This is a genomic window from Candidatus Williamhamiltonella endosymbiont of Tuberolachnus salignus (assembly GCF_964019775.1).
GTDB classification, from domain to species: domain Bacteria; phylum Pseudomonadota; class Gammaproteobacteria; order Enterobacterales; family Enterobacteriaceae; genus Hamiltonella; species Hamiltonella defendens.
The window spans coordinates 403,701-519,043 of sequence record NZ_OZ026471.1; the positions used below are offsets into that span (position 1 = coordinate 403,701).

97 protein-coding genes, 11 tRNA genes and 3 pseudogenes (1 of these 111 only partly in view) are annotated in these 115,343 nt (G+C 39.5%); 59 read left to right on the forward strand and 52 right to left on the reverse strand.

All coding sequences use genetic code 11. From position 1 onward, the window contains the following. Positions 1-69: 69 nt before the first annotated feature. The 6 genes from rpmB to AACL23_RS01955 all read left to right on the forward strand — a co-directional run bounded on the left by rpmB (position 70) and on the right by AACL23_RS01955 (position 2,926). Positions 70-306 (forward strand): 50S ribosomal protein L28, encoded by a 237-nt coding sequence (gene rpmB / locus AACL23_RS01930; RefSeq protein WP_015874265.1) that lies wholly within the window; start codon positions 70-72, stop codon positions 304-306. An 11-nt stretch (positions 307-317) separates the two neighbouring features. Then, positions 318-485, forward strand: a complete 168-nt coding sequence (gene rpmG, locus AACL23_RS01935) for a 50S ribosomal protein L33 (protein WP_015874266.1) — start codon at positions 318-320, stop codon at positions 483-485. A 252-nt stretch (positions 486-737) separates the two neighbouring features. Beyond that, complete coding sequence (gene lgt, locus AACL23_RS01940) at positions 738-1,589, forward strand: prolipoprotein diacylglyceryl transferase (protein ID WP_015874267.1); 852 nt, start codon at positions 738-740, stop codon at positions 1,587-1,589. Between the two features lie 29 nt (positions 1,590-1,618). Continuing rightward, a complete protein-coding gene (thyA, locus tag AACL23_RS01945) occupies positions 1,619-2,413 on the forward strand; it encodes a thymidylate synthase (RefSeq protein WP_100096197.1) in 795 nt (264 codons plus the stop codon). A gap of 17 nt (positions 2,414-2,430) precedes the next feature. Further along, positions 2,431-2,760: a TusE/DsrC/DsvC family sulfur relay protein gene (locus AACL23_RS01950; protein WP_044612573.1), complete on the forward strand. Its 330-nt coding sequence runs from the start codon at positions 2,431-2,433 to the stop codon at positions 2,758-2,760. A gap of 91 nt (positions 2,761-2,851) precedes the next feature. Further along, positions 2,852-2,926: transfer RNA gene (locus AACL23_RS01955), tRNA-Arg, on the forward strand. On the opposite strand, the gene sbcB is transcribed toward AACL23_RS01955, so the two are convergent. The 4 genes and pseudogenes from sbcB to AACL23_RS01975 form a co-directional block, all read right to left on the reverse strand. Then, a complete protein-coding gene (gene sbcB, locus AACL23_RS01960; RefSeq protein ID WP_339051535.1) occupies positions 2,886-4,358 on the reverse strand; it encodes an exodeoxyribonuclease I in 1,473 nt (490 codons plus the stop codon). The genes AACL23_RS01955 and sbcB overlap by 41 nt on opposite strands. Positions 4,359-4,441: 83 nt before the next feature. Beyond that, positions 4,442-5,604, reverse strand: a pseudogene (hemW, locus tag AACL23_RS01965) (radical SAM family heme chaperone HemW). Continuing rightward, the gene (rdgB, locus tag AACL23_RS01970; protein WP_015874272.1) at positions 5,597-6,199 is read right to left on the reverse strand and encodes an RdgB/HAM1 family non-canonical purine NTP pyrophosphatase; all 603 of its coding nucleotides are present in this window, start codon (positions 6,197-6,199) and stop codon (positions 5,597-5,599) included. The pseudogene hemW and the gene rdgB overlap by 8 nt, the downstream one beginning before the upstream one ends. Positions 6,200-6,224: 25 nt before the next feature. Continuing rightward, the gene (locus AACL23_RS01975) at positions 6,225-6,779 is read right to left on the reverse strand and encodes a YggT family protein (RefSeq protein ID WP_015874274.1); all 555 of its coding nucleotides are present in this window, start codon (positions 6,777-6,779) and stop codon (positions 6,225-6,227) included. Between the two features lie 254 nt (positions 6,780-7,033). Here AACL23_RS01975 and guaB point away from each other — a divergent pair, with 254 nt between their 5' ends. Further along, the gene (guaB, locus tag AACL23_RS01980) at positions 7,034-8,476 is read left to right on the forward strand and encodes an IMP dehydrogenase (RefSeq protein WP_015874275.1); all 1,443 of its coding nucleotides are present in this window, start codon (positions 7,034-7,036) and stop codon (positions 8,474-8,476) included. Between the two features lie 143 nt (positions 8,477-8,619). Then, positions 8,620-10,197: a glutamine-hydrolyzing GMP synthase gene (guaA, locus tag AACL23_RS01985; RefSeq protein ID WP_339049825.1), complete on the forward strand. Its 1,578-nt coding sequence runs from the start codon at positions 8,620-8,622 to the stop codon at positions 10,195-10,197. Positions 10,198-10,334: 137 nt separating this feature from the next. Here guaA and AACL23_RS01990 read toward each other — a convergent pair whose 3' ends face one another. From AACL23_RS01990 to kdsD, 15 genes are all read right to left on the reverse strand, one after another. Next, complete coding sequence (locus AACL23_RS01990; RefSeq protein WP_339049828.1) at positions 10,335-10,793, reverse strand: phosphatidylglycerophosphatase A family protein; 459 nt, start codon at positions 10,791-10,793, stop codon at positions 10,335-10,337. Between the two features lie 26 nt (positions 10,794-10,819). After that, positions 10,820-11,827 (reverse strand): thiamine-phosphate kinase, encoded by a 1,008-nt coding sequence (thiL, locus tag AACL23_RS01995; RefSeq protein WP_339049830.1) that lies wholly within the window; start codon positions 11,825-11,827, stop codon positions 10,820-10,822. Between the two features lie 47 nt (positions 11,828-11,874). Beyond that, the gene (gene nusB / locus AACL23_RS02000) at positions 11,875-12,330 is read right to left on the reverse strand and encodes a transcription antitermination factor NusB (protein WP_095034339.1); all 456 of its coding nucleotides are present in this window, start codon (positions 12,328-12,330) and stop codon (positions 11,875-11,877) included. Positions 12,331-12,341: 11 nt separating this feature from the next. Further along, positions 12,342-12,830, reverse strand: coding sequence for a 6,7-dimethyl-8-ribityllumazine synthase (gene ribE / locus AACL23_RS02005; RefSeq protein ID WP_100097082.1), 489 nt, complete (start codon positions 12,828-12,830; stop codon positions 12,342-12,344). A 287-nt stretch (positions 12,831-13,117) separates the two neighbouring features. Beyond that, positions 13,118-18,463 (reverse strand): C80 family cysteine peptidase, encoded by a 5,346-nt coding sequence (locus AACL23_RS02010; protein WP_339049845.1) that lies wholly within the window; start codon positions 18,461-18,463, stop codon positions 13,118-13,120. Positions 18,464-18,706: 243 nt separating this feature from the next. Then, positions 18,707-19,708, reverse strand: a complete 1,002-nt coding sequence (gene ruvB, locus AACL23_RS02015; protein ID WP_339049848.1) for a Holliday junction branch migration DNA helicase RuvB — start codon at positions 19,706-19,708, stop codon at positions 18,707-18,709. A 33-nt stretch (positions 19,709-19,741) separates the two neighbouring features. After that, a complete protein-coding gene (ruvA, locus tag AACL23_RS02020; protein WP_015874287.1) occupies positions 19,742-20,356 on the reverse strand; it encodes a Holliday junction branch migration protein RuvA in 615 nt (204 codons plus the stop codon). A gap of 35 nt (positions 20,357-20,391) precedes the next feature. Then, the gene (pyrB, locus tag AACL23_RS02025) at positions 20,392-21,312 is read right to left on the reverse strand and encodes an aspartate carbamoyltransferase (RefSeq protein WP_100096194.1); all 921 of its coding nucleotides are present in this window, start codon (positions 21,310-21,312) and stop codon (positions 20,392-20,394) included. Between the two features lie 66 nt (positions 21,313-21,378). Beyond that, positions 21,379-22,233 carry an RNase adapter RapZ gene (rapZ, locus tag AACL23_RS02030; protein WP_015874289.1) on the reverse strand — a complete coding sequence of 285 codons (855 nt, stop codon included), beginning with the start codon at positions 22,231-22,233 and terminating at the stop codon, positions 21,379-21,381. A 97-nt stretch (positions 22,234-22,330) separates the two neighbouring features. Beyond that, positions 22,331-22,801, reverse strand: a complete 471-nt coding sequence (ptsN, locus tag AACL23_RS02035; protein ID WP_100096193.1) for a PTS IIA-like nitrogen regulatory protein PtsN — start codon at positions 22,799-22,801, stop codon at positions 22,331-22,333. An 80-nt stretch (positions 22,802-22,881) separates the two neighbouring features. Beyond that, positions 22,882-23,607, reverse strand: a complete 726-nt coding sequence (gene lptB / locus AACL23_RS02040; protein ID WP_015874291.1) for an LPS export ABC transporter ATP-binding protein — start codon at positions 23,605-23,607, stop codon at positions 22,882-22,884. Then, a complete protein-coding gene (gene lptA, locus AACL23_RS02045; protein WP_015874292.1) occupies positions 23,607-24,152 on the reverse strand; it encodes a lipopolysaccharide ABC transporter substrate-binding protein LptA in 546 nt (181 codons plus the stop codon). The genes lptB and lptA overlap by 1 nt, the downstream gene beginning before the upstream one ends. Beyond that, entirely contained in the window at positions 24,127-24,744 is a 618-nt protein-coding gene (lptC, locus tag AACL23_RS02050) for an LPS export ABC transporter periplasmic protein LptC (protein WP_015874293.1), read from the reverse strand. Before lptC ends, lptA begins: the two co-directional genes overlap by 26 nt. Before the next feature lie 13 nt (positions 24,745-24,757). After that, positions 24,758-25,315, reverse strand: a complete 558-nt coding sequence (gene kdsC, locus AACL23_RS02055) for a 3-deoxy-manno-octulosonate-8-phosphatase KdsC (protein WP_015874294.1) — start codon at positions 25,313-25,315, stop codon at positions 24,758-24,760. 15 nt (positions 25,316-25,330) lie between these two features. Continuing rightward, the gene (kdsD, locus tag AACL23_RS02060; protein ID WP_015874295.1) at positions 25,331-26,308 is read right to left on the reverse strand and encodes an arabinose-5-phosphate isomerase KdsD; all 978 of its coding nucleotides are present in this window, start codon (positions 26,306-26,308) and stop codon (positions 25,331-25,333) included. A 256-nt stretch (positions 26,309-26,564) separates the two neighbouring features. Here kdsD and mlaF point away from each other — a divergent pair, with 256 nt between their 5' ends. From mlaF to AACL23_RS02100, 8 genes are all read left to right on the forward strand, one after another. After that, positions 26,565-27,323 (forward strand): phospholipid ABC transporter ATP-binding protein MlaF, encoded by a 759-nt coding sequence (gene mlaF, locus AACL23_RS02065; RefSeq protein ID WP_339049857.1) that lies wholly within the window; start codon positions 26,565-26,567, stop codon positions 27,321-27,323. A 27-nt stretch (positions 27,324-27,350) separates the two neighbouring features. Further along, complete coding sequence (mlaE, locus tag AACL23_RS02070) at positions 27,351-28,139, forward strand: lipid asymmetry maintenance ABC transporter permease subunit MlaE (protein ID WP_100096191.1); 789 nt, start codon at positions 27,351-27,353, stop codon at positions 28,137-28,139. Then, positions 28,139-28,648 (forward strand): outer membrane lipid asymmetry maintenance protein MlaD, encoded by a 510-nt coding sequence (mlaD, locus tag AACL23_RS02075; RefSeq protein WP_100096190.1) that lies wholly within the window; start codon positions 28,139-28,141, stop codon positions 28,646-28,648. The genes mlaE and mlaD overlap by 1 nt, the downstream gene beginning before the upstream one ends. A gap of 15 nt (positions 28,649-28,663) precedes the next feature. Beyond that, entirely contained in the window at positions 28,664-29,287 is a 624-nt protein-coding gene (mlaC, locus tag AACL23_RS02080) for a phospholipid-binding protein MlaC (protein WP_095034349.1), read from the forward strand. A gap of 12 nt (positions 29,288-29,299) precedes the next feature. Then, positions 29,300-29,548 (forward strand): BolA family protein, encoded by a 249-nt coding sequence (locus tag AACL23_RS02085; protein ID WP_015874300.1) that lies wholly within the window; start codon positions 29,300-29,302, stop codon positions 29,546-29,548. A gap of 34 nt (positions 29,549-29,582) precedes the next feature. Then, positions 29,583-30,851 carry a UDP-N-acetylglucosamine 1-carboxyvinyltransferase gene (gene murA, locus AACL23_RS02090; protein ID WP_100096189.1) on the forward strand — a complete coding sequence of 423 codons (1,269 nt, stop codon included), beginning with the start codon at positions 29,583-29,585 and terminating at the stop codon, positions 30,849-30,851. Between the two features lie 72 nt (positions 30,852-30,923). Continuing rightward, on the forward strand, positions 30,924-31,577 hold the full coding sequence (gene can / locus AACL23_RS02095) for a carbonate dehydratase (RefSeq protein WP_100096188.1): 654 nt from the start codon (positions 30,924-30,926) through the stop codon (positions 31,575-31,577). Positions 31,578-32,051: 474 nt separating this feature from the next. Next, entirely contained in the window at positions 32,052-44,357 is a 12,306-nt protein-coding gene (locus AACL23_RS02100) for an Ig-like domain-containing protein (protein ID WP_339049864.1), read from the forward strand. A 13-nt stretch (positions 44,358-44,370) separates the two neighbouring features. On the opposite strand, the gene rfaC is transcribed toward AACL23_RS02100, so the two are convergent. Next, positions 44,371-45,339, reverse strand: coding sequence for a lipopolysaccharide heptosyltransferase RfaC (gene rfaC / locus AACL23_RS02105; protein WP_100096186.1), 969 nt, complete (start codon positions 45,337-45,339; stop codon positions 44,371-44,373). Between the two features lie 9 nt (positions 45,340-45,348). Then, positions 45,349-46,422: an ADP-heptose--LPS heptosyltransferase RfaF gene (rfaF, locus tag AACL23_RS02110; RefSeq protein WP_339051539.1), complete on the reverse strand. Its 1,074-nt coding sequence runs from the start codon at positions 46,420-46,422 to the stop codon at positions 45,349-45,351. A gap of 252 nt (positions 46,423-46,674) precedes the next feature. Between rfaF and AACL23_RS02115 the strand changes: the two genes are divergently transcribed. Then, positions 46,675-47,328, forward strand: a complete 654-nt coding sequence (locus AACL23_RS02115) for a hypothetical protein (protein ID WP_339049867.1) — start codon at positions 46,675-46,677, stop codon at positions 47,326-47,328. A gap of 130 nt (positions 47,329-47,458) precedes the next feature. Here AACL23_RS02115 and AACL23_RS02120 read toward each other — a convergent pair whose 3' ends face one another. From AACL23_RS02120 to recN, 8 genes are all read right to left on the reverse strand, one after another. After that, a complete protein-coding gene (locus tag AACL23_RS02120) occupies positions 47,459-48,925 on the reverse strand; it encodes a glycosyltransferase family 39 protein (RefSeq protein WP_339049869.1) in 1,467 nt (488 codons plus the stop codon). Positions 48,926-49,076: 151 nt separating this feature from the next. Beyond that, positions 49,077-50,036, reverse strand: a complete 960-nt coding sequence (gene ispH, locus AACL23_RS02125; RefSeq protein WP_015873374.1) for a 4-hydroxy-3-methylbut-2-enyl diphosphate reductase — start codon at positions 50,034-50,036, stop codon at positions 49,077-49,079. Next, positions 50,017-50,487, reverse strand: coding sequence for an FKBP-type peptidyl-prolyl cis-trans isomerase (gene fkpB, locus AACL23_RS02130; protein WP_044612481.1), 471 nt, complete (start codon positions 50,485-50,487; stop codon positions 50,017-50,019). The genes ispH and fkpB overlap by 20 nt, the downstream gene beginning before the upstream one ends. A gap of 148 nt (positions 50,488-50,635) precedes the next feature. Beyond that, positions 50,636-51,145 (reverse strand): signal peptidase II, encoded by a 510-nt coding sequence (gene lspA, locus AACL23_RS02135; RefSeq protein ID WP_044612480.1) that lies wholly within the window; start codon positions 51,143-51,145, stop codon positions 50,636-50,638. A gap of 9 nt (positions 51,146-51,154) precedes the next feature. Then, positions 51,155-54,007, reverse strand: coding sequence for an isoleucine--tRNA ligase (gene ileS, locus AACL23_RS02140; protein ID WP_339049871.1), 2,853 nt, complete (start codon positions 54,005-54,007; stop codon positions 51,155-51,157). Between the two features lie 27 nt (positions 54,008-54,034). Beyond that, entirely contained in the window at positions 54,035-54,979 is a 945-nt protein-coding gene (gene ribF / locus AACL23_RS02145) for a bifunctional riboflavin kinase/FAD synthetase (protein ID WP_174891372.1), read from the reverse strand. Between the two features lie 84 nt (positions 54,980-55,063). Beyond that, positions 55,064-55,393, reverse strand: coding sequence for an outer membrane protein assembly factor BamE (gene bamE, locus AACL23_RS02150; RefSeq protein ID WP_015873369.1), 330 nt, complete (start codon positions 55,391-55,393; stop codon positions 55,064-55,066). Between the two features lie 55 nt (positions 55,394-55,448). Next, a complete protein-coding gene (gene recN / locus AACL23_RS02155; RefSeq protein ID WP_171967738.1) occupies positions 55,449-57,110 on the reverse strand; it encodes a DNA repair protein RecN in 1,662 nt (553 codons plus the stop codon). A 232-nt stretch (positions 57,111-57,342) separates the two neighbouring features. Here recN and crp point away from each other — a divergent pair, with 232 nt between their 5' ends. Then, positions 57,343-58,014 (forward strand): cAMP-activated global transcriptional regulator CRP, encoded by a 672-nt coding sequence (gene crp, locus AACL23_RS02160; RefSeq protein ID WP_100096182.1) that lies wholly within the window; start codon positions 57,343-57,345, stop codon positions 58,012-58,014. A 164-nt stretch (positions 58,015-58,178) separates the two neighbouring features. On the opposite strand, the gene cspE is transcribed toward crp, so the two are convergent. Next, positions 58,179-58,388, reverse strand: a complete 210-nt coding sequence (gene cspE, locus AACL23_RS02165; RefSeq protein WP_015873366.1) for a transcription antiterminator/RNA stability regulator CspE — start codon at positions 58,386-58,388, stop codon at positions 58,179-58,181. Positions 58,389-58,755: 367 nt separating this feature from the next. On the opposite strand from cspE, the pseudogene AACL23_RS02170 reads away from it, so the two are divergent. Next, positions 58,756-59,329, forward strand: a pseudogene (locus AACL23_RS02170) (Fic family protein); the annotation flags it as partial. Beyond that, a complete protein-coding gene (locus tag AACL23_RS02175) occupies positions 59,322-59,507 on the forward strand; it encodes a hypothetical protein (protein WP_234817465.1) in 186 nt (61 codons plus the stop codon). The pseudogene AACL23_RS02170 and the gene AACL23_RS02175, both read left to right, overlap by 8 nt. Here AACL23_RS02175 and lpxL read toward each other — a convergent pair. The 3 genes from lpxL to AACL23_RS02190 form a co-directional block, all read right to left on the reverse strand. Next, the gene (gene lpxL, locus AACL23_RS02180; RefSeq protein WP_100096181.1) at positions 59,499-60,422 is read right to left on the reverse strand and encodes an LpxL/LpxP family Kdo(2)-lipid IV(A) lauroyl/palmitoleoyl acyltransferase; all 924 of its coding nucleotides are present in this window, start codon (positions 60,420-60,422) and stop codon (positions 59,499-59,501) included. The two genes, AACL23_RS02175 and lpxL, sit on opposite strands and share 9 nt — an antisense overlap. Further along, on the reverse strand, positions 60,419-61,006 hold the full coding sequence (locus AACL23_RS02185; protein WP_100096180.1) for an aminodeoxychorismate synthase component II: 588 nt from the start codon (positions 61,004-61,006) through the stop codon (positions 60,419-60,421). Before AACL23_RS02185 ends, lpxL begins: the two co-directional genes overlap by 4 nt. Before the next feature lie 104 nt (positions 61,007-61,110). Continuing rightward, on the reverse strand, positions 61,111-62,142 hold the full coding sequence (locus AACL23_RS02190) for a hypothetical protein (RefSeq protein WP_158530915.1): 1,032 nt from the start codon (positions 62,140-62,142) through the stop codon (positions 61,111-61,113). A gap of 377 nt (positions 62,143-62,519) precedes the next feature. Between AACL23_RS02190 and AACL23_RS02195 the strand changes: the two genes are divergently transcribed. The 14 genes from AACL23_RS02195 (at position 62,520) to pykF (ending at position 77,051) form a co-directional block, all read left to right on the forward strand. Continuing rightward, positions 62,520-62,795: a YhdT family protein gene (locus tag AACL23_RS02195; RefSeq protein WP_015873360.1), complete on the forward strand. Its 276-nt coding sequence runs from the start codon at positions 62,520-62,522 to the stop codon at positions 62,793-62,795. An 11-nt stretch (positions 62,796-62,806) separates the two neighbouring features. Continuing rightward, positions 62,807-64,264, forward strand: a complete 1,458-nt coding sequence (panF, locus tag AACL23_RS02200; protein WP_207144642.1) for a sodium/pantothenate symporter — start codon at positions 62,807-62,809, stop codon at positions 64,262-64,264. Beyond that, positions 64,240-65,157 (forward strand): 50S ribosomal protein L11 methyltransferase, encoded by a 918-nt coding sequence (prmA, locus tag AACL23_RS02205; RefSeq protein WP_100096178.1) that lies wholly within the window; start codon positions 64,240-64,242, stop codon positions 65,155-65,157. Before panF ends, prmA begins: the two co-directional genes overlap by 25 nt. A gap of 166 nt (positions 65,158-65,323) precedes the next feature. Beyond that, a tRNA-Met gene (locus AACL23_RS02210) sits at positions 65,324-65,400 on the forward strand. 2 nt (positions 65,401-65,402) lie between these two features. After that, positions 65,403-65,487: transfer RNA gene (locus AACL23_RS02215), tRNA-Leu, on the forward strand. Positions 65,488-65,515: 28 nt separating this feature from the next. After that, positions 65,516-65,590: transfer RNA gene (locus AACL23_RS02220), tRNA-Gln, on the forward strand. A 73-nt stretch (positions 65,591-65,663) separates the two neighbouring features. Next, a tRNA-Gln gene (locus tag AACL23_RS02225) sits at positions 65,664-65,738 on the forward strand. Positions 65,739-66,440: 702 nt separating this feature from the next. Beyond that, a complete protein-coding gene (tig, locus tag AACL23_RS02230; protein WP_095034364.1) occupies positions 66,441-67,763 on the forward strand; it encodes a trigger factor in 1,323 nt (440 codons plus the stop codon). Positions 67,764-67,910: 147 nt separating this feature from the next. After that, positions 67,911-68,558, forward strand: a complete 648-nt coding sequence (gene clpP, locus AACL23_RS02235; RefSeq protein WP_015873354.1) for an ATP-dependent Clp endopeptidase proteolytic subunit ClpP — start codon at positions 67,911-67,913, stop codon at positions 68,556-68,558. Positions 68,559-68,642: 84 nt separating this feature from the next. After that, on the forward strand, positions 68,643-69,911 hold the full coding sequence (clpX, locus tag AACL23_RS02240; RefSeq protein ID WP_095034826.1) for an ATP-dependent protease ATP-binding subunit ClpX: 1,269 nt from the start codon (positions 68,643-68,645) through the stop codon (positions 69,909-69,911). A gap of 293 nt (positions 69,912-70,204) precedes the next feature. Next, positions 70,205-72,634 (forward strand): endopeptidase La, encoded by a 2,430-nt coding sequence (gene lon / locus AACL23_RS02245; protein WP_100096177.1) that lies wholly within the window; start codon positions 70,205-70,207, stop codon positions 72,632-72,634. An 87-nt stretch (positions 72,635-72,721) separates the two neighbouring features. Continuing rightward, a complete protein-coding gene (gene ppiD, locus AACL23_RS02250) occupies positions 72,722-74,596 on the forward strand; it encodes a peptidylprolyl isomerase (RefSeq protein WP_339049890.1) in 1,875 nt (624 codons plus the stop codon). Positions 74,597-74,743: 147 nt separating this feature from the next. Then, the gene (locus AACL23_RS02255; protein WP_015873350.1) at positions 74,744-75,130 is read left to right on the forward strand and encodes a helix-hairpin-helix domain-containing protein; all 387 of its coding nucleotides are present in this window, start codon (positions 74,744-74,746) and stop codon (positions 75,128-75,130) included. A gap of 508 nt (positions 75,131-75,638) precedes the next feature. Next, complete coding sequence (gene pykF, locus AACL23_RS02260) at positions 75,639-77,051, forward strand: pyruvate kinase PykF (protein WP_015873348.1); 1,413 nt, start codon at positions 75,639-75,641, stop codon at positions 77,049-77,051. A gap of 106 nt (positions 77,052-77,157) precedes the next feature. Here the strand turns inward: pykF and AACL23_RS02265 are convergent, their stop codons facing one another. The 5 genes from AACL23_RS02265 to lolA form a co-directional block, all read right to left on the reverse strand. After that, positions 77,158-77,895, reverse strand: a complete 738-nt coding sequence (locus tag AACL23_RS02265) for a 1-acylglycerol-3-phosphate O-acyltransferase (RefSeq protein ID WP_015873347.1) — start codon at positions 77,893-77,895, stop codon at positions 77,158-77,160. 60 nt (positions 77,896-77,955) lie between these two features. Next, positions 77,956-80,193: a DNA topoisomerase IV subunit A gene (gene parC, locus AACL23_RS02270; RefSeq protein WP_339049896.1), complete on the reverse strand. Its 2,238-nt coding sequence runs from the start codon at positions 80,191-80,193 to the stop codon at positions 77,956-77,958. Positions 80,194-80,376: 183 nt separating this feature from the next. After that, complete coding sequence (locus tag AACL23_RS02275) at positions 80,377-81,402, reverse strand: LD-carboxypeptidase (RefSeq protein ID WP_095034367.1); 1,026 nt, start codon at positions 81,400-81,402, stop codon at positions 80,377-80,379. 83 nt (positions 81,403-81,485) lie between these two features. Next, positions 81,486-83,384 carry a DNA topoisomerase IV subunit B gene (gene parE, locus AACL23_RS02280; protein WP_100096174.1) on the reverse strand — a complete coding sequence of 633 codons (1,899 nt, stop codon included), beginning with the start codon at positions 83,382-83,384 and terminating at the stop codon, positions 81,486-81,488. Between the two features lie 168 nt (positions 83,385-83,552). After that, positions 83,553-84,164 carry an outer membrane lipoprotein chaperone LolA gene (gene lolA, locus AACL23_RS02285; RefSeq protein WP_015873343.1) on the reverse strand — a complete coding sequence of 204 codons (612 nt, stop codon included), beginning with the start codon at positions 84,162-84,164 and terminating at the stop codon, positions 83,553-83,555. Between the two features lie 583 nt (positions 84,165-84,747). Here lolA and AACL23_RS02290 point away from each other — a divergent pair. Continuing rightward, a pseudogene (locus AACL23_RS02290) lies at positions 84,748-85,671 on the forward strand (Rpn family recombination-promoting nuclease/putative transposase). 43 nt (positions 85,672-85,714) lie between these two features. Here the strand turns inward: AACL23_RS02290 and AACL23_RS02295 are convergent. Further along, entirely contained in the window at positions 85,715-86,335 is a 621-nt protein-coding gene (locus tag AACL23_RS02295) for a helix-turn-helix domain-containing protein (RefSeq protein WP_015873146.1), read from the reverse strand. A gap of 201 nt (positions 86,336-86,536) precedes the next feature. Here AACL23_RS02295 and AACL23_RS02300 point away from each other — a divergent pair, with 201 nt between their 5' ends. From AACL23_RS02300 to AACL23_RS10190, 4 genes are all read left to right on the forward strand, one after another. Further along, positions 86,537-86,701: a Cox family DNA-binding protein gene (locus AACL23_RS02300; RefSeq protein ID WP_086934975.1), complete on the forward strand. Its 165-nt coding sequence runs from the start codon at positions 86,537-86,539 to the stop codon at positions 86,699-86,701. Positions 86,702-87,027: 326 nt separating this feature from the next. Continuing rightward, complete coding sequence (locus AACL23_RS02305) at positions 87,028-87,234, forward strand: hypothetical protein (RefSeq protein WP_339049906.1); 207 nt, start codon at positions 87,028-87,030, stop codon at positions 87,232-87,234. A gap of 41 nt (positions 87,235-87,275) precedes the next feature. Continuing rightward, on the forward strand, positions 87,276-87,563 hold the full coding sequence (locus tag AACL23_RS02310) for a hypothetical protein (RefSeq protein ID WP_339049907.1): 288 nt from the start codon (positions 87,276-87,278) through the stop codon (positions 87,561-87,563). A 140-nt stretch (positions 87,564-87,703) separates the two neighbouring features. Continuing rightward, positions 87,704-87,967 carry a YqaJ viral recombinase family protein gene (locus tag AACL23_RS10190; RefSeq protein ID WP_193432642.1) on the forward strand — a complete coding sequence of 88 codons (264 nt, stop codon included), beginning with the start codon at positions 87,704-87,706 and terminating at the stop codon, positions 87,965-87,967. 626 nt (positions 87,968-88,593) lie between these two features. Here the strand turns inward: AACL23_RS10190 and AACL23_RS02315 are convergent. Continuing rightward, positions 88,594-88,914 (reverse strand): DUF1640 domain-containing protein, encoded by a 321-nt coding sequence (locus AACL23_RS02315; RefSeq protein ID WP_100096170.1) that lies wholly within the window; start codon positions 88,912-88,914, stop codon positions 88,594-88,596. 191 nt (positions 88,915-89,105) lie between these two features. On the opposite strand from AACL23_RS02315, the gene AACL23_RS02320 reads away from it, so the two are divergent. Next, positions 89,106-89,738, forward strand: a complete 633-nt coding sequence (locus AACL23_RS02320; protein ID WP_100096169.1) for a site-specific integrase — start codon at positions 89,106-89,108, stop codon at positions 89,736-89,738. A 31-nt stretch (positions 89,739-89,769) separates the two neighbouring features. Here the strand turns inward: AACL23_RS02320 and AACL23_RS02325 are convergent. From AACL23_RS02325 to AACL23_RS02335, 3 genes are all read right to left on the reverse strand, one after another. Further along, positions 89,770-89,845, reverse strand: a tRNA-Lys gene (locus AACL23_RS02325). Positions 89,846-89,860: 15 nt separating this feature from the next. Then, a tRNA-Val gene (locus tag AACL23_RS02330) sits at positions 89,861-89,936 on the reverse strand. A 399-nt stretch (positions 89,937-90,335) separates the two neighbouring features. Further along, on the reverse strand, positions 90,336-91,145 hold the full coding sequence (locus AACL23_RS02335) for a hypothetical protein (protein ID WP_339049913.1): 810 nt from the start codon (positions 91,143-91,145) through the stop codon (positions 90,336-90,338). 704 nt (positions 91,146-91,849) lie between these two features. On the opposite strand from AACL23_RS02335, the gene AACL23_RS02340 reads away from it, so the two are divergent. The 10 genes from AACL23_RS02340 to pmbA all read left to right on the forward strand — a co-directional run bounded on the left by AACL23_RS02340 (position 91,850) and on the right by pmbA (position 100,798). Further along, complete coding sequence (locus AACL23_RS02340; protein ID WP_095034370.1) at positions 91,850-92,362, forward strand: hypothetical protein; 513 nt, start codon at positions 91,850-91,852, stop codon at positions 92,360-92,362. Positions 92,363-92,521: 159 nt separating this feature from the next. Continuing rightward, complete coding sequence (locus tag AACL23_RS02345) at positions 92,522-94,840, forward strand: TcfC E-set like domain-containing protein (protein WP_339049916.1); 2,319 nt, start codon at positions 92,522-92,524, stop codon at positions 94,838-94,840. Next, a complete protein-coding gene (locus tag AACL23_RS02350; protein ID WP_339049918.1) occupies positions 94,837-95,517 on the forward strand; it encodes a pilus assembly protein in 681 nt (226 codons plus the stop codon). Before AACL23_RS02345 ends, AACL23_RS02350 begins: the two co-directional genes overlap by 4 nt. Before the next feature lie 26 nt (positions 95,518-95,543). Next, positions 95,544-96,194 (forward strand): hypothetical protein, encoded by a 651-nt coding sequence (locus AACL23_RS02355; RefSeq protein ID WP_339049921.1) that lies wholly within the window; start codon positions 95,544-95,546, stop codon positions 96,192-96,194. Continuing rightward, complete coding sequence (locus AACL23_RS02360; RefSeq protein ID WP_100096164.1) at positions 96,151-96,693, forward strand: hypothetical protein; 543 nt, start codon at positions 96,151-96,153, stop codon at positions 96,691-96,693. Before AACL23_RS02355 ends, AACL23_RS02360 begins: the two co-directional genes overlap by 44 nt. Positions 96,694-96,814: 121 nt before the next feature. Beyond that, positions 96,815-97,780 carry a hypothetical protein gene (locus tag AACL23_RS02365; RefSeq protein WP_339049923.1) on the forward strand — a complete coding sequence of 322 codons (966 nt, stop codon included), beginning with the start codon at positions 96,815-96,817 and terminating at the stop codon, positions 97,778-97,780. A gap of 336 nt (positions 97,781-98,116) precedes the next feature. Further along, positions 98,117-98,449 carry a cell division protein ZapB gene (gene zapB / locus AACL23_RS02370; protein ID WP_234809439.1) on the forward strand — a complete coding sequence of 111 codons (333 nt, stop codon included), beginning with the start codon at positions 98,117-98,119 and terminating at the stop codon, positions 98,447-98,449. A 236-nt stretch (positions 98,450-98,685) separates the two neighbouring features. Then, positions 98,686-98,952 (forward strand): FAD assembly factor SdhE, encoded by a 267-nt coding sequence (sdhE, locus tag AACL23_RS02375; RefSeq protein WP_095034376.1) that lies wholly within the window; start codon positions 98,686-98,688, stop codon positions 98,950-98,952. Further along, positions 98,933-99,364, forward strand: a complete 432-nt coding sequence (locus AACL23_RS02380; protein ID WP_015873130.1) for a protein YgfX — start codon at positions 98,933-98,935, stop codon at positions 99,362-99,364. The genes sdhE and AACL23_RS02380 overlap by 20 nt, the downstream gene beginning before the upstream one ends. A 96-nt stretch (positions 99,365-99,460) precedes the next feature. Then, complete coding sequence (gene pmbA / locus AACL23_RS02385) at positions 99,461-100,798, forward strand: metalloprotease PmbA (protein WP_339049928.1); 1,338 nt, start codon at positions 99,461-99,463, stop codon at positions 100,796-100,798. A gap of 194 nt (positions 100,799-100,992) precedes the next feature. Here the strand turns inward: pmbA and purB are convergent, their stop codons facing one another. From purB to bamD, 4 genes are all read right to left on the reverse strand, one after another. Then, positions 100,993-102,369, reverse strand: a complete 1,377-nt coding sequence (gene purB, locus AACL23_RS02390) for an adenylosuccinate lyase (protein WP_339049930.1) — start codon at positions 102,367-102,369, stop codon at positions 100,993-100,995. A 111-nt stretch (positions 102,370-102,480) separates the two neighbouring features. Next, positions 102,481-103,575: a tRNA 2-thiouridine(34) synthase MnmA gene (mnmA, locus tag AACL23_RS02395; protein WP_339049932.1), complete on the reverse strand. Its 1,095-nt coding sequence runs from the start codon at positions 103,573-103,575 to the stop codon at positions 102,481-102,483. 55 nt (positions 103,576-103,630) lie between these two features. After that, a complete protein-coding gene (gene hpf / locus AACL23_RS02400; protein ID WP_100096161.1) occupies positions 103,631-103,984 on the reverse strand; it encodes a ribosome hibernation-promoting factor, HPF/YfiA family in 354 nt (117 codons plus the stop codon). Between the two features lie 39 nt (positions 103,985-104,023). Further along, positions 104,024-104,752, reverse strand: coding sequence for an outer membrane protein assembly factor BamD (gene bamD, locus AACL23_RS02405; RefSeq protein WP_339049935.1), 729 nt, complete (start codon positions 104,750-104,752; stop codon positions 104,024-104,026). Between the two features lie 131 nt (positions 104,753-104,883). Here bamD and rluD point away from each other — a divergent pair, with 131 nt between their 5' ends. Together rluD and pgeF are read left to right on the forward strand one after the other, a co-directional pair. Further along, complete coding sequence (gene rluD / locus AACL23_RS02410; RefSeq protein WP_015873125.1) at positions 104,884-105,861, forward strand: 23S rRNA pseudouridine(1911/1915/1917) synthase RluD; 978 nt, start codon at positions 104,884-104,886, stop codon at positions 105,859-105,861. 5 nt (positions 105,862-105,866) lie between these two features. Beyond that, complete coding sequence (pgeF, locus tag AACL23_RS02415; protein WP_339051545.1) at positions 105,867-106,601, forward strand: peptidoglycan editing factor PgeF; 735 nt, start codon at positions 105,867-105,869, stop codon at positions 106,599-106,601. Between the two features lie 12 nt (positions 106,602-106,613). Here the strand turns inward: pgeF and AACL23_RS02420 are convergent. The 5 genes from AACL23_RS02420 to bioH all read right to left on the reverse strand — a co-directional run bounded on the left by AACL23_RS02420 (position 106,614) and on the right by bioH (position 107,962). Further along, positions 106,614-106,690, reverse strand: a tRNA-Pro gene (locus AACL23_RS02420). Positions 106,691-106,710: 20 nt separating this feature from the next. After that, positions 106,711-106,796, reverse strand: a tRNA-Leu gene (locus AACL23_RS02425). A gap of 32 nt (positions 106,797-106,828) precedes the next feature. Further along, a tRNA-His gene (locus tag AACL23_RS02430) sits at positions 106,829-106,904 on the reverse strand. A gap of 8 nt (positions 106,905-106,912) precedes the next feature. Next, a tRNA-Arg gene (locus tag AACL23_RS02435) sits at positions 106,913-106,989 on the reverse strand. Between the two features lie 193 nt (positions 106,990-107,182). Then, on the reverse strand, positions 107,183-107,962 hold the full coding sequence (gene bioH / locus AACL23_RS02440; RefSeq protein ID WP_100097077.1) for a pimeloyl-ACP methyl ester esterase BioH: 780 nt from the start codon (positions 107,960-107,962) through the stop codon (positions 107,183-107,185). A gap of 42 nt (positions 107,963-108,004) precedes the next feature. On the opposite strand from bioH, the gene gntX reads away from it, so the two are divergent. The 7 genes from gntX to AACL23_RS02475 all read left to right on the forward strand — a co-directional run. Next, the gene (gene gntX, locus AACL23_RS02445; protein ID WP_015873123.1) at positions 108,005-108,700 is read left to right on the forward strand and encodes a DNA utilization protein GntX; all 696 of its coding nucleotides are present in this window, start codon (positions 108,005-108,007) and stop codon (positions 108,698-108,700) included. Between the two features lie 53 nt (positions 108,701-108,753). Continuing rightward, the gene (gene nfuA, locus AACL23_RS02450) at positions 108,754-109,329 is read left to right on the forward strand and encodes a Fe-S biogenesis protein NfuA (protein WP_100103694.1); all 576 of its coding nucleotides are present in this window, start codon (positions 108,754-108,756) and stop codon (positions 109,327-109,329) included. Positions 109,330-109,554: 225 nt separating this feature from the next. Then, positions 109,555-109,956: an 8-oxo-dGTP diphosphatase MutT gene (mutT, locus tag AACL23_RS02455; protein WP_015873120.1), complete on the forward strand. Its 402-nt coding sequence runs from the start codon at positions 109,555-109,557 to the stop codon at positions 109,954-109,956. A 43-nt stretch (positions 109,957-109,999) separates the two neighbouring features. Beyond that, positions 110,000-111,160, forward strand: a complete 1,161-nt coding sequence (locus tag AACL23_RS02460; protein WP_339049940.1) for an IscS subfamily cysteine desulfurase — start codon at positions 110,000-110,002, stop codon at positions 111,158-111,160. A gap of 42 nt (positions 111,161-111,202) precedes the next feature. After that, positions 111,203-112,339, forward strand: coding sequence for a macrolide transporter subunit MacA (gene macA, locus AACL23_RS02465; protein WP_015873118.1), 1,137 nt, complete (start codon positions 111,203-111,205; stop codon positions 112,337-112,339). Next, a complete protein-coding gene (gene macB / locus AACL23_RS02470) occupies positions 112,339-114,291 on the forward strand; it encodes a macrolide ABC transporter ATP-binding protein/permease MacB (protein ID WP_100096157.1) in 1,953 nt (650 codons plus the stop codon). The genes macA and macB overlap by 1 nt, the downstream gene beginning before the upstream one ends. 188 nt (positions 114,292-114,479) lie before the next feature. Further along, positions 114,480-115,343: the 5' portion of a nucleotide sugar dehydrogenase gene (locus AACL23_RS02475; RefSeq protein WP_095034386.1), read on the forward strand. It continues 303 nt past the right edge of the window; only the first 864 of its 1,167 coding nucleotides appear in the window; its start codon is at positions 114,480-114,482; its stop codon lies beyond the right edge, outside the window.

The window sequence follows — 115,343 nt, forward strand, 5'->3', positions numbered from 1 at the left end:
ATCATTTTAACGAAAGCACAAGTCAGTTTATTAAGGAACTGAAGCTGGTTTGATTTTTTGGAGATAAATATGTCCCGAGTTTGTCAGGTGACGAAAAAACGCCCAGTGACCGGTAATAGGCGTTCTCATGCTATGAATGCAACCAAACGCCGTTTTTTACCGAACTTGCATCGTCACCGTTTTTGGATTGAAAGTGAAAAACGTTTTATCACCCTGCGGTTATCTGCCAAAGGTATTCGTATTATTGATAAAAAAGGTATCGAGGCTGTTTTAGAAGAAATCAAAGCCCGTGGTGAAAAGTATTGAGGAGCTAACATATGGCTAAAAGTGTTCGTGAAAAAATAAAATTGGTTTCCTCTGCTGGTACAGGTCATTTTTATACCACCAGCAAGAATAAACGTACTCAAACAACAAAATTAGAGTTTAAAAAATATGATCCCGTTGTTCGTCAGCATGTGATCTATAAAGAAGCAAAAATCAAGTAACTGTTTTGAATTGAAGCGTAAAGCCCACTGAGTCAAGTCAGGCTTCCGTTTGAATACAATAAAATCCCCGCTCATTATTGCAAATAAAATATCAAAGATACTATCCTGTTGTTTCTGCAGCAGGATTTTTTTTATTCAGGTGCAGGTGTCTAACAATCAAAAACTCATATTCTATTAAGCTTGTTGTAAAACCCTGGAAAAGACAGAGCTTATTGTCACTTGTCTCTTATTTTGTTAAACATAGGCTCACACATGAATCATACTTATTTCACCTTTCCTAAGTTCGATCCCATTATTTTTTCTATAGGCCCGATTGCTCTGCATTGGTATGGGTTGATGTATTTACTCGGTTTTATTTTTGCACTTTGGTTGGCGATAAGACGTGCTAATAAACCTAATAGTCATTGGAATAGAATCGAAGTTGAAAATTTATTATATGCATGTTTTATGGGTGTTTTTATTGGTGGCCGCTTAGGTTATGTCTTGTTTTACAATTTTTCCGCTTTTTGGGATAACCCTCTTTATTTATTTAAAGTCTGGGAAGGTGGGATGTCATTTCATGGCGGATTAATAGGCGTCATCTGTGTGATGCTTTTCTTCGCCCGTCGCACTCAACGGCATTTTTTTCAAGTTTCTGATTTTGTTGCACCTTTGATCCCATTTGGTCTAGCGGCAGGTCGTTTAGGTAATTTTATTAATGGAGAGTTATGGGGGCGCGTCGCAATCAATACACCTTGGGCCGTATTATTCCCTGGTTCACGTAGTGAGGATATCTCTTTTGCTGCCGGTGATCCTGAATTACAGAATTTATTGAATCAGTATGGTGTTTTGCCTCGTCATCCTTCGCAAATTTATGAAATGATCCTTGAAGGCATCGTGCTATTTATGATTCTCAACCTTTTTATTCGCCGATCCCGTCCCATTGGGAGTGTTTCTGCATTATTCCTGATAGGCTATGGTATTTTTCGGGTGATCGTTGAATTTTTTAGGCAACCAGATCAACAAATTGGTTTATTCGACGGTGTTATCAGCATGGGGCAAATTCTTTCGATTCCTATGATTTTATTTGGCTTTATAATGCTCATTTGGGCATATCGCCGTTAGTATATTTGAAATAATTTTTATGAGGCAGTATGAAACAATATCTCCATTTGATGAAAAAGGTTTTAAACGAAGGTACTGAAAAGGAAGATCGCACGGGGACAGGGACCGTATCGATATTTGGGCATCAAATGAGGTTTAATTTAAAAGAAGGGTTTCCTCTGGTCACCACTAAAAAGTGTCATCTGCGATCTATTATTCATGAATTATTATGGTTTCTCAAAGGTGACACCAACATCGCGTATTTACGTGAAAATCAAGTTTCCATTTGGGACGAATGGGCTGATAAAACAGGCTCTCTGGGACCCATATATGGCAAGCAATGGAGAGCTTGGGGCACGCCCGATGGCCACCAAGTGGATCAGTTATCTCAAACTCTGGAACTATTAAAAAACAACCCTGATTCGCGACGTATGATTGTGTCTGCATGGAATGTAGGCGAATTAGATAAAATGGCCTTGGCGCCCTGCCATGCTTTTTTTCAGTTTTATGTGGTAAAAAAGACTTTGTCCTGTCAATTGTATCAGCGTTCATGTGATGTTTTTTTGGGTTTGCCTTTCAATATTGCAAGCTATTCGTTATTAATGCATATGATTGCCCAGCAATGTGATTTTTTTTTAGGTGATTTTGTTTGGACAGGCGGCGACATCCATTTATATTCTAACCACCTTGATCAGGCGCATCTTCAACTGACGAGAGAACCAAGATCATTACCTCATTTATTGATCAACAGAAAACCAGATTCTCTCTTCGATTATCATTTTGAAGATTTTTCATTAGAAAAATACAACCCTTATCCTGCCATTAAAGCGCCTGTGGCCATTTAAAAATGGAACATAACAATATATTGATTTTTGAACATCGTCGTATTGAGACAGATGCACAAGGTTATCTCAAAAATACTGACCATTGGTCTGAAGCTTTAGCTCTATTTTTAGCAGAGCAAGAAGGCATTGTATTAACACCAGAACATTGGGAAATGTTGTATTTTATTCGCCATTTTTATAAAAAATTTAATACATCACCTGCGATTCGTCTTTTAGTCAAAGCGCTGCATGAAAAATATGGTCCAGACAAAGGAAATAGCCGTTATCTTTATCAATTATTTCCAAAAGGCCCTGCGACACAAGCCAGTAAAATCGGGGGGTTACCTAAGCCTGTAAAATGTATTTGATGAATATGTAGATATCATTGATATTATTACTAAAACTGATAAAATTACCGGCCGCATCTGAGGTAGATTTAAAAAATATCACTTCTAATCAGTCCCTGTAGTTAAACGGATATAACAAGCCCCTCCTAAGGGCTAGTTACTGGTTCGATTCCAGTCTGGGACACCACATGTTCACCGTATCTTTCTTGCTGATTTGCGTACTGAATCAGTAAATGAATCAAGGTTTGTTTTTCTGGATTATCTTCGTATTCTAAAAGCATCTCTTTTAATTTGAGAAGATACTCTTTGATGATTCCAGGGCTGAGCACCGTGTTGAAATGCGCTTTCCAGCGCTGTTGATCTTTTTCACTCAAAGTTTCAGGATAATTTCTGGCACGAAATCGAAAAAACAGGGTTTCCAAACGAGGATCCTGAAATACTATTTTCAAGTTCGGCAAATTCTCTGGTAACGTTTTTTGAATGGTGCTTATCGCGGCCCGATCGAAATCATTAAAAAAACCGTCGTATAATTGTGCGTCTACATTATTCACTTTTGGAAAAGGTTTTTGACCGTCAAAAATGGCCACCATCTTTTCTCTGATGTCTGGATAACGCCGCAGTAGTTCTAGATTTTTTAAACAATGTTGTTGATCAATACCTAACCTCTGTGCATTTTCCCTTGACAGGGTTTTGGCCGGCGCCAATATGGGGCATTTATTGATATGGACCAATTTTAAAGGGACTTGAGCACATTCACTGCCTAATTGATCTCTGGGTGTATACAATCGTTCCCGAAGCACATCCGCCTTTAATGATAATAAAGGCGTGATATCCCCCGCTAAATCACAGACAATCACCGCATTTTGATTGTCTGGATGCCAGGCAATAGGCAATATCCAACTCGTATGGCCTTTTTCTGGGCTAAACATGCCTGAAACATGGACCAAAGGGGCCATATCCCCAATATGAATCAATGTGTTGATTTTATGTTTGCTGCGATGTGCATAAAAATAATGAAATAAACGAGGTTGAGCTGATTTTAATAATTTTGCTAATGCCATGGTCGCATAAACATCAGAAAGTGCATCATGAGCTTGAGTATGTTTTATCGAGTTTGCCTTCGTTAAATGCTCCAATTTAAAGGAAGGCAAGCCTTGTTCATTTTTAGGCCAAATGATGCCCTCTGGACGCAAAGCGTAACAAGCGCGCGTCAGATCAAGCAAATCCCAACGCGAATTACCGTTTTTCCAACTGTACGCATAGGGATCATAAAAATTACGATAAAAAATATGTCTGCTGAATTCGTCATCAAAACGAATGTTGTTATAACCAAGAATACAAGTATTGGGTTGACTCAAAACACGATGAATCTGATGTGCAAACCGTGCTTCATTAACGCCTTCTGATAAAGCTTTTTGCGGGGTGATCCCTGTTATCATGACGGCTTCAGGATCAGGGAGATAATCTTGAGCCGGCGAGCAATACAGTACCAAAGGATCTTCAACCGGATGAAACTCTAGATCGGTACGAATACCGGCAAATTGGGCGGGGCGATCTAATCCGGGGTGTTGACCGAAAGTTTCATAATCATAAATATAGAAAGTCAGGTTTTGAGACATCTTTAACGCCTTACAAAATTGATGTAAACAATATCATTCTGGGTTAATCATTCCCCTAAAAGAGCGCAGACACTAAAAAGAAATTATAAAAAAAGTTCAATCAAAGAATTAAGAAACCACTTCCCTTTCTCAGTCACCTGCCAATATTGAGTATCCTCTTTTAAATAGCCCAAATTTAATGCTTGATCCAAGGCTGAACGAATATGGCTTTCTTTCACCCCTGTTAAATTTAAAAAATCCGCTCTGGGGGTAGGTTCTAACAGACGAAAACGATTCATAAAAAATTCAAAAGGACGCTCTGCCAAGTCGACATCATATTGTTGATATTGATATTGACCCTGCATAAAACCACGAGGATGCTTTGTCTTCACCGTTCGTATCATCCGCCCATCATCAAAAGTCAATTTACCATGCGCACCACACCCAATCCCCAGATAATCGCCAAATCGCCAAATCGCCAAATCGCCAAATCGCCAAATCGCCAATAATTTAAATTATGCTGGCATTGATGTTCTTTTTTTGCATACGCCGATATTTCATATTGTTCATATCCCGCTTTTTGAAGACATTGATGACCTTTTTGAACAATGTCCCAACTGCTGTCTTCATCTGGTAAAGGCGGCGGACGCGAGCTGAACGCCGTGTGCGGCTCAATCGTGAGTTGATACCAGGAAAGATGAGGCGGAGATAATATCATCGCTTGCTCTAAGTCTTTCAGTGCGTCTTCTAAGGTTTGATCGGGCAGGCTGTGCATCAGATCTAAATTAAAGCTGCTCAAAGAAAGCGTTTGTGCCAAATGAGCGGCTTTTTTACCTTGCTCAGCATCGTGTATTCTGCCCAGCGCCAAGAGTTTTTGATTGTCAAAACTCTGTATGCCGATGGAAATACGGTTGATACCCGCTTGCTGATAGTCAACGAAACGTTTCGCTTCAATGGCGCCAGGATTGGCTTCCATTGTGATTTCCGCGTCTTTTCTAATATCGATACGCGCCTTAACACCATCAAGCAGTTGTTGCATTGCCTGCGCGCTGAGCAGACTGGGTGTTCCCCCTCCAATAAAAATAGTCTCAATAGCCCTGCCACTTGTCAGAGGAATATCTGCTTCTAGATCGGCCAATAAATGCGCCACATATTCTTCATGAGGCAGCTCGCCTTTCAAGGCATGCGAATTAAAATCGCAATAAGGACATTTTTTGATACACCAGGGGATATGAATATAGAGGCTTAAAGGAGGGAGTTTAGACATTTCTCATCACATCCAGGAATTGTCGTAATGCCTCGCCGCGATGAGACATCGCCGATTTTTCTTCAATACTCAATTCAGCCGCTGTTCGTTTTAATTCGGGAAGATAAAAAACAGGATCATAACCAAATCCTTCGGCTTTTTTGGACTCTTGACAAGAAGAAGCGATCATGCCTGACCATTTGCCATGAAATATCCCTGGGCTGGCGTCAGCCGGGTGTTTTAAATAGACAAACACACAATGAAACTGTGCGCCACGTTCCGCATTGGGGACCTCTTTCATTTCGTGCAGTAATTTTTTGATATTCTCGCTATCGCTGGCGTTTAATCCGGCATAACGTGCAGAATAAATGCCGGGCGCGCCATTTAAGGCATCGACCGTTAATCCTGAATCGTCTGCAATGGCAGGCAATCCTGTCATCTGTGCGGCATAACGCGCTTTTAAAAGCGCATTTTCGATAAAAGTCAGTCCTGTTTCTTCTATAGAGGCAAGATCATATTCCATTTGAGGAATAATCTTTAATCCAGATCCCTTGAACAAATCTTTAAACTCAAGCACCTTTCCTTGATTCGTGGTGGCCAAAACGATTTTTTGCATCAAATTATATCCTGAATAAAAGTATTTATAATATCAGCCAAAGCTCGCCTAGCAGATCCATTCCCAAATAATTCATCAAATACAAAATCAAAATCAGCAGCATCCCTGAAAAATCAATGCTCCCCATGGCAGGAAGGAAACGCCGAATCGGTGACATCAAAGGCTCAGTCAATTCATAAAGCAAATCATCCATAGGGCTGCTGCCCTGACTTATCCAACTTGTGATGGCTCTGATAATGATGATCCAAAAAACAAGATGTCCGATGGCTTTGAGCAAAGAAACAAAACCAAACAGCAAATTATACTGATTTAACACGATGCCACCCCCTTGAATAAAGAGCAAAAGGGGATATTTGAGTGCCATTAAAAAAAAAGCGATCAATAACGCGGCAGTGTCAATTTTTTTTGCAGAAGGGAGAATACTTTGTATCGGGTTGACAATTGGGTGTGTCATTTTAACGATAAATTGTGAAAATGGATTATAAAAATCACATTTTACCCAGCGCATCCAAATACGTAATAACAGTATCATGACATAAACATCAATGAGGGTTTTAGCAAAAAAAATCAGTGTTAGCATGAGTTACTTTATCCTTAATTATTTTCAAACACTTTTTATGACCACTTTACAAGAATCAGTGTATTATCCACATCCTCTATTTAAAGAGGTTGATTGAAAAATCATACTCTTGGGTAATATATTGAGCAACAGCAAACCGCATGGCACGGTCTTTTGATCAAATAGCCCATCATAAAGTACTGGAGAGAAATACCCAGGCTCTGTATAATTCCCCGCACAATTTTTGGTCATTTTTTTATCTCGGTACACCTCTCATGCAACGTCTTAAAAAAGAAGCCCTAACATATGATGATGTCCTTCTTGTGCCGGCACACTCCACTGTTTTGCCTCATACTGCAGATTTAAGCACAAGGTTGACTTCCACTATTGATCTCAGTATCCCTTTATTATCCTCTGCGATGGATACAGTGACTGAACACGCCTTGGCCATTGCATTAGCCCAGGAAGGAGGAATGGCATTCATTCATAAAAACATGTCGATCGAAAAACAGGCCAACGAAGTACAGAAGGTCAAAAAGTATGAAAGCGGCGTAGTGAATGAGCCTCATACCATTAGACCAACGACCACTTTGCGTGAAGTGAAAGCACTGACTCTTCGTAATGGTTTTGCGGGTTATCCAGTGGTCAATGACCATTATGAATTACTCGGTATTGTGACCGGCCGTGATGTGCGTTTTGTGATTGATCTCGATCAGCCCGTCACTGCAGTGATGACGCCTAAAGAACGCCTGGTGACCGTCAAGGAAGGCGAAGCTCGTGAAATTGTTCTTCAAAAAATGCATGAAAAACGGGTAGAAAAAGTCTTGGTCGTGGACGATACCTTTCATCTCCGTGGCATGATCACGGTTAAAGACTTTAAAAAAGCCCAAAGTAAACCCAATGCTTGCAAAGATTCACTGGGTCGTCTTCGTGTTGGTGCCGCTGTTGGAGCGGCGCCTGATAACAAAAAACGGATTGATGCTTTAGTGAAGGCAGGTATTGATGTGTTACTGATCGATTCTTCTCATGGTCATTCTGAAGGCGTGTTACAGCGCATTCGTGACACACGCAAAAAATATCCTGAACTTCAGATTGTTGGGGGGAATGTGGCGACAGCAGAGGGCGCGCTTGCTTTAGTTGACGCAGGTGTCAATGCAGTTAAAGTCGGGATTGGTCCAGGATCCATTTGCACCACTCGTATTGTAACAGGCGTGGGAGTGCCGCAGATTACCGCTATTTCAGATGCGGTGACAGCCCTTGAAGGCACTGGCATTCCTGTCATTGCAGATGGGGGAATTCGATTTTCCGGCGATATCGCTAAAGCGATTGCCGCGGGGGCTTCTTGTGTCATGGTGGGCTCGATGTTTGCGGGTACTGAAGAATCACCAGGGGAGATTGAACTCTATCAAGGCCGTTCCTTTAAATCTTACCGTGGGATGGGATCACTCGGAGCCATGTCTAAAGGCTCATCTGATCGCTATTTTCAATTAGATAATGCCGCTGATAAATTAGTACCTGAAGGTGTCGAAGGACGGGTTCCCTATAAAGGTTTGTTGAAAGACGTTGTGTATCGTGAAATGGGGGGGTTACGCTCCTGCATGGGATTAACCGGTTGTGCCAGCATTGATGAACTTCGCACTAAACCTGAATTTGTGCGTATTACCAGTGCAGGCATGCGAGAAAGTCATGTTCATGATGTGACCATTACCAAAGAATAACAGGCCTGTCTAAAACTAACTGACTGTATCTGTTTTAGACATTTTCTTACACCTCTGAATGCTTAAATTGCCTGTATTTGCGACGACTTTTAACAGGTTTTATTCATGCCAACTCTCACTTATTTTTTTGGAACAAATCCCCCATGATAAAAAATATTGATCGTCATCGTATTTTAATTTTAGATTTTGGCTCGCAATACACTCAACTACTGGCCCGGCGCATCCGTGAAATGGGTGTTTATTCTGAATTATGGCCTTGGGATGTAGCGGCTGAGAGTATTCAAGCATTTCATCCTCAAGGCATTATCCTCTCTGGAGGGCCAGAAAGCGCCACTGAAAATGACACTCCTCGAGCGCCAGACATCATCTTTACTTTAGGGGTGCCTGTTTTAGGGATCTGTTATGGTATGCAAACTATGGCGATTCAATTAGGCGGAGCCGTTTCGAATACACATCAAGGCGAATTTGGTTATGCCCAGCTGGCTCTGAAAAACAAGAATGCCTTAATAGATGGTCTTGAAGATTTTGTGAACGCCAACAACGAACCCTGTTTAAAAGTCTGGATGAGCCATGCGGATAAAGTCACAAAGCTTCCAGAACATTTCACCTGTATAGCCAGCACAGAAACTTGCCCTATTGCGATCATGGCACATCCCGAAAAACATTTTTATGGTGTTCAGTTTCACCCAGAAGTGACCCATACCCTTCAAGGGCAATCTCTATTAAAACGTTTTGTGCTACAAATTTGCCAATGCGAACCCCTATGGACGCCTCGGAATATTATCGATCAAACGCTTTCAGAGTTAAAAGATCAAATCGGTGACGATCAAGTGATTCTTGGTTTATCTGGCGGGGTGGATTCTGCTGTCACGGCAATACTTTTGCATCGTGCGATTGGAAAAAGTTTAACCTGTGTTTTTGTGGATAATGGTTTATTACGTTTAAATGAATCACAGCAGGTATTAAATATCTTTCAAGATCAATTTGGCCTCAATATCATTCATGTGTCGGCGGCCAATCGTTTTATGAATGCATTAAAGGGTATCCAGGATCCTGAAAAAAAACGTAAAGTCATTGGCCGTGTTTTTGTAGACATTTTTGATGAACAAGCCGCAAAACAAAAGGGGGTGAAATGGTTGGCTCAGGGCACGATTTATACCGATTTGGTTGAATCTGCGGCTTCTGGTACTGCGAAATCACACTTGATCAAATCTCATCATAACGTAGCGGGTTTACCCAAAGAAATGAAACTCGGTTTGATCGAACCACTGAAAGAACTATTTAAAGACGAAGTACGTCAATTGGGCTTAGAACTGGGTCTTCCTCATGCAATGTTACACCGACATCCTTTCCCGGGGCCTGGTTTGGGTGTTCGTGTTTTAGGCGAAGTGAAACAGGAATACTGTGATTTATTACGTCAGGCGGATGCGATTTTTATTCAAGAGCTTCAAAAAGCGGAGCTATATCAAAAAGTCAGCCAGGCTTTTGCGGTTTTTTTACCGATACGCTCTGTTGGCGTCATGGGGGATGGTCGTAAATATGAATGGGTGATTGCGTTACGAGCGATAGAAACCGTAGATTTTATGACAGCACATTGGGCTGAACTTCCTTATGATTTGTTGGGGCGTGTCTCAAACCGAATTATTAATGAGGTTAAAGGCATTTCTCGGGTGGTATATGACATCAGTGGAAAACCCCCTGCCACCATCGAATGGGAGTAAAAATTCTCACGCATACCCGCCCAAACTGCTGATGGTTTCGCAATGATCAGTTTGGGAGCCTCAACTATCCAGACGGATCGTACAGAACCTACGGCCAATTTGGCTTTATCAAGGTTTATGATGTCTTAGCCTCACTTTTACAAAAATCGGTGAAATAAAAAAAGCATCATAGCGGCAAAAAAACCGGCAATGACGTCATCAAGCATAATGCCAACGCCGCCTCGTATATGACGATCAATCACACGGATAGGAAAGGGTTTCCAAATATCAAAAAGCCGGAAGAGAAGAAAACCCACCGTGATCCATAACGGAGTGTGAGCCTCTTTCGGTAAGAGGCTGAGTGTGATCCATAAACCCACGAATTCATCCCAAACGATACAACCAGGGTCATCAACGCCCATCTCTTTGGCGGTTCGGCCACACAGATAAATCCCAAAGCCAAAGCTGAGGATGAGACAGATGATATAAAAAGGGTTGGGCAGAGCTATCAATACAAACCAAAATGGGATGGCCGCGAGCGATCCCATGGTTCCTGGGGCAAAAGAAGAAAGACCGCTTCCAAAGCCGGTTGCGAGTAAATGGACAGGATTGCTCATACGCAAATTTTTTTCTTTAAACACGGCTATTCTCTGCGGTAAGTATCAAAATGATCGTAACCTGTAATATTGGAGATCTTCATTGAAACCGGCTCTCCATCACGAAAAAATGTGATTTTTTCAGAAAAGTCCGACACAACTTCACCCACCTTTGTATAAAACACTTCAGGGCCTCTGCATCGCTGAAACAGGTTTTCTAAAATGTGTGAGTATTGAGGTGAGAGAGTAAAACAAAGCTCGTAATCCTCGCCCCCACTCAAAGCCCAACGCAGGGCTTGTTCATGATTTGAATATGTTTTTAAAGCAGGCGAATAAGGCAATTGAGATAATTCAATATGAGCCCCGCATTGACTGGCATTTAAAATATGTTGTAAATCAGAGATAAATCCATCTGAGATATCAATTGCTGAATGGGCTAAACCGTTCAACGCCTTTCCTTGAAATATCCTCGCTTGTGGGCGTAAATGGCGCTTAATCAAAAAACGCTTGTCAGCCTCATCGCTGATAGTCACGGTATTTTTTAAGATGGCTAAACCGGCGGCGCTGTCACCTAAAGTGCCTGTGACATAAATTCCATCGCCTTTTTTTGCTCCGCTGCGGGTTAATCCTCCCTTTTCAATCAATAGGCCCTGAATGGTTAAAGTAAGGCTTAAAGGCCCACGGGTGGTATCTCCGCCAATTAACTGCATGCGATACGCTTCAAGTTGTTCAAAAAGCATATCGCTAAATGTTTGTAACCAGGGTTCGTCGATACGCGGCAAAGTTAACGCCAAAGACAACCAGGCAGGCTCAGCCCCCATGGCCGCCAAATCACTTAAATTGATCATAAAGGCTTTATAAGCCAAATCAGCGGGATCAATATCTGGTAAAAAATGCACCCCGGAAACCAATGTGTCCGTACTGACCGCGATTCGCCTTTTTTTTTCAGTAGAAAGTAAAGCGCAATCATCTCCTATGCCGAGCTCGACATCCTCACGAATAAAACTTTTTCGATTAAAATAGCGAGAAATCAGGTCAAATTCACTGCGAGGCATCTGTACTCCAAAAATTTCAAAAAGATCATCTCTCTTTAAATACAACCTCAACAAACTGATTGATAAGGCCCATTTTGTGATCTAATTTGCATTCTTTTTCGAATAATGGGCGCCGCTTTATCCAGGACACCATTAATGAATTTATGACTGTCGTCAGCACCAAAGGTTTTCCCCAATTCAATCGCCTCATTAATGGTGACTTTATAGGGCACATCATCACGCTTACTCAATTCAAACATCGCCAAGCGCAAAATGGCTTTTTCTATTTGACCTAATTCCTGGAATTGACGAGAAAGATAAGGGGTCATCAAGGTATCCAGAGCTTCCACATCAGAGGCAACACCCAATAATACATGACGAAAATAAGCGATATCTGCTCCTTGCGTTTCTTGATCGGCCAAGAAGGATAACTCAACTTCTGCTATATCATTTTGAGATACTTGCCAGGCATAGAGGGCTTGTACGACACATTCGCGTGCACGGCGACGAGCAGAAGGGTTCACAACGTTCTCCTTTAAATGTTTGTTGAATGATTAAGATTGATGGTTTGAATGAGATTGATCATTTCGAGGGCGGCTATAGCGGCATCTGCGCCTTTATTACCGGCTTTCGTGCCGGCACGTTCAATGGCTTGCTCAATATTCTCTGTTGTCAGCACACCGAAAGCCACAGGGGTATCGGTACTGATTGCAATCTGAGATAAACCGGCGCTGCATTCACCCGCCACATAATTAAAATGAGTGGTACTACCACGGATCACGGTGCCTAATGCCACGACGGCCTGGTAATTTTTTGTTTGTATTAATGTTTTTACGATGAGAGGCAACTCATAAGCGCCAGGAACCCAAACGACGGTGATATTTTCTTCGTGAATCTGCCCGATACGTTGCAAAGCATCGAGTGCTCCGCTGAGCAGGCTATCATTAATAAAACGATTAAAACGCGCGATAGCGATGGCGATTTTGGCATTTGGAGCCACCAAAGTGCCTTTGATGATTTTGATTTTATTCATGAAAATAGACCTTTTTTATTTTAATAGGCACATTATACCTGTGTTTTATATATATATGCACTTAATTCATAGAGCCTCTGATAAATTGATGATGGCCAAACGATTTCAATTGAGTTAAGAATCCGAATGAGTTTACTATGAGTTATTCACTTGATTTTATTGAAAAAAATTCGCCGTATTCGAGAGCACGAAAAACTGATTCTCATAAAGACTGACAAGCGGTTTGAAATAGGGACAGATACTCTGACCTGCTGGTTATGGAAACAAGGGATGAGGCGTTAAAATGACATTACCGGTATCACTGTCTGTAAAATGTGCTCTCTATCCACATGGAATACTTGCTCTGCCTCTGAAAATTCAGGCGTGATTTGCCTCAATTGGCTTAAGATATGATCCCCATTTTTCGTGCTCATATGAGGGAACAAGTGATCTTGAACGAAGTCGGGTTCATGTTTAGCATTGACGCTCACTGTGTGCACACGCCCTCCCTTATCTATGATGGAAAGATGTCTATAGCTTTCCTCTATCATAAAATTCATCAGACGTAGATTGACATGTTCTGCAGGGGCATAGAAATGACTTAAAATCACATCGTCATCATCTTGTGTTATCCGAAGATCCTGCAGTAAAAAAGGCAACAGTATAATATCTTGCTCCGGCGACCCCGTTTTAGGCGCATCATAATTATGAATGCGCACTTCTTCCGTGGGTCTGTCTTCGATGATGTACACATCTCTGCCTCCTTTGCCTTCCAGGATATCTTCGCCTGTTTTGCTGTGTAAGATGTTGCTGAGCTCATTTCCCTGTAAATCATCATCAAAACCCGTTTCTTGAGCGACCAATCTCAAAAAATCCGGCAATATTTTTTTTTCGCCACTGATATCGATCATCCCTGTTTGTTTCTGCCCGGACATTTTTTGAATGATGAAGGGTTTTTTTAGGCTGTCGGTTTTAGGCAGAGACAATTTTTGATCAAATTTTGGTGCATATGTTGCCATTAAAATGAGAGTCTCAGATTCATCTTTATTGGGATCAAATGCGATTTCAGCAGGTAAGCCCGAGAAGATCACGCCATCCTTGGTATAAAAAATATATTGGCTGGTTAACCTTCGTTTTTTTGGCTCAAACGCGGAATAAAGATGAAATAACGTTAAAGTGGTGATACTTTGATTGTCATTGTTTAGTTCAATGAACAGATGCTGCTTGATTCTCTTTATGCTGATGATTTGGGTCACGGAATAATCCAAAAAAACATGACTCAATGTGTCTGGATCGTCATCTTCTTCAATGATTAATAACGCCGCCTCGCCGTCGGTATTTTGTAAAACACGATAAGAATCTGTGCCTTTTCCTCCATCTAATTTGCCGGCCTGCGCCACTAAAATATCATTCCCATCGAACCCCATCAATTTATCTTTCCCCCCCTTCCCATTCAGGATATTGGATTGAGCGTTACCCAAAATCACATCGTCCGTTTCTGCGCAGGTCTCTATATGATCGATATTTTTCAATACGGCGATTTTTTGATGTTCATGGGTAAAATAAAAAGCGTTTTCCTGCAGATTGACATAGTATCCGCCTTGGGATGGCTTTTTGTTCGCTATCAGAGCATCAGTCCCTTTTACTCCATCGAATACGCTGGGTTGAGAAAGGGCCTTAGTGCCATTAAAAATAAACGTATCTGATTGATGTCCCCCCTTAAAATTTTTGACCCCATCACCGATGTCAAAGACATTACTTTTTTCTGGGTGCCCTGTCACCCCATCGTTTCCGGCTCCTAAAAAAAAATAAATTTTAGCGAGATTTTTAAAATCAGAGGTATCGGATTTTACAACAGAAGCAGAGAGCGATGACGAACTGTAAGGTTCGACCGGTCTTTTTAAAGATAAAATGCTCTCTGAATGTGCATCAGTGTCAAGGGATATCTGATCATCAGTCGGTAAAAGTCCTTCGATATCGTAAAATTTGTACTCACTGTCTTCTAAACGCAGATCAGCATAGACAGCTCGATGCCCCAATTTTTGGGTTTGATAGTCTGATAATATGGTTTGAGCCTGTGAGGGCAGTATTTTGTCTTTAATGCTGTCGATGAATAAATATTGATTCAGGGGTATGGATGGGCTGCTCAACATAGTCCATTTTTTCCCCGTTAACTTTTGATAGGGATGTTCACTTAACATGATTTCTCCCATGCTGTAATACACCGCCTCTATTTGCTTATCTGAATCCAGTAATGCTTGAAAATTTTTTTTGAATTGGTCATGAACATTTTTTTTAGCTTGTTCTTTTGCCTGTCCTTTCGTAACCTGATTAGTGACCTCGACGTCAATGTCTGCGCCCCAAAAACTCAACCAACCCGTCCGTAATTTTTGTAACCCCGTCAAGTTGGTGTAGCGCTCGATTTGTTGAATTTGACGAACTGAGAGATACATTCCCCCGACGACAGCCGTCAAAACGCCTAAGGCGATACCGACCGCGCCACTCACTAACGCCATTTTTCCAGCTAAGGCGAGTAATGCCAGACCGCTGGCGATAGTGATCGAAGCACTTAAAGAAGAAACGGCGAGACTGACCTGTAAATCTTGTCGAACATCCGGATCAGTGACCGTTTTCAGCTCAGTGCCTGCTTTGTGGGCTTGATAAATATCGAAAGCGGCACCCAGCATATTTAAGCAGGCGCCTCCATATCGAACCAGATTCATTCCAGCTGCATACTGAAAACGCTGCATTCTAGATGCAAGCACTCGAAAAGACTGAGAAGAGAATTTTTCAATCAGGTGATGCCCCAGTTTTTTCGAACTTAATTCTAAACATACACTCCCCACATCGTACACAATGCTCGCTATGGCCAGTTGAGCTTCCAGCTCCAATACGTGTTTTTGAGAGTGATTGAGTTGTTCGGAAGAACGACGACTCCAGTAATGAGACAAAAGTGTTAAAGATCGGATCCAGGAGATCCCTTTATTGACCTGACCCAACATACCGACTGTACGAAATAGCTTTGAAAACTCAAGGCTGTTCTTGTTTGTCTGCGTTTTAACCGGCTTAAGGGTCGATAAAAACAGGGACTCTCTATACTCTTTGCTGATAAATTGCTTCAATTTTTTAACAGAAGGAGATGTCAAAATCTGAGCAAAATTTAACTGATAAACATCCAGTAAAAAAGCACCATTTCTTGCAGAGAAGCTCCTTAAACACGCAAAATAGTCATTTAACATCGATTTAAGAATGTGACTTGTGTTTTGAGCATGATCATCAGTGAAAACCATTTCGCCAAAATTCGCATCATAGAGATACCAGTGGTTTTTTTGATCTGTGCCCTGACGTTTGGCTATCGTTAAAATATGTTCTCCCATGCGAAGCTGATAATACCCTGCCGTTTCATTAGCCAGTGTGTTAAAAAATTCAGCGAGTTTCTGCAACCCTTTTTTAATAAAAGCCCCCCTTTCTTCCAGCTCATGAATCAGACGCCCAAAAGTATTGATATCTTGATCAGTGCTATCAAAAAATATTTTTTTGGCGTGGATTTCAGCATGAGTTTCAAATGCCTTCAGTAATTTTACGCGTAAATCTTTATCGCCCAGTCTGAGCATGCTTAAATAAGCTAAACTCACTTTTTGCGCTTTTTGTTGTGCCACATCACTGCCGTCACCCATATAAATCCCTTGCATAACCGGATAAATTGCAGGATGACTCGCTATCCTGGGAGTGTAGATTTTTATCAGGCTGTTCCAATGCATCATATTGTCGAAGACAAAATTTTGCCACTCAGAGAGGCGTTTTAAAGCAGTTTGGCCTGTTAAGCCTCTGAATTGACCATGAGTGTCACTCAATTCCATTAAACATTGAATTTGACCGATAAACTGAGAATAAAACAGGGGGTGCGACACTGTCTGGTTTAATCTTTTCCAGTCGAGTCTTCTTGAGGGAAGGTGAAAAAACTCCGTTAATAGTTTGAGATCATGAGGACCAAATGAGGTGTGATTGTTAGAGGCAATACCATTGATCAAGATCCAGATTCGCTGTAATTTTTCAGTTAAAAAAGAACCAGAAAAACTGATATTTTTTTGATCAGGGGTCATCTCTACGAGATCTATCGGTCTATTTTGATTGATTTTTGGGGTGATATTACTTTGAGCACTTTTATCTGAATCCGCTTCCCGACGTATTTTGATGATCTTTAATTCAATGTCTAATTCTTGAGTCATCTCTCGAGCAGCTTCACGTAATAATGTGAAACTCCTGGACCCCTCTTTATTTTTAGGGTCATCAGAATCTATAAAAAACAGGCCGGTGATTTTAATGTTTTTTGTCACAGGATAATGGGGATAAATATTGACATCCGGTCGTCCCGTGACAAGCACGGTATTTCGCGTGAGGGTTTGATGAATAATATCGTCAGGCGTACTGACTCGTTGTGGATAGGAAAATAATTGATTCGATAATAAACCATGACGGACCAATGCAGAGAGAGACCTGTTCTTTGTGTGCGATAATCGGTCTTCAATGGCATTAATCATCTGATTGGTTTTTTGTAGCCCCTTTTTTTTGATGAAACGAATTCGTGCGCCTGATGGTTGAAACATACTTTCTAAATTTGGCTTAAAAATGCTTTCATGAGGGGCCGCGGCCAAAATATTTTGTTCGGGGACCTCCAATATCACGCCTACCTTATGATCTCCAAGGGTCTGATTTGAAAGAATACTGGCTGAAATGAAATCAGATTGGCTGAGTTTTTCTTTAATATTTTTTGAAAAAACGCCTTTTCGATCCATTAAATCTCTGATTGAAGAAGGATAAATGAGATACTTAAACTGCTTATTTTGTATTTTAGGATCGGTAAAATGCCGGGGAGCCCAGGCATCTAATACGGGGGATAGCAACCGAAAAGCACTGCTGTGCTTTTTATATATCAGTGCGCCAGTTTTGTCCCAGCCTAGCAGTAAGGTATCCCCTGCCGTCTGAGCCCTATTAACTAATTGCGTTTCACGGGTAAATTTTTTACCAAAACCGTCATGAGGAACAGACACTAATCCTTTTCTGGCCGATATGTCTGCCTGAATGCCCCTACTTTTCATCGCATGAGCAAATTGAGTGGCAAAATTTTTGCCGTTGTGATCGATCAGCCGACATCCGACTAAACTGATTCGGTTTGGCGTACTGTCGATAGTATATTTTTTACTAAAATGTTGGTTAAACTTTGTTAAAAGTGTAGCTAAATCATCCGGTTTGATGCCAGACATGGCTCGAATAGCATTCAATTTTCCATCTGCATAAACTTCACTGCCGTGTCCTACGACTTGCCAGCGCAATTTTCCTTGAAGCGTTTTGGGAGAGCCCGATAACACGCGATAATGATTTTGTTGATCGAGTTGAACCAAGACTGAGCCTGGGTGTTTTCCCGCCAGTCTCAAGGCCGCATTGAGCACAGTCGGATTGTTTTCCAGCTGAATAATCACTTGCCCCACATACCGAGTCGAACCGCCATCAGACCTTGTTATGACAGATTGAACCTCCCATTGTTCAACAGGTACAAAACCCGTAGGCGTTCGTTTAATACGGTGAGTATGAGCATCAGATCGAAGTTCAGGAATCAAAAAAGAGGGGGATTGTTCTTGGGTCATTGTGATTTTTCATCCTTAAAAAATAGAAAAGTCCTGAGGGGGGGCATTTTTATATTGTATGAATATCAATCACTACAATATTCAGAAAACGATTTACGACTGATTTTTATCAAATTTTCACGGCTAATTTTTTCATCATTATTTTTATCAGATTTTTCAAAAATATCATTTACCATATCAATTATCTGATTTTTATCTAAATACTGACTACAGTCCTCCTTCTAATATTTTTGTGAATTCTTTTTAACCACCACATATGAAATGCTGATAAGCGTGCTGTGTCGCTATTCTGCCGCGAGGTGTGCGCTGAATAAACCCTTGCTGGATTAAATAAGGCTCCAGGACATCTTCAATGGTCTCGCGTTCTTCACCAATGGCCGCAGCCAAATTATCTAATCCGACCGGTCCTCCCTGAAATTTTTCAATAATCGCCAACAGTAATTTACTGTCCATATAATCTAATCCTTCTTTGTCAACATTCAACATCTCTAAGGCTTTGATCGCAATCTCAGTGTTAATTTTGCCTTCGCCTTTCACTTCAGCAAAATCCCGCACCCGTCTTAAAAGGCGATTAATAATTCGAGGAGTGCCTCTTGAACGTAGTGCCAATTGATGAGCGCCATTTTTAGTGAGGGGTAATTGCAAACAGCGTGCACTCCGAGAGACGATATGTTCTAAATCTGCGACAGAATAAAATTCCAGGCGTTGTACAATGCCAAATCGATCTCTCAAGGGAGAGGTCAAAGATCCCGCGCGTGTGGTGGCGCCAATCAATGTGAAGGGGGGTAAATCCAGTTTAATAGAACGCGCGCCGGGGCCTTCTCCTATCATGATGTCAAGTTGGTAATCTTCCATCGCGGGGTACAAAATTTCTTCCACTACAGGAGATAAACGATGAATTTCATCGATAAAGAGCACATCTCTGGGTTCAAGATGCGTTAATAATGCCGCCAAATCTCCCGCTTTTTCTAAAACAGGCCCAGAGGTGGTGCGCAAATTCACTCCCATTTCATGGGCCACAATATTGGCCAGTGTCGTTTTACCCAACCCTGGAGGGCCAAAGATGAGTAAGTGATCTAATGCATCCCCACGTTGTTTTGCTGCCTGAATGAATATTTGCATTTGATCACGAACATGGGATTGCCCTACGTATTCATCGAGCCGTTTTGGGCGAATAGCGCGATCTACCAAAGCTTCATTTTCATTTAAAACATCGGTTGAAACCAACCTGTCTATTTCAATCATGGGGCGCCTTTTTTGCCTTTAAGCAAGAAAATATTATAAGGTGGAGCGTAAAGCATGCTTTATTAAAGCTTGGGAATCTAAATCTGGCTGAGCGATATTTTTGATCAATTGAGCCGCTTCCTGCGGTTTATAACCTAGTGAGATCAACGCCGATATGGCTTCTGCTTCGGCCGATTTTGCTGAAAGATCAGTAGAAACTGATGACAACATATGATCGGCTGTGCTTTTAAATAAATTTTTATTTAAATTTTTGATACGATCTTTCATTTCCACCAGCAATCGCTCTGCCGTTTTTTTTCCAACTCCAGGTAATTTGATTAAATTTGAAATATCTTCTTTTTCCAGCGCACAGATAAACTCTTCTGAAGACATGCCAGATAAAATCGCCAACCCAAGTTTTGGCCCAACACCATTCACTTTAATCAGTTCACTGAACATCGCCCGCTCTTTAGGATGATGAAACCCATATAATAATTGAGCATCCTCTCGCACCACAAAATGCGTAAAAATAATCGCTTCTTGCCCCAATTCTGGAAGCTGATAAAAACAGGTCATAGGAAGTTGGATGTCATATCCCATTCCTTGAATATCTAACAATATCCAGGGCGGCTGTTTTTCCAAAATAATGCCTTTCATTCTGCTTATCACTGCTTGAGATCCCCCCGGTTTTTATGCTTAAGGTCTTACGGATATGGTGCATGAGGATTGAGTAATAATGCCAGTAAAGCCTCTCGAATAAACATCCCATTCGCCGCCTGCTGAAAATAATAGGCATAAGGTGTTGTGTCTACCTCTGGTGCTATTTCATCGACTCGTGGTAAAGGATGTAAAATTTTTAAATTCGTTTTTACCTGACCAGGAAGAAGATGCTTACCCTCTAAAATGAAAGCGGTTTTAAGATGACGATGCTCTGGTTTCAGGCGTTCTTGTTGAATACGGGTCATGTAAAGAATGTCAAGCTGAGGCAGCACTTCTTCAATTGTGTGATGCACGCTGTGATTAAGTTCCTTCACAAGGGGACAAGGCATTGACAACTCTGGAGGCGAAATTAAAAAAAATTCATTATTTGGAAATGTTGATAGTGCTTTTGTGAGCGAATGAACCGTTCGACCATATTTTAAATCTCCGGCGAGACCGATTTTGAGATGGCTTAAGCGCCCCTGTGTTTCTTGAATACTGAATAAATCCAGCAAGGTTTGTGTGGGGTGTTCATTCGTACCATCCCCCGCATTGATGATGGGGACTGGGCAAAAACCGGCAGCATATTGAGGAGCCCCTTCTTTGGGGTGCCGGATGATAATCGCATCTACATAGCTGCTGATCACACGTAAGGTGTCAGACAGGCTTTCACCCTTACTGACGGATGTAAACTGGTCGTCTGAAAAACCCACCACAGAAGCCCCAAGACGATGAATGGCTGCTTCAAAAGATAATCGAGTGCGGGTAGAGGCTTCAAAAAAACAACTGGCGATAACGGTATGTTTTAAAAGATTCACGGGCGGTGTGTTTTTAAAATACGCCGCCGTATCCATAATGTGCTTTAACTCGAGCTGACTCAGATCAGAAATTGAAATAATATTTTTACGATATAAAGAGTGGGTCAATGAAGCCTCCTGATGAAAACGAAACGTTTAAGTCACACATCTCAATTGTAACGATTGGTTTTGTCGTCATTCTTTTCTTTTTTCCAATGTACGGTGGCGTAATTGAACGTTTTTCCCACGGGAACGAAAATAATCGGCTAATTGCTCAGCAATATAGACCGAACGGTGTTTGCCTCCTGTGCAGCCAATCGCAATGGTGAGATAGCTCCTATCATTATTTTCCAGCATGGGAAGCCACTGATTTAAATAATGAAGGGTTTGATAAATAAAATGATGCACTTCAGAGTGCCGTTTTAAAAAATCCACAACAGGTTTATCCAAACCTGTCATGGATCGTAATTTGGGATCCCAATGAGGATTGGGTAAAAAACGAACATCAAAAACGTAGTCTGCATAAATAGGAAGGCCATATTTAAATCCAAAAGATTCAAATACCATACTTAATTTTCGCTCTTTTGTTCCCAATGACCGAACACGGAGCATTTCAGACAGCTGATGCACTGACATTTCGGAGGTGTTGATGATCAAATCAGCGCGAGAGCGTAACGGCTCTAACAAGATATTTTCTTCGTCGATGGCTTTTTCTAATGACAGGTGATTACCAGAAAGCGGGTGTAGGCGTCGTGTCTCACTGTAACGCTGGATCAATGTATTGTGGTTAGCATCTAGAAAAATTAATCGCGTTGAAAATTTTTTGTTTAATTTTGTGAGCACCTTTTCAAATATTTCAGAAGATCCTGGCATGTTTCGGACATCTATGCTGATGGCCGCAGGGGTGTTTCTGGGCATCAGGCTACTGGCCAGATTCGGTAATAAAATAATGGGTAAATTATCAACACAATAAAACCCCATATCTTCAAGAGCCCGTAAGGCTACAGATTTTCCAGAACCAGAACGGCCACTGACAATCATCAGAACCATAGGGTGGCTCTCTTGTTAATGTAAAAGGCTATGTCGATATCCTCACTGATTCGACAGGATATAACAGTTGTACAATATGTCGTTCAAGTGTTAATGATCAAACTATCGTTGACTCAGTGATGATTTCATAAAGCTCTCGATCGTTTTCTGCAGCACGTAAACGACGACAAATGGCTTTATCCGCTAATTTGTCTGCCACTAAAGATAAAATCTTTAAATGCATTTTATCCTGGTCCAAAGGGGCCAACAAAGCAAATATCAGATCGACAGGTTGATGATCAACCGCGTCAAGCGCAATCGGTTGAACCAGGCGAATCAACACCCCCACTACGTGGGTGTCTTTTTCTAATTTACCGTGAGGTATCGCAATCCCATTGCCAATACATGTGCTACCCAAACGTTCTCGTGTTAAGAGCGCATCAAAAATGATCTGTGAGGAAATATGAAGCTGTTGAGCTGCTAACTCACTGATAATTTCTAAAACCCTTTTTTTACTGGTGCAATTGGCAATTTTTGTGCAATCCATGCTTAATATTGGACTCAGTTGTATTGAATCATCATTGGACATTTTATTTTCACTGTTTTGTCTTTACTTTTGTCAGATTACCGCTAATTTTAGCTGTCATTTGATGGCTTTCTTCATGTTTATTAAAGGCGAAACTCCTCCCCTAAATAAACCTGTTTGACCTGTTGATTGTCTAAAATATCATTTGGTGCACCATGTGCAATTAAATTGCCCTGATTCATAATATAAGCCCGTTCACAAACATTGAGCGTTTCCCTGACGTTGTGATCCGTAATTAGTACGCCTAACCCTCTATCTCGTAAATGTTTGATGATTTTTTTTATTTCAATGACAGAGATAGGATCGACCCCAGAAAAAGGCTCATCAAGTAAAATAAATTTGGGATCTGCTGCCAGTGCGCGTGCAATTTCGACTCTTCGAGATTCTCCTCCTGAAAGCGAGCGGCCTAAATTCGATTTCAAATGACTGACCTGAAACTCTTCCATCAGATCCGCCGCCCGTATTTTACGGCGTTCAAAAGAAAGGCTTTTGTTTATTTCTAGAATAGACATCAAATTATCGTAAACGCTAAGACCACGAAAAATAGACTTTTCTTGTGGTAAATAGCCGATACCCCGGCGTGCACGTTCATGTAAAGACAATAAACTGATGTCTTGGTCATCGATGATGATACTTCCTCCATCTAGAGGAATGATGCCGACCACCATATAAAAAGTCGTGGTTTTGCCTGCTCCATTAGGGCCTAATAAACCCACGATTTCACCTGAATTCACCTGCAAACTAATATCTTCAACGACCTTACGACCTTGATATGCCTTCGCTAAATTTTTTGCGATTAATCTGGACATTATGGTGAGTCCTTTTGAGCCGAATTCTTAGGCGCTTGATTTGTTAATTGAGAGGGTAAAATTACAGAGTAAACCGGTTTTCCCTTAGAACTGAAGGCGTGCATTTTTTTTTGTGGGATAAGATAAGTAATACGATCTGCTTTAATGTGACTGTCTAACTGATCTAAATAAGCGTTACCCGTTAATACCAACAATTTATCCGAGAAGGTATAGCGTAATTTTTCACTGTGACCTTTGAGGGGTTTTCCGTTATCTTGCATTTGATAGAAGGTGATGGGGTCACCAAAACCATCCACCACGGTTTTTTGAGGATCTCCGTTAGGGCGAATCACCACTACTTTACTTGCAGTGATCTTGATAGAGCCCTGTTTAATCATCACGTTGTCTATATAAGTATTCGTATGATTGAGAATGTCTAAAGATTGCTTATCAGATGTAATAATGACAGGCTGATCGGTATCATCGGTTAACCCAAAAGCAGGGAATTTTAAAGTGAGCAATATACCTATCAAAAATAGCTTATGGATTTTCTTTTTGTATTTCATAGTTTGTTTTTACCTTTTCAACCAAATTCGCTTTTTTGCTTCGTAAATTTCCTCGCATTTTCATACCGCTAGAAAAAAAATCAACACCGTAAAGGTTGACTGAGTCATTCGAAGAAATATCCTGGGTAACCAGGTTAATTTTGGCACTTTCTGTGGTGATTTTTTTTAAATATGAGCTCTGTATTAAATGGTTTAATTCAACATCAACATATAAATAAAGCATTTTATTATCATCAGTCAATTTTGCTTTATCCGCTTTCAGAGACCAATCAGGCTGCAAAATATCATCAAATAAAACCATAACAGGCTTTGTAAACCAAGTGATATTTTCAGGCCCATTAGAATCGCCTGCTTGTTTTTTATGAACATAACGCGCGGCATTTTGAGCGGTGATGGTATAGCTGAGAAAACCTTCGAGGTTATAAATATCAGTGCGTATCTCTTGAGCTTGATAGATAGGATCATTCGGGCCAAGAGTGATTGTACTGTCTTTTAAATCTGGATCAAAATAATCCAGCAGATTCCAACTTAAAAAAATGATAACAATCACGGATAAAAAAAGAAAAGCCGCTCCTTTTATTTTTTGGCTCATTTCATTTTGTCATTCATATAAATGCCTCTTTAGCGCTCGTGAGCTTTTTTTGAGCCAACAAAATTAAATCACAGAGTTCACGGACTGCACCATGGCCACCCAAGGTATAGGTGACGTAATGTGCTTTTTTTAAAAGCCAGGGATAGGCATTTGAAACGGCCACAGATAGCCCCACTTTTTGCATCACGGGCCAGTCGATTAAATCATCTCCAATATAGGCCACTTGTTGATCGTTGAGAGACAGGAGAGATAGGAGCTCCCGATAGGGTATCAGTTTTTCTATGGCGCCTTGATAAAGGTGATCAATGCCCAAGGTAAGCGCCCTATCTTTGACAATTTGAGAGGAACGACCTGTGATCAGTGCGACTTCAATCCCGGCATTTTTTAAACACCGAATGCCGTGGCCATCATGTATATGAAAGGATTTGAGTTCCTCGCCCTGGTTCCCCATATAAATTCGACCGTCGGAAAGCACGCCATCGACATCACAAATTAACAGCCGAATCTGTGTCGCTCGCTGAACCACTTCTTTTTTAACGATTCCGTAATGCGTTTCTAGCATATGATTCATCCATTATCTCGTTCATTAGATTACTCCGGATCTCAGCATGTCATGCATATGCACCACCCCCACCAAACGGCTTTTTTTAGACACCAACAAAGCGGTAATATGATGTAATTGCATTAAGTTAAGGGCCTCCACAGCCAATAAACCAGGTTTAACCTGTACCGGATTGGAAGTCATCAGGTGATTAATGTGCGCCTTGTTCAAATCTATTTGTTTATCAAACACTCGGCGTAAATCCCCATCAGTAAAAATCCCTTCAATTTTCATATTGTGATCACAAATCGCGGTTAAACCCAGCTTTTTTTGGGTCATTTCCAACAAAGTATCACGCAAAGAAGCATTTGAATAAACGAAAGGAATGTCGCTTCCAGTGTGCATCATATCACTGACCCGAAGCAGCAACTTACGGCCTAACCTTCCCCCAGGATGAGAGCGTGCGAAGTCTTTTTCAGTAAATCCTCGAGCTTGCAAAAGGGCGACCGCAAGCGCATCCCCCATCACCAAAGTAGCCGTCGTGCTGGTGGTGGGCGCTAATCCCAACGGGCAAGCTTCTTGAGGAACTTTAATACACAGGTGAATATCTGCCGCTTCTCCCATCGTGCTGTTGGGATCTGCTGTCATACAAATCAAAAAAATATGTTGGCGCTTTAACAAAGGGATCAAGGACAAAATTTCATTCGCTTCACCGGAATTTGAAATCGCTAACACAATGTCACCCTGACTTATCATGCCAAGATCGCCATGGTTTGCTTCACTCGGATGAACAAAAAAAGCCGGTGTTCCGGTGCTGGCAAAGGTAGCGGCTATTTTACAACCTATATGCCCAGATTTACCCATTCCCATGATCACTAACTTGCCCTGACAAGAAAAAATGTGGGCGCAAGCCTTTTCAAAATCTTCATTGATGTACTGCTCTAATTGAGCCAAACCGGCACATTCAATTTTTAATACTGCTTTGGCAATTTGTTGATAATTTACCTGATTGAGTAATATCATACTTATCACTTATTAAAGTACTCATGGCATACATTTGATAGTAAGGTGAAAAATTTTATACTAAACTGTTTAAGAAGCCTACCATGTAACATGGATTAACCGCATCAGCACACCGCGCTCTGGGTTTATCAAGGGTTTTTAAAGAACTTTAATAATTGAGAACTCAACATAAAAAAACAAAAGCAGCAAGATCAACCAAAATGATTTATAAATCTCATTGAATCCAAACTGAAGGTATGTATTTTACACACGACGAATGAGTGATAAATCTAATTTAATCGAAATGAAAGGTGTACATTTCACACGTGGCGATAAGGCGATATTTTCTGATATCAATATCACTTTCCCCCGTGGAAAAATGACTGCCATTATGGGCCCTTCTGGAACAGGTAAAACCACTTTACTACGTTTGATAGGCGGACAGCTTTTGCCTGATAAAGGAGATATTTTATTCGATGGAGAAAATATCCCTCACTTATCTCGCAAAGATCTCTATCGTGTTCGTAAAAAAATGAGCATGTTGTTTCAATCTGGCGCGTTATTTACTGATCTGAATGTATTCGAAAATGTGGCATTTCCTCTACGTGAGCACAGAGCTTTATCCGAAGAATTGCTGCGGAGCACAGTGATGATGAAGTTAGAAGCCGTGGGTCTCAAGGAGGCCGCTTGTTTGATGCCTTCAGAGCTGTCTGGTGGCATGGCCAGACGAGCGGCATTAGCGCGTGCTATTGCGCTGGATCCCCAGCTCATCATGTTCGATGAACCCTTTGTTGGACAAGATCCCATGAATTTAGGCATATTGGTGAAATTAATCAGAGAACTCAATCATACATTAGACATGACCTGTATCCTGGTGTCACATAATGTGACAGAAGTTTTGAGTATTGCCGATTACGCTTATATCTTGGCAGATCAGCACGTTATTGCAGAGGGTTCACCAGAACAACTGAAAAACAATCCCAATCCCCGTATTCGAGAATTTTTGTACGGTATTTCAGAGACTTGTATACCTTAAAATACCCTTAAACTTGATGGAATCTTCATGTCAATCATAGAAAGTGTATCATCTTTAGGGCGTAAAGGGATTGACGCCTGCTCTACCCTTGGACGAGCAGGATGCATGTTGTTGAATATTGTTTTCGGCAAGCCGGAACCTCGTAAAAATCTCCCTATTTTAATCAAACAGCTATATCGTGTTGGCGTACAATCTATTTTGATTATTGTCATTTCGGGTTTATTCATCGGGATGGTGCTGGGTTTGCAAGGATATTTAACGTTAACGACCTACGGTGCAGAAGGCAGCTTAGGTATGTTGGTCGCTTTATCGTTGTTCCGTGAACTGGGCCCAGTAGTTTCGGCTTTATTGTTCGCAGGGCGGGCAGGATCCGCGCTGACGGCTGAGATTGGCTTAATGAAGGCCACGGAGCAACTTTCCAGTTTAGAAATGATGGCGATTGATCCCTTAAGACGGGTTATCGCTCCGCGCTTTTGGGCCGGTGTCATCAGTTTACCATTACTGGCCGCTCTCTTTATCAGCGTCGGTATCTTTGGGAGTAGCATGGTAGCGATTGACTGGAAGGGTATCGATGCTGGGTTTTTCTGGTCAGCAATGCACGATTCCGTGATGCCTTCTGATGTCATCAATTGTTTTTTTAAAAGTGTGTCATTTGCAGTGATCATCACCTGGATCTCGGTATTCAATGGCTACGATGCCACACCCACCTCTGAAGGGATCAGCCTGGCAACGACCAGGACCGTCGTAAATTCATCATTGGCTGTACTGGCTGTTGATTTCTTGCTCACTGTATTGATGTTTGGGAACTCATCATAATGAATACAAAAAAATATGAAGTCTGGGTCGGTTTATTGATGTTATTAGGGATCAGCGCGATCCTGTTTCTTTGCTTGAAGATCGCGAATATTCACTTAATAACACCACAATCTACCTATGAAATATATGCTAATTTTGACAATATTGGCGGCCTGAAAATGCATTCTCCTGTTAAAATTGGTGGCGTGGTCATAGGCAAAGTCTCTGACATTTCGTTGAAGGGGCCAAATTATACGCCTCGCGTCACCATCGATATTGACTCACAGTACCATCACATTCCAGACAGCAGTTCATTAGCCATTCGTACTTCTGGCTTATTAGGAGAACAATTTCTGGCATTGAGCCTGGGTTTTGAAGATGCAGAAATGGGAACGACTATATTAAAATCAGGAGATACCATTAAAAACACCTCCTCCGCTTTGGTGCTTGAAGATCTGATCGGTCAATTTTTATATAAAAGTGGTGAAAAAAGCAGCATACATAAAACCTCCAATATCTCACATCATTGAAATAGAGAATCCCCCATGTTAAAAAAATATTTTTTTATCGTTTTATTGATGCTGGTGCCTTCATTAGTTCAGGCATTAGATAAAACAAATCCGTATACACTGATGGCAGATGCAGCGAAAAAAACCTTCACGCGACTCAAAAACGAGCAATCCAGGATTAAAGCCGACCCCAATTATTTACGGACCATCGTTCAAGAGGAGTTATTCCCTTTTATACAAATTAAATATGCAGGGGCTTTGGTATTAGGCACCTATTACAAAGGCGTAAAACCTGAACAACTTAAAAACTATTATTCAGCTTTTAGTCAATATTTGGAACAAGCTTACGGCCAGGCTTTAACCATGTATTATGGCCAAACGTATCGTATTGCACCTCCTCAGGAGGTGGGATCGGCCACCATGATCCCTATTAGAGTGACAATCATTGATCCTGATGGCCGCCCTCCTGTCAGATTAGATTTTCAATGGAGAAAAAACACCCAAACCGATCATTGGCAGGCATTTGATATGCAGGTCGAAGGGGTCAGTATTATTACTACGAAACAAAATGAATGGGCTAATATCTTGCGTGAAACAGGAATAGATGGGTTAACAAAACATTTAACCCTGCTTGCTCAGCAGCCGATTACTTTAAAATAACTGATCATCACTATGCAAAAAAAAATCAAAGACAGCTTGCTCGATGCTTTGTCTCTTGAAGCGCTTTTTATCACCGAACAGGGTAACCATTTTGAGGTCATTGCTGTGGGTGATTTATTTTCAGGAATGAGCAGTCTCAAAAGACAACAGACTATTTATGCCCCCCTAATGAAATACATCACCAATAAAAGTATTCATGCGGTCAGCATCAAAACTTATACAGTGCAAGAATGGAAAGAGTTTAAAAAAACCTCTGTTTGATCGAAAAATTTTAAATGTAAAGAGAATCAGCATAATGAAAAAATTTCGCATTCAGGGGCCTTGCTCTCTCTCGGGAGAGGTGATGATTTCGGGATCAAAAAATGCCGCCCTGCCTATATTGTTTTCTACCCTATTGTCAGAAGAACCCATTGAGTTAAAAAATATCCCAGAACTCAAAGATATCGACACCACGCTAAATTTACTGAAACAGCTGGGGGTCAAAGCAAAATATCAACCCCCTGATTCCATTATGATTGATGCGAAAGCGGTTAATCATTTTTGTGCGCCCTATGAATTGGTCAAAACCATGCGCGCCTCTATTTGGGCATTGGGGCCTTTGGTTGCCAGGTTCGGTCGAGGGCAGGTCTCTTTACCTGGGGGATGCGCTATAGGTGCAAGACCAGTGGATTTACATATTTTTGGATTAAAACAGCTCGGTGCAAAAATACAAATAGAAGAAGGGTATATTAAGGCGTCTGTTGAAGGTCGTTTAAAAGGGGCTCATATTGTCATGGATAAGGTCAGTGTTGGGGCCACCCTCACCGTCATGAGTGCCGCTACATTGGCTGAAGGCACCAGCATTATTGAAAACGTTGCCCGAGAACCTGAGATTGTTGATACAGCCAATTTCCTCAATATTTTAGGGGCCAACATTCAAGGTGCTGGAACTGACAAGATCGTCGTGGAAGGAGTCAAGCGATTAAGAGGAGGTGCTTACAGTATTATGCCTGATCGGATTGAAACAGGGACCTTTCTTGTCGCAGGCGCAGTTTCAAGAGGTAAAGTTGTCTGTCGTCACACTCAGCCCGCTACCTTAGAGGCCGTATTGGCTAAATTGCACGAAGCTGGCGCACAAATCGAAGTCGGCAAGGACTGGATCAGCCTGGATATGAAAGGGAAGCGTCCAAAGGCGGTGAATGTGCGTACAACACCTTACCCCGGTTTCCCAACCGACATGCAGGCCCAATTCACTTTGCTCAATATCGTTGCAACAGGCACAGGTGTTATTACTGAAACCATTTTTGAAAATCGTTTTATGCATGTCCCTGAATTAATCCGTATGGGCGCCCAGGTAAAAATTGAAAGCAACACCGTCATTTGTCATGGTGTGGAGCGCCTTTCTGGAGCAGGAGTCATGGCGACCGATTTACGTGCTTCGGCCAGTTTGGTGTTAGCCGGTTGTATCGCTCAAGGAATCACGATAGTGGAGCGAATTTATCATATCGATCGGGGTTATGAGTGTATCGAAAATAAGCTAAGAAAACTGGGTGCTCATATTGAGCGGATCCAAGGCGCTCAGTAGCCAGAAATATCACCTGTTTTGGCTCGTCATATTAAGGAGCACCTTATTTATAAAAGGTGATCAGACAATTAAATGAAAGACATAAAAAAACTGATTGAAAATAATAAAATTTGGTCAGATTCGATGAGTCAAAAAGATCCTGATTTTTTTCAACGTTTATCTCAGGTGCAAAAGCCGAATTTTCTTTGGATTGGTTGCTCAGATAGCCGTGTCCCCGCCGAACAGTTAACCAGTTTGGAACCAGGCGAACTTTTTGTACATCGTAATGTGGCTAACCTGATTATTCATACTGATCTCAATTGTCTGTCTGTAGTGCAATACGCTGTAGAAGTATTAAAAGTGGCGCATATCATTATTTGTGGTCATTACGGTTGTGGAGGCGTCCAGGCAGCAATAGAAGATAAAGAATTAGGCTTAATAGATAACTGGTTATTACATATTCGTGATCTCTGGTATAAGCATCGTTTGATATTAGGGGAATTACCACTCAAAGATCGGAATAATCTGCTCTGCGAGCTCAACGTGGTCGAGCAGGTTTACAACCTTGGGCATTCTACTATTGTGCAATCTGCATGGAGACGGGGTCAAAAAGTCATGTTACACGGTTGGATTTATGGTATGCACGAAGGCCGTGTGAGAGATTTAGGCGTATCTGCCAATAGCAGAGAAAGTGTCGAAATGGCTTATAGCAACGCCATGTCCGTCAATAAATCTCGAGATATCTAAATTTAAAAGAAAAATGCCCCATTTGATGATTGAACAAAATGATTCCCGTTTATTTTAAATACCATTGAAGCCAGGTATTTCTACACTGTGAAGCAATTGACTGTTGTCATAAATCGATAAAGCCACTTGTTCGTATTTGTCCGTGTTTTGGCATTTTTGTAACCGCCTTTTTTGCCATTTTCAACCCCACCCCACCTTTATCATGACTGTCATTGATCAAATTAACCCTTGTAAGACTTAACGAGATATTTTATCGAAATCTTCAGGGGCAAAACCCTACAGCAGTTTTATATTAAAAATTAATTCATTCACTATAATTGATAATCAACAACAATTTCATCAAAATAAAATTTTGTCCCTAAAAAAATCTGAAACGAAAGCGCTCACTCATTTCTCGGAGCGCTGTCATCGAATGCAACATAAAAAACCCTGAGTTTTTACAATCAAAATTCATTTTTTAAAGAGGAAAAACTGATGGCGACTCAAAAAATATTTGCACAACATAATTCCAGGATTGATTTGTCTGCATTAGGAAATAAAAATCAGATTCAAGTGGTGATATCAGGTCCAGACCTAAAACTAACCTCGCCCCAAGGCAGTGTGACCATTGTGAATGGGGCGATGTATTCCAGCTTAAAAGACAGCCAACTGTCTTTTCAGTTTCAGGATGGTTCTTTAAAAGGTAAAGACTTACTCAGTCAGGTGAATCTTGAGAATATCGACTTTAAAAGCGCCGATGCTTTTTTAGTCGATCATGTTCAAAATAAAGTGCTTCAAGAAGAACAGGAAGCGCTGAAACAAAAAATGAGACAGGCCGAAAAAGCAAGAGAAAAAGCCGAGAAAGAGAAATCAGAAGCCGAGAAAGCCGCGTTAGAAGCGCAGGAAGCACAAAAATCCTCTCAACAAATTGAAGAAGCGCTCAATGAATTTTTAACGCAAGCGAACACCAAAGCGGCCTTGGCTCAAATCACCCCTGATGAAAGAGACATCTCTCTGGATTCTGCCTCTTCTTTACATAAAGAATCGAGTACAACGGTAGAAGTTGCCCAGGTCAACAAAAACGCCAACCGAAGCAGTGGATTAAACAACCCGGCCCCAAACCCTAAAATCGATTTAAAAATCAGTCTGGCGCTTGACGACAAGAGTAATAGCAGCGGGCAAAAAGATAATTTAACGAACGTGACTTCACCTAAATTAGTGGGCACCACCATGCCAGGCACTGAGGTGACGATTCAAAAAGGCAGCACAACATTAGGGAGCACCAAAGCGGATGGTCAAGGTAATTTTACCTTTACTCCCACTGATTTAACAGATGGCCCCCATGAATTTATGGCACTGGGAGAATATAAAGGGAATAAAGCCCAGGCAAAATTATCTCTCGTGATTAAATCGAGCACTCAAACCCCTACTTTTGAGATGAATTCAGAAGACATTGCACTCACGCAAGAGGAGCGCTCTGACATTTTTTTGATTAAAAATGTGACGCCGACCATTCACGGGAAGGCGGAAGCCAACACGCAAGTCAGCGTTTATAATAAAAAATCAACCGATGATAAAGAAACACGACTAGGCACAGTGAGCGTCGATGAAAAAGGAGTATGGAGCTATTCTTTTAAAGACAGGCAACTCGCGCAAGGGGATAACAGTATTAGCGTCGTTGCAGAAGACAAGGCCAAAAACATCGCTGCTGCCAAAAAAACCATTAATCTGGATTCAATCCCTCCATACGCTCCCACCATTGAACTTGCAGAAGAGTCTCATCCTAAAATCCATGAGGGTCAGACTTTCACTCGATTTACAGATCCAGTATTAAAAGGAACATTAGAAGCCGGCGCAAAAATTGAACTTTATTTAAACGGAAAAAAGATAACAGAAGATATCTCTGTCACAGAAGGCAAATGGTTTTTTAAACCGAAAAAGAAGTTAGCGGCTCAACAGTATACAATAACGGGGGTTGCCATCGATGAAAGAGGCAATCGCTCAGACGAGAGGACAGAAGAAAATAAACAAGGCCATGGTGAGTTCACTTTTACGATTGATGATAATGTGAATATAGGTAGCTTCAATGCCAAAATTGTAGACAAGGACAATACCTCACTACAAGTAAAAGACAACCATAATCATACAATAACGAGTCACACAAATCCTGGATTTGAAGGAGAAGGGAAGCCGAACAGTACTATCATTTTTTCAAATAATGAAAATGAAAGTGATAAGCAGGAAATTAAAGTAAATGAACAGGGAAAATGGAGTCTTGCAGGGTTTAATACACCATCTAAAGGTGGTTCTAATCTTCTCAAATTTGATATCGCCGATCTGTATGGCAATAAAGGCCAATTCGAATTCCAATATGAGATCGATACCATTGCCCCTGAGTCCCCAAAGAATATTTCATTAAAAGAAGATTTTAAAACTATAGGTAAAAACAACACACAGACCACAGCAGAAAAACAGCCCACATTAATAGGAACAGGCGATTCATTTAGCTGGGTTTGGATTTATGAAGATTCCGGTTTGGATTCGGGTCCGAATAATATGGGAAAATATTTAGACAGGGTCAAAGTGGAGAGCGATGGCCATTGGGAATATAAGTTTCCAGAATCTCTCACACCCAAACTCCATACCCTGAAATTTAAAGCTCAAGATGCCGCGAATAATTTTTCTACAAAGTCGGAGTTTCAGTTTAATGTTCAAACCAAAGCCACGATTTTAGAAGCCTATTTAAGCGAGGAGAGTCGTTCTAATCAACACCTGGAATGGAAAACAAAAAAAACCAGCAATCTAAAAATTGAAGGAAAAGCAGACCCAAATGCCAATATCACTATTGATATAAATGGATCAAAAAATAATGTTGAAGCCAATAATGAAGGGAATTGGAATACTGATATTGGTGATTTATCGGCGGGGGAATACCCTGTAAAAATAACATCTACAAGCCAAGTAAAAGATATAGAACCTCTCAATATCACCCGTGAGCTTTGGATAAAAACCCGTATTGAGTCTGCCACGATTGAGATTATTGAGGAAGGTGGGCTTGTCTCTAAACGAGACGAGACGATCATCACCAGTAGCACAAAGCCTAGATTTAAAATTACAGGAGAAGCGGGAAGCGATTTTATCGTCACCTTTGAAAAAAACGGGACAGAAGCAGAAGCAGAAGTAGAAGTAGAAGTAGAAGTAGAAGTAGCAAAAGAAGTAAAAAGTAAAATATCACAAAGTGGAGATTTCATAGTTGAGAATCTAGACCTGGAAAAAGGTCTATACCAAGTGAAGGTTAAACTAAAAGACGATGTTGGCAACGAATCCGAATTAAGCTCGCCGTATGCATTTACAATCGACACAGATGGAATCACCCCAACCATAGAACTGAAAAATTCGACTGAATTCCCTGGTGAATCCAATAAAAACATCACTAAAGATGATATTTTTCAATTCAAGGGCCAAGCCGCGCCAGGGGCAAGCATCTCTCTACGCCAACATGATGAAGATAAAGACGGCGAATCAGTAATATTAATGAAAGATATTTTAGCGAGTGAGGTAAATGGAGCCTGGGAGGCTGAATACAGTGCGAGTAAGGATAGTTTAAAAGACGGGGAATACACTTTTTCTGTCCAATCCAATCATTTAAAAAAACAATTGGATTCAGATAAATTAATAGTCACTCTGGACAGGGAAACGCAGATTGGAAAGATTGAACTGGTACAGAATGCAGATGATAAAGCATTAAAATCTGACACGACTAAAAGTCAAAAGCCTAAATTCAAAATCACCGTGCCAGACGATGTTCGAAAAATAGAGCTTTGGGCGGTTAAGAATAATGAAAATAGATTCGATACAGAAAAATTCACGTTCACCAAAACAAACGCCAGTATTACTAATAGTGACAAAAACAGGCTATGGGAGATGACTCTTGATTCAGACTTAGAAGCTGATAAAAATTATACGCTCCATGTTGAGGTCACTGACCATGCCTCAAACAAAAAAAATAACTGGGACGACGCAAGCCAACCCTACCGATTTTATATCTCAGGAGCATTAACCACGCCTTCGATTGCTTTTGATAATGACACTAAAACAGGGAAATATCTCGATTTTACAAATAAGACAGAAAAACTCGGCTTTATTGTGTCGAACGTCAAAACTGTTGAGGGTCAAGATCTTCCGACTGTTCAGGTGGAGATAAAATCGCTTCAAGAGGAGGGGGACTCAGAAAACATAACTGCGAAGCAGAGAGAAGATAAAAAATGGGTGGCTTTTACAGAAAATACATCCTTTTTTTCTAAAGGCAAATATCGAGCCACTGTGACAGTCACTGATGTTAAAAATGCAAAAGCATCAAATACATTTGATTTTCATGTTAAACCTTTCATTCAACCCACTGAAATCGAACTTGTTGATGAGAGTAGTACTGAGGGCAAGAGTTCTGTGAAAGCACCTGGATCAATGACACTGACTTATAACAGCCCACAATTCAAAATCACATTTGATAAAGAAGACATGGATTCAGTCAATATTAAGCTTGAAAATTCTTCTGATGGTAAAACAATTGAAAGCAAGCCATTAACAGCAAAAGAAATATCAAATGGTGAGTATATTTACGAACCAGGCATTCTCTTTAATCAAAAAGATTACATCTTAACCGTCACCGCTATAGACAAGGCCGGCAATCAAAACCCTAAGGCGCAAAATTTCAATATCAATAGCAGTGAGCTTCAGAAGGTGGATATTGCATTGCATGACGACGATAAAACAGGGGATAAAAAATCAAACTTCACTAAAAACAAAAACCCCATACTGATTTTTAGAACGCAAGAAGACAATATTGACAGCATAGAAATTTATAAAAAAGTTGAGGGGGGCATTGAAAAAATACATACACTGGAATCCACTGGGGGTTTCGATCCAAAGAAAGACGAAACCTGGCAGATTTCAGACAACATTTTCGACAAAGATGGGAAATATATCATCAGCGCCAGGCCCTATAAAGGTAAAAAACAAGGCCCTACAACTGAGATAGCCATCGATTTTTATCAAAATGCCCCTGGAGTCCAGGATATTCAACTCAATGCAGAAAGCAAATCGACATTCGATGAAAGTGGGATTTATACCAACAACTCCAAACCCGGTTTTTTGATCACCGTTCCTGACGGAGACCAACAACGGGTATGGAAAATGCAGGTCTTGGTGATAAAAAAATCTGATGACAATACATTAGAGACAATAGAAATAAGGGATACTCTATTTCCGGGTAATAACACCCAGCCAGTGAACACTCAAAAATCCTGGTCTAAAGGAACTTACGAGATCGTAGTGACACTCACCGATAAAGCAGGCAATCCGTCAACACAAAAAACACAGACAATTTATTTTGATGATACCAAACCTAAACCCGTTATCCATTTTCACCCTGAGGCGTCTCCCGACAAGTCGGGCGAAAAAAACATCATAAAAAATCAAAACAGAAAATTTGTTATCAAAGGCACAGAAGAGAAGCGGATAGAAGCATCTGATGAGATTGAAGTGACCTTGACTCAGATTAATAAAACGTCTTCGAAAGAAACACTTTATCACAGCAAAAAGAATGCCACTTTATTTAGTTATAACGAGGGGAAAAAAGAACAGACGTTTTCTTTAGATGAATCAAACGCCTGGCCTAAAGGCGACTTTCAACTGAACGTTAAAGTCACCGATCGATATGGAAATACTGGCATCTCGAAAGAACCCCTCTCATTCACCATACAGGATAGCGTAGAGAAACCCGAAATTGGTCTTATCGATGACGATGACACGTCGTATCATAAGAAAACTGACGTACATATCACCAACAAACCTAAACCCAGGTTCAGTCTCACTAACCTCGACGAACACGCCACCAGGGTGGACATTAAGACGACCCCACCCGTTGTTGAGGGACGGCAATTAAACGACTCTTTTGACAACCTGGCTGAAGATAGTACAAAAAAAGAACAGCTAACAAACAGCTTTCAATTGCAAAAAGAATGGTCTGACAATGGAGATTATAAGCTATCGGTCAACACCTTTGTGGATGCCGAACCGTCTCCTGAAACAACACTCACAGTCCTGTTTGACAATAAATTAAAACAGCCCCAAATTACCTTGGACGAAGAAACACGAAAGAGCTCATCTGCATCTGAATCTGGGGCCACCGTGGCCTCTAAAACGCCCAGATTTAATCTGTTGGATATTGAAGACGATGTCAAACATATTTTACTGCAGGTCTATAAAAACACTGCGACAGAACACTTCGAAAAAATTGAGTTTGATATAAAGGATTTGGAAGACACTAGTAAAAGAGAGGATATTGAGAGAAAAGGAATCAAGAAAACCGATAGTGGCTATACTTATCAATCTTCAGAATGGCAAGACAATGCGAAGTATAAAATCAGCCTCACCGTTACAGACCGTGCAAGCAATACAAATCAGGAAAACCCGGCTGCATTCGAGGTCAACATTGACACCGCGATCGCCAAAATACCTTCAATAACACTGAATGAGAGTGATAACCAGGCATTTGATAAAATTAAAAAATTCATCACAAAAAACCAAAATCCCTCTTTTAAACTGGACAATATTGATGACAGGGAAAAAACAATTACCATCACCATTTATAAGCTAGGAAATACAAAAGAAATATTGGCTTCGCACACATTCCCTAAAGAGACAAGAACTTTCAATGTTAATCAGTTGATACTTGCTGATAAAAGTCAACTCAGGTCACTGGCAGATGGACAATATACGATTCAAGCCGCAGTCACATTAAAAACAAAAATATCCAGCGCCCTTGGAAGCTTAGACTTTACGATTGACCATGCTGACGCCCCAACCCACACCATCGAGCTTATTCACAATACCGGCACCATTCAAAAACCTGTCACCAATAAAACGACTCCGAAATTCCACATCAAAAATATCGCTTTCGATCGCCTGGATCGGGATAACCCTGACAGTATTGTGGTCACTTTTCAAAAAAAGAATCGTGCAGACCAACAACCGGTCATACAAAATCTTGCAAAAAGTGACATACCAGATAATAGTGATGAATTTGATTTCACCACCTCCACAGCATTAGAGCAGGGCGAGTATACCGTCACGGCCAAGGTGACCTACCAGGCGGGTCAAAGCAAAAGCACAACACTTGCGGATCTGAACATCTACACCACACCGCCTCAATCGAGGATTGAATTTGAAAATACTGAAAAAGTCCGCACTGAAGGCGGCAAAAATAAAGTCCAAAAACAGGATTTGAAGTTTAAGATTTCAGTCAATGACGATACAGCGATGTTAAAAAAAAGCTCGAGTAAGGTTAAGGTGTCTTTAAAAAAAGGGGATGTAAAAGAAGGACCCGAAATAGAGGCTCTCTACAATAATACAGAAAATGTATGGAAAGTGGATTTATCAGAAAAATCAATCTCTAAAGGAGACTACACCATAGAGGCTAATGTTACCGATAAACATGACAATACCGGAACATCTGAGCCAATGAATTTTTACATGCTCGACGGGCTTCTAAAGCCCGAGATTGAGATTGAGACAAATGATCATACCCCCTATGATCCAACCGAATACAAAGATAACAAAAAGATAACCAATAAAACACAGCCCACATTCATTATAAAAAATATAGATCCTGAGGCTGAGTCAGTGACTTTCTCCGTATCTAAAAAAGGAGTGGAAATACCTTTTGCTACAAGAAATTACAAAAAAAATGAGGGCGGCTGGCCATTTTTTAGTAACACGGAGAAAATCAAAGTCGAGTTTCAAGACGACGGCGACTATGACATTAAACTCGATGTAGTAGGCGTGGGTGGGGTACAACAATCTGCTAAGGCTCTTTTACTCACCTTCAATGCCCAGGTAGATCCCCCTCGAATCTCTTTAGAGAGTCAAAAAGATGTCGCCGCACCATTAACCAGTGAAAAAAAACCGACTTTTCTGATTGAGCAGATTGGTGAACATGTCAGGGAAATTAAAATTATTCGTGAAAGCCAGGGCGAGGACCCCGTCAAAAAAGAGTTTATATGTAAAATCAACGACAAAGGAGAGGTACAAACTCTCAATAATGATTTTGGAGGAAGGCTCACGAAAGATCCAGATAATACAGGAACCTACAGATTTACTCCTAAAGATGACTGGCCGGACGGAACCTATAAGGTCAGAGTTGAAGTGACTAATCGAGCCAAAAAATCCGCAATGTCAAACGAAGACAATATAATCACTCTTACCATTGACAACAACCTCCCCGAGGTGCCCACCATAGAACTCGAGCCGGCCCATAACAGCACTTATCCAGTTTCTCTTAAACAAACAGAAACATGGACCCAAAATAACTCCCCTAAATTTAATATTACGGTGAAAAGAAATGATGTAAATCCAGTCACAAAAGTCCATGTCAAAGTAAAAGACCCCGGGGGTAATGAAAAAATAGAAGAAGCCACAAAAAAAGACGGAAAATGGACCTTTACGCCTGGTACTTCATTCACCACAAAAGGTGCTTACACACTCTCCGTTCAATCCGAAAATCAACTCGAACGTACAAGTCATTTTTCCAGCGACATCATCGTTCATTTTAACGCTGATCCCCCTAAAAAACCCGGAATCAGATTAGACAGTGAAAGCATCACAGGCATAGATAATCCTACAGAGATCACCAATAAGCCATCCCCTAAACTCTCAATCACAAACATTAATACAATACAGGATGCGGTTGATCCAGACGCCGTCGAAGTCACCCTCATTAATGACTCAAAAAACCAAGCACTGGCTACGAATGCAATAGCGAGGTACGATAGTACAAATAACACTTTCTTTTACGTACAAAGAAATCTCTCAGAAGGCAACTATACCGCTACCGTTAAAGCCACCAATAAAGCCGGTATACCCTCTGAAATATCTGACCCATTTAGGTTTGAAATCGATACCACGGCTCCCAATCCACCCGAGATTGAAATATTGACAGGGTCATACGTAACCCATCAAAAACTTAACAAAGTACTAAAAAATAATAATCAACTCCGCTTTTTAGTTAAAACTAACGCAGAGATTAATGATCTAAAATATATTGAGGTCAGCCTTGATGGTAATAAGTTAAATAAAAACCTCTTAGACCCAACAAACAAAAACGGATTGCTTTCCGGTATGAAGTTGTATAAAAAAAACGTCTGGGAGTTTACTTATAATCATCCTTTTTCATTGGGTACCCATAATTTATTAGTCACAGTCACAGACAAAGCGGGCAATACAAGTAATGCGCAGGACCAATTTATGGTACTGGGCGAATTGCATCCCCCCAAAATAGAAATGCCCGATAACACCAATGCGGCGGGGCCCACCAGCACGCCTCATATGATCAACAAAGTCAATATGGGTCAAATTAATAAGAGAAACTTAACAATCAGCCTGGATGATCATACGCTATTTCCTTATGTTGAGATGAAGGCGGAACTCATCCCTAATCAAAAGGGCAGTTCAAAAACCACTACTATAAATCTCAGAACTGAAAAAGAAGTCTGGATGGGCGAGATACCCACTAAGCAGCCTGATGGTGAATATACATTGAAAGTCACCGCCACAGATGTGTTAGGAATTAAAAAGGAAACAAATGTAGAGTTTGTGGTTGACACGACCCCTCCCGAAACACCTACTATCAAACTGAGAGATTCAGTTACAAAGCATGCTGAATCCAAAGCAACACAAGAAACAACACAAGAGAAGCCAAACTTTGTGATTGGAAGCATCCCAAACGATATCTATAAGATAAACATTAAAATTACAGGAGATGATTATGATTATGATTATGAGGTAGATAATCCGAATAATGTTGAAAACAAATTAAAAGAGTGGAGTGGTATTCAAAATGCTTTAAAAGATAACCAAACATACTCAATCACAGTCACTTTTACAGACAAGGCAGGAAATACAAGCAATAACAAGGATGATCCATTCCAAATCAAAAAAATCGTCCCATATACTTTCATAGATCCGACCCTCATACTCGATCCGGAGACCGACTCAGGCACTCAGGGGGATTTCAAAACGAATCATAACCAACCTGTTTTACTCTTTAAGAACATGAGCGATGCCGCGGTGAATGAGGTTAATCTGAAGCTTGAAAATAAAATAGATAAAAAGACTTATACATATTCTTTAAAAGACTTCGAGCCTATAGATGTTAAAAATAGCAAGGAATACAAAATTGAATTGATAAAAGAAAGTTCTCTTACAAAAGAAGCCCCCTTTCCAGAAGGAGAATACAAAGTCACTGTAGAGTTGACTTATGCCAATAATGAACAATATACGAAAGCAACAACTTTCGAGAAACCCCTGACCATCAACCGAAAGAAACCCGAAGCAGTGTATGATGTTAAGTACACTTTCAAGGACGGCGATCAGGACCAGGGGAAAACCATCAACATAGAAGGAAAAAAACCAAAAAACACAGATATTTTTATTCAATTTCATGGGCAAACTGAGATAAATATAAAAAAGCAAAACGGAGATTCGTTATTCTCAGATGAGACATTCATTACTACCCAACCTTGGGGGCAACAGAAAAGCTTTACCCTCTTCGTTAAAGACGATATCGGCAACCAATCCGAGAATACTCAGGTCGAAATACCACTCCCGCCCAACATCACTAAATATAAGGATTTAGGTAAGTATCTTGAAATCTACATTGATAACAGCGACAAAAAAATAAAAGAAGGCGATAAAATTATCATTAAAGAACAAGGCACTGAATACCAATATACAGTGATTAGCGATAATTTAACAAACAATAGTTTTCAATTTACAACTAACAACGCATTCACAGACAAATTTACTGCTTATGTCAGCCGGGCAGGGCACGAAAGCGAACAAATTCAAAGAACCATACCTAAACCGCCTCAAAATGTTGAATATACCTTCTCAGGAAGCAGTAGTAACCTCTTGGTGGTTAAAGGAGATGTAAAAAAAGGACAAACACTAAATATAAGCAATAATAATGAGGATTTTTCTGCAAAAAGTTACGAAGCTACTCGAGATCAAATTTTGATAGCGATAAAGCCACTTTATAAGAATTTAAAGAAATTTAACGTGTTTGCTTCAACTGCAGATGGAGGAGAAAGTCAGATTGTTGAAAAAGAAATACCCGATGTCTTTATTTATTGGAATTTTATCACAAAACAATATCAGGCTGGATTTCATTTAAAAGATGCTGCTCAATACATTTCAGAAAAACAGCCACGCGAAGAAATCGGTTTCAATTTTGATCATGTATTAGAGATGCGAAACGGCCACGCACCTGTGAATTATGTCTACTACAAGAGATTGACAGACCCTGATCAACCTTATCAAGTGATTGAGTTTGATAACCAGGTAGATTATGAGTTGACAAAATACCTCTATATAGATGCAGAAGAAGGGCAGACAGCGGGGCGTCATAATCATTATGGCGATCCAGAAAATACCTGGTGGCGTTTCAGATACAATGATATTGATAGTGATTCAAAAGAATTAAATAAAGACAAGTGTACAATTAAATTTATCCATAAAAAACAGGTTATGAAATTTTTATCTGGATCTGATGGGCAGTATAACGATTTGGGTATATTAGCGTTACAGGCAATAAAAAAAGAGGATGAAAACATAATTGAAGCCCGATGGGATATGCGGCCTAAAAAGATTTCTATTAAAAAAGAGGACAACATTGATGGAAAAAAAGTGTATTCGATCCGAGTAGAAATCGATCAAAAATTGCAAAAAAGAAATCTAGAATTGATTTTCACAAATGCTTACAACAAAAAAGAAGAGATTATTTCTAGCGACTATAACACAAATACACGAGAATTTACATCAAAAGTAAAAGGAGGCTTCGAAGGGCAAGGGAGTTCAGGAAGCCACAAGTTTGTAAGAATTTTTCTCAAAGATAGAGATTCAGGTGTTATCTCTTATTTTAAAGAGGTAGAGATTAGCACAAGAAGTACAGATGATTATGAAGAAATTCGAGAAGACTCTGATCTATGCTCATTAACAATGTTCCCAGGTTCGCAAAAATATTGCCATAATGATAAAACACATAGTAAGCGTAGTTTAAAAGAAGAAGCTCTAGAAGAAGTAGCATTAGAAAGAGCCCCCGAAGCTTTGTTCTCTGAAATCAACGAAAAAGAAAAAGATAAAATCGATACAAGCCTACCGCTCACAAAATTCAGCCCCCCACTCACAGAGGGAATCGATCAACCTACAGAAATTGAGGCACAGCAAGTCAACCCGACTCAACCCCAAAAAGAGGATATCCCTACTCAGCTGGTGGAGGAACCGAAGGCGGCCGCCCCACAAAATCCGATTGAGCTCAACAACCCCATCACATCAGAGGAAAACACCACTGCGGATCTCACCCCCAGCTTCACACTCAACGCCCCGAAAGAAGCGCCCGATGCCGTCAAAGCACTGGTCACCCTGGATAATCGCCCCGAATATGCGCTTGAGCTGATTGACAACCAAGGGGTATTCACTGTCGAAATGCCCTTAGCAGAAGGCCCACATCAACTCAAGGTGAAATTTATCGATCCGGATGGGGATTGGATCCGCCTGGATAAAACGTTCACCATCGATGCGTCTTCTGAAAGAATACTGAGCAGCCTGGAAACCCCAGACAGATATCAAATCGACCTTTCAACAGGGTCAAAAACGAGCCCGTCAAAAGAAAATGCGGATATTTTAATGATGACGCCTGTTTTACATCTGCCTGAGCATGAGGAGGAATCCATATATTATGGATAAAAAAACCACACAGTTACAAAATGTACTGTTTTAAGGCAGACATGATTTTATCAACAAAAATCGCTTCCATTTTTTTTGTCTCTGAAACGATCGACATTTGATGGTCACCATAGCCCCCTATCAATAGGGGGTCTGTTGGGCCAAACAAAGTGAGATTAGGTTTACCCAACGCCGCCGCCAGGTGGCTTAAACCCGTGTCAACAGAGACCACGGCTTGAGCGGAAGCCAGAATGTGGGCGATGGCTTCTAAATCACAATGGGGTAATACCTCAACTTGAGAAAAACCCTCAGCCAAACGGCAGGCCCGTTGATATTCGGGCTCCGTTCCCCAGGGTAACTTGATTTTTATAGGGGCCCCTCCTTTTGTGATCTGCTCAATCAGGTTTCGCCAATGTAGTTCAGGCCAATGCTTTGCCTCTTGTGTCGTTGAATGAATAAAAACCAGATAAGGTTCATTTTGAGTGTTTTTTGAAACAAATACAGAACGGATGGCATAGTCACCACGACAAGACGGTTTTGAATAGCCCAGGCTTTTCGCCAATAAATCACGGAGCCTTTCGACCGCATGCTGGTTTTTATCCACCCGGTGGCGCTGATGATAAAACGCACTGGCAAAAGCTTCACGCGCACTTTGGCGGTCAAACCCATGCTTGATGCCCCGCGCAAGGCGCGTGATCAAGGCCGCACTTTTGAGTAAACCCTGGGCATCTATCACCACATCATAGTGCTTTTTTTGTAATGCATGTTTAAAAAGCGCCCGCTCTGCACGCACGGATTTGCTAAACCAGTGTTGACGCCAACGTCGAATGGCCACTGGGATGACTTTATCTACGGCGGGGTGCCAAGTGGGGATTTGAACAAAATTCTCTTCGATGACCCAATCAAAACGAATTTTTTCGCGCGCGTTCATAGCATCCGTCAACGCGGGCAACGTGTGTAACACATCGCCCATAGAGGAAGTTTTGACTAACAGAACCTGCATCAATCGAGTTTATTCCTGTGCTTCATCAGGGTAAGAAGCATCACACAATGTTTGCAAAGCGGCCATTACCTGCTCGGGTGTGATCCCAATCAAACTGTCATGATACCCCTCCGAATCGTCGCCTTTTCGAATTTTATGATAGCCGCTGATCAAACGGATGACCTGGGCTTTTGGGGATAAAGGGGGCGTAAAATCAGGGTTACTCGGCCCATACAACGCGACCAATGGCTGATTTAAAGCCGCCGCGATATGCATTAAACCCGAGTCATTCGTCACTATCGCGCTACAAGCCGCAATCAGGTCGATTGCCTGTTCAAGCGAAGTGTGGCCGGTGAAATCATGACAGTGTTGTTGCGCTTTTGGGTTGAGGGCCGATCTGATCTTGTGCCCTGTGTGTTTATCTTGTGCCGATCCCAATAAAACGATCTGATACCCCTTCTCAATGAGTGTTTGCGCTAAAGCCGCATAATGATAATGGGGCCAACGTTTTGCCGGGCCAAATTCGGCCCCTGGGCAAAACCCTATCAGCGGGGTGTCATTTTTTAAAGAAAAAACCGCTTTGACCTCTGCCACTGCTTTTTCTGTGACCTGCAACTGAGGCCACAGAAAAGGTTGAGGTAAATGGGCCGCCGATAACGCCTGGATTTTCATATCAGCAACATCATCAGCGAGTGCCACATAACGTTGCACCATCATCGGGAATGCGGCGGGGTTTAATATTCGCCAATCGTTTAACAGGCCGTATCGCATTTCACCACGCCACCCAATCCGGTGCGGAATACGTGCAAAAAAAGGGATCAACGCCGATTTAAATGAATTAGGCAATATATACGCGCGTTGATAACGCTCAGAACGCAATTGAATACCAAGACGTCGCCGCTCAAAAAGCGCCAACTGACCGTGACCGATGGGCATCGTCCATATCTGCGCCACCTCTGGCATCCTTAACAGTAAGGCACGGCACCACTCCGGCGCCATCACATCTATTGTTGCATTGGGGTGACGCACTTTCAGCGTGCGATACAAACTGTGAGACATCATCATATCCCCCACCCATGAAGGCGCGATCACCAATATTTTCATCTGGTTTTTCAAAAAAATCCCTTGTTAACCTCAGCCGACAACGGTGATGGCATATTCAAAAATGGCATTGGCTCAAGTTTGCCTGTTTTTTCATCTGAATATGGCTTATTGAGTTATTTTTAAAAATGATTTTGTTTTAAATGTGGTGAATGAGCGTTTTTTGATATTTTTTGTAAGATAAAAAAATTATATTTTCTCATAAGGTTTTTTAAACATTTTGTATAATTAAAAAGAGAAAATGCGATTATGGGGATGGAATGTAGACTAACAAAATACACAAACGCAACAAACGAATCTGTTTTTACAGATAAAAGCGTTAATGAAGCATCATTATCTGATGGTAAAGCAAAATCTGGGGTCAAAAAATTATTTCGTCAATCTCTTAAGCTTTTGAGAAATACTTTTAAAATGGTACCAAAAATAAAAACAAAAAAAGGGTCTTATTCATTATCAGATGATAAATCAAATAAAATGACCTCTATACCTAAGCCTACAGAAAATTATTCCAAGAATGCTGACGAGGGTTCAAATATATTAAGAAATACATATAACGAGCCCATTTTTGCATCGCGTCCTGATTCGCTAAAAAAATCAGAAGAAAAAACGGCAAAACCCATAGCAGAACCCATATATGAGGAGCCTTCTAATCTAAGAGAAAATGGAGAAACACAACCTACTGAAGCTAGCGCTCGAACTCCACTTACAGATAATCAAATAGAGGAATTGTATGAGAAGGGATTGTATGCGAGGGTTAAAAAAACAAATAAAACACTCAATTCTCAAAATACGAGGAGTAAATCGGCTACCCCTTCTGAAAAACCACCTCCTGTTCCTCCGAAAAATGTGGCTTTAACAAAGGAGTTGCTTCGTAAGAACCTGCATTTTTTATCGGATAGTAAAAGATAATGCGTGTTTTTTTTGAGAAAAGAGGAAACCGAAATGATTAATACAGAGCATCTATTTAAAAAATAGCCATTTATGTAAAACGATATTGGGGCTATGAGTCCAAGAGCTGCAGAACGTATCGGATCATTTTTCATCTTGATTTTTTTGGTGCCAAAAACGCCAAACATATTTGAATATGTTCTCCCTTTGCTGTTGTAAAGCCATAATCGCGCTTTTTCGTTAAATGAATGCCTGGATAATCTTTTTTGACATCATTAAAATCGGCGGTCTCACAGTTTTCTCCAGAATGACTTAAAAATAATGCACCTGAATTTTGAAGATCATCCAGAGAAATATGCGCATTGTAAATATTGGGTTTGTTTTCATTCGACCATTTTGTCGTGATGAAAGGATGATCGGGGGAATAAAAAGTCAACCATTGAGATAAATACCCTCCTCCTACATATTTTAAAGGGGTGTGATATTCGTTTTTCCATAATTCATTCAATTGAGCGCTCACCTTTTTGATAAAATCCAGTTTTTTACCTGCACCTTTAATATTATTATGCAAAACGAGTATGTAACCAGAACACACTAATATAGAAAAAAATAATAAACATAAATTCATATTTCGCCATTTTTTAATTTTATCCACATTTAAAAAACACAATGTCAGTGATGAGGCTAATATAGCAAAAGGTTGCATCCATTCAGTGATTCGCCCCCCTTCATTAAAAAGGAAATAAATAAAAATACAGAAAACAGGAGATAAACAAATAAAGACAAAATGTTTTTTTTCTTCTGTATTGGGATACGCTATTTTTGCGCCTAAAGGCAATAAAATCAGTAAAATAATGATAACAGGATAAAACACACATAAAAAAGCAATGATAACTGTAAGATTTAATGCGGGTTTTATTTGAGATTTCACCCAATTAAAGGCAGCAAAGTCATGCTGATAAAGCCAAATGAAATTAGGGGTTATGATCAAGATAAAAAGTAATATAGAAAAATAGAATTCTTTATATTTAAATGCTTTTCTTCCTGTCGAGGTGAATAAAAGAGAAATCAACATAAAGGGTAAAAAAGCGAATGAAGAATATTTTGACATTGCCGCTAACCCAGAACATAAGGCCAACAAAAACCAATATTTTTGATGATCGTAGAGGGCTTTAATAAAAAAAAGGAAAAGATAAGGCCAAAACATCACCAGTAAATAATTGTCGTTATAAGGAAGAATATCAAAATTAATAATGCCCGTTAAATTCAGGCTCATTAAAGAAAAGAAAGCGAGGATAGGACGACCAAACAGTCGTAAACCCAGCAACCAAACCCCCAGCATACCCAAAGAAACCGCTAAAAAATGAGAGGCATACCAGTAAAGATCAAGGGCGACCCACTTTTTCAGCAATAATGAAGGAAACATAACAAGGCTAACCATATAAGGATTTTTAGGTGATCCAAATTCCAGGTTATTGGCCCAATTTAACGCTTCAACAGCATCATAAGGCACACTGGGATTCAAAAAATAACCTGCACATGTCCAAATAATCGCATAAAGCGCAAGATAAAAAATGATAAAAATCTGTGGAGTGGAAGATGGTTCTAAAATTTTCATAGTCTCTGTCCTTTAAAATGTAAAGCAAATGAGAATCAAGACGATCACTGCTTGACACATAGTGGCCGCTGTATCGCATAAAGTGGCCATACCTCCATTTTTTATACAGCTAAAAACATTTTTTACAGGAGAGAAAAGGGGATGTCAGAACCTAGCTACAAGAGATTTCTGTGGCATGAATCCTTAACTGTTTGGGTATTTCAAAAACGATATTTTCCTCTTGGCCCATCATTTCAATCGATTCATCAGCACCTAATGATTGCAACGTAATAATGACTTTCTGCACTAACACATCAGGTGCCGAAGCACCTGCTGTCACACCAATATATTTGATGTTCTTTAACCAGTCAGCATGAATGTCTGCATCAGAATCAATGAGATAAGCAGGTTTGCCCATTCGTTTGGCCAGCTCCGCCAAACGATTTGAGTTAGAGGAATTTTTTGAACCGACCACCAGCACCATGTCGCTTTTTTCTGACAATTCACGGACTGCCTGCTGCCGATTCGTCGTGGCATAACAAATATCGTCTTTACGGGGCCCAATGATTTTAGGGAATCGCTTTTGAAGCGCTGAAGTGATCTCGAGGGTATCGTCAACAGATAAGGTGGTTTGGGTCATGAAACAGAGGTTGTTTTCGTCTTTGACTTTTAATTGATTGACATCTTCCACAGATTCCACCAAATAAACCCCTGCGGATGCGTTATCATATTGCCCCATCGTGCCCTCAACTTCAGGATGCCCCGCGTGCCCAATCAAAATGGCTTCTTGCCCTTTACGGCTGGCACGAAGCACTTCCATATGCACTTTAGTGACCAAGGGGCAAGTGGCATCAAACAGTATTTTTAATTGACGTGCCTTGGCCTGCGCCTTGACTGCCTGCGAAACACCATGAGCAGAAAAAATCAGCACGGACCCATCCGGCACCTGTGAAATATGTTCAATAAATATTGCCCCTCTCTTGCGTAAATCTTCGACAACATAGCGATTATGGACAACCTCATGGCGCACATAGATGGGTGGACCGTATATTTTTAACGCACTTTCTACAATGCTGATCGCACGATACACACCCGCACAAAATCCTCTTGGGTTAGCCAACAATATTTTCATTTTTTTTACCGTCTTGAGGATCAATTTTTAATACTTCAATATCAAAATTCACAGAATGTCCTGCTAAAGGATGATTAAAATCCACAGTAATAGACTCTGCCATCACTTCATACACAATCCCAGGCATTTCACGGCCATTGATCGCCGTGAATAAGATGACTGCCCCGACCTCAGGTAGACCTATATTTGAAAAATCCTCTCTGGAAAAATATTGAATCAAATCAGGATTTTTTTCACCAAAAGCGGCAACTGCGGGGAGTGTAAATTTTTTTTTATCATTGACCTTTAAGCCCAATAATTGGGCTTCTAACATGTCAGATAAGCTTTGATCACCCAAACAAAATAAAGCAGGTTTGCCCGAAAGACGGCTAGATTCGGCGATAGAGCCATCTTCTAAAGTCAGCGTAAAATGCAGCAGAACGGCACTGTTTTTTTCTATCCGATTTTCCAGGCTATTGCAAATATGGTCTTTTTTGATGGAAACGGTGTCAATATATTGATTGAATTTGATTTGATTCACATCAGAAGATGAAGCAGGAACTGTTTTTTTAATATCCCCGTTTTTGTTCTTGCCCGAATTTGGAACGACTGGTGACATCTTATTTCTCTTTTTGAGTGATCTGTTTTTTTGAAGCCGGATTTAAAAATCCTTCTAAAAATATGAATAAAGCACCGATACAAATAGCAGAATCAGCCAAATTAAAGGTAGGCCAATGCCATTGGTTGACATAAAAATCAATAAAATCGATCACAAAGCCATTCGCTATTCGATCACATAAATTTCCAAGGGCACCCCCAATGATGAGAGCATAAGCGGCGTTTATCCATTTATTTTCTGTTGAGCGATACATTAATCTCATCAGGATAGCGATAATCAAAACAGCGACCAGAATAAAAAACCAACGTTGCCAACCGCCGCTGTCTGCCAAAAAACTAAATGCGGCCCCTGTATTTTGAGCATAAGTCATGTTCAAAAAAGGAATCAAAGGCCGTGTTTCATATAAATCAAAATGATGAATGATCCAATATTTACTGGCGAGATCTAACACCATGACCACGACAGAAAGCCACAACCAACGCAATTGAGTCATACCCATCGAACGGTTTATTTTGTTCATTTAAGCAAACTTACGTTCTTCACCGGGACCGGCTACGTTACTCACACAACGCGGACAAAGTTCACCCTGTTCGCCTACCGTGTAATGCCAACACCTGGGGCATTTTTGCCCTTGTGCTTTATTGATCGTGATTTTTAATTCGTTCATCAATTGTTCCGTTTTTTGTGCCTTGTCATCTGCCTCTTTATAGTCAGCAACACGTACAGAAGAAGTGAGTAATACAAACCGGAGCTCGCTTTGCAAGCTGTTCAAATCGCTTGCCAATTCAGGCTGAGCATATAAAGTCACTGAGGCTTCCAGAGAACTTCCAATCTGTTTATTTTTACGCGCTTCTTCCAAAACTTTATTCACTTCACTACGCACCCGCAATATTTTTCGCCAAAATGCATCATTCATTAGAGGATGAGAAGGATCTTTGTTCTCCTCTAAGGTCAATAAATGCGGATACCATTCTTGAGTAAAAACAGAAGAATATTTTGCACGATGCGAATCATGACCAGGTAAATATTGCCAAATTTCATCAGCAGTGAAAGAGAGGATGGGCGCTAACCAGCGAACCAGGGCGTGTACAATATGGAATAATGCAGTTTGACCACTACGGCGAGCCAAGCTGTCATTTTTAACAGTATATTGTCTATCTTTAATGATATCGAGATAAAAAGATCCCATTTCGACGGAACAAAATTGCATTAAACGTTGTACCACAAAATGAAAATCGTAATGTTCATAAGCTTTGATGATATCGGCTTGGGCATGTGCCGCGCAGCTCACAGACCAACGATCTAACATGACCATGTCTTCTGGAGACACTAAATCTGTTGCAGGATCAAAATCTTTTAAATTGGCTAAAAGAAAACGCGCCGTATTGCGAATACGTCGATAAGCATCCGCAGAATGCTGCAGTATTTCGTCTGAAACCGCCATTTCACTCGTATAATCCGTTGAGGCTACCCAAAGTCGAAATATATCTGCACCCAGCTTATTGGTCACATCTTGAGGCGCCACCGTATTGCCGATAGATTTAGACATTTTTCGCCCTTGGCCATCGACCACAAAACCGTGCGTTAACACTTCTTTATAAGGCGCTTTGTTTTTCATTGCGGCAGATAACATCAGCGAAGACATAAACCAGCCGCGATGCTGATCAGATCCTTCCAAGCACATATCAATATCTGTATTGAGCCCATAACGAGCCTCTACAACAGAAGAATGCGTGGAACCAGAATCAAACCAAACCTCCAAAGTATCCGGCACTTTGATATAATAGGCCGCTTCTTCACCTAACATTTCCTCTGGCGATATATTCCACCAGGCTTGAATGCCTTCTTTTTCGACTCTTTGTGCGACTTCTTCCATTAATTCTTGAGTTCGAGGATGCAAGGCCTCCGTTTCTTTATGAATAAAAAGAGACATGGGCACACCCCAGGTACGTTGACGAGAAATGCACCAATCTGGACGATGGGTCACCATGGATTCAATGCGAGCCTGACCCCAATGAGGAATCCATTTGACTTTTTGAATTGCTGATAATGCGTTTTTACGTAAAGTCTGCTTTACCATGCTGATAAACCACTGCGATGTGGATCTAAAGATCAAAGGCGTTTTGTGTCTCCAGCAGCAAGGATAGCTGTGCACTAATTGTTCAGCATGCATGAGTGTGCGGTTGTCGCGCAAAATCTCGCGCACAACGTCATTTGCCTTAAACACAAAAAGGCCATCTAATCTGGGATCGGTATTTTGTAAATAACAGCCATCAGGCCCGACAGGGTTGAAGGTTTCAATCCCATATTTTTGACAGATCACGAAATCATCGGGCCCATGTGCCGGGGCGGTATGTACGGCACCGGTTCCTGCGTCCACTGTGACATAATCTGCTAAAATGATAGGCACATCAAAATCCATAAAAGGATGTTTAAAGCGCAGATGCTCCAAATCCCTACCTGAGCACTGGCCGATCACTTGCCATTCTTTTTCTCGATTTTGTTTAAAAATACGCCACATCGCCGTTTCTATTAAATCTTCTGCCAGAATAAAATAGTCATCGGCCATGCGTACCAGTTGATAAGTCACCTCTGGATGAAGTGCAATCGCTCGATTTGCAGGTAAAGTCCAGGGGGTAGTGGTCCAGATAATGACAGAAACAGAGGCACTTTCAGAATCAACACCAAATCGGGCGACAACGGCTTTGGGATCGACCGCAAGAAAACGGACATCGATCGACAAAGAGGTTTTATCATAATATTCCACCTCGGCTTCTGCCAAAGAAGAAGTACAATCTGTACACCAATAAACCGGCTTAATCCCTTTGTAAACATGACCGTTTTCGATAATTTTGCTGAAAGCGCGAATAATATTGGCTTCTGTTTGGTGATCCATCGTTAAGTAAGGGTGATCCCAGTCACCTATAACGCCCAGTCGAATAAAACTTTTTCTCTGTTTGTTCACTTGTTCCGACGCATATTCGCGACAGGCCGCATGAAATTCGGACAAGCTGATTTTTTCATTGGCCTTGCCGAGCAATTGTTCCACTTTTAATTCAATCGGTAATCCATGACAATCCCAGCCCGGGATATAATGTGCGTCATAACCCGACATCCCTTTTGATTTTATAATGATGTCTTTGAGAATTTTATTCATGGCATGACCAATATGAATATCCCCATTCGCATAAGGAGGGCCATCGTGTAATAAAAACGATTTTTTGCCTTTTTTAGCGGCGCGAACAAGGGCAAATAAATTTTCATTCTCCCAGCGTTTGAGCATCTCGGGTTCGCGCTGGGCTAAATTACCCCTCATTGGGAAGCCTGTTTCTGGCAGGTTGAGGCTATCTTTATAGTTATTTTTATGACTCATATGATTCATTCCATTCTCAACAAAAAATTAAATTTTGGGTTTTAGCTTCAACCCAAAAAAGGTTCGAGCTGCAAGCACGTCAAGCGAAATTTGCTGTCTGAGCGCGTCAAGTGAAGTAAAACGTTGCTCATTACGTAACTTTTGACGAAATACAATGTCAACGTAGAGGCCATAGACTTCCATAGAGAAATCCAGCACATGTACGTCAATTTGATGACAAGTGCCAGAAATGGTCGGCCTGCTGCCGATGTTTGCCACACCAGGCAAGACTTCGTATGTTAAGCCATATACTTCAACGACATAAACACCTTGAACTGGCATGCGTGAGGACTTTACAGGCAAATTAAGGGTAGGGAACCCAAGCGTACGCCCAAGTTTGTCTCCATGCACTATTCGACCAGAAATACAATAAGGATGACCGAGCAAGTCTTCTGCAAGAGCCAACTGATCCTTCTGTAACGCTTCACGGATAACCGTGCTGCTGATACGAAGTCTTTTATAGAAAAAGCCTTCTATGCTGATGATCTGAAAATCAATTTTTTTGCTGGCTTGTGTTAATAGTTTGATATTACCCTGACGTTTTTTACCAAAACGAAAATCATCCCCTACGACTAAAAGATGAACTCCTAACTGTTTAATGAGAAACTCAGCGATAAAATCATCCGCTGTATAAGCAGCAAAAGATGGGTCAAATTTGACGCATAATACATAGTCTATTTTAATTTGACTCAAATACTTCAATTTATCCCTTAAATAAGTTAAACGCGGGGGGGCTTTTTCAGGTGAAAAAAACTCTAGGGGCTGGGGCTCAAAAATCATGACCATAGTAGGCAAATGCCGTTTCTGCCCTTCATGTTTCAAACGCGCCAGCAATGCTTGATGCCCCCTATGGACGCCATCAAAATTACCAATACTCAGCACACAACCATGGTTTTCTGGCCGAATATTATGCAGACCACGAATGAACTTCATGACCGATTGAAACCGCTCAAATTCGCCATTAAAGCTTCTGTCAATACCCGATCTGAAATCATAGTCGAATTTGAATGAAAATGTTTACGCTATATGATTTTTAATATCAATCAATTGACCTGATTGATTAAATTTAAGAGTTAAAGTTTGTTGCGTTACTTTTTCATGCCCTACCTGCTGACGAAATATATAAAACCAGGTTTGAGTACCAAAAGGGTCTGTCAACATAGGGCTGCCTAATGTAGACATCACTTCGTTTTGTGTCATTCCTTGATGAATTTTATTGACCTCATTCTGAGATAAGTAATTTCCTTGATTGATATCAGGTTTATAAACCCATTGATTAAATCGAGAACAACCTGAAACAAATATCATAAAAAACAAAATGGGATGGATCAGCATCTTAAAGCACATGGTCATAGATTCCTTAATAGTAATGATAGTGGAGGTGATTCTCTTGAAAAGAGATTTACATAACAAGTAATTCTTTTGCATTCGCCAGTGTATTTTTTGTTATTTTTCCTTTTCCAAGAAGACGTGCCAGCTCTTCTAGACGCGTTTTTTTATCTAATAAATGAACATAAATATCTGTTTCTATTGTATCACTTTGTTTTTTAAATAAAAAATGTTGATGCCCGCAAGCGGCAACCTGTGGAAGATGAGTAATACAAAGTACCTGTGTCGAGGCGGCTAATTGTCGCAACAAGCGACCCATTAAAGCCGCCGTAGATCCACTGACACCCACATCTATTTCATCAAAAATGACAGCAGGGATCTCCATTTTACGTGCAGTACTTAACATCATTGCCAGGGCAATCCGTGATATTTCTCCTCCCGAGGCCACCTTAATCAGGGGCTGTAATGGTTGACCTGGATTCACTGTGACAAAAAATTCAACACGAGTCGCACCATAAATATTGAGGTGTTTGGGATCAAAATAGGTGTCAATGCTGAATTTTGCATAGGGCATCGCCAGATTTCGCATATTTTCAGTGATTAAGGCAGACAGCTCTTTAGCATAAAATTGCCGTTTTTCATGTAATTCATGGGCTATCTCTAATGCTTGCTGATACTGTTTTTCTGTTGCTTGAAGAAGATCTTCCTGATCTATATTTTGCTCAATCAATTGTTGTTGTTCATCCAATAAGTGTTGATGTTGATCTGCTAAACGTTCTGGAGAGACATGATGTTTACGAGCCAAATCTAAATAATTGGATAAATGTTGCTCTAATGATGCTAAGCAATCCGGTTCCATATTGATTTTTTGACTGTAATGACGGATTTCATCACTGACTTCTTTAATTTGAATGATCGCTTCTTTAAGCATATTTAATAAATTATTAAAGTAATGATCCATAGCACTTAATTCTATCAGCTGTTTTTGAGAAAAATAAAGCTGACTCAAAATACTCTGGTGTTCACTTTCACACAGCCCTTGTAAAACTTCTTGGCTCATTTTCAATAATTGAGCTCTATTCGCTAAACGTTTATGCTCCGCTTCTATTTTTTCATACTCTTCTGGCTTTGGATCCAATGCATTGAGTTCTTTAAGATAATATTCCAAAAGCTGATGACGGGCATCATTTTCCACCGCTTTTTTCTTTTGTTCGGCCGATCGTCGGCAGCTGTTATGCCAGGTTTCATACGCATTTTTCATCTTTATGAATAAATGGTGCTCTGCTGAATACGCATCCAATAATTGTTTTTGATGGTCCAGTTTCAGCAAACAGTGATGGGTATGCTGGCCATGAATCTGTATAAGAAGCTGGCCTAATTCTCGTAATTGAGACAGAGGAACAGGTGTGCCATTGATAAATCCTCGAGAACGTCCATCAGCACCAATAGTGCGACGCAGTAAGCATTCATGATCTTCGTCTAATTCTTGATTTTTTAACCATTGCATCGCCAAACTCTTATCCTTTAGAGAAAAGCGAGCGCACATATCTGCACGAAGAGCCCTCGAACTTACCATTCCAGATTCTGAACGGCCGCCTAAGCACATATTTAAGGCATCAATTACGATAGATTTTCCTGCACCTGTTTCACCGGTGATACTGGTCATCCCCGATTGAAAATCAATTTCCAATTGACTCACAAGAGTAAAGTTACTGATCGTTAATTGAATCAACATGTCCAATTCCTTTCAAAATAAAGATGGTGTTCGCGTCACAAATGGTGAGTCAAAGCCAAGATCCCAAAATTTGCTTCAATAAAAAATGATTTGATATTAAAAATATTTTAATGAAAATCATAAAAATCAAGGTAAAGTAGCTGTCGAATTTGATGTTAAACTAATTAAAAGTCTTATTAGTTTTTATAATAAGTAATTTAAAAATGCCTCATTTACAATAAGGATATAAGTTATGTTGCTCTCAGCGCAAAAAATGGATTCAACTTTTGAATGGTTTCTTTCTCATTGCAATATTCGTACATATCCGCCCAAAATCAATCTTGTAAGTGAAGATTGTGAATCTCAAACACTTTATTATATTGTAAAAGGTTCTCTCATCTCCCTGATGAAGTCTCAAAACGGTGAAGAAATCATATTGTCTCATTTAAATCGAGGAAATTTTATTGGGGAGATCGGATTATTTTTAGCCGCTCAACCCCAGGGTACTTGGATACGAGTGAAAACCCCCTCTGAATTAGCTGAAATTTCTTATAAAAAATTTCGAACCCTCGTCCAAATTAATCCCGACATATTAATTCGTTTATCCGCACAGATGGCAAGTCGATTGAAAACGACATCAGAAAAAATAGGAGAACTGGCATTTTTAGATGTGGCGACACGTGTTGGGCAAACATTGATAAAACTCGCGCATCAACCCGATGCCATGACTCATCCCGATGGGATGCAAATTAAAAGCACTCGTCTAGAAATTGGTCAAATGGCAGGTTGTTCTCGTGAAACAGTTGGGCGGGCTTTAAAAACATTAGAAAGACAAAATTTAATTTCAGCTCATGGCAAAACGATTGTTGTTTTGAATCCCTGGTTAAAATATCTCTCAGGCCAAGACACCACCATTCAGGCTTAAGAAGTGACGGTTTTACCCGTAGAAGGGAAGATGTGACAAGGAGAGCTCGCAGACCCGCCGTTGAGGGTGGCACAGGAGCGGCCTCGAAGCACCATCTCCTATGCCAATGAAGATTATTAATATGGCACAGTCAAATTCATTGCGGATGGCCCTTTTTGACCATCCTAAATTTTATTAACATCCACTGCGGATGGCCCTTTTTGACCATCCGCAATTTCAAATTCGACACCTTGACCTTCGGCTAAAGTTTTAAAACCGCTATCTTGAATTGCAGAAAAGTGAACAAATACGTCCTTACTATTATCGTCTGGAGTAATAAAGCCGAAACCTTTAGATTCGTTGAACCACTTAACTTTACCTTTAATTTTTGCCATCTTGAAAATTTCCTTTAAATTATTTAACTCAACTACGGGTATTTTAAATCAAAAAATGAGCCTTGTTGGTCTGCTGAAGGCACTAAGAGAAAAAGCCGGAAGGGAAGTAATCTACAACACTTACGTTCTTGCCTAAAAGTTCTTGCTCAAAAACCACAATTAATCGAGAACGCTATCTCGTTTTACTCAGAGCCCTTATTTCATACAATTCATTCATTGGCAAGCCATTTTTTATCATTAATCAACTTACTTTGCATATGAATAAAACTGTAAACAAAACTCTGATTATTTTAATCATCCTCCCTATTTAAAGAGAGCGACCTTTTCCTGAGGAATTTTTTACTAAGCTCTTGTAGCGGATTTTTCTAAAGTTGAACAGGCTGATCCGGCTACTAAAGAGGCTCTTCTCTATCGTACGGCGATGTATGATGGAGTTGAGTTACTGAAGACGCATCCGTTATGTGTCAGGGTCGCAATGCAGATTTGTACCAAACTGCGGGCAGTCGAAACCGATGTAAGGAAGACTTCTGGTACTGTTTTGCGCGATCAGTATATGAACGTCGTATATACCCCTCCGGAAGGAGAAGAGAAGATTCGCACGTTACTGTCAAACTGGGAGCAGTTTATCAATGAACAGAACGATATTGATCCACTGATTAAGATGGCCATGGCACATTACCAGTTTGAAAGCATTCATCCGTTCCCTGCTGGTAACGGATGTACAGGAAAGCTCCCCAAAATTTACACCTACGAACTGGTTAATATGCTGTTCATGCAACCCTGCTGCAGAATAGAAAATCTAGTAAGCGGGGATTGCACAGCGGCAAACAGCATCGCTTTATCTTAAGCAACTGGTAAAAATCGGGATACTAGAAGAAGTGAATGCCGGTCGTGGAAAACTTTACATTAACACTCGCCTGCTGAGGGAGCTGAATGATTGATGAAAGTGTCAGTACTTCAGAACAAGATTTGACTCGCCAGGCCGATATTGAAAAGATGACTGTTGCCAACGGCTTTTATATGGCACTGTTAAAAAAGTCACTTAAAGACATTACGACAAGTGATAGTTTTTTTAATAGACCTGTGACCTATATTAGGTCCCTAGAAAGGCTAATATAATGATTCCTCGCCTTTAGGCCTCGTTTTAAAGCGCCTATGTTGCCACATATATTGTTCGGGCGCCTTTTGAATGATGTTTTCAATGACCTTATTCATAGAAGCGGCGGTTTCAGTTTCATCTTGAAGTGGAAAATTGTTCAATGCAGGCGATATGGTCATTCGATAGCCTTTGGCGTCAGGCAATCTGACCAGGTGATAAGGCACACAATTTGCACTCCCTTTGCTGATCAACAGATGAGTACCCCTGGTGGTAGCCGCTTGTTCAACTGCAAAAAATGGGACAAAAACACTGCTGCGAGGGCCATAATCATGGTCTGGAAGATACCAAAGTATTTCACCTTTTTTTAAACAAAGAATCATTGTTTTTATATGATTTCTGTCTATCAACCCTTTATTGGATCTTGTCCTGCCATAAATCTGGATCCAATTAATCACTTTATTATTGTGCGGCCGGTAAACACCAATAGCCTGCTTGTGCAGGCCAAGAATACGAGCGGCAAATTCTAGCGTCAGAAAATGTACACCTATTAATAATATCCCCTGTCTACTTTTTTGTACTTTCTCAACACATTCCAAACCAATCAATCGACTCCAATGCTTGACACGCCAATCTGGCCAAAACCAAGCCATGCCCGATTCAAGAAGACCTATTCCTAAGGCTTCAAAATTTTTTTTGACCATTTTTTGGCGCTCAAAAAGAGAAATTTCTGGAAAACAAAGTTCTAGATTACGAGAGGTAATATTGACTCGACGTCTAAGAAAATACATGGATAAACGTCCAATACACGTCCCCAAACGATAAATTATGGGGTAAGGAAGGCATACTAAAAGATAAAGAAATCCCGCGCCAAACCAAGTGAGCCAATAACGAGGATGTAAGAATGAAAGATGAAAATGAGGAGATTTTTTTATCATCGAACCCGTGGTCCATTTAAAAAATTATTTAATAATTGATGACCGTTTTCACTAAAAATGCTTTCAGGATGAAATTGTACCCCCTCTAAGGGTAAAGTGCGATGTCGGATACCCATGATTTCATCCATACGACCTTCTTTTTCAGTCCAGGCTGTTAATTCAAAATTTTCAGGTAAAGAATCGGTTTCAACGACCAGTGAATGATATCGAGTCACCGTTAAGGGGTGATTTAACCCCTGAAAAATGCCTTGATGATTGTGCTGAATCAAGCTTGTCTTGCCGTGCATTATTTTTCTGGCTTTGACGATGCGAGCTCCGAAAGATTGAGCCAATGCCTGATGCCCCAAGCAGACACCCAGAATAGGTAATTTGCCCGAAAAATGCTGTATCGCAGCTAATGAAATCCCTGCTTCATTAGGTGTGCAGGGGCCAGGAGAAATGACCAGATATTTCGGTGCTAACCGCTCAATATCTTGAAGCTTTACTTCATCGTTACGTTTGACCAGTACATCAACGCCTAATTCACAAAAATATTGATATAAATTGTAAGTAAAAGAATCGTAATTATCTATTAATAGCAACATGGAAACCTATTTATATATGCATTCATTAAATTGGGTTCTAATACAACAGAAAGCGGTTAATATTCGAATAAAGTATTTTAAAAAATCCTGGAAAATAGTTAAAATCAGTCACTTTTTTTAAATTTCTTCAAAATAGAAATGGTACGATTTATTAATTTTTCAATAGGCTCTTTATCAGCTGTTTTTAAAGCATTACACTCATTCATGTAATTTTGAATATCATTGATCTCTTTTTCTAAAATAGTAGCGTTAATAAAAATAGGACTATCAGCAAACTGTAATTTAAATGTTAGTTTATTTAAATTATTTTTAAAATATTGAATCATCACATCTGTTAATTTATCAGAAAATATATTTAAATGAGTAACAATATTTTTATTAAGAACATTTTTTAAATCTATAAAAATAGTTTCAAAATTTTTTTTGATGTTTTTTTCTGTATTGCTAAATAAATCTGTAGTATCATTATCATAAAAAATAATACTATTTATTAAATCTTCAATATGTGGCAATTCATTTTTTAATTCTTTTATTTCTTCAGATATATCCTCTTTTTTCGATAAGCTATTGTTTATTTTTTCCAATTTATTGAATAAAAAATCAATGATTTGTACTGTAATTCGAATTTTTTCTTTTTGAAAATCAGACTCTGTGTAGAAATTTTCTTTAATTAATCTGATATGATCTTCATGTTCTCCTTTTATTTTTATCGGAATTATTTTTAGAGAACAATTATCATAAAATATATTAAAAAAAGCTTCATAATGATTACAATTTATTACTGCAGAAAATTTTTCTGTTTTTGTTAAATTTTTAATTGACTCAAACGAATTATTTTTTAGTTCAATTAATGCTTTTAATGCGTTTAAATCATTTGATGATGTATAAATTTTATTATAAATTCGATTGAGTTCTTTTTTATTTAAATGAGTCTCCCCTTCAAATATATTTAAAAAATCTTTAAAAGTTATTTGATCTTTATCAACTTCATCTGCACTCGTATTCATAGTACGACTTTTTTTTATATTTTGAATCCTTGATAAAGAACAAGACAAGAATCCACCCGTTGTATTTGCAGCCCTTGTTGATTTATTAATTATAGTATTAGATATAGTATTAGATATTGATTTAAACATTTTTTATCCTTAAATTATTTTTTAATAAAGTGATTATCATAAAGTACTATTTTAAAAACGTCTTTTTTAATTGATTACATTTTATAGAAATTAAAAAATAAGACAGTAGTTTTTATCAAAAAACAGAAAAATGCGTTCATTTTTATACAATTTATCCCATGAGATTGGACATGAATTTACTTTCTTCAGGCAATTATTATGATTGCTTGATTAGGTATCAATGCCATAACATCAGGCTTAATATTTATAACTTTAATCGTATAGTACATTTAATGATTTTATAATACATACGTAAAAAACCTTAAATAATTTAATGTTTTTAAACCATTGACTTAAGTGTGTTTTAGCTAAATTAAAAAATAGATCACAGACAATTTATGGAAAAACGATTTATACAGGCAAATAAAGAAGCACGATGGTCATTTGGGTTAACCCTTGGTTATTTTTTTTGTTGGTGGATCCTTTTTTATTTTTCTGGTCACGCTGAATATAGGGTGTATTTAATGGGTCATATTGATAGCATCACGGGGTTACCCCTATGGTTTGAGGTAGGCTGTATTTCTCTCCCTTTAGTCTTTATCGGGCTTTGCATCTTAATGGTCAAACTGATTTTCTCCGATATGCCGCTTGAAAAACTTAAGGATCAAGATTGATTGATATTGATATGATTTTGCCTCTGATGGCTTATTTATTTATCCTTTTTTGTTTATCTTTTTATAGTGTCAGAAATCAAAAATCTGAACATTTCCTGAAGCAATATTTTATTGGCAATCGTTCCATGGGGGGCTTTGTATTAGCCATGACTTTGAGCGGCACTTATATTAGTGCAAGTTCTTTTATCGGGGGTCCTGGGGCGGCTTATCAATATGGGTTGGGTTGGGTTTTACTCGCCATGATCCAGCTCCCTGCAATATGGCTTTCTTTGGGCATATTAGGCAAAAAATTTGCTATTTTGGCGCGGAGTTACAACGCTGTCACTTTAAATGACATGCTGTATGCACGTTATAAAAGCCGGCTTTTAGTCTGGCTGACCAGTGTGAGTTTGTTATTGGCATTTATGGGGGCCATGACGGTCCAATTTGTGGGAGGCGCCCGGCTGCTAGAAGCGACAGCAGGCATTCCCTATCATATCGGGTTATTGATATTTGGTATCAGTGTCACTCTATACACCGCTTTTGGCGGTTTTCGCAGCAGCGTACTCAATGACAGCTTACAGGGTGTGATTATGCTGTCGGGCACCATTTTGCTTTTAGTGGCGGTAGTGCATAACGCCGGAGGATTAGCAAAAGCCGTAGATACCTTATTTCATATTGATCCTGCGTTGATCACACCTCAAGGCCAGGATCAAATACTGAATATCCCCTTTATGGCTTCTTTTTGGGTGTTGGTGTGCTTTGGAGTCATTGGTTTACCTCATACGGCGGTTAGATCGATTGCTTATCGTAATAGCCAAGCCGTTCATAGGGGGATTATTTTAGGTACCGTTGTGGTGGGCATCATGATGTTTACCATGCATTTATCGGGGGCTTTAGGGCGCGCTATTTTACCCGATTTAAGTGTTCCTGATGAGGTGATCCCAAAACTGATAATGCGGGTGTTCCCACCTTTTGCAGCCGGTCTTTTTCTTGCCGCCCCAATGGCGGCTATTATGTCGACTGTGAATGCACAGCTATTGCAATCCTCCGCTACCTTGGTCAAGGACATTTATCTTAACCTCAAGCCCAAACAGCTCAACAATGAAAAAAAATTGAAATGGATTTCAAAAGGAACCACTCTGTGTTTCGGTCTTTTACTCATACTGACAGCGTGGCGCCCACCAGATATGATCATATGGCTTAATTTATTGGCTTTCGGGGGAATGGAAGCCGTTTTTTTGTGGCCTTTGGTACTGGGATTGTACTGGCGTAGAGCTAATGCCTATGGAGCCATCAGCTCAATGATAGTGGGTGCCCTTTGTTATATTTTATTGACGATATTTAATATTCAATTTTTAGGATTCCATCCTATTATGCCAACACTCATTTTGAACCTTTTGGCTTTTTTGATGGGCAATATCTGGGGCGATAAAAAAACGCTCACACTTCATAGAGATAAAACATGCCTTGGATACAAATCAAAATAATCACATCAAAACAGCATGCCAACCTGTTAGAAACGCTATTGTTAGAAACCGGCGCTGTCTCTGTCACTTTTCAGGACGCAGGGGATCAGCCTATTTTTGAACCTTTGCCAGGCGAATTGAAATTTTGGGATGACATTGAAATAGCAGGTTTATATGAAGCGGATACCAATTTACATGAACATCAAACGAAAATCGCCACGGCCATCAATAAAATAAAGGCCATGTGTGAACCAGGGCAACATTTTATTTATAAAATTGAGCATTTGGAAAATAAACAGTGGGAGCGAGAATGGATGATTCATTTTCATCCTATGCGTTTTGGGCAGCGTCTTTGGGTTTGTCCGAGTATGCAAGCGGTGCCAGATCCGAGTGCAGTGAATGTAATACTAGATCCCGGATTGGCATTTGGCACAGGAACACACCCGACCACGGCGCTTTGTTTAGAATGGCTTGATAGCCTTGATTTACAAAATAAAATCTTAATTGATTTTGGGTGTGGATCAGGCATTTTGGCCATAGCGGCGCTCAAATTAGGGGCGAAACAAGCGATTGGGATTGACATAGATCCTCAAGCGATTGAAGCAAGTCGGGATAACGCACAACGTAACGGAGTTTCTGAGCATCTGGTGCTCTATTTATCTGGACAAGAACCGAAAAATCTTCAAGCAGATGTGGTGGTTGCTAATATTTTAGCCGCCCCTTTGTGTGAATTGGCAGCCGTGATCGCCGATTTAGTTAAGCCTGATGGGTATTTAGGCCTTTCCGGTATTTTGAACACTCAATCTGATAAAGTTTCTCAGGCATATCAACACGCCTTTTGCCTTTATCCTATCGCTGAAAAAGAAGAGTGGTGCCGTATCACGGCCGTAAAAAATAAAAATGATGGAATATGAATTTCTGAAAGAATGAGGAATATCTGATTGTTTGATATTGAAGGAATCCCTGCGATGAATACTGATTTTTTTTTAAAATGAGTTGACGCTCATTTTGCATATACGCATAATGCGCCCCGAAACGCTTAATGAAGGTCTAAGACCATAAAGAGCATACATAAAAGATGGCTACGTAGCTCAGCTGGTTAGAGCACAGCACTCATAATGCTGGGGTCACAGGTTCGAATCCCGTCGTAGCCACCATTGCGGGAGTGGCGAAATTGGTAGACGCACTAGATTTAGGTTCTAGCGCCGTAAGGTGTGCGAGTTCAAGTCTCGCCTCCCGCACCACTTTTAAACCGCTGATAATAAAAGCAAATGGGGTATAGCCAAGTGGTAAGGCACCGGGTTTTGATCCCGGCATTCCCAGGTTCGAATCCTGGTACCCCAGCCATATTTTTGCACCATCCTTATTTCAAAAAAATCCTTCATGACGCCACGCTAGTTACTTTATTAGGGTATACGTTTGGGGTATAGCCAAGCGGTAAGGCATCGGATTCTGATTCCGACATTCCCAGGTTCAAATCCTGGTACCCCAGCCATCGTGATCAATCGCTTATCTGATTCCCATGCTTTCCCTTTACGGAGACCGTGGACACTTTAAAATAAATTCCTGGCCGAACCCTTCAAGCTTTAGAGCGTAAAATGCTTTACTCACAAGCATTATGAAAAAATGCCATTCGGTCAATTCAGTATTTTTTTAAAAACGAATATTTAACTTTTCCAATGCTCTAGCCAACTGAATCTTTAGCGCCACGAGTGGCTATCGTTAAAGTGCCTCAAGGCTGTTAAATCAAGTTCTGTTGACTCGTGCCTACTCGCTAACATGGATGAAATGTTGTAAAAGAGGCATCACTGAAGACATTCTAAAAAACTGGATAAATAAAAAATTCAATAAATCAATGCGTTATTTGTATGTGAAGTTTTTTTAGATCAGATCGCTCTGAGTGAATAGGCACTTCCCTCGACTGAGGACCTGTACATCGTTATAATGAATCGTGACAAAATTAGCGGGTCTAAAAACCCCTTTGCGTTATCTTTTTCTATACATCATAGAGCCTAGACCGGTTTCATTCGCAATCTTTATGATTTATGTATGTACACAGAAAAATAAATGAGTTTCATTAATAAAATGAATGAAATATTGTATTAGTGTTTTCAGTCTCAACTGCTTGATGAACATACTGCCTTGTTTATACGTTGACCTGAGACAAAATTTTAAAAAATCCGTATTGAGGTAAAAAATGCAAGTTTTGGTTGAAACAACAGAAGATCTTAAAAAACGAGCAACAATCACATTATTTTCTGATGACATTGAAAAAGCCATTAAAGATAAGGTAGTTAAAACGGCTAAAACAGCAAAAATGGACGGCTTTCGTAAAGGAAAGGTCCCTATCAACTTGATTGAACAACGTTATGGTGAATCTATTCAACAAGATATTTTGATCGATTTTATGCAAGATCATTTTTCAAAAACCATTCTTCAAGAGAAGCTTAACCTCGCTGGCAGACCTCAATATTTACCAGGAAAATATATAAAAAATGAAAATTACACTTATTCAGTGGAATTTGAAGTGTATCCAGAGATCAAACTTAAAGATTTAGAATTAATTGAAGTAGAAAAACCTATAGTGTCACTCAACGATGATGATATCGATAAAATGTTAGAAAAATTACGCCACCAAAAAAAAACCTGGCAAGAAATCCCGGATCTCCCTGCTGAAATGGGAGATCGCGTGACCTTTGACTTTACTGGCTCTGTTGACGGAGAAAAATTTGAAGGCGGTACTGCTTCTGATTTTGTCATGAACCTCGGTGAAGGCAACATGATCCCAGGTTTTGAAGAGGGTATTGTGGGCCATAAAATGAGCGAAGAATTTAACATCACATTAACTTTCCCTGATGAGTATCACAGTGAGTCTTTAAAAGGCAAAGAAAGCCAATTTTTGATTCATCTTAAAAAAATAGAAAAATTTCAATTACCTGAAATTAATGAAGAATTTATTAAAAATTTTGATTTACCTGAGGAATCCTCCATAGAGGCTTTACGTGCTGAAATACGTAAAAACATGCAAAGGGAACTCACAAAAGCCATTCGCAAAAGAATTAAAGAACAAACCATTACAAGTTTATGCGATTTAAATAAAACAAAAGTACCTCTTTCTTTAATCGAGGAAGAAATTGATGCCTTACGAACAAAAGCTGCATCTTATAGCGATAAAAAAGACATCATAAAAGAGCTGCCTCGTTCTGTATTTGCTGAAAAGGCAGAAAGTCGGGTGCTTGTAGGGCTGTTATTAACTGAAGTCATCGATCAAAACAAGTTAACTGTTGATGAAAATAAGGTCCAGGTTTTTCTTGAAGAAATCGCTGAGGCTTATGAAAACCCTAAAGAAACAATTGAATTTTATAAAAATAATAAAAAGTTAATGAATAATATATACAATCTTGCCTTGGAAGAAGAAGCCATTCAAGTGCTTTTAAAAAACGCTAAAATCACGGAAAAACCAATCTCATTTAGTGAGTTTATGAAGCAAATCCATGAGACTGATACGGCTAACGATTGATTCAGTCGCGACTGACTCGCCTTAGCGTCTTCGCTATTTTAGAGAGAAAATTATTCTTTTTGAGTATATGAAATCAAGCCAGATTCTGCCAAGAAGTTAATTCTGAACTAAAACTACGCCGCAAAAAACTAATTTTTAGGAGAGGATATGTCATCTTTTGACGAACAAAATACACGCTTACCCAGCATGACTTTGGTGCCTATGGTGGTAGAACAAACTTCACGTGGAGAACGTGCTTACGATATCTATTCCCGTATGCTAAAAGAGCGTGTTATTTTTTTAACAGGGCAAGTAGAAGAGCATATGGCGAATCTGATTGTGGCGCAGATGTTATTCTTAGAAGCAGAAAATCCTGAAAAAGATATTTATTTATACATTAATTCTCCAGGGGGCGTGATTACAGCAGGGATGTCTATTTATGACACCATGCAATTTATAACACCTGATGTCAGCACGATCTGTATAGGGCAGGCATGCTCAATGGGGGCCTTTTTATTAGCCGCGGGCGCAAAAAGTAAACGTTATTGCTTACCTAATGCCAGAGTAATGATTCATCAGCCACTAGGCGGATTTCAAGGCCAAGCGAGTGATATTGAAATTCATGCAAAAGAAATATTAAAAGTAAAAAAACGTATGAATGACTTAATGGCAATACATACCAAAAAAACATTAAAGATAATAGAAAAGGATACAGAACGTGATCACTTTTTATCTGCTGAAGAAGCGAAAAAATATGGACTAGTGGACTGTGTATTAACTGAACGCAAGGATGTTAAAAATTTTAGCAAAAAATAATAGTCTCCATGAATACAAACATAGAGAACAATCATTCTATCGCTGAAATTTTTGAGTGAAGAATTCTACAAAAGAGGTTTACTGATAATGAGTAAGCGCAAAAGTTCTGGAAAGCTGATTTATTGCTCTTTTTGCGGGAAAAACCAGCATGAAGTGCATAAATTGATTGCAGGCCCGGCAGTTTATGTTTGTGACGAATGTATTGATTTATGTAACAACATTATTCGTCAAGAAATGAAAGAAATTTCTACTAAAGAATCAGAGGCTTTACCCACACCTCATCAAATACGTGCCCATTTAGATGACTACGTTATTGGTCAAGAAGCTGCAAAAAAAGTGTTATCGGTGGCTGTCTACAATCATTATAAAAGATTAAGTCACTCTATCCCTGATGGTGTTGAACTAGGTAAAAGTAACATTTTACTGATTGGTCCAACGGGAAGCGGTAAAACCTTATTAGCAGAAACCTTAGCGCGTTTCCTTAACGTTCCCTTCACGATTGCAGATGCCACAGTTTTAACAGAGGCAGGTTATGTAGGAGAAGATGTCGAAAATATCATTCAAAAATTGCTACAAAAATGTAACTACGATGTTCAAAAAGCACAGCTGGGTATCATATATATTGATGAAATCGATAAAATTTCACGTAAATCAGATAATCCTTCGATTACTCGAGACGTATCAGGTGAAGGAGTACAACAGGCATTACTGAAACTCATTGAAGGAACAATCGCATCTGTACCTCCTCAAGGTGGCCGTAAGCATCCCCAGCAAGAATTCTTACAGGTTGACACTTCAAAAATTTTATTTATATGCGGAGGCGCCTTTGCCGATCTTAACAAGGTGATTGAACAGAGGCTCAATACAGGTACCGGAATTGGTTTTAACGCTACAGTCAAAGGGGCCCGTGAAAAAACAAATGAAGATAAAATATTGTCTCAGGTTGAGACCGAAGACTTAGTCAAATTTGGCTTAATCCCTGAGTTTATAGGGCGCTTACCTGTTATTGCTGTATTAGATCAACTAAATGAAGAGGCTTTAATCCAAATTTTGAAAGCGCCTAAAAATGCACTGACAAAACAATATCAGGCTTTGTTTCACCTTGAAGGGGTTGAGCTTGAATTTCATGATAATGCTTTAAAGGCAATTGCCAAAAAAGCCCTGGTTCGTAAAACAGGGGCTCGTGGTTTAAGATCTATTGTTGAAAACACTTTGTTGGACACCATGTATGATTTACCATCCACAGAAAATGTTTCTAAAGTAGTGGTCAATGAATCTGTGATTATTGGCCAGTCCGTTCCCTTAATGATTTTCGAGCAAAATGAGACACAAATTTCAAAAAAAAATAATTAGGGAAAATATATCAAAATTATTTTTTTGAAGTTTCATAAAAAAATGAAAAATGGATTATCACTCCTAAAAATAAAATAAAAGTCCTGCTTTAAATCATAGACTTTTTTTAAAACCGTAGTGATGGCTGTGAATTCAAAGCGCAGGAGCGTCCGACCGGCTTGTTCTCATAGAAGTCAATGAAGGAAATGCTCAGAGGACTTTAGTTTATAAAAAACGAGCACCTCAGAAATCACAATCTGATAGGTTTTTAAAAAGGTCTAATTATACAAAGACAAAACTATAGAGAGACCTTCATGAACCTTAAGCGTTCCGAACGCGTACAAATTCCCGTCTTACCACTGCGTGATGTTGTGGTTTTTCCTCACATGGTGATCCCATTATTTATTGGTCGAGAAAAATCCATTCGATGCCTAAAAGCAGGAATGGATTATGGTAAAAAATTGTTGCTTGTCGCTCAAAAAGAAGCGGCGGCTGATGAACCTTGCATGGATGATTTATTTTCTGTAGGCACTGTGGCTTCCATTTTGCAAATACTGAAGTTGCCTGATGGCACAGTAAAAATTTTAGTAGAAGGACTAAAGCGCGCACGTATAACAGCTTTACGTGAGGATTCAGGCTACTTCTCAGCTGAATTTGAATATATTAATCCAAAAGTCATAGAAAAGCTTGAGCAGGAAGTATCCGTACGAGCTCTGATGAGTCAATTTGAGGTTTACGTTAAATTAAATAAAAAAATTCCATCCGAAGTATTGACTTCTTTAAACCTCATTAATGATGCGGAACGTCTCTCAGACATGATTGCCGCTCATATTTCATTAAAATTAAATGAGAAACAAAATATTTTAGAAATGCCCGACCTCACTGAGCGTTTTACACAGCTGATGAATATCATGGCATCAGAAATAGATTTATTACAGATAGAAAAACGCATTCGTGGGCGTGTTAAAAAACAGATGGAAAAAAGCCAGCGCGAATATTATCTGAATGAACAGATGAAAGCCATTCAGAAAGAAATAGGCGAAATGGACAATATTCCTGACGAATACGAGATGCTAAAACGTAAAATTGAAGCGGCAAAAATTCCCAAGGAAGCACGTGAAAAAACAGAATCTGAACTGAAAAAATTAAAAATGATGCCTCCTATGTCTGCGGAAGCCACCGTTGTGCGGGGTTACATTGACTGGATGCTACAGGTTCCCTGGCACAACCGCAGCAAAGTTAAAAAAGATTTAATAAAGGCACAGGCAGTGCTAGATACCGAACATTATGGTTTAAAAAGAGTTAAAGACCGCATTCTTGAGTATCTTGCGGTACAAAGTAGAATCAGCAAAATTAAAGGCCCCATTCTATGTTTAGTGGGTCCTCCTGGAGTAGGCAAAACGTCATTGGGCCGATCTATTGCTCATGCAACGGGCCGTGAATATGTCCGAATGGCACTGGGAGGAGTACGCGATGAAGCCGAAATACGGGGACATAGGCGCACTTATATTGGTTCCATGCCCGGTAAACTGATTCAAAAAATGGCGAAAGTCAAAGTAAAAAATCCCCTCTTTTTATTAGATGAAATTGATAAAATGGAGACAGATATGCGTGGAGATCCTGCCTCTGCGCTATTGGAAGTACTAGATTCAGAGCAAAACGTTGCTTTTAATGATCATTATCTAGAAGTAGATTATGACCTTTCTGATGTTATGTTTGTCGCCACATCTAATTCATTAAATATCCCTTCTCCACTACTAGATCGTATGGAAGTCATTCGCCTTTCAGGTTATACAGAAGACGAAAAACTCAATATTGCGAAACAACATTTATTATCAAAACAATTTGAGCGTAATGCGATTAAAAAAAATGAGCTCAACATTGAAGATGGCGCAATTCTCGGCATCATTCGTTATTACACGAGGGAAGCGGGTGTACGAAATTTAGAGCGTGAAATATCCAAAATTTGTCGAAAAGCCGTAAAAATTTTATTGATGCAAAAAAAAATAAAGCACATTGATATTAATGAAAATAATTTAAAAGATTTTCTTGGTGTTCAACGGTTTGATTATGGTCGTGCTGATTCAGAAAACAGAATTGGTCAAGTGACAGGATTGGCTTGGACAGAGGTAGGTGGCGACTTACTGACAATAGAGGCCGCTTCTCTTCCAGGAAAAGGTAAACTGCTTTATACCGGCTCCCTCGGTAAAGTGATGCAAGAATCTATTCAAGCTGCTTTAACTGTCGTACGCTCTCTTGCCGGAAAACTCGGTATTTCGAGTGATTTTCATGAAAATCGCGATATTCACGTACATGTACCAGAAGGAGCTACTCCAAAAGATGGTCCCAGCGCGGGTATTGCAACCTGTACTGCTTTAGTCTCTTGTTTAACTGGTAACCCTGTAAAAGCGAATGTTGCCATGACAGGTGAAATTACTTTACGTGGTTTAATATTACCTATTGGTGGTTTAAAAGAAAAATTACTGGCGGCTCACAGAGGCAATATTAAAATCGTTTTAATCCCCGATGAAAATAAACGTGATTTAGAAGAAATACCTGAAAACATCATTTCTGATCTTGAAATTCATCCCGTAAAATCTATTGATGATGTTTTAACATTAGCTTTGCAAAAGGCACCTTTTTCTACTTCTTCTACTTCGAGTGAAGTGACAGTTAAGAGAACTAAAGTTTTAAAAACTAAATCTGCATCTAAAGCACGAAATTTAAAATCACAACAAGAGTAAATACGTAAGTCAAATTCGATCCACGCTGGGAAGTCATATTTTTGACTGTTCCGGCTATTTTTTTATTTTACAGTGGGTGGCATCCATATGATGGAATATTTTCGAACGTCTACTAAAAACCTTACCTTAAAAATTATATTGTTTTTTATCGTGTTGTCTTTCATTGCAGGTGGTTTGGGTAGCTACTTCATAGGGAGAGCGACCGATTATGTTGCTAAAGTGAATGGTGAAAAAATAAGTCGGGCACAATTAGAACAGGCTCTACAAAACGAACGTCATCGCTTACAACAACAGTTAGGAGAACATTTTTTAGCCTTGGCTGACAATAAAGATTATATGCAACAGCTACGTAAAAAAGTGATTGATCAATTAATCAATCAGATTTTGATTGTTCAATACACTCATCATCTTGGCTTAAAGATAGATGACGAGCATGTCAAAGACACGATTAGAAAAATGTCGTATTTTCAAACAGATAATCAATTTGATAATAAAAAATATCTCAATTTAATTAGTAATATGGGCTATACCCCTGATGAATTCGCTGAATTACAGCGCCAACAGCTTATTAACGACCAGTTACTACAGATATTTGGAAACAGCGAGTTTGTTTTGCCCAATGAAATTAAAAGAATCTCAGCCTTACTTTTACAAAAACGTCACGTGAGACTGGCTACCTTAAATCTCAATACATTTCAAAATCGCCAAAAAGTGACAGATGAAGAGATAAAAGATTATTACGATAAAAACAAAAATACTTTTACTAATCCGGAGCAAGTCAAAGTCAGCTTTATTATTATGGATGCTGAAAGTATGGAAAATAAAATAACCGTCAATAAATCAGAAATAAAAGACTTTTATGAGCAACATTCAGCAGAATTCATTCAACCCGAGCTTAAAAATTACAGTGTCATTCAACTTAAAACAAAAAAAGAGGCTGACACCACTTTAGATAAATTAAAAAAGGGAGCGCTTTTTTCTGACCTGGCTAAAAATAAATCAATAGACAGTATTTCACGCAAAAAAGGGGGGAAATTAGGCTGGCTCGAACCAGATACTACTGTTGACGAAATCAAACAGGCTCATTTAACAGAAAAAGGGCAACTTTCTGGTGTCATCGAATCCTCTACTGGTTATTTTATCTTTCGTTTAAACGATATAAAACCCTCTTATGTTAAACCTTTATCTATTGTTCGTAATCAATTGATTGAGAAGATTAAACAAGAAAAAGCCATACAAGCATATTATGTTTTGCAAAAAAAAGTCAGTGAAGCGATGATCAACAATCATAAATCATTAGCTTCTGCAGAGACGGTCTCTGGGTTAAAAGCGCAGCATACCGCTTTTTTTGGCCGTAATGATGTTCCATCTGAACTTAATATTAAACCAGTCATAAAAGCAATTTTTGATGGTGATTGGGTTGCTAAAAAAACTCAGACTGGTAGTGATGCTGACATGATTAATCTTGATGGTGATCGAGCCGTAGTCATTCGTGTTGATGAACATAAACCTAAACGTATTGAGCCTTTAAAAAAAGTCCGAGACAAAGTGCAAAAACAGATCCGGGCTCAAAAAGCACAAAAACAAATTCTAGTTGAAGGTGAAAAATTTTTAGCGGCTTTAAAAGAAGGTAAAGGAACGTCAGAGATGAAATCAGCAGGCTTAAGTTTTGGTGAAGAAAAAGCACTTTCTTATAATTCAGATCATAATGCACTTGTTGAATCTATTTTTGCATTAAACTTGCCAACAAAAAACAAACCCGTATATGGTTTTAGCTTCGATCAGAATAATAATGGCGTATTAATTGAGTTTTTATCTGTGACGGAAGGGAAATTAACTTCAAGTGAAAAACAAGCTTTTATAAGCAACATACAATCTGGCTATAACATAGCTAACATAGAGGCCTTACTAAAAAATTTACGTAAAGAGGCAGATATTGAAATACGGTCTTTAGATCAATAATTGCGATTAATATCGCATTATATTGCAAATATTTGTAACCAAGAAAAATAGTTTTCTCAATGTCTCTCATATTTTGAATTAACTGATTGTTGTAAAAAAAAGCATCAGGCAAAGTTGGGTTCCTTTTAACCACATGGAATATACAATATGAAAAAGACAAAAAAACTACTGCCTGTATTTTTATTACTTGGAACAATCAGTTCAGCGTGGACGGTTTTTGCAGCCCCCTCGGAACAAAATAATAATAAATATAATTCATCGACTATAAACCCATCTTTTAGAGGCGGCGTTGAGGGAAAAAAAATAAAAGAAAATACTAAGGATTCCAATGAATTGGATGAACGCATCAGCATTAATACTGCCAGTGCTGAAGAATTAGCGAAATTTCTTAATGGTATTGGAAAGAAAAAAGCGGAAGCGATAGTGCAATATCGTGAAAAGTATGGTGAATTCAGTGAAATTGAGGAATTAGAAGAAGTGTCTGGTATAGGGCCTGCTTTTATGCGAAAAAATAGTTCAAAACTAAAGTTGTAACCAGGCTTTAAAATTTTGCGCGTGAAATAAGAAGACGGTGGGACTCTTTGCGAAAGAAAACGGGTAAGGCCCCGCCGTCGTTGTCTCTTGGCAAAAGAAGACCTATCCCGTGCGGCTATGATACCAGTGAATTGGAGTGTTTTTGATGACTGGAAAGGACAATATTCCGGGGGTTATCTTTTTATCTTTGGTTAAACCGCTCATTAGCCCTCCACCTAGAATCAAAATGGAAAAGTACCCAGAGGGTCTTACCTAATCTGACTTATTATTACGATCAAGTGGTGGTGTAGAATGAATCAGATTTAAAAAATTTTTGGAATAATTGAACACAGTCCATTTTTTCGATTTTCTTCTCACTGTGCTTTCAATTTTTGTCTTCCTTTTCATAGTATGCTTCGTATAATGTGATTACTGTTTTCCTGAGCAAAGCGCTTTATTTAAAAAATATCATCCGGGTATTTTACGATGATTTAACTAATAGGCCTTCTTCATTACATAAGAAAATTTTATGAAAAAAACTAAAATTGTTTGCACTATCGGTCCTAGCAGCGAATCAGAAGAGATGTTAGTGCAGTTACTTAATGCAGGTATGAATGTCATGCGCCTGAATTTTTCGCATGGTGACCACAATGAGCACCTACAACGTATCAAAAATTTGCGAGCCGTTATTAAAAAGACAAATCAAAAAGCGGCGATTTTACTGGATACTAAAGGCCCTGAAATTCGCACAAAGGAACTGAAGGGAGGAAAAGAGGTTTCTTTATCTATAGGTCAAACCTTCACGTTCACGACCGATCAAAATATCATCGGTGATGCTCATACTGTGGCGGTCACTTACCCTGGATTTGCAAATGATTTAAAAGCCGGCGATACCGTGTTAGTCGATGATGGTTTGCTCGCCATGGAGGTAATAGAGACCCAAAAAAATGCCGTGATCTGTAAGGTACAAAATAATGGGGATTTAGGCGAAAACAAAGGAGTGAATTTACCCGGAATTTCTATTAAATTGAATGCCCTAACTGAAAAAGATAAAGAAGATTTGATATTTGGTTGTCAACATTCTGTTGATTTCGTCGCCGCTTCTTTTGTTCGAAAAGCGTCTGATGTATTAGAAATACGCGAATTCTTAAATAAAAATAAGGGAGAAGGTATTCAAATCATTTCTAAAATTGAAAATGAAGAAGGTCTCAATAACTTCGATGAAATTTTGGCTGTTTCTGATGGCATTATGGTCGCTCGTGGCGATTTGGGTGTTGAGATACCTGTCGAAGAAGTAATTTTTGCACAAAAGATGATGATTGAAAAATGCAATCGGGCTCGAAAAGTGGTCATTACGGCGACTCAAATGCTTGATTCCATGATTAAAAATCCTCGTCCCACTCGTGCTGAAGCAGGCGATGTCGCGAATGCGATCGTAGACGGAACGGATGCGGTAATGCTATCGGGTGAAAGTGCCAAAGGGAAATATCCGATAGAATCCGTAAAAATTATGGCCAGTATTTGTAAACGAACCGATCTGGTTATGCAAAGCCGGATTGATTTTTTGAATGAAAATCAAGAAATCAGGATCACAGAGGCGATTTGTCGGAGTGCTGTGGAAACCGCTGAAAAATTAAATGCTCACTTGATTATTGTGGCGACCAGTGGTGGAAAATCCGCAAAATCAGTGCGGAAATATTTTCCACATGCGATGATAATGGCATTAACAACAAATGAAGTGACAGAAAGGCAGCTGATTTTAACAAAAGGGGTATTTCCTTTTCTGGTTAAAAAAATTGATTCTACGGATGATTTTTATCATATCGGTAAAAAAAAGGCGCTAGAACAAAAATTGGCCTGTAAAGGAGATGTCGTGATTATGGTGTCAGGAGCACTCGTACCCAGTGGTACAACCAACACGGTTTCTGTTCAAGTATTATAAAATTTTTTCTAATACAAAATAGACGCGAATTTAAAGATAATAAAAATAATGCGATTCGTGTGAAATTTAATCATTGAATTTAAATTTTATATGGCCGTTATTGAGTTCATCTCTTCAATAATTCTGTCATACGTTCTGCCACTTGTTTATCTAATGCCTCGATTTTCTCTTTCATTTGATTGAAGCAATAATCTGAAAGCGCGCGAACGTTTTCTTTTTTATATAAGCGAGTGTCAATGGGGGGCAATGACTCAACAATCACCCACCCATTGAACCAACGATTCAAATCGATATGATGAGTACTGGAGACACAAACAGGAACAATAGGCACCCCTGCCTCAATCGCAGCATGAAAAGCCCCTGGCTTAAACGGGAGTAAACCTCGCCCTCTACTACGCGTCCCTTCTGGAAACATCAAAATCGAAATAGAGTTTTTTTTGATATATTCGACAATTTGATGAATGATGCTTCGCGCTTTTTTGCGATTATCACGATCAATCAGCAAATTACCTGTCAGCCAATACAGTGGCCCGAATAAAGGGATCCAGATCAAGCTTTTTTTGCCTACGGTGATGGTGCCAGGCGACACTACCTTTGCTGTCGTCACCATGTCGTAATTATTTTGATGATTGGCGATATAAATACAGTGACCATATTTTGAATATTCAGGGGGAAGGCGTTGTTCGACCTTAATGCCAAACAAAGTGGACATTCGGGCGATTAAATGAGCGAATCGCGCCACATGACGAGGATTTCTGGGGCTCAACAAACAATAAAGGGATCCTAAAATACAGACGAGAAGACCATATAAAATGGCTAATATGGCTCGCACGATAAATAACATAATGACCTTTTAAATTTAGTTGAGGGGAGTATTTTTATACAAAAACTCAAGATATAAGGCTTAAATCATATCTATTTTATCGATTCGCTGAAAGCCACGTGGCAGCAATGTGCCTCTTTTGCCTCTTTGAGAGCAAAATTTTTGTAAATGTTGGTGTGTCAAGTGTAACTTGCGTTTCCCTGAATATAGAGTCACTGACTGGTTTGGCGGTAACATAAACAAATGAATCACTCGATCGAGACCTGCTTGCCAATCTGCCGAAAGAATAGATATGATTTTATTGCCTTTTCCTTTCGATAAAGTCGGTAAATCTGCCATAGAAAATATTAGCATCCGTCCTAACGCCGTAATACTCAGCAGGTAGTGATTCGCATGAGTGATAAGTAATGGAGGCAATATCTGGGCACCTTCTGGCAAGGTCATGAGTATCTTACCCCCCCGATTTTTTGCAACCATGTCTGCAAAGGTACAGATAAAACCATACCCCGCATCTGAAGCCATCAAATAACTCTGTTCCGGTTCCGCCATCATGAGTGCTTTAACTACAGCGCCCTGGGGCGGAGTTAATTTTCCCATCACCGGCTCACCCTGATGACGAGCATGGGGTAGTTTCATGGGATCCAACGCATAGGTTCGACCCGTGGAATCGAGCAATACAAAGGATTGATGGCTTTTCCCTCTCGCCATAGCATAAAAAGCATCGCTCTTTTTATAATTTAATCCAACGGGATCAATCTCATGTCCTTTAGCACAACGTGCCCAACCCATTTTGGATAAGATCACAGTCACAGGTTCAGAAGGCAGGACCTCATTTTCATTGCTCTCTTTACTGGCAGTGCGTTGAACCAAAGGAGAACGCCGGTTTTGACCATAAAGACACGCATCATCCTGAATATCTTTTTTGATCAAATTATTGAGTTTTTTTTCTGAAGCCAATAGACTTTGAAGTGTACCGCTTTCTTTTTCTAACGCGTCTTCTTCCGCTCGAATGTTGATTTCCTCTAATTTCGCTAAGTGGCGCAATTTAAGCTCTAAAATAGCGTCGGCCTGTATTAGCGAGAGCCCAAAACGACTTATTAAAAAAGATTTTTGTTCATCTTCTGTACGAATAATATGAATCACTTCGTCGATATTTAAAAAAGCAACCAATAAACCTTTTAAGACATGCAGACGCTTTAAAATTTTATCGAGATTAAAGAGAAGCCGCCGACGCAAAGTGGCTCGTCGAAAAGTCAACCATTCAGTGAGAATCGAAACCAAGCCTTTGACCGACGGTCGTTGATCCAGGCCAATCATATTCATATTAATACGAACACTTTTTTCTAGATCTGTGGTAGCAAAGAGGTGATTCATCACGGCCTCTAAATGAACACCGTGATGGCGCGGCATAATAATTAACCGAGTGGGATGTTCATGATCCGATTCATCTCGTAAATCTTCCAGCATAGGCAATTTTTTTGCCCGCATTTGTTGTGCAATTTGTTCCAGTATTTTTGCGCCTGAGACTTGATGGGGTAAGGCGGTGATGACAGCATTTCCCTCTTCTTTTTTCCAAACAGCCCGCATTCGTATAGACCCTCGACCCGTGCGATATATCTGCTCTATTTCTTCTCTGGGCGAGATGATTTCAGCCTCAGTGGGAAAATCAGGGCCTTGTACCCAGCGCATCAGTTCTTTGAGTGAGATCTGAGGCTGATCAATCAGTTGGATCAATGCATACGCTATTTCTTTAATATTATGAGGTGGAATATCCGTTGCCATGCCGACCGCTATCCCTGTGGTGCCATTAAGCAAAATATTGGGCAGACGTGCAGGAAGCATCTTAGGTTCTTGCAAAGTTCCGTCAAAATTCGCCTGCCAATCGACCGTGCCTTCCCCTAATTCTCTGAGCAGAACTTCTGCATATTTTGATAAACGAGATTCGGTATAACGCATTGCAGCAAAGGATTTAGGATCATCGGGGGCGCCCCAATTCCCTTGACCATCGACCAAGGGATAACGGTAAGAGAAGGGTTGTGCCATTAGCACCATCGCTTCATAACAGGCGCTGTCGCCATGTGGATGGTACTTACCCAGCACATCACCCACAGCACGAGCTGATTTTTTAAATTTGGAGGCGTTATTTAGACCAAGTTCGGACATCGCATAGATAATACGGCGCTGCACGGGTTTTAAACCATCTCCAATAAATGGCAGTGCCCGATCCATAATGACGTACATCGAATAATTTAAATAGGCCTTTTCAGTAAAGGTATGGAGTGCCAAATAATCTTCTGTTGGCTGGGTGAATTGATTCATGACATGATGATCCTTGCAGTTTCAAAAAATTTGAAATCACGGGGGATTTGAGTTAAGGAAACACTAAAAAATCTACAACAATCAATTTTATATAGTTAAATTATTTAAAGTAATTGAAATGAAAAATTCAACCCTAGACTACTTTTTATGAGTTTTTCAGTGTTTTCTTAAGCAAAACGGTATCTATTTTGATGTATTCCCCCACACCATTTTTTCCTGTTTTAAAGAACAATACTCATTTTTGATCTCGCAATTTATCTTGACATCATTTAAAAAAATAAATGGGTGGTTTGTTTTTCCATGGCCAAAGAATGGATAATAGTAAACAGGGTAGGGTGCTTGAGCTGCAAAATTTTTAATCACTGTTTTAAATATTAATCTCTCTTCATCGTTGGCAGAAATAGAATAAAATTGCCCAAAAATGATGCCTTTAGGTTTAAATTCATTTCTGTAAAGCAACTGATGTAAAGACCGATCAAGTTGACGATAGTCCCCATTCGTATCTTCCATGATGATGATATCGTGAGAATTTGATTTTTCATATTTTGTTGAGAAGAGTGATTTTATCAAAGTCAGATTGCCTCCAAACAGCTTCCCTGAAATATTTTTCATCGCCAAATCATTAAGGGGGATAATGCCGTTGTACTCAACGCCGTTTTTGGTTGCAGAAAAAATCGTCTTTACATCAGTATTCATACCCATCATATTCATTTTTGATTTTTCCTGATCATGAGTAACGTACAAATTTTTGTTGGAGGACGCGAAAACTCCATGAATTGAAGGCCACATGATATATTTATTGATAAAATGATGGATGGCGGTAACATCACTAAAACCCACAATAATTTTTGGCGATGATTTTTTTATCTTATCTTTAGCATCTTCAAGATACGGTAGTAAATTTATTGCCCCTGCCCCACCGCGTATGAACCATAAATATTTAACATTATCATCGACCAAAGCACTAATCAGCGTCTTGGCTCTGCTTTTATCCGTATTAACATAGCCAAAATCAGAGGTCTGTTGGTTGAGATATCGCGTATCCACGACATATCCCTCTTCCTCGAACATTTTAATGATGCCAGGAATCATTTCTTCGTTATATTCAGTTGAACTTGATATCAGATGGATCACCGATTTTTCTTGTGCAGCGAGCTGAAATGAAAAAATAAAGCTTAACAAAAAAATAAAAATACAAAATCTTTTCATATAACACCTCTAAAATAGTTTAAGTAAACCATTCAAAACAAACGATTAAATATGAGGTTTTCAAAAAAATAGGGGGAGATTTATCACAAATTGACTTCAGCGATGTCGCCTTTCTCTTGGAGCCAATGTCGGCGATCTTCCGAACGTTTTTTTGCTAACAGCATATCTATGATGGCCACAGTGTGATCCATCTCATTGTCTTGTACTCTTAACTGCACCAAGCGGCGCGTATTCGGATCTAAGGTTGTTTCGCGTAATTGCACCGGGTTCATTTCACCCAAGCCTTTAAAACGCTGAACATTCGGCGTTCCGCGTTTTTGCTTCAAATCACCTAAAATACGTTTTTTTTCCTCTTCATCCAAGGCATAAAACACCTCTTTGCCGAGATCAATACGATATAGAGGCGGCATAGCGACATAAATATGTCCGGCTTGTACTAAAGATCGAAAATGCCGAAAAAATAGCGCACACAATAAGGTTGCAATGTGTAAGCCATCGGAATCTGCATCCGCCAAAATACAAATTTTACCGTAACGAAGTGCACTCAAATCTTCGCTTTCTGGATCCATTCCTATGGCGACAGAAATATCATGAACCTCTTTCGAGGCTAAAACTTCATCGGAAGAGACTTCCCAAGTGTTGAGAATTTTGCCCTTGAGCGGCATCACTGCTTGATATTGTCGATCACGGGCTTGCTTAGCCGATCCCCCTGCGGAATCTCCTTCAACCAAAAAGAGCTCGGTTTGCTGTACATCCTGTGAACTACAATCGGCCAGTTTTCCTGGTAAAGCAGGGCCACTGGTTAATTTTTTACGAACGACCTTTTTGGCAGCCCGCAACCGTTGCTGAGCATTGTTGATGACCATCTCGGCTAACTGCTCTGCTTCTGATAGATTTTGGTTCAACCATAAACTAAAGGCATCTTTCACCACCGTTGACACAAAAGTGGCACATTGCCTCGAAGAAAAGCGTTCTTTTGTTTGACCCGAAAACTGAGGATCCTGCATTTTAACGGATAAAAGATAAGCACACCCTGCCCAAACATCCTCACCAGAGAGCTTCACCCCCCTCGGCAAATGTTGGCGGAATTCACAGAATTCACGTAAGGCATCCAGCAGACCCTGACGCAACCCATTCACATGGGTGCCGCCTTGCGTCGTGGGGATCAAATTCACGTAGCTTTCTGTGAGTAATTCCCCGCCGCCTTCAGGGAGCCAGCATAACGCCCAGTCAACCGCTTTGGTTTCCTCTGAAAAACTGCCTAAAAAAGGGAATTTAGGGAGAGTCACGCTGGCTCCCAGTGTTTCTATTAAGTAATGCTTTAGTCCGTCCTCATAGCACCAACGTTGCTCCGTATTATTCAGTTCATTTTTAAAAATGATCTGCAGAGAGGGGCACAAAACCGCTTTAGCCTTTAATAAATGAGATAACCGAGATATTGAAAAATGCGGGGTATCAAAAAAGGAGGCATCCGGCCAAAAGTGTACACAGGTACCGGTATCCCGTTGAGCACAGGTGCCTATGATTTCCAAATCCTCGGTTTTGTTCCCTTTCTCAAAGGCGATGCGATAAATTTGTCCCCCGCGTTTTACGGTCACTTCAAGTCGAAGAGACAAAGCGTTTACAACAGACAGCCCGACACCATGTAAGCCGCCTGAGAAGTGATAATTTTTATTTGAAAATTTTCCCCCTGCATGCAGGCGAGACAAGATTAACTCAATGGCAGGAACCTGCTCTTCGGGATGGAGATCGACCGGCATACCACGGCCATTGTCACTGACTTTAAGAGAATGATCAGGATAAACGGTGACATCAATGCGTCGCGCCTTCCCTTCTAGAGCTTCATCAACACTATTATCGATCACTTCTTGTGCCAGATGATTCGGGCGAGTGGTCTCGGTATACATACCCGGGCGACGTCGGACAGGCTCTAAGCCCGTCAGCACTTCGATGGAACTGGCGTTATAATGATTCATAGTCATGGTTTATGGGTACTTACTTAAAGTGATTGTTATTTATAATAAAAATCACATTTTTTGCTCGATACATTTAAATAGCATGCTCTTAACATATCGATATGTTGAACATACCAAAAAATTTTGCAGGCCTGATCCCTATGATTTTATTTTCAAGCATCTACCTACTCGCCTTTATTGACGCTGATCGTCTAGAGTCACCTTAAGAGGCACTGTAAAGGTAAATTTTGAGGAGGCGATCGGTTTTTTGCTTTGGTTTTGAAATACATATTCGCTGATTTGATTTTCTTCCAGAACACGGAAACTATTAATTATCCCCTCGGGTGTAATGTTTATCGAAAACTGTTTGAAATCGCCTGTTTGAATTTTTGGAATGAGTTGAAAAGTATCCCCTTTCTGCTCAACCTGATATTTTTCCCAATTTTTAGGATCATGATAAGCGATTAACATAAAGGGGGTATTGCCCACTGCATTTTTTAACCAGTTTGCTGTCACCTGTTCCAGCATTGGATTGTAAAACCAGAGGGTTTCACCATCAGAAATCAGGCGGCTTTCATCGGGCATCATGTGCAAATCAAAAAGATTGGGGTGTTTTAGCCATAATTCTCCTCGTGCTTCCTGTATTACAGTGCCATCCAGGCGTGATACTTTTTGTAAAAAGTGCGCATAAAAATTTTTGGATTCATTAAGACGCTGCTGTAAATCTTTCTGGGGATCAGCTAAAAGAAAAGGGGCAGTTATAGTGATGAATAAAGATAAAACGAATAGCCATTTTTTTTTGATCATTGCGTATTCCTGTTAAAAAATTTTTATTTCATGATAAAAAGCTCAGGAGTGCAGTGCAAATACACCAACGATGTTGATGATGAAAGAATAGAAATTCTATTAAAGCACGTTATTGAATAACAATGCGCTATATCAAAAAATGGTGGGTCGTGCTGGATTCGAACCAGCGACCAATTGATTAAAAGATAGTTGGTATTTTTTTAACCTATTGAAATTACTGGCCTAATCTGCATTCACAAATAAAGAAAATAGCAACACTCTAATGACACTATTCTGTCACTCCAGTGACGTCAATAATCTGGCACTATGAGAAATCAGAAAGAATACAAGTTACTATTGCAATAATTTAAAAATTACGATTGTTTATCGTAAACTTATTTAGTGATTATATACATTAAGCTTGTTGCTTAATAGCAGAATAAGAACTTTTTGGTAATTAAAGTGAATTTAAAGCTAGTCTAAGATGGCGAACTATGTCCGCTTTTTATTTTCTATAACACGTGACAAAAATGCCATGCTCTATTAAGCAACTAATTTATTTAGTTCAATGGTTAAATTTTGATGGTCACGATATACTGCCCCAATGACTAAATCCTCACTATCCCAACATGACTCGCTATTCAAAAAGTTCCTTGGCGATATTGCTGTAGCAAGGGATTTTTTAGAAGTGCATCTTCCACCTCATCTTCGAGAGCGATGCGATTTCAGCACTCTGACGATGGAATCAGGTAGCTTTATCGAAGACGACTTGCGCACCCAGTGTTCAGATATGCTGTACTCCGTTCAGACGAATGCGGGGAAAGGCTACATCTACACGTTGGTCGAACATCAGAGCAGACCAGAAAAGCTAATGGCCTTTCGTTTGATGCGTTATGCGGTGGCCGCCATGCAGCGCCATTTAGAGCAAGGTAACGACACATTGCCGGTAGTCATCCCCCTCCTGTTTTACCATGGCACAACGTCGCCCTATCCTTATAGCACTAAATAGTTAGACTGTTTCTGTGAGCCAGAATTGGCAGCTACGGTATATCAGCAAGCATTCCCGCTGGTTGATATTACCACGATACCAGATAGCGAAATCCTAACACACCGCCGAGTAGCACTCCTGCAACTGGTACAAAAGCACATCCGAACGCGAGATATGTTGGAACTTGCCGTAGAATTAGCTACTCTAATAGAAAGATGGCAGTATTCTAAAGAACAATGCAAGAGTTTATTATATTATATAGCTCAGGCAGGAAATACGATTGACGGCGAGGGATTTATCCGAACCCTTGCGGAAAAATCACAGACTTACCGGGAGGATTTTATGACGATTGCAGAACAGTTAGAAGCTAAGGGTGAAGCCAGAGGTGAGGCTAGAGGCTATCAGCTAGGCCGACAGGATGGCGTTAAAGAAGCTACTCGCCAACTGGCAAGACAGTTTCTATCTGATGGTGTAGCACGAGAAAATATTAAACGCTATACCTATCTTTCAGATAGTGAACTAGATAAACTATTAGCTTAATATAACTCCCATCTCCAGATAATTACCCGAAGATGGGGATATGTTAACCAGCTGTTTTTTTTGTAAATACATTTATCTCTTCTTGAGGTAAAGCTGTATTTCCCTCAATTTTGAATAAAATCTCTCTGAACTGCTCCTCGCCCATAGATTCTAGTCGCAGGGCTGCCCGCTTTTTCTTTTCTGGTAAATTCAAAAGTGATTGATTACCTGGGTCTAGTAACTCCAGCAAAAGCATAGATCCTCTTCGAGAAAGCACCTTGGCAAGTTGGTTTAGTTCATCATTATCAAGGTTTTCTATGCAACTTATTATTAGTTGCATATTAGGTTTTTGTGATGATATCTGGTCAACGACCTCTTCTGTTTGTCTTGATAGCTTGCCGTCTTTTTTTACTTTATCTGCTTTAATTTCTGGAAGATCTAGCGCAATTTGGCCGTATTCTACGGCTGTAGAGTTAGTCATTAGCCATAGCGTATATTTACTAAATTTTGGATGATTTGTTACTTTATCTAAAATAACCAAACCTACACCTCTTATACCTGACTCATAGTTTTTGATTGTCCCTAATCCAATGCCAAGTACATGAGCAAATTCAATTTGTGTCATACCCTCATTCAGTCTTACTGCTTTAAGTTTTTTACCGTGATCTATTGAAAAGGTATTCATTAGAAGTCTATTCTCTACTATAAGTCACTTATAAGTGACTTCTGGGTTCAGGGTTAACTATCGAATCAAGTAAGCCCTCTATAAAGATGATTAAAAATCCACGTGAAACTAGATAATTTTCAACAAATGCCACCATCAAGAAGAATACCAGATTTTATTCTTTAAGTGACTTAGAAGCACTTTGAAGTAGATGGGGATCGGATGATTAAGAATGACTACGAAGTTAAATATCCGCTTGAAGCAGCTGCGACGCGTGTTGGTGAACGCTGGGTAGTCATCTCAGAATTCAACCGCATAGTACGAGAAGCCTACTTTAACCGTCCTGCAGAAGAGCGAGACGCTTGGCTTAAATGGCTTGGATTGTAAACCAGGCAAGAACTTTGAACACAAGTTCATAAACAAATTGAACTGGCGTACACCGATAAGGTGTGCAGGTAATTATTTTAACATAGTCGAACGGCGCGACTTTAAACCCTGCGTCGGGTGCTCGGCGGGCTAAGGATGGGCGGCAATGATGCACAATAAAATATTTATAACCAATGCACTTCGTACAGAGGTGCATTCATTACAAATGTTTTATACACCAATTCAAAGGTTCAATGATGGAAACATGAACAAAAACCCCGATATTTAATGCTGTAGATGAATTAACGGTAAAAGAAAAAGAAATCTGTATCGAAGATGCAAAAGATTTGTATGAATCTTTGTGTGACGGTGATGTTGCCAGGTGGCTTACTCAAAAAACCGCAGGCTGTCGATATCGAGCATGGAAATTGGCATTAGAAAAATACCCCCATCTTGCATTATTGCCATTCGACTTGGTGAATATGGCGGCCCAATACGAATATGTCATGCGAAATGATGACATCAGCTACAACGTAGCTGAACAAATCATTTAACTCAGGATTAATAATCCGCTATCGCCGAAGAAGGAAGCAGTATGGACATTCAAACTGAAAATGAAATTCTTCGCGCGATGAAACACTTAACAATCGAGGAAGTAGAGGCATGTATACCAGAGGGGGAATACTTATACGAGCGCTTGACTAATCCCTATATTGCTCAACTATTTTCTGGTTCAAAGTCAGGTGAAAAATATGATGCTTTACTGCTGGCACTGGAAACGAATGATAGCTTTAATGACGCACTCTATGACGTTATGCAGACAGCAGCGCAAATTCTGTATCTGATGCGATGCCAGGATGCTGACAACGAGGGGCCAGAGTGATGATTTGGCATGACGTCGCGCAAAATACCGAGGTGTGGAACGAATTGAGAAGCGGAAAAGTGACGGCATCTCAATTTGGCTGTGTTATGGCAAATAGGTGAAAAGCGTTTGGTGAACCGGCAAAGCGATATGCACTACAAATTGCCCTTGAGATTATCAAAGGTAAAAAATCCGAATTCAGTTTCACTAATGAGCACCTGCTACGCGGACACGAGCAAGAGCCGATGGCTAGAATGCTCTATGAGATTGAGAGGAATGTTGATGTCACCCATTGCGAATTTTTCGACCTCGGTGATTATGGCGATAGTCCAGACGGCCTTGTAGAACGCGATGGTGTGATAGAAATCAAGTCAGTGACTTGGCCCCCCCGTGCATTTTGCTACTTTGCAACGTGGCTCTTTTGACCCGTCCTACAAATGGCAACTTATCGGACATCTTGACTGTACGGGTAGGAATTGGGTTGATTTCGTGAGCTATTGTGCTGATTTCCCTGAAAACAAACAGTTAATCATTCATCGCCTGCAGAGAAAAGATTGTGACGAAGAAATAAGCCAGCTTTGCATAAGGAGAAAGGATTTTCTCAACTTAATTGGTGAAACAATAGCCATCATTCAACGAGGATAACCCGTGAGTATCGCAACATTAATTTTAGGGGATTCGGGAGGAAAAGAAAATCAACCAGCCTGCGCAATTTTGATCCACAAAAAACTCTGTTAATCCAATGTATAGACAAGCCATTACCGTTTCAATCAACGCATTGGAAAGTAAGAAATAAATCAAACGAAGATGGCAGCGTTATTAAAATGGACTGGGTTAGAACTCGTACTGGGCATCACAGTTGCCAGGTATTCCGCCTGAGGTTCTACCAGAAGCCTTGGCTTCAGTAATAAAAACATGTGCATATTTGGTTCCAAAGAACGTAAAGCCAGATGCATATTAATGCAGAAAACACGCGCTATCAAAACTCATTTGAGGGATACATTGACGAAAGAATAACCTGTTTAATTAGGTTAACGCGGATTTAATCCGACTAGTGAACAAGTTTGAGAATAGCGGTAAGCGCACCTACTGCGAGTATTAACATACCACCTAATCTGACTGTTAATTGTAACCCCAGTTTGTCAAACCGATTTTCCATGTCCTTACGAACTTCTGCAATCTCAGCAGATAAATCCTTACGCATGTCTTCTAAATCGCGTTTTACCTCAGCGATATCGGTCTTCGTCGCTACATCCGCCACTTCGTGTGACTTGCGAACAGCGATAGAAATCGCTCTGGCCTGCTCTTTCGGCAACCCTGCGTTTTCAAGGGTTTCGACGAATTCTTGAGTATCAAATGCAACCTGGCCCATTGTTGTATCTCCTTTTTAAGTCGAGTTTAAACGCTTCAGGGTCAACAAGCAAAATTGTACCCCGTCAACACCTTTCAACAAAATTCATTTAATTTCTTTGCAATTCAACCTGCATCATACCTGGCTCACTATATGCTCACTTAGCTTTTATTCGTGCTTTACTGAAAATAGCTACAAATGAATGGAGATGGTTGAAAAATGCACCATATATAAAAGCGTTACCCCCTAGACAATCTAGAATTCAGTGGCTTACAAAAGAGCAAGCTCATGCCTTAATTGATAATGCAGCTGATTATCTCAAGCCAGTAATAACATTTGCTCTGGCTACTGGTTTGCGAAGATCCAACATTCTGGAATTAGAATGCTCACAGGTTGCTTTGGTTCGTAAGGTAGCTTGGATTAACCCTGACCAGTCAAAAAATTTTCGAGCAATTGGCGTTTCGCTCAATGATACAGCTTGTCAAATTATTCATGCTCAGATAGGTAGACATAGGCAGTATGTTTTTGTCAGAGAGCGAAAATTAAACGGCGTGATTGATATGATACCAATGAGAACTGATGCTAACAAAGCATTTAAGTCTGCCATGATGAAAGCAGGGATCGAAGGATTTCGATTTCATGATCTGAGGCATAGTTGGGCAAGTTGGTTAATCCAGTCTGGTGTCCCTCTATCAGCATTGCAAGAAATGGGAGGATGGGAAAGCATACAAATGGTGAAAAGGTATGCTCATTTATCCCCTGCACACTTGCAAAAACACGCTAAAAACATTGATGGGATACTCGGGTTTGATGTCACTAATATGACACTTAAGAAAGTTACATAAGATGTAATCAACTGTAACTCATTGTTTTAATTGGTGGGTCGTGCTGGATTCGAACCAGCGACCAATTGATTAAAAGTCAACTGCTCTACCGACTGAGCTAACGACCCAAATAATTTAAGAAGTGGTGGGCGATACCAGATTCGAACTGATGACCCCCTCCTTGTAAGGGAGATGCTCTACCAGCTGAGCTAATCGCCCACTTTTTTGAGATAAAAATCGCAATTGAACATATTACAAACGGATACTACAGGCTTGCAAAACCACATCGAGAAAGCTGAATCTAACTGGCTCTACCCGAAACACAGGAGTATATTTTCAGTAAATGAGATTGATACAATACTAGTATACAAAGCACTGAGAAACCAAAACTCGCCTTTAGAGTCACTTTTTTAATATGTTTACTAAACCGATTCTGTGCCGCATTATATGTATACTTCTAAATGAGTCAACGCTTTTTCAAAAACCCGCCCTCAAACTCAACTCAATATTTCAAAGGTTAAGCTCGGTATTCAGCAGAGAAAGCACGATAAAGTGGTTCAACTTGCTGAAAGTTGGTCATTCATAAATGTGCTGATTTAGGTTGTTGGCTTGCCAATGTTAGAGGTGTTTTTCAAAAAAAGGTCGAGCATCTGTCGCTTCCGATAAATTACGCTTTTCAATAATTTTATTTGCATAATAAGCCGAATAACGTCCACAATCATTACCATTAAATACGGATTGGTGACCATGATATTCGGTATTGATGGCAAAATCTTTTGTTAAACTGAGATTTTTATCTGCCAATAACTGTTTTTTTAAATGTTTTGCGCCACGATAAACCGTATCAAGTAAGCCACCTTTAGAATCATGGATTTTGGCCGATTGACACTTACCTTCCTGCATATCGACTTCAAGTAAGACAAAATGTCCTCTTTTTTCACTAAACCCAAATTTATTGCTTTGCGCAACAGGAATTAAGATTTTGACTTCATCATTGGGATAGGTATTTTTGATTTCACTGAGCATTTGTGCAGCATTACGACCCCCTGATAAGACATGTTGCTGAGTGTCAGGGTTACTCAAATCATGGCATGGCGCAGAGACAATATAGATAACACCCTCTATTTGTTTGCTCCGGTAGCCAACTTGGTTAGTTCCACCATATTCAAAGTGACCTTTATGTACCCATCCATTTTCTGGGCTGAAAATATCATTCAAAGCAGAATTTAATTTTGAGCAACTCAATTTCTCACCGAAAGTTCCGGTTAAATAGTTAAGTAAATTACGTACCCATGAACAAAAACCAGACTCTTGAGGGGAAGGCGGTTGCCTACACCCAGTTGAGATGCTGGATTCAGTCGCTGACAAATCGCTCCAATCATTCATTGAAGGCATCTGTGTCGAACAGTGTGAAGTATTTATTGTCATAATTGTATGAATCTCTTAATTATAAAAAAACAATAATTTGATTGTTGTGCTATTTCAAAATATCAATGATTTTCTATTATTATCTGAAAAAAGTTTAAGTTCTGACATGATTTTCTCAGAAAAAGTGATTTATTGTTATCAGTATAAAACCTTATTATTTATATAGATTATATTTATGACACCGTTAAAAAAGACATTTTTCCGAAATCCGTAAAAGGAGGTTCGAGAACAACCCATTGTCGCGCCATATTTTAAAGCGCATGCCAATCGTACGTTAATGAACATAAAAATCAGGCACCATCACACCAGCCGGTTCTAAAAGCAGCTGATTTACAGAACAATCAACACATTAAATGCATGGTCTACAGTCATCGCACCCCATCGATTTTGAAAGAGATCTATTGAGTGTAAAAGTGTTTGCTCCTCAATTTTTTTGAAATACTTATTTCATACATTTTTATATTGCTAAAAATAAATTCATTGAGTGTACAAACTCATCTTTTATTTCAAATAAAATAAATTAAATTAATTGTTTTTTATATAACAAAAATCATTTTAAAAAATGAATTGGTTTTTTCAAATTCTACTTGAAATAAAAAATATTTATAATATAGTTTTCGATTATTAAAATATAAACAATGAAGACGTGTGTTTTATATTTTAATTAATCTATTTGTTTATTAAATCATATTACAGGATCGAATGTGAAAAAATTAACGATGTTTTGCTTTGCATTAAATATTTTATTAAATACCACTTTTGTTCAAGCAACCGCTCTTGGAACTCAGGCTAAAGAACAAAAAATTACAGTCAAGGCAAGTATTAAACCTGTGCTGGATATGAAAATAGCACGCGCCGGTTCATCTGCATTAATAGAAAATCTCAGTTTAACACCCAGCCTCGAAACTCCTCTTCTTTATGAAACTTCTCAAGCAGCCACCATATCCACCTTGGGTTACGATTCTGGCCATAGATTTAAAATTTCTCTTTCTAAAGAGTTAGTTTTAGAATTAACTAAAAAGGGACAAAAGGATGAAATTAGAGATGCGCGGGTTTTATTTAAAGGTCAAGATCTCACTGTAAATAATCCTATCGAATTCACACCTGATAATAATAAAATTGAAGGTTTATTAAAGATAATAGCTAAAGTCACTGAAAATCAAAAAGTAGGGGTTTATTCAGGTGAGTTGATCTTAAAAGTTGAAGAAGTGGCTTAATGATGTAAATCATTCTTATCTTGATTTTTATTTCATTAAATTTATATTACTACATTTTTTATCATTAAAAAAGCATCTAATATATAAAAGCAGGCGTTGGTATTGTCTGCTTTTTCAGTCATTATTTTTGAAAGCGAGTTATTCTGGAAATAAAAAAGGATGAATTCCTATAATAAAAAAAACAGGGAGAAGAATAAAAAAATTTTATATATTAAAAAAGCACTTTATATTTTTTTATTATTTATATTTTCGGAGCACACAAAATCAGAGATTAAAATTGAATATTTAGTCCCTAAAGGGTTTTCGCCTTTTGAACAAGAAATGAATATGGAATTTTTAGGCATTTTGAATGGCGAGATTTTGCCCGGTAAATTTTATTTTTCAAAAGCATCGCAAAAACTGATTTTTGATAAAAAACAATTTCAAGAAAATGGATTAAACGATTCAACCATCAAAATTTTAGAAAAGGTTCTATTTCAACTGCCCTATCACAAATGCGCTCATGGCTGTGAGACTCTATTGATGGGATATCGAGTCATCTTCGATAAATTGAATCAATCTTTAAGCATCACTCACCATCAAAAGACGGTGATGCCTGAAACAACTTGGGGGCTGGTGCATAACCAGTCGTTTGATATCAGTGCGGCCAGTAATCATTACCGGGCTCTTTCCGCTGAAGGCCAAGGATATTTTGGCTTGCCAGGCCAATCTTTTGGTTATATCAACTGGTTTTATCATCAATGGCACAAAAAAAACCATGCCGATAGCCATCAAGGTTTTGGGAGCTGGTATTTACAAAAAAATTTTCCGAAAACGTATTTACGTTTCGGGCAAAAAAATAATTTAGATGCCTCCGCTGGAAGTATTCAGACCCTTACCAATCCTTGGTTAGATCAATTTATGACTTTTGGAAGCCAGCATTATTTATCACACCAGATCGATTCAGAAGACTCTTTGGTTCTTTATGCCAGCAGCCCAGGGCATTATGAGATTTATAGGGATAATCGCTTGATTAGGCAAATTCCGGCGCAGATAGGCCGAAATAGCATTAGTTACAATCAATTGCCGTCAGGTTATTACAGTGCAGATGTTCGTTTGGTTGATAATACGGGGCGAGAAATCACTAAAGAGAAGGTGACCATCAGTAACATTGATTATCAGGCTGCAAAAGGCTGGTTTGTGACGCTTGGCAAAACAAAAAAACAAAAAAGTTTAGTGCAATTAAGCCTAAGTCAACCGAAATTTGGGTTTCAATTCAATGGAACCGTATTGGGAGATGATCACCACCAATGGGCTGCGGAAGGCAATATATCGCGTTCTACCCAGATGAACGGAATGAAGATCAACACCACATTAGGTGTTATGGGGGGAGAAAAAGGTTTTGGGCATTATGCACGTCTGAATGTGGGTAACAGCGTCATCGGTTATATCAGCCTCTCTTATTATCAACATCCCTATATTTCCGTTTATGCGCCAAGGCAACAAAGCCAATATGTGTCATATAGCCGGCATTTGGGTGATGTACAAATCACCTATCATTGGCAAGGTTCAAGCAAACAGAGCCAGCATCAAATACAGAGTTATTGGCAATGGAATTGCCAAAAATTTAATATGAGTCTTGCTGTAGGTGTTGAAAAATCTCGTTCCAATAAAAGATCAGCAGGACAGGCAGACAATCATATAAGCTTATTTATCAATACTGTTGTGACGTTGACTCAAAGTCATGCCAATATTGATATCGGCTATCGAGATCGAGAATGGATGTTGAGTGCTCACTATCAAAAGGAAATTGAGCATGCGTATGGAAAAAGTACCTTTGGGATCACAGGCACTCAGCTTGGAAAAAGACCGAATTTTTCCGGCTATGTCGAGCATCATGGTACTCGAGGCAACTCATCGCTCAGCGCGGGGATAGATGACAAAATATATCATGCTCGCTTTCATTATGACGGCATGTTTGCAATGAATCGGAGCGGCATCGCGTTTGGACAAAGAAGCACCAGTGGCGTGGCGCTCTTGGTTAAAGCCCCCTCTGTGCCAGACACACCTTATCGCTTAAAGGTCGAGGGTTCGCCTATTTGGGAAGGTCATCTTTATGCCATTCCCATCTCCAAATATCGAGACGCGCTCTTTGCTCGTGCACAAAATGAGAATACGGATATGGATATGGATATTCAATTACCTGTTCGTATTACGCGCGCTCATCCTGGTCAAGTTTTTTCAGCTGAAGCAAAGGTCAGATTAAGCTTGCTGTACAACGGTTTTTTGATCGATGAACAAAAAAAACCGATCAGCGGTACGATTAAAGAAACAGGAGATCTGGTTTATCCAAATGGGTTATTTTCTATTCACTCTGATGTATTTCTAAAAGATCTTCAGGTTCAAAGTCATGAATTTGATTATTTGTGTAATCTCAAAACTCATACAGAACATTATTACCAATGTCAGAAAACGACGAATCATAAGGAAAATTTATGAAGATAAAATGGAAGCCGCTGATTTTTTTATCCTGTTTTATCAATGCTCATTCAAACGCACAATTGATAGCCATTCCGAGTAGAATCAACCTCGAAGCCTTAGAGAAAGGTCAAACCGTTAAAGTCTTTAATAAAGGTGATGCCTCACTTTATTTAGAAGCAAAACTGTATCGTGTAGAAAACCCGGGCCATACCCCTGAATTACAAACCCTTATCGGGGAAATACCCCATCCTCAAATGATGTTTAATCCTGCTCGCATGAGTTTGGGGCCCAAACAGGAGCGTGATATTCATTTGATCCCTTTAAAATCGCCAGAGCAAGAGACGCTATATCGACTTTATATTACTCCTGTGACACAAACCAGGATCATAGGCACCAGCGATGAAAAAAAAGAGATGGCATTGACTGTCGGGATTGCTTATGGCGTTTTAATCCATCATTTGCCTGAAAAATCACTACAGAAAATAGGATGGGAATATCAATGCCTAAAAGGGAAAGGGATTCAATTGACCACAACCGGAACAGTACAAAGCCCATTTCGTCATTTAAAGTCTCATCATAAAAAGCATATTTCTGAGACACAAAACGTTTATCCAGGAACCCCGGTTACTTTGCCTCGGATTAAAAAATTGACAGGGAAAGTTTTTAATGAAGATGTTCAAATTGACTGCTCTTAAATATCAATATCAAAGATTATTTTTTTTTGATGACATTTTCTATCAATAGTGCAGCAGTAATAGAGTTACAACCTCATATTTTAGAAATAAAAAACGAGCAGAGTTTTTTTGAAGTCATTAATAAAAGCCCTCATGTCGAATATGTTTTGGTGGAACTTTATTATTTAAATAATCCAGGTGTATTAGAAGAATCTCTAACGCCAATAGGTTTAATAAATTCGCCTTTATTATATGCGGCGCCCTTAAAATTCACTTTAGGTCCGCAACAGGTTGGCAAAATTTATTTAAAAACATTAAAAGCACCAAAAAAAGAACAGCTTTATCGATTAGCTGTAATACCAAAAACCTCTATGAAATTGCGTAGTTCGGAAATGAATGCGGTACTCAGTGTGAAACTGAGTTATATGGGATTAATTCGGCATTTACCAAAAAAAATCAAGCCTGATTGGAAGCATCGTTGTACGAAAAATGGCGTAGAATTAAAAAACACAGGTAATATTCGACTCAGTTGGACTGATATTCAAAATGGAAATCAAAAAGTCAGACTGAATAATATTCATTTATATCCTGATCAAATTCATTTCATATCAGCGAGCGATCAAAAAAATATTTCACTGAAAGGGAAAGTCAATCATGAAAATTTTTATTTATTTTGCAAAAATAAGGATTCACTTTAGTTTTATTTTTTTGATTTTATTTTTTTCTCAAACCTTGGCAATCGAAACTGTAGAATTAGGTGAAGTTCATTTATCATTACAGGTCACCACAAGCCCGAAGATTTTTATAAAAAAATCAAACAACCTTGTCAGTACTGATTTAGAACTTAAAAATCATCCTCAGAACATATTCGAATATCAAATCACAGAGCCTTTTTTAGTTAAATTGACAAACAGCTCTGAGTATCAATTAAAACTTAAAACACCTTTAATTTTGGAAAAGCAAAGAATATCTGGTTCTTCATCTGCTCAAGATTTTCTTAAAGCTGAAGTTCGATGGGGGGAAAAAAGAGAGCATTTAAAAACACTTACTCAAGATCCTTTATTTTTTAAACAAGAAAATTCGTTGAATAATATTTCTGAAGAAACTTATTTTTTAAATATATCAACACAAGCAAATAAATCGATTTATGGAAAATATCAAGGGTCATTAATATTAATTTTTGAGCCCATGGCATAATAATAAAAATGAGAGTAAAAATGAAAATCAAAAAATTATTTTGGTTAGGATTGATTTTTTCGTCTATAACTCAAGCACAAGAAGACTTTTCTTTTTTTCCTTTAAGTCAACACTATTCTTCTTGTCAAATGAGATTATTGGCCGATCAAAGTATTCAAATTTTTTTTCTGTCAATTTTAAAAAAAATTTATTTGATTTAAAAAATATCGACACCCATCGTTTTATGAAGATATCTCCTTCTGAATTGTCGCTTTATCTTTTTTTTTATCATCTTGATGGAAGCCCTGATCATCATATTAATCTCAGTGGGATACAAAATATTTCTTTTAATGGAATGACAGAGTTTTATATAACGCCGTATATTAATAATATGTATCAAGTGATATTGAAAAAAAATCCGGAATTTTTAAGTGAACAATATCATGTTCAATTGACTTTATTACCCAATACTTTAAAAAGACTCTCCGTAGGAATTGCAATCGGTGCGATATTAAAAGATTCTCATCAAAAAAAATGGCATTTAATCGATCATCAAGGGATTTCTTTTGGTGCATCAGGTCAATCTTGCGAACCTTTTTATCCTAAAAATCCACAGGCCCCTGTTCCTTTAAAAATAGATCCTAAATTTAAATTAAGTTCCACTTTATGGAAATTAAAAAAAGTGAATCTCGATAAGCTGAGAGAAAAAACCGATTCAGGTACCGGGCTCAAAGCTGAATTCATGAATACGACTCAAAATAAATTTTGCGTAAATTATGTGTCTTTAGGAACGGTGGCGAGAAAATATAGGGTGAGCGCTCGAAACCAAAATGGCTTGGATATAACTGGGCAGTTTTTTCAGTTAAAAGAGGAGAAAGAAAATCAATTGATTCATTATAAAATGGATTTTTATCATGAAGGCCCCACAAAAAATGATTTCTCGTTACCTAACGGTCATCAACAGATTCATTTAAAAAAGAATGACGAAAATCCTATCACCCAAATGTGCTGGGCTCCCGATATCACTTTGTTTAGTAGCGAGAGTACCGATCAAGGAAATTACTCGGATGTGCTACATTTTGTTATTACGCCTTATCTTGAAGAATAAGGAGTTTTGAAGAGGAGTCAACAGAGCAGATTCCCATGAATGGAGGTACAATCATCGATGAAAATATATGTCGGCATTTTAATTACCTCCGTATCAAATGATAAGTATGGAGTGCATCATGTTTGGGAGCTAATAAAAAACCAAAATTCTTATTATATATTTGAAATATATTGATATTTAATTATTTTCGATTGAAAATAGGATTAAACTGTTTACTTTAAATGTATTCATATCCATGTAATACTATCGAATATGAATAAATTCATCAGAGTAGGTGACGCCTACGAAAGCAGTCTGTGTGTCACTCAATAGTATATAGACACTCGCAGAATGGTGATGAATATCATCAGCCATTTTTTATTAATAAAGTTAGAACTATTTCCTTTATTAATAAATTTCATGGGCCTTAATCATAAAAAGGGGAAAGATATGTCATTGGAAGCTTTGGACCAATTGCAAGAAAAAGTTCAGAAAATGCTTGAAGCAAATGCCTTGTTACAAATGGAAATAGAAGAATTTAAAGAAAAGAATATTGTCTTAGAAGAAAAAATAAATGCTATTTCAGCTCAACAAAAAGATTTAGTAGATCAAAATAATGAGCTAAAACAAGAAAAAACCGTTTGGCAAAATCGTTTGAATTCGCTTTTAGGTAAGATGGATGATATTTAATCATTTGTATCTATAGAAAAAGTAGATCGCCGCTGATTCAGAGATATGATAGATATCTGCAAATCTTTTCAATTTAATATGGAAATAAAAAAAACTTTTTTTGAGATCTTCTTCACAAAATAAAAGAAAATATCTAAAACCTTCACTAAAAAATGGACTAATAGGTTTAGTCGTATAAAACTACATCAAAAAGAAGAAGACATTCTTTATATATCTAGATAAAAACTGAGCAAAAAATGAGAATTAACGACAAAGCCCATATTCGATGGGCCTGCAGACGCGGTATTCTCGAGTTAGATATTTCTATCATGCCATTTTTTGAATATGAATATGACAGCTTAAGTGATAAAGAAAAAAATTTATTTATGCGTTTGTTGGTTTGTGATGATGCCGATTTGCTTGATTGGTTAATGAACAAAAAGAAGCCTCAAGATAAAGAGTTAAGAAAAATAGTCCAGATTATTAGAAGGAAAAATAAAATCCGTGGGGCAATTTCAGTGTAAATTACAGGTTTCGCCTTTTACAAAATTATTTTCTTTTATTGTCTATACTCTGCTTGCATTAATAACTTTACTTGCACCATCTGGGCCAAAAGACTTTATTCCTTTTTACCTGATCATCATCATTTTTTTGGTTTTTGAATGTGTTTTAAGCCAGAAAAAAATAAGATCATATCAGGGTAAAATCATTTTTATGGCAGATAATAGGCTTCACTGGCTTGAACAGAATTGGCTTTTGATTAAAAAGCCATGGGCGCTTAGCCGTTATGGCCTCTTGCTTTTTTTAAAGCAAGAAGACACCAATGCCCAAAAAAATTTATGGCTGCTCTATGACAATATGTCTGAACCAGAATGGCGGCAGTTGCATCAATTTGTTTTTTTATTCGATGCCCGCTCATCTTGTTTATCAATATGAATTGACTGATTTTTTATTCGAATGATATTCACAAGAGGATGAAGAATATGGTAGTGAAAATTTTTAATAAACCCCTCTATTTATTGCGGCGGATCCATGCAAGTGACTCAAATAATAGAACAGCGTGACATACTCGAAAAAGCAGTTTCACAAGCCTTAGAACGGGCAATAGCTAAAGGGGCTTCTGCGGAGGTCTCAGTAACAAAAACAACAGGGATCAGTATCAGTACTCGTTTTTGTGAAGTAGAAAACCTGGAATTTAATAGTGATGGTGCTTTAGCCATCACTGTTTATGATAAGCAACGTAAAGGTAGTGCTTCTACAACGGATTTAAATCCCAAGGCGATTGATCAAACAGTGCAAGCGGCCCTGGACATCGCACATTATACTTCCTCCGATCCTTATTCTGGAATAGCTGAGGCTTCTTTACTGGCTTATCAAATAAAAGATTTAGATTTATTGTACCCTTCTGATTTAGATCCCAAAGCCGCCATTGCTCTTGCCTCAAGAGCAGAACAGGCCGCGTTGGCAGTGGATAAGCGTGTTACTAATACAGAAGGAGCAAATTTTAATAGCCACTGTAGCATCAAGGTTTTTGGCAGCACTCATGGGATGTTGCAAAGTTATTGTGGGAGCCGTCATTCTCTTTCCACTAGTGTGATTGCAGAATGTGATGGCCGTATGGAAAGGGATTATGCTTATACGCTAAGCCGTCGGATACAGGATCTGGCTAGCCCTGAGTGGGTTGGCAAAGAATCTGCCCGAAGAGCCCTTGCACGTTTATCACCAAAAAAATTATCCACAATTGAAGCCCCGGTCCTATTCGCAGCAGAAGCTGCCATAGGGTTATTTAAAAATCTGGTATCTGCTATCAGCGGCGGAAATATTTATCGCAAATCCAGCTTTTTATTGAATAAATTGAATCAGCAAATTTTACCGAATTGGTTCAATATTCTAGAATGCCCCCATACTTTAGGAGGCCTTGCTTCTGCACCCTTTGATTCGGAGGGAGTCTGTACTTCTGAAAGAGAGATTGTGACAAAAGGGCGATTAAACACGTATCTTTTAGCGAGTTATTCAGCTCGAAAATTAGGCTATCAAAGCACGGGGCATGCTGGAGGCATTCATAACTGGTATATCGAAGGCCAAGGAGAGAACTTTACACAAATGCTTCAAAAAATGAGCAAAGGTTTAGTTGTCACCCAATTGATGGGTCAAGGCGTCAATATTGTAACGGGTGATTATTCACGTGGGGCCTCGGGCTTTTGGGTTGAAGATGGGATGATTCAATATCCAGTTAGTGGTATTACCATCGCTGGAAATTTAAAAGAGATGTTTTTAAATATGGTGAGCATAGGGAGTGACATTGAAACCCGAAATACTATTCAATGCGGTTCAGTTCTTCTTTCTGACATGAAGATAGCAGGTGAATGATTTAGTGAGAATAATAAAAAATTATTCAATACTCTGTAAAACTTGCTCTTAATCTGCGATCTGAATACGACGTATCCAGATCGGCTTGTTGTAAAAAAATAACATCGATATAAAAGCAAAACTGGACTTTATTCTGAAGACTTAAAGAAAAAAGCCAAACGTGGATTTTCCTATTAAATTTCAAACGTTAATTTTTAGTGATCTAGCATTTCTTTCGTCAATAAAATCGCCAGGCCCAGATAGTTCTGTGGCGTCATGTTTTTTAAGCGGTTTTTTTCTTCTGCTGGTAAAGCTAGAGTATCAATAAAAGAATGTAACTTCGCCTCATCAATTTTTTTTCCGTGACTCAATGCCTTGAGCCTTTCATAAGGTTCAGGAACACCATAACGACGCATCACAGTTTGAATAGGTTCTGCTAGTACTTCCCAAGTATCTGATAATTCTTCTAACAAATGAATTTGGTTGATCTCTAGCTTACTGAGCCCTTTTAGGGTCGCATCATACGCAATCAGAGAATAGGCCAATCCGACGCCTAAATTACGCAACACAGTAGAATCTGTAAGATCTCTCTGCCAACGTGATATCGGTAATTTTCTAGCCAGATGATTTAATAACGCATTCGCTAAACCAAGGTTACCTTCGGAATTTTCAAAATTAATAGGATTCACTTTATGCGGCATGGTAGAAGAACCAATTTCTCCCTCCGCGGTTTTTTGTTTGAAATGACCTAAAGCAATATAACCCCAGATGTCACGATCAAAATCAATTAAAATAATGTTAAATCTAGAGATACAATCAAAAAGTTCCGCAATATAATCATGCGGTTCAATTTGAGTCGTATAGGGATTCCAATCAATACCCAAAGATTTTACCAAGTCTTTGCTCAATGCTGGCCAATCTATTTTTGGATAAGCGGCAATATGGGCGTTGTAATTTCCTACTGCCCCATTTATTTTTCCTAAAATTTTTATTTGTGACAATTGTTGAAACTGTCGTTCCATCCGAAAAACCACATTCGCAAACTCCTTTCCCATAGTTGAGGGTGTCGCAGGCTGTCCATGTGTGCGTGACAGTAAGGGTATGCTTGAGTATTGGGCCGCTTTTTCTTTTATCGTGTCAATGATTTTTCGCCAAGCAGGTAAAATGCTTTGCTCTCGAGCGGTTTTTAACATTAATGCATGTGATAAATTGTTGATATCCTCAGAAGTACAGGCAAAATGAATGAATTCAGAAACCTGCTTTAGTGCTGGTATGACTCTCATTTTTTCTTTTAAAAAATATTCCACAGCTTTGACGTCATGTTGAGTTATCTTTTCTATTTCTTTGATGCAAAAAGCGTCTTTTTCATCAAATTCATCAACAATTTTATCCAAAAAAATTTGGGTCTCCTCGTTAAAAGGAGGCACTTCTTGTATCCCTTCAGCATCAGATAATGCTTTAAACCAAGCTATTTCAACTTGTACCCGACATTTTAAAAGACCAAATTCACTAAAAATATTTTCTAAATTTTTAATTTGATTTCGGTACCGCCCATCAATAGGTGATATTGCTGTTAAAACAGATAATTCCATTGTGACTCCTGAAGCGTCGATCATGAGACTATGATTTTTTTGCTTATGTTCATAAAGAGATGACAAAACAATATGAATTGTAAACGCTGTTCTGCCAAATAATGGTTCGTGTCAGAGACGATTTTCAATAATGCCTCCACCAAGGCAAAGTTCATTTTGATAAAACACGACGGATTGACCAGGAGTGACGGATGAAACAGGATGTTCAAAACGCACAACAGATTGATCCTGCTCCACTATGATCTCGGCCCGGATGTCTTCTTGGCGATAACGTGTCTTGAGCACGCATCTATAAGGTGATTTAGTTGGAGGTGAATTGACCCAATGTAATTGTTGAGCTATCAGGCCTTTCGACATCAGTAGAGGGTGCAGAGGATTTTGAGCTACCAATAAAATATTGTTTTTAATATCTTTATCCACGACATACCAAGGGGCTTCACCTTCTCCTTTTGTTCCACCTATTCCTAGACCTTTACGCTGACCTAAAGTGTGATACATCAACCCCTGATGCTGGCCGATATGTTTTCCATCTACGGTCATGATAGAGCCTTTTTGACCAGATAAATATTGGCTAAGAAAATCACGAAATTTACGCTCTCCAACAAAACAAATCCCCGTGGAATCTTTTTTCTGTGCATTGACCAGATTCAGCTTTTTAGCGATATCTCGCACTTCGGATTTTTTTAATCCGCCGATAGGAAAAAGGCAATTAGCCAACTGTTGTTGACCAATCGTATAGAGAAAATAACTTTGATCTTTATTTTCGTCGATTCCCCGTAACAAAAAGTGCTGCCCGTTATTGCTTTGATGACGTACATAATGGCCTGTAGCAATATAATCCGCTCCCAGATCTTGTAAAGCGAATTCAAGAAAAGCTTTAAACTTGATTTCTTTATTACACAAAATGTCAGGATTAGGCGTCCTGCCTGCTCGATATTCCGCTAAAAAAAGCGTAAAAACCTGATTCCAATATTCAGCCGAAAAATTAACGGTATGTAATTCAATATTGAGTTTATCGCACACAGCTTGTGTATCTGACAAATCAACGGCAGCGGCACAATACAGTTCATTGTCATCTTCTTCCCAATTTTTCATAAACAAGCCACAAACCTGATAGCCTTGTTCTAAGAGCAAGTAGGCCGCCACGGAAGAATCTACGCCGCCAGACATTCCCACAACGACTTTTTTGCTATTTTTATTTGACATGATCTTTTGTTTTTTAATAAAAAATAAATCTGATCTAAAGGGTAAAAACTTCTATTTATTCTTCTCCTTCTTCTTTTCCTCCCTCCCCTTCGTATTCGATATCTTTAACATTTTTAATGTTGCGACGGGATTCTTCTTTATGTTGTATTTTATTTAACTGACGTTCAAGCTTATTGAAAACCTCATTAATGGCAGCATACATATCGGGATCTTCGGCACTGGCAAATAAAGATCGATGAGGAACCCCTATTGTGGCATCTACCTTAAAGCCATTTCGGGCTTTATTCATCACAACACGTGCATGAATCAGTTGCGCTTTCCATTTATCAAGTTTTTTAAAACGTTCATTAATACGTTCACTTATGGAAGGAGTAATATCGATATCTTTACCAGTAATGTTCACGATCATAAGGCTTAACCTCTTATTTTTTAGAAGGATATGAAAGAATTATGAGTTAATATCAATGAGTTTAGCCACTTTATCGGCCTGTTCGTGAAGCTGTAATTTTCGATATGCCTGTTCCATCAAAGGCAGTGCCGTTCGAGTCGCTTGAGTATCGGGATAATTTTTAAGCATTTCTTCTACGCGATTGATGACTGCCACGTATGCTTCACGTTTAATGTAATATTGAACGACAGCTAATTCATGCTTGGCCAAACGATCTTTTAAAAAAATTAATCGTTTTTGAGCATCTGCTAAATATGTGCTGTTTGGATGATATTGAATTAACTGTTGGAAATCACGGAAAGCCCTTAGGGCGTGCTCTGGGTCTCGATCCGAACGGTCTACCCCAAAAAAATTCTGGAGTTGATTTTCGTCCAGACCCATTTCAGTTAAGCCTCTCAAATATAGTACGTAGTCAATATTGGGGCTAGTGGGATTAAGACGAATAAAACGGTCTATAGAAGCTTGAGCTAAGGCAAGTTGATCTGATTTATAATAAGCATAAATGAGATTAAGTTGTACTTGTTGCGAGTACCCGCCGAAAGGAAAGCGCGTATCCAATGCCTCGAGTTGAGTAATCGCTTCTCTAAAATTTCCTTCCGATAATGCTTTTTGAGCGACTGCATACAGCTCAGAGGCAGGTTGATCCGGCACAATCCGTTTATTTTTGCTACAAGCAGAGAGAGTCAAAGCAAAAATCGAGGGGATCACTAAATGTTTAATAAATTTCATGACGTTTTGATTATCCTCAAAATGTTATTTAGTAAAGGATCGATTAGGTTCCGGAAAGATATGTCATTAAAATGATAGGTTACATTAAACAGCCCAACCGTCACAACCCAAGGTGAACAAAGAAGCGATCTATGACACAAAAAATACAACTCAATACGACAGTGTGTGAATCACAACTGGGCCAACGATTAGATCGGGCTTTGGCTGAACTTTTCCCCACGTATTCACGATCTCGCATCAAAGAATGGATTTTGGCCCATCAGGTTACTGTCAATGGGATAACAAAGAGTATTCCTAAAGAAAAAGTATTAGGTGGAGAACACATCGAAATTCATACTTATATTGAGGAGAATAAACGATGGATGCCACAAAAAATCCCTTTAAATATTATTTATGAAGATACGGATATTTTAGTGATTAATAAACCCTCAGGCTTGGTGGTGCATCCAGGTGCAGGAAATCCTGATCACACCATATTGAATGCGCTTTTGGATTATTACCCTGATATTACTCATGTTCCAAGAGCCGGCATAGTTCATCGTTTAGATAAAGATACGACAGGCTTGATGGTGATAGCAAAAACACTTCGCGCGCAGACCAGTTTGGTCGATGCCTTGCAAGCGCGTTTAGTCACGCGTGAGTATGAAGCGATTGCAGTCGGTCATATCACAGCAGGGGGCAGCATTAATGAACCTATCGCTCGACATAAAAGTAAGCGTACTCATATGGCTGTTCATCCGCTAGGGAAATCTGCGGTCACACATTATCGTATTTTGCAACATTTTCGAGCTCATACCCGATTGCGGTTGCGTTTAGAAACAGGGCGTACGCATCAAATTCGGGTTCATTTTTCTTATATTCATCATCCTTTAGTCGGCGATCCGTTGTATGGCCGACGTTTGCGTCAGCCAAAAGGTGCTTTAGAGAAGCTCATTGAAACTTTAAGCGCTTTTAAGCGGCAAGCGCTTCATGCCACTATGTTGCGTTTACATCACCCTATTACTCAGATTGAAATGGAGTGGCATGCTGATTTACCTCAAGATATGCTTGATTTGATCAGTGCTCTCAACGCAGATCAAGAGGCCTTTTGCCAAAAAGAGGAACAATAAAAAAGATGTTACTCATTCCTGATTGGCCCGCCTCCATTAACGTCAGATCCTACAGCACGACACGTCAGGGAGGTGTGAGTTTGCCACCTTATCATTCCTTCAATTTGTCAACTCATGTGGGTGATAATCGTGATCACGTAGAAAAAAATCGCCAGAAATTGTTTCTAGAGGCTGATCTACCTCACATGCCTATTTGGTTAAATCAGGTACACGGTCATACGGTTTTAAATCTAGAGGGAAGATCGCGAACTCAGGAAGTACAGGCAGACGCCGTTTATACGCGTCTGCCAGGTCAAGTGTGCTCCGTGATGACGGCTGATTGTTTGCCTGTACTCCTAACCAGTTTCGCAGCAATTGAAGTCGCTGCGGTTCATGCGGGTTGGAGGGGTCTTGGCAGGGGTATCCTAGAAAAAACGGTGGCTCAATTTTGTGCTCAGCCTTCTACCATTATGGCATGGCTCGGCCCGGCAATCGGGCCAAAAAATTTCATAGTAGGCGAGGAGGTGCGCACGCTTTTTATCCTTAAAGATAAAAAGTCCGCTTTCGCTTTTACAGCCTTGGATGATGGTCGTTATTTGGCAGATATTTATTGTCTGGCTCGGTTATGTTTGCGAGCGCTTGGGGTTGATGCCATTTATGGTGGGAATGATTGTACGGTCGAAAATCCAGAAAAATTTTTTTCTTATCGGGCTTCCCAAGGGGTGACTGGACGCATGGTGAGTTTAATTTGGTTCGGCTGAATATGATCAATTTGGTCGGCGAGAGAGGATTCGAACCTCCGACCCACTGGTCCCAAACCAGTTGCGCTACCAGGCTGCGCTACTCGCCGCTTTTTATTTTATTTTTTTGTGGTGCGAAGGGAGGGAGTTGAACCCTCACATCCTGAAGATACTAGCACCTGAAGCCAGCGCGTCTACCAATTCCGCCACCATCGCATCTTAATTTATTTATTTGGCATGAATTACTTTGGGGTGGCTAATGGGACTCGAACCCACGACAACTGGAATCACAATCCAGGGCTCTACCAACTGAGCTATAGCCACCATAAAAATGGTGCGCCCGACAGGATTCGAACCTGAGGCCTCTGCCTTCGGAGGGCAGCGCTCTATCCAGCTGAGCTACGGGCGCTCTCGCGCCTTTGCGGGGGGGGATACTACGGTTTTCAGGCACATATGTCTAGTTATTTTGAAAAGAAATAGCCGACCAGAAAATTTATAGTGGTGCTTCCGTTAGGTAAAGTAATTTGTAAAATTGAACGATTAACTGACAAAGAGTTTACTGATCACATAAAACCTGGGTATTCCAGTAAAATTATTGCAGCCTAATGAGAAAAATATTTCTGATAAAAATACAGTATCACTTCTAAAAAATCATCTGTATGAGAAATAAAAGGCACATGAGCAGACTGATGCATGATAACAGATTCAGTGTGAGGCCAAGCCTCATCCAATAATTCAGCTATCTTACAGGGCACTAACGCATCTAACTTACCATAAATACGCAAAAACGGCACAGAAATAGCATTTAGGCTGTCACGCATGTCGGTATACCGTAATATTTTCAAACCTGCTTTAAGTACTTCTTTTTTTGGTAAAGGTCGACTGAATAAAAAAGATTTTAAAGATGTTGTATCTCGCTGACTGTTGAGCGTGCCTAATGTTTGAAGCAATAAAAATTGCTCTAGCGTATTCTGTAAATGATCCTCTAATTTTTGTTCAAAACACGACAAAACCTGCCATGATATTCCAGGCCATTGATGTTGAGAAACAAAACAAGGAGAACTGCAAACCGTGATTAAAGCAAGAACACGTTCAGGATACCTCAGAGCAATCTCACTGGCGATGCATCCGCCCATTGACCAACCTAGCCATATTGCCTGTGGCGGCGCTTTTTTTAAAACCGTTTCTGATATTTCAGGAAGGGTAAAACTCTCTTCACTCTGACTGAAGCCATAGCCAGGGAGGTCAAATAAATGCAATCGGAAATGCGAACCGAATCTGTTTATAATGTAACGCCATGCATTCGAATTCATTCCCCATCCGTGCAACATCACAAAATCGAGTTTTCCTTCGCCGCAGCTGTATCTATATAGGTTTTTCATCCGTATATTATACAGATTATTGGTCAAAAAGATTTTATGCTTATGTTAAACCTTATTAGCCATTGTTGGATATGTCAGATGCCATTGTATTTATCTCATCATGGGCTTTGCTCTGTTTGTACGCGCCATTTGCCTAAGCTATGCTCCTGTTGTCTACAATGTGGTTTGCCTTCAACAAATCCTTCTTTAGCTTGCGGACGTTGCTTAATTGCACCTCCCTTGTGGAATAGCATTACCTTTGTCAGTTTTTACGAACCACCTTTAAGCGTGTTAATTCAAAAAATGAAATTTCAAGGCATGACATCCTTAGCGTTAGTGTTGGCTCGTTTATTATTACTACGATGGCGAGATCTCTGGCGTGATGGCAACATAAAAAAACCCAGTCGCATTATCAGCGTGCCTTTGCATGTCAGACGTTGCTGGCGGCGCGGATTTAATCAAAGCGATCTATTAGCCCGCCCGTTAGCTCGTTGGTTAAATTGTGATTATCAATCGGATTGTTTGACTCGTTTACGTCCCACTCCATCACAACGACATTTAAACGCATCCAAGAGAAAAAAAAATTTAAGAGGGGCATTTCAATCTCATTTATCTCTAAAAGGCCAGAGTGTCGCTTTAGTAGACGACGTCGTCACCACAGGTAGCACCATTAATGAAATCTCAGAGCTGCTTATAAAAGAAGGAGTGGCTTCATTACAAATTTTATGTATTTGCCGCACCTTGTCGTTCGGGCATTGATACGCGTATCATAAAAAAGAAAATGTAAAACAATTAAATTGAGTTCACATATGATGATTACCATAACAGAAGCTGCACAAAACCACTTTGTTAAACTTTTATCCAGCCAACCTGAAGGAACGCAAATTCGCGTTTTCGTTGTCAATCCTGGTAAGCCGACAGCCGAATGTGGCGTGTCTTATTGCCCGGCCGACAGCGTTGAAAGTGCTGACACTCATCTCAAATTCAACCTGTTTTCTGTTTTCGTTGATCCAATTAGTGCACCCTATTTAAATGAAGCGGCGATTGATTTTGTGACTGACGAGCTGGGTTCTCAACTCACTTTAAAGGCGCCGAATGCTAAAGTGCGTAAAGTGGCTGATGATGCTCCTTTAATCGAACGAGTCGATTATGTTCTGCAATCACAAATTAATCCCCAATTAGCAAATCATGGAGGTCGCGTGACCTTAATGGAAATTACAGATGATGCTTTTGCTGTTTTACAATTTGGAGGGGGTTGTAATGGTTGCTCAATGGTAGATGTCACTTTAAAAGAAGGAATTGAAAAGGAATTATTGCAACAATTCCCTGAGCTCAAAGGCGTCAAAGATCTGACAGAGCATCAGCGTGGGGAACATTCCTTTTATTAAATTATTCAGTCTCAGCAAATCAGATAGTCTCTCACGGTAATCGTATTTAATTGGTGAATCCGGGAGTCAAAAGCCGTAGAAAAGATAGAAAAGATAATCATTACTTTAACAACCGCGCTGAGCCGCCCAGTTTTTATCAACACTGAGTGAATTCTGTTTACTCAGACAGTGATGTTAAGTGATCACAAGATACCCCATTAATTTTACTGTTTTATAAGAGGGCCCATGAAAGAGGTAAAAAAGATTGATGTCGCGATAGGGATTATTCAGGATACACAAAAAAAAATATTTATTACTCAACGACATAAAAACGTACATTTTGCAGGTTTTTGGGAATTTCCCGGAGGGAAAATTGAAAAAAACGAAACCCCTGATATCGCATTAGCAAGGGAATTGTTTGAAGAAACTCGTATTACTGTACGAAGTGCTTCTCTGCTTCAAATGAAAAAAGAGATTCACGATGATCTCATCATCTGTCTTTATTTTTATTTAGTGGAAGAATGGGAAGGTGAGCCCTGTGGTTATGAAGGTCAGAAAGGCAAATGGGTCAATAAATCCGAACTATCAGCACTACGCTTCCCTCCTGCAAACGACTCCGTTATTACAACATTGTTATTGCAAAAATAATAAAATATCTGCGTTATTCTCGGTTAGAAATAAAGGTATTTTCATGAAACGCCCGATTTACCTGGATTATTGTGCGACGACACCGGTTGATAAACGAGTAGCCGATAAAATGATGTCGTTTTTAACCATAGAGGGCACCTTTGGAAATCCTGCTTCCAGATCTCATTTTTTTGGCTGGCAGGCAGAAGAGGCTGTGGATATTGCGCGTAACCAAATTGCTTCATTACTGGGTGCGGATGCGCGCGAAATTATTTTCACCTCTGGTGCAACAGAATCTAACAATCTTGCCATTAAAGGGACGGCACATTTTTATAAAAAAAAAGGGAAACATATTGTGACCTGCCAAACAGAACACAAATCTGTTTTGGATAGCTGTGCACAACTTGAAAGGGAAGGCTTTTCGGTGACTTATTTGTCACCCAAAAGTAATGGTTTAATCGATTTAGAAAAATTTGAATCCGCGCTCAAAAAAAATACGATTTTAGTGTCTGTTATGCACGTAAACAATGAAACTGGCGTGATACAAAATATTGCGCATATAGGTCGAATTTGTCGCGAAAAAGGGATCTTTTTTCATGTGGATGCGGCTCAAAGCGCAGGGAAATTGCCTATCAATTTATCTCAGTTATCTGTTGATTTCATGTCTATTTCGGCTCATAAAATGTATGGCCCTATGGGAATTGGTGCCCTATTTGTCCGTCGAAAACCCGCTGTGCATCTTGAGCCTATTCAACATGGCGGTGGGCATGAGAGAGGCCTGAGATCAGGCACTTTACCTGTTCATCAAATTGTCGGGATGGGAGAAGCGTGCCGTATTGCCGAGGCAGAAATGTCCGCACAATCAGATAAAATGAACATTTTAGGTGATCAATTATGGTATGGCCTTCAGCATCTTGATCACATTTATCTGAATGGCGATCTCAAAAATAAAGTTCCTCACATTTTTAACATCAGCTTTGGAGGAATCAACGGAGAGGCTTTGATCCTTTCTTTAAAAGATTTGGCGGTTTCTTCTGGTTCCGCATGTATCTCAAGCACTGTAACGTCTTCTTATGTACTCCGTGCATTGGAGGTCAGTGATGAATTGGCCCAAAGTACCATTCGTTTTTCTTTTGGTCGATTTACTACCCAAAAAGAAATAGAATACGCTATTGAATTAATACCTCAATATGTTCTTGGCTTACGAAAAGTGTTAAGTCAATGATAAAAAGATATAAATAAACGACAGATAAAAAAAGAGAAACGAATGAATCTGATTTGGCTCAAAAAACTCAATAAAAAAGTGATAGTTATCCCTCTCATTTTACTGATGTCGGGTTTTTTTGTCATACGTTTTCAAATGAAACCGGCTGAAATTCAATATAAAACGGTCTCCGTGACCCAGGGTGATATCGTACAAAGCGTTCTCGCAACAGGTAAGCTCGATGCATTGCGAAAAGTTGACGTCGGTGCTCAGGTCAGTGGTCAACTTCAGCACCTGTATGTCAAAATTGGAGATAAGGTAAAGCAGGGGCAATTATTGGGAATGATAGATCCTCAAAAGGCAAAAAATCAAATCAAAGAAGTGGCTGCCGCTTTAGAGGATCTGAATGCACAATCGGCACAGGCGGAAGCAGAAAAAAAATTAACTCTATTAACTTTAAATCGTCAAAAAAATCTGGCCAGACTAAAGCTGATTTCACCGCAAGATATCGATCAAACCGAAACGGATTTAGCGGTGAGAAAGGCAAAAATAGAGATGATTAAAGCTCAAATTAATAGAACCAGAATCAGCCTGGATACTGCCAATTTAAATTTAGAATACACCAAAATCTCTGCGCCCATGAGCGGTGAAGTGGTGCAAATTACTACCCTGGAGGGGCAAACAGTCATTGCCACTCAGCAGGTTCCTAACATCCTGACTTTGGCTGATATGAGCACGATGTTAGTCAATACTCAAGTGTCTGAAGCCGATATCATTCATTTAAAACCTGGATTAAAAATCTCATTTACTATATTGGGGGATCCCAATAAACATTTTGAGGGGGTATTAAAAGATATTCAGCCGACCCCTGAAAGCATCAATGATGCCATTTTTTATTCTGCACGTTTTGAAGTCCCTAATTCTAAAGGTTTATTACGTTTAAAAATGACAGCTCAGGTATCTATTCAATTGGCGGAAGCTCGAAAGGCTATGCTGATGCCATTATCTGCGTTGGGCAATCAAATAGATGGTAACCGCTATCAGGTCTCTGTCTTAGTTAAGGATAAAGACAATAAAAATCAAGAAGAGACGCGTGAAGTCACGATTGGCATTCGTAATAATCTGAATGTACAAATCCTTTCTGGCCTAAAGCTGGGTGAAAAAGTGATCATCAGCCGTTTTAATTCTGAGGATATATAATGTCCTTATTACTTGAACTTCAATCTGTAAGACGAAGCTATCAGTCAGGAGAAGAAAGCCTTGATGTACTAAAAAATATTTCTTTAAAAATTTATTCAGGGGAACTGGTGGCGATCATAGGGGCTTCAGGCTCGGGTAAATCCACTTTAATGAACATATTAGGCTGCCTGGATCAAGCCACTAGTGGGACCTACTATATTGCTGGGCAAAATGTTGTAGATCTCAACAATGATGATTTGGCAATATTACGGCGTGAATATTTTGGTTTTATTTTTCAGCGATATCATCTACTCCCGCATCTGAGTGCAGCCCATAACGTTGAAATACCCGCTATCTATGCAGGATCTCCTAAAAATGAGCGCAAAAAAAGAGCCGTCACGCTGCTGACCCGTCTTGGATTAGGCGAACGCATTAACTATCGACCAAATCAGCTTTCAGGAGGGCAACAACAACGAGTCAGTATCGCGCGAGCATTGATGAACGGCGGGCAAATTATCCTGGCTGATGAACCTACAGGCGCGCTTGACAGTCATTCCAGTGTTGAAGTCATGAATATTCTCAAACAGCTTCAACAAAAAGGTCATACCGTCATTGTGGTGACACATAACCCTGAAGTGGCAAATCAAGCTGATCGTACTATTGAAATTAAAGACGGCGAGATAATTTCCGATTCAGGATATCAACCCACACAAGAACTTAAAAAAACACCTGAGCCCTCAAGCCCGTCAGTTGAACAGGCTTCCTGTCAGCAATGGGTAGGCCGCCTTCATGAAGCATTGCTGATGGCCTGGCGTGCCATGCTATCCAATAAAATGCGAACCGCATTAACCATGCTGGGGATCATTATTGGTATTGCGTCAGTGGTCTCAATTTTGGTGGTAGGGGATGCTGCTCAGCAAAAAGTTTTAGCGAATATCAGAGCGATAGGGACTAACACCATTAGTATTTACCCTGGTAGGGACTACGGAGATGATGATCCCAGTAATCGACAGGCATTAATTTATGAGGATATTGCAGCGCTACAGGCACAATCCTATATCAGTGCTATTTCTCCTATTATCTCAGGCAACATACGCCTTCGTTCAGGAAATATAGATGTTGCGAGCACAATTTTAGGGGTTGGAGGCCAATACTTTAAGGCTTACGGCATCAAGATCCAAAATGGAGAAAGGATTTTAGAAAGACAGGTGAGAGACCAAAGCCAAGTGGTGGTCATCGATAAAAATACTCAAAGGCGTTTATTTCCTCGGACGAAAGATGTGATAGGAAAAGAAATATTAGTGGGGAATATCCCAATGACCGTTGTTGGGATTGCTAAAGAAAAACAATCTATGTATGGAAACAACAATGCTTTAAGAATCTGGATACCTTACAGTACCATGACAAACCTCTTCACCGGCCGCTCTTATTTTGATGCGATTACAGTTCGTATCAAGGAGGGTTATAACAATAATGAAGCAGAGCAACAATTAATACGATTATTGACTTTACGCCATGGTAAAAAAGACATTTACACGTTTAACGTAAACACAGTATTGAAAACAGCTGAAAAAACTACCCGTACCATGCAACTCTTTTTGTCTTTAGTAGCAGCTATTTCTTTAGTCGTAGGGGGTATTGGTGTGATGAACATCATGTTGGTTTCGGTCACAGAGCGGACTCGTGAAATTGGCATCCGCATGGCAGTAGGCGCTCGATCGAGTGACGTGCTTCAACAATTTTTAATTGAAGCGGTTTTAGTCTGTTTAGTAGGGGGAACCATCGGTATTCTGCTCTCTTTCTGTATTGGGTTTGCGGTTGAATTTTTTTTACCGACCTGGTCATTGACCTTTTCTTCAATCGCTTTATTCATCGCCTTTTTCTGCTCTACTATGATTGGTATTGTATTTGGTTATCTACCTGCTCGTCACGCCTCTCGTCTCAATCCCATAGATGCCCTGGCACCTGAATAAATTTTAAACTACCCGTTGAAATGCCAAGAGCAAGCTGCCACACATTAAAGTGGGGAAACTTTTGCTCAAAAAGAAGTGAATGTCATGGATAATTTGATATGAACTTCTCATATGAAGATTGATTATAATTTGTATATAAATAATCAATATTATTAAATATATAGACTTAAAGAATTTAGGAAATTTGAATGAAAATTGCGGTCGTTGGCACAGGTTATGTTGGACTCTCTAATGCTATTTTATTGTCTCAACATAATGAAGTGGTAACGCTTGATCTCGTGCCAGAAAAGGTTGATTTGATTAATGCAAAACAATCACCCATCGCGGATGGGGATATTGAACACTTTCTGAAACATAAAACGCTCAATTTAAGGGCCACTTTGAATAAAGAAGAGGCTTACAAAGCGGCCGATTTTGTCATAATAGCCACCCCGACTGATTATGATGCAAAGACCTACTGCTTTAACACTGAGTCGGTGGAAGAGATCATTGATGATGTGAGTCGTTGTTATCCTAAGGCAGTGATGGTGATTAAATCCACCGTTCCTGTTGGTTTCACATCTAAAATAAAAGCGCAATTTGCCTGCGATAATATTATTTTTTGTCCTGAATTTTTGCGTGAGGGAAAGGCCCTACATGATAATCTATACCCTTCACGGGTTATAGTGGGCGAGCGTTCTCAACGAGCTGAAATTTTTGCAAATTTACTCAAACAAGGGGCTGTCAAGAAAGACATTGAGACTCTCTTTACCGATGCCACTGAAGCTGAAGCGATTAAACTTTTTGCCAATACCTATTTGGCGATGAGGGTGGCGTATTTTAATGAGTTGGACACCTATGCGGCCAGCCATAGGCTAAATACGAGACAAATTATTGAAGGGGTGAGTTTAGATCCCCGTATTGGGCATCATTATAATAATCCCTCATTTGGTTATGGCGGATATTGCCTCCCTAAAGACACTAAACAGTTGCTAGCGAATTACCAGGACGTGCCTCAGCATTTAATTCAGGCCATCGTTGACTCGAATCGTACTCGTAAAGATTTTATTGCG

Coding starts and splice junctions, on each gene's coding strand:
- rpmB (WP_015874265.1), top strand. CDS start 70: ATGTCCCGAGTTTGTCAGGTGACGAAAAAACGCCCAGTGACCGGTAAT.
- rpmG (WP_015874266.1), top strand. CDS start 318: ATGGCTAAAAGTGTTCGTGAAAAAATAAAATTGGTTTCCTCTGCTGGT.
- lgt (WP_015874267.1), top strand. CDS start 738: ATGAATCATACTTATTTCACCTTTCCTAAGTTCGATCCCATTATTTTT.
- thyA (WP_100096197.1), top strand. CDS start 1,619: ATGAAACAATATCTCCATTTGATGAAAAAGGTTTTAAACGAAGGTACT.
- sbcB (WP_339051535.1), bottom strand. CDS start 4,358: ATGTCTCAAAACCTGACTTTCTATATTTATGATTATGAAACTTTCGGT.
- rdgB (WP_015874272.1), bottom strand. CDS start 6,199: ATGCAAAAAATCGTTTTGGCCACCACGAATCAAGGAAAGGTGCTTGAG.
- AACL23_RS01975 (WP_015874274.1), bottom strand. CDS start 6,779: ATGCTAACACTGATTTTTTTTGCTAAAACCCTCATTGATGTTTATGTC.
- guaB (WP_015874275.1), top strand. CDS start 7,034: ATGCAACGTCTTAAAAAAGAAGCCCTAACATATGATGATGTCCTTCTT.
- guaA (WP_339049825.1), top strand. CDS start 8,620: ATGATAAAAAATATTGATCGTCATCGTATTTTAATTTTAGATTTTGGC.
- AACL23_RS01990 (WP_339049828.1), bottom strand. CDS start 10,793: ATGAGCAATCCTGTCCATTTACTCGCAACCGGCTTTGGAAGCGGTCTT.
- thiL (WP_339049830.1), bottom strand. CDS start 11,827: ATGCCTCGCAGTGAATTTGACCTGATTTCTCGCTATTTTAATCGAAAA.
- AACL23_RS02010 (WP_339049845.1), bottom strand. CDS start 18,463: ATGACCCAAGAACAATCCCCCTCTTTTTTGATTCCTGAACTTCGATCT.
- ruvB (WP_339049848.1), bottom strand. CDS start 19,708: ATGATTGAAATAGACAGGTTGGTTTCAACCGATGTTTTAAATGAAAAT.
- rapZ (WP_015874289.1), bottom strand. CDS start 22,233: ATGGTTCTGATGATTGTCAGTGGCCGTTCTGGTTCTGGAAAATCTGTA.
- ptsN (WP_100096193.1), bottom strand. CDS start 22,801: ATGTCCAATGATGATTCAATACAACTGAGTCCAATATTAAGCATGGAT.
- lptB (WP_015874291.1), bottom strand. CDS start 23,607: ATGTCCAGATTAATCGCAAAAAATTTAGCGAAGGCATATCAAGGTCGT.
- lptA (WP_015874292.1), bottom strand. CDS start 24,152: ATGAAATACAAAAAGAAAATCCATAAGCTATTTTTGATAGGTATATTG.
- lptC (WP_015874293.1), bottom strand. CDS start 24,744: ATGAGCCAAAAAATAAAAGGAGCGGCTTTTCTTTTTTTATCCGTGATT.
- kdsC (WP_015874294.1), bottom strand. CDS start 25,315: ATGAATCATATGCTAGAAACGCATTACGGAATCGTTAAAAAAGAAGTG.
- kdsD (WP_015874295.1), bottom strand. CDS start 26,308: ATGATATTACTCAATCAGGTAAATTATCAACAAATTGCCAAAGCAGTA.
- mlaF (WP_339049857.1), top strand. CDS start 26,565: ATGAGTGATAAATCTAATTTAATCGAAATGAAAGGTGTACATTTCACA.
- mlaE (WP_100096191.1), top strand. CDS start 27,351: ATGTCAATCATAGAAAGTGTATCATCTTTAGGGCGTAAAGGGATTGAC.
- mlaD (WP_100096190.1), top strand. CDS start 28,139: ATGAATACAAAAAAATATGAAGTCTGGGTCGGTTTATTGATGTTATTA.
- mlaC (WP_095034349.1), top strand. CDS start 28,664: ATGTTAAAAAAATATTTTTTTATCGTTTTATTGATGCTGGTGCCTTCA.
- AACL23_RS02085 (WP_015874300.1), top strand. CDS start 29,300: ATGCAAAAAAAAATCAAAGACAGCTTGCTCGATGCTTTGTCTCTTGAA.
- murA (WP_100096189.1), top strand. CDS start 29,583: ATGAAAAAATTTCGCATTCAGGGGCCTTGCTCTCTCTCGGGAGAGGTG.
- can (WP_100096188.1), top strand. CDS start 30,924: ATGAAAGACATAAAAAAACTGATTGAAAATAATAAAATTTGGTCAGAT.
- AACL23_RS02100 (WP_339049864.1), top strand. CDS start 32,052: ATGGCGACTCAAAAAATATTTGCACAACATAATTCCAGGATTGATTTG.
- rfaC (WP_100096186.1), bottom strand. CDS start 45,339: ATGCAGGTTCTGTTAGTCAAAACTTCCTCTATGGGCGATGTGTTACAC.
- rfaF (WP_339051539.1), bottom strand. CDS start 46,422: ATGAAAATATTGGTGATCGCGCCTTCATGGGTGGGGGATATGATGATG.
- AACL23_RS02115 (WP_339049867.1), top strand. CDS start 46,675: ATGGAATGTAGACTAACAAAATACACAAACGCAACAAACGAATCTGTT.
- AACL23_RS02120 (WP_339049869.1), bottom strand. CDS start 48,925: ATGAAAATTTTAGAACCATCTTCCACTCCACAGATTTTTATCATTTTT.
- ispH (WP_015873374.1), bottom strand. CDS start 50,036: ATGAAAATATTGTTGGCTAACCCAAGAGGATTTTGTGCGGGTGTGTAT.
- ileS (WP_339049871.1), bottom strand. CDS start 54,007: ATGAGTCATAAAAATAACTATAAAGATAGCCTCAACCTGCCAGAAACA.
- ribF (WP_174891372.1), bottom strand. CDS start 54,979: ATGAAGTTCATTCGTGGTCTGCATAATATTCGGCCAGAAAACCATGGT.
- bamE (WP_015873369.1), bottom strand. CDS start 55,393: ATGTGCTTTAAGATGCTGATCCATCCCATTTTGTTTTTTATGATATTT.
- recN (WP_171967738.1), bottom strand. CDS start 57,110: ATGTTGATTCAATTAACGATCAGTAACTTTACTCTTGTGAGTCAATTG.
- crp (WP_100096182.1), top strand. CDS start 57,343: ATGTTGCTCTCAGCGCAAAAAATGGATTCAACTTTTGAATGGTTTCTT.
- cspE (WP_015873366.1), bottom strand. CDS start 58,388: ATGGCAAAAATTAAAGGTAAAGTTAAGTGGTTCAACGAATCTAAAGGT.
- AACL23_RS02175 (WP_234817465.1), top strand. CDS start 59,322: ATGATTGATGAAAGTGTCAGTACTTCAGAACAAGATTTGACTCGCCAG.
- lpxL (WP_100096181.1), bottom strand. CDS start 60,422: ATGATAAAAAAATCTCCTCATTTTCATCTTTCATTCTTACATCCTCGT.
- AACL23_RS02185 (WP_100096180.1), bottom strand. CDS start 61,006: ATGTTGCTATTAATAGATAATTACGATTCTTTTACTTACAATTTATAT.
- AACL23_RS02190 (WP_158530915.1), bottom strand. CDS start 62,142: ATGTTTAAATCAATATCTAATACTATATCTAATACTATAATTAATAAA.
- AACL23_RS02195 (WP_015873360.1), top strand. CDS start 62,520: ATGGAAAAACGATTTATACAGGCAAATAAAGAAGCACGATGGTCATTT.
- panF (WP_207144642.1), top strand. CDS start 62,807: ATGATTTTGCCTCTGATGGCTTATTTATTTATCCTTTTTTGTTTATCT.
- prmA (WP_100096178.1), top strand. CDS start 64,240: ATGCCTTGGATACAAATCAAAATAATCACATCAAAACAGCATGCCAAC.
- tig (WP_095034364.1), top strand. CDS start 66,441: ATGCAAGTTTTGGTTGAAACAACAGAAGATCTTAAAAAACGAGCAACA.
- clpP (WP_015873354.1), top strand. CDS start 67,911: ATGTCATCTTTTGACGAACAAAATACACGCTTACCCAGCATGACTTTG.
- lon (WP_100096177.1), top strand. CDS start 70,205: ATGAACCTTAAGCGTTCCGAACGCGTACAAATTCCCGTCTTACCACTG.
- ppiD (WP_339049890.1), top strand. CDS start 72,722: ATGATGGAATATTTTCGAACGTCTACTAAAAACCTTACCTTAAAAATT.
- AACL23_RS02255 (WP_015873350.1), top strand. CDS start 74,744: ATGAAAAAGACAAAAAAACTACTGCCTGTATTTTTATTACTTGGAACA.
- pykF (WP_015873348.1), top strand. CDS start 75,639: ATGAAAAAAACTAAAATTGTTTGCACTATCGGTCCTAGCAGCGAATCA.
- AACL23_RS02265 (WP_015873347.1), bottom strand. CDS start 77,895: ATGTTATTTATCGTGCGAGCCATATTAGCCATTTTATATGGTCTTCTC.
- parC (WP_339049896.1), bottom strand. CDS start 80,193: ATGAATCAATTCACCCAGCCAACAGAAGATTATTTGGCACTCCATACC.
- AACL23_RS02275 (WP_095034367.1), bottom strand. CDS start 81,402: ATGAAAAGATTTTGTATTTTTATTTTTTTGTTAAGCTTTATTTTTTCA.
- parE (WP_100096174.1), bottom strand. CDS start 83,384: ATGACTATGAATCATTATAACGCCAGTTCCATCGAAGTGCTGACGGGC.
- lolA (WP_015873343.1), bottom strand. CDS start 84,164: ATGATCAAAAAAAAATGGCTATTCGTTTTATCTTTATTCATCACTATA.
- AACL23_RS02295 (WP_015873146.1), bottom strand. CDS start 86,335: ATGAATACCTTTTCAATAGATCACGGTAAAAAACTTAAAGCAGTAAGA.
- AACL23_RS02300 (WP_086934975.1), top strand. CDS start 86,537: ATGATTAAGAATGACTACGAAGTTAAATATCCGCTTGAAGCAGCTGCG.
- AACL23_RS02310 (WP_339049907.1), top strand. CDS start 87,276: ATGGACATTCAAACTGAAAATGAAATTCTTCGCGCGATGAAACACTTA.
- AACL23_RS02315 (WP_100096170.1), bottom strand. CDS start 88,914: ATGGGCCAGGTTGCATTTGATACTCAAGAATTCGTCGAAACCCTTGAA.
- AACL23_RS02335 (WP_339049913.1), bottom strand. CDS start 91,145: ATGACAATAAATACTTCACACTGTTCGACACAGATGCCTTCAATGAAT.
- AACL23_RS02345 (WP_339049916.1), top strand. CDS start 92,522: ATGAATTCCTATAATAAAAAAAACAGGGAGAAGAATAAAAAAATTTTA.
- AACL23_RS02350 (WP_339049918.1), top strand. CDS start 94,837: ATGAAGATAAAATGGAAGCCGCTGATTTTTTTATCCTGTTTTATCAAT.
- AACL23_RS02360 (WP_100096164.1), top strand. CDS start 96,151: ATGAAAATTTTTATTTATTTTGCAAAAATAAGGATTCACTTTAGTTTT.
- zapB (WP_234809439.1), top strand. CDS start 98,117: ATGAATATCATCAGCCATTTTTTATTAATAAAGTTAGAACTATTTCCT.
- sdhE (WP_095034376.1), top strand. CDS start 98,686: ATGAGAATTAACGACAAAGCCCATATTCGATGGGCCTGCAGACGCGGT.
- pmbA (WP_339049928.1), top strand. CDS start 99,461: ATGCAAGTGACTCAAATAATAGAACAGCGTGACATACTCGAAAAAGCA.
- purB (WP_339049930.1), bottom strand. CDS start 102,369: ATGGAATTATCTGTTTTAACAGCAATATCACCTATTGATGGGCGGTAC.
- mnmA (WP_339049932.1), bottom strand. CDS start 103,575: ATGTCAAATAAAAATAGCAAAAAAGTCGTTGTGGGAATGTCTGGCGGC.
- hpf (WP_100096161.1), bottom strand. CDS start 103,984: ATGATCGTGAACATTACTGGTAAAGATATCGATATTACTCCTTCCATA.
- bamD (WP_339049935.1), bottom strand. CDS start 104,752: ATGAAATTTATTAAACATTTAGTGATCCCCTCGATTTTTGCTTTGACT.
- rluD (WP_015873125.1), top strand. CDS start 104,884: ATGACACAAAAAATACAACTCAATACGACAGTGTGTGAATCACAACTG.
- pgeF (WP_339051545.1), top strand. CDS start 105,867: ATGTTACTCATTCCTGATTGGCCCGCCTCCATTAACGTCAGATCCTAC.
- bioH (WP_100097077.1), bottom strand. CDS start 107,962: ATGAAAAACCTATATAGATACAGCTGCGGCGAAGGAAAACTCGATTTT.
- gntX (WP_015873123.1), top strand. CDS start 108,005: ATGTTAAACCTTATTAGCCATTGTTGGATATGTCAGATGCCATTGTAT.
- nfuA (WP_100103694.1), top strand. CDS start 108,754: ATGATTACCATAACAGAAGCTGCACAAAACCACTTTGTTAAACTTTTA.
- mutT (WP_015873120.1), top strand. CDS start 109,555: ATGAAAGAGGTAAAAAAGATTGATGTCGCGATAGGGATTATTCAGGAT.
- AACL23_RS02460 (WP_339049940.1), top strand. CDS start 110,000: ATGAAACGCCCGATTTACCTGGATTATTGTGCGACGACACCGGTTGAT.
- macA (WP_015873118.1), top strand. CDS start 111,203: ATGAATCTGATTTGGCTCAAAAAACTCAATAAAAAAGTGATAGTTATC.
- macB (WP_100096157.1), top strand. CDS start 112,339: ATGTCCTTATTACTTGAACTTCAATCTGTAAGACGAAGCTATCAGTCA.